Source organism: Verrucosispora sioxanthis, assembly GCF_010560025.1.
Classification (GTDB): Bacteria; Actinomycetota; Actinomycetes; order Mycobacteriales; family Micromonosporaceae; genus Micromonospora; species Micromonospora palythoicola.
This window is the reverse complement of sequence record NZ_SAIY01000008.1, coordinates 1-114325: the sequence shown is the minus strand read 5'-3', so window position 1 is coordinate 114325 and position 114325 is coordinate 1. Positions and strand designations below refer to the sequence as shown.

General features: G+C 71.3%; 105 protein-coding genes and 4 pseudogenes (1 of these 109 cut by a window edge). 54 read left to right on the top strand and 55 right to left on the bottom strand.

Annotation, left to right across the window (positions count from 1 at the left end; genetic code table 11):
- The 7 genes from ENC19_RS22035 to ENC19_RS22005 form a co-directional block, all read right to left on the bottom strand.
- On the bottom strand, positions 1-111 hold the 5' portion of the coding sequence (locus tag ENC19_RS22035) for a DUF1330 domain-containing protein (RefSeq protein ID WP_164448995.1). The gene continues 261 nt to the left of window position 1, outside the view; the window shows 111 of its 372 coding nt (coding positions 1-111); its start codon is at positions 109-111; its stop codon lies off the left edge, out of view.
- A 93-nt stretch (positions 112-204) separates the two neighbouring features.
- Positions 205-1086, bottom strand: a complete 882-nt coding sequence (locus ENC19_RS22030) for a mechanosensitive ion channel domain-containing protein (RefSeq protein ID WP_164448994.1) — start codon at positions 1084-1086, stop codon at positions 205-207.
- A 260-nt stretch (positions 1087-1346) separates the two neighbouring features.
- Positions 1347-2045, bottom strand: a complete 699-nt coding sequence (locus tag ENC19_RS22025) for a hypothetical protein (protein ID WP_164448993.1) — start codon at positions 2043-2045, stop codon at positions 1347-1349.
- Positions 2046-2086: 41 nt separating this feature from the next.
- Positions 2087-3175, bottom strand: coding sequence for a cytochrome bc1 complex Rieske iron-sulfur subunit (gene qcrA / locus ENC19_RS22020; RefSeq protein WP_164448992.1), 1089 nt, complete (start codon positions 3173-3175; stop codon positions 2087-2089).
- Positions 3172-3915 carry a cytochrome bc1 complex diheme cytochrome c subunit gene (qcrC, locus tag ENC19_RS22015; protein ID WP_281604503.1) on the bottom strand — a complete coding sequence of 248 codons (744 nt, stop codon included), beginning with the start codon at positions 3913-3915 and terminating at the stop codon, positions 3172-3174. Before qcrC ends, qcrA begins: the two co-directional genes overlap by 4 nt.
- A 338-nt stretch (positions 3916-4253) precedes the next feature.
- Positions 4254-4655 carry a DUF305 domain-containing protein gene (locus tag ENC19_RS22010; protein WP_164448990.1) on the bottom strand — a complete coding sequence of 134 codons (402 nt, stop codon included), beginning with the start codon at positions 4653-4655 and terminating at the stop codon, positions 4254-4256.
- Positions 4656-4799: 144 nt separating this feature from the next.
- Positions 4800-5771 carry a threonine ammonia-lyase gene (locus ENC19_RS22005; protein ID WP_164448989.1) on the bottom strand — a complete coding sequence of 324 codons (972 nt, stop codon included), beginning with the start codon at positions 5769-5771 and terminating at the stop codon, positions 4800-4802.
- 124 nt (positions 5772-5895) lie between these two features.
- On the opposite strand from ENC19_RS22005, the gene ENC19_RS22000 reads away from it, so the two are divergent.
- Positions 5896-6390, top strand: a complete 495-nt coding sequence (locus tag ENC19_RS22000; protein ID WP_164448988.1) for a YcxB family protein — start codon at positions 5896-5898, stop codon at positions 6388-6390.
- 320 nt (positions 6391-6710) lie between these two features.
- Positions 6711-8123, top strand: coding sequence for a non-reducing end alpha-L-arabinofuranosidase family hydrolase (locus tag ENC19_RS21995; protein WP_164448987.1), 1413 nt, complete (start codon positions 6711-6713; stop codon positions 8121-8123).
- Positions 8124-8303: 180 nt separating this feature from the next.
- On the opposite strand, the gene ENC19_RS21990 is transcribed toward ENC19_RS21995, so the two are convergent.
- The 8 genes from ENC19_RS21990 to ENC19_RS21955 form a co-directional block, all read right to left on the bottom strand.
- The gene (locus tag ENC19_RS21990) at positions 8304-9779 is read right to left on the bottom strand and encodes a S1 family peptidase (protein ID WP_166458954.1); all 1476 of its coding nucleotides are present in this window, start codon (positions 9777-9779) and stop codon (positions 8304-8306) included.
- A gap of 323 nt (positions 9780-10102) precedes the next feature.
- Complete coding sequence (locus tag ENC19_RS21985) at positions 10103-10693, bottom strand: class I SAM-dependent methyltransferase (protein WP_281581397.1); 591 nt, start codon at positions 10691-10693, stop codon at positions 10103-10105.
- Between the two features lie 218 nt (positions 10694-10911).
- Complete coding sequence (locus ENC19_RS21980; protein ID WP_164448985.1) at positions 10912-11703, bottom strand: MBL fold metallo-hydrolase; 792 nt, start codon at positions 11701-11703, stop codon at positions 10912-10914.
- Positions 11700-12488: an alpha/beta hydrolase gene (locus tag ENC19_RS21975; RefSeq protein ID WP_164448984.1), complete on the bottom strand. Its 789-nt coding sequence runs from the start codon at positions 12486-12488 to the stop codon at positions 11700-11702. Before ENC19_RS21975 ends, ENC19_RS21980 begins: the two co-directional genes overlap by 4 nt.
- Positions 12485-13318: an alpha/beta fold hydrolase gene (locus ENC19_RS21970; protein WP_164448983.1), complete on the bottom strand. Its 834-nt coding sequence runs from the start codon at positions 13316-13318 to the stop codon at positions 12485-12487. The genes ENC19_RS21975 and ENC19_RS21970 overlap by 4 nt, the downstream gene beginning before the upstream one ends.
- A 115-nt stretch (positions 13319-13433) precedes the next feature.
- Positions 13434-14402 carry a helix-turn-helix domain-containing protein gene (locus ENC19_RS21965; protein ID WP_164448982.1) on the bottom strand — a complete coding sequence of 323 codons (969 nt, stop codon included), beginning with the start codon at positions 14400-14402 and terminating at the stop codon, positions 13434-13436.
- Positions 14403-14529: 127 nt separating this feature from the next.
- Positions 14530-14937, bottom strand: coding sequence for a hypothetical protein (locus tag ENC19_RS21960; protein WP_164446304.1), 408 nt, complete (start codon positions 14935-14937; stop codon positions 14530-14532).
- Entirely contained in the window at positions 14934-15770 is an 837-nt protein-coding gene (locus ENC19_RS21955; RefSeq protein WP_164448981.1) for an IS5 family transposase, read from the bottom strand. The genes ENC19_RS21960 and ENC19_RS21955 overlap by 4 nt, the downstream gene beginning before the upstream one ends.
- Positions 15771-16105: 335 nt before the next feature.
- Here ENC19_RS21955 and ENC19_RS21950 point away from each other — a divergent pair, with 335 nt between their 5' ends.
- Complete coding sequence (locus ENC19_RS21950; protein WP_164448980.1) at positions 16106-16879, top strand: hypothetical protein; 774 nt, start codon at positions 16106-16108, stop codon at positions 16877-16879.
- A gap of 222 nt (positions 16880-17101) precedes the next feature.
- Positions 17102-17818 carry a VOC family protein gene (locus tag ENC19_RS21945; protein ID WP_164448979.1) on the top strand — a complete coding sequence of 239 codons (717 nt, stop codon included), beginning with the start codon at positions 17102-17104 and terminating at the stop codon, positions 17816-17818.
- A 47-nt stretch (positions 17819-17865) separates the two neighbouring features.
- On the opposite strand, the gene map is transcribed toward ENC19_RS21945, so the two are convergent.
- Positions 17866-18684, bottom strand: a complete 819-nt coding sequence (map, locus tag ENC19_RS21940; protein ID WP_164448978.1) for a type I methionyl aminopeptidase — start codon at positions 18682-18684, stop codon at positions 17866-17868.
- 79 nt (positions 18685-18763) lie between these two features.
- Between map and ENC19_RS21935 the strand changes: the two genes are divergently transcribed.
- Both ENC19_RS21935 and ENC19_RS21930 read left to right on the top strand, forming a co-directional pair.
- Positions 18764-19030 (top strand): helix-turn-helix domain-containing protein, encoded by a 267-nt coding sequence (locus ENC19_RS21935; protein WP_164448977.1) that lies wholly within the window; start codon positions 18764-18766, stop codon positions 19028-19030.
- A 55-nt stretch (positions 19031-19085) separates the two neighbouring features.
- Positions 19086-19556, top strand: coding sequence for an HAD domain-containing protein (locus ENC19_RS21930; RefSeq protein WP_309245998.1), 471 nt, complete (start codon positions 19086-19088; stop codon positions 19554-19556).
- A 41-nt stretch (positions 19557-19597) separates the two neighbouring features.
- Here the strand turns inward: ENC19_RS21930 and ENC19_RS21925 are convergent, their stop codons facing one another.
- Positions 19598-20062, bottom strand: a complete 465-nt coding sequence (locus ENC19_RS21925; protein WP_164448976.1) for a DUF4259 domain-containing protein — start codon at positions 20060-20062, stop codon at positions 19598-19600.
- Between the two features lie 89 nt (positions 20063-20151).
- Between ENC19_RS21925 and ENC19_RS21920 the strand changes: the two genes are divergently transcribed.
- The gene (locus ENC19_RS21920; protein WP_166458952.1) at positions 20152-20904 is read left to right on the top strand and encodes a DNA alkylation repair protein; all 753 of its coding nucleotides are present in this window, start codon (positions 20152-20154) and stop codon (positions 20902-20904) included.
- A 146-nt stretch (positions 20905-21050) separates the two neighbouring features.
- Entirely contained in the window at positions 21051-21875 is an 825-nt protein-coding gene (locus ENC19_RS21915) for an SAM-dependent methyltransferase (protein WP_164448975.1), read from the top strand.
- Positions 21876-21935: 60 nt separating this feature from the next.
- On the opposite strand, the gene ENC19_RS21910 is transcribed toward ENC19_RS21915, so the two are convergent.
- Positions 21936-22367, bottom strand: a complete 432-nt coding sequence (locus ENC19_RS21910) for a hypothetical protein (protein WP_164448974.1) — start codon at positions 22365-22367, stop codon at positions 21936-21938.
- 237 nt (positions 22368-22604) lie between these two features.
- On the opposite strand from ENC19_RS21910, the gene ENC19_RS21905 reads away from it, so the two are divergent.
- The 3 genes from ENC19_RS21905 to katG are packed head-to-tail and all read left to right on the top strand — an operon-like array spanning position 22605 to position 27180.
- A complete protein-coding gene (locus ENC19_RS21905) occupies positions 22605-24401 on the top strand; it encodes a serine/threonine-protein kinase (RefSeq protein ID WP_164448973.1) in 1797 nt (598 codons plus the stop codon).
- A 50-nt stretch (positions 24402-24451) separates the two neighbouring features.
- Complete coding sequence (locus tag ENC19_RS21900; protein WP_164448972.1) at positions 24452-24907, top strand: Fur family transcriptional regulator; 456 nt, start codon at positions 24452-24454, stop codon at positions 24905-24907.
- Complete coding sequence (gene katG / locus ENC19_RS21895; RefSeq protein ID WP_164448971.1) at positions 24904-27180, top strand: catalase/peroxidase HPI; 2277 nt, start codon at positions 24904-24906, stop codon at positions 27178-27180. The genes ENC19_RS21900 and katG overlap by 4 nt, the downstream gene beginning before the upstream one ends.
- 82 nt (positions 27181-27262) lie before the next feature.
- Here katG and ENC19_RS21890 read toward each other — a convergent pair whose 3' ends face one another.
- The 6 genes from ENC19_RS21890 to ENC19_RS21870 form a co-directional block, all read right to left on the bottom strand.
- Positions 27263-28105, bottom strand: coding sequence for a carbohydrate ABC transporter permease (locus tag ENC19_RS21890; protein ID WP_164448970.1), 843 nt, complete (start codon positions 28103-28105; stop codon positions 27263-27265).
- Positions 28095-29060, bottom strand: coding sequence for a carbohydrate ABC transporter permease (locus ENC19_RS21885; RefSeq protein ID WP_164448969.1), 966 nt, complete (start codon positions 29058-29060; stop codon positions 28095-28097). Before ENC19_RS21885 ends, ENC19_RS21890 begins: the two co-directional genes overlap by 11 nt.
- Before the next feature lie 9 nt (positions 29061-29069).
- A complete protein-coding gene (locus ENC19_RS21880) occupies positions 29070-30341 on the bottom strand; it encodes an ABC transporter substrate-binding protein (RefSeq protein WP_235945001.1) in 1272 nt (423 codons plus the stop codon).
- Positions 30342-30357: 16 nt separating this feature from the next.
- Positions 30358-31983 (bottom strand): FAD-dependent oxidoreductase, encoded by a 1626-nt coding sequence (locus ENC19_RS21875; RefSeq protein ID WP_164449126.1) that lies wholly within the window; start codon positions 31981-31983, stop codon positions 30358-30360.
- 65 nt (positions 31984-32048) lie between these two features.
- Positions 32049-32369 (bottom strand): substrate-binding domain-containing protein, encoded by a 321-nt coding sequence (locus ENC19_RS30520; protein WP_408058100.1) that lies wholly within the window; start codon positions 32367-32369, stop codon positions 32049-32051.
- On the bottom strand, positions 32270-33034 hold the full coding sequence (locus tag ENC19_RS21870) for a LacI family DNA-binding transcriptional regulator (protein ID WP_235945000.1): 765 nt from the start codon (positions 33032-33034) through the stop codon (positions 32270-32272). Before ENC19_RS21870 ends, ENC19_RS30520 begins: the two co-directional genes overlap by 100 nt.
- Here ENC19_RS21870 and ENC19_RS21865 point away from each other — a divergent pair.
- A complete protein-coding gene (locus ENC19_RS21865; RefSeq protein ID WP_164448968.1) occupies positions 32994-33776 on the top strand; it encodes a hypothetical protein in 783 nt (260 codons plus the stop codon). The two genes, ENC19_RS21870 and ENC19_RS21865, sit on opposite strands and share 41 nt — an antisense overlap.
- 52 nt (positions 33777-33828) lie before the next feature.
- Here the strand turns inward: ENC19_RS21865 and ENC19_RS21860 are convergent, their stop codons facing one another.
- The 6 genes and pseudogenes from ENC19_RS21860 to ENC19_RS21835 all read right to left on the bottom strand — a co-directional run bounded on the left by ENC19_RS21860 (position 33829) and on the right by ENC19_RS21835 (position 41935).
- Positions 33829-34452, bottom strand: coding sequence for a DUF1775 domain-containing protein (locus ENC19_RS21860; RefSeq protein ID WP_164449125.1), 624 nt, complete (start codon positions 34450-34452; stop codon positions 33829-33831).
- Positions 34449-35396, bottom strand: coding sequence for a CopD family protein (locus ENC19_RS21855; RefSeq protein WP_164448967.1), 948 nt, complete (start codon positions 35394-35396; stop codon positions 34449-34451). Before ENC19_RS21855 ends, ENC19_RS21860 begins: the two co-directional genes overlap by 4 nt.
- Before the next feature lie 589 nt (positions 35397-35985).
- Positions 35986-36246: pseudogene (locus ENC19_RS31920) on the bottom strand (copper resistance CopC family protein); the annotation flags it as partial.
- Between the two features lie 145 nt (positions 36247-36391).
- Positions 36392-37099 carry a YcnI family copper-binding membrane protein gene (locus ENC19_RS21845; RefSeq protein WP_164448966.1) on the bottom strand — a complete coding sequence of 236 codons (708 nt, stop codon included), beginning with the start codon at positions 37097-37099 and terminating at the stop codon, positions 36392-36394.
- Between the two features lie 272 nt (positions 37100-37371).
- Complete coding sequence (locus tag ENC19_RS21840) at positions 37372-40740, bottom strand: endo-1,4-beta-xylanase (RefSeq protein WP_164448965.1); 3369 nt, start codon at positions 40738-40740, stop codon at positions 37372-37374.
- Positions 40741-40921: 181 nt separating this feature from the next.
- Positions 40922-41935: a GlxA family transcriptional regulator gene (locus ENC19_RS21835; RefSeq protein WP_164448964.1), complete on the bottom strand. Its 1014-nt coding sequence runs from the start codon at positions 41933-41935 to the stop codon at positions 40922-40924.
- A gap of 70 nt (positions 41936-42005) precedes the next feature.
- Here ENC19_RS21835 and ENC19_RS21830 point away from each other — a divergent pair, with 70 nt between their 5' ends.
- From ENC19_RS21830 to ENC19_RS21810, 6 genes and pseudogenes are all read left to right on the top strand, one after another.
- Positions 42006-43277 carry an APC family permease gene (locus ENC19_RS21830; protein ID WP_164448963.1) on the top strand — a complete coding sequence of 424 codons (1272 nt, stop codon included), beginning with the start codon at positions 42006-42008 and terminating at the stop codon, positions 43275-43277.
- 257 nt (positions 43278-43534) lie between these two features.
- Positions 43535-45202: an ABC-F family ATP-binding cassette domain-containing protein gene (locus tag ENC19_RS21825; RefSeq protein ID WP_164448962.1), complete on the top strand. Its 1668-nt coding sequence runs from the start codon at positions 43535-43537 to the stop codon at positions 45200-45202.
- 21 nt (positions 45203-45223) lie between these two features.
- Positions 45224-45409 (top strand): annotated as a pseudogene (locus ENC19_RS31545) (helix-turn-helix domain-containing protein); the annotation flags it as partial.
- A 33-nt stretch (positions 45410-45442) separates the two neighbouring features.
- Positions 45443-45928 carry a hypothetical protein gene (locus tag ENC19_RS21820; RefSeq protein ID WP_328824350.1) on the top strand — a complete coding sequence of 162 codons (486 nt, stop codon included), beginning with the start codon at positions 45443-45445 and terminating at the stop codon, positions 45926-45928.
- 146 nt (positions 45929-46074) lie between these two features.
- Positions 46075-46989 (top strand): ABC transporter ATP-binding protein, encoded by a 915-nt coding sequence (locus ENC19_RS21815; RefSeq protein ID WP_164448960.1) that lies wholly within the window; start codon positions 46075-46077, stop codon positions 46987-46989.
- Positions 46989-48644 (top strand): ABC transporter permease, encoded by a 1656-nt coding sequence (locus ENC19_RS21810; RefSeq protein ID WP_164448959.1) that lies wholly within the window; start codon positions 46989-46991, stop codon positions 48642-48644. Before ENC19_RS21815 ends, ENC19_RS21810 begins: the two co-directional genes overlap by 1 nt.
- Positions 48645-48723: 79 nt before the next feature.
- Here ENC19_RS21810 and ENC19_RS21805 read toward each other — a convergent pair whose 3' ends face one another.
- Complete coding sequence (locus ENC19_RS21805; protein WP_164448958.1) at positions 48724-49173, bottom strand: DUF1440 domain-containing protein; 450 nt, start codon at positions 49171-49173, stop codon at positions 48724-48726.
- A gap of 98 nt (positions 49174-49271) precedes the next feature.
- A complete protein-coding gene (locus ENC19_RS21800; RefSeq protein WP_164448957.1) occupies positions 49272-49838 on the bottom strand; it encodes a nucleosidase in 567 nt (188 codons plus the stop codon).
- Between the two features lie 86 nt (positions 49839-49924).
- Between ENC19_RS21800 and ENC19_RS21795 the strand changes: the two genes are divergently transcribed.
- The gene (locus ENC19_RS21795; RefSeq protein WP_164448956.1) at positions 49925-50995 is read left to right on the top strand and encodes a PIN domain-containing protein; all 1071 of its coding nucleotides are present in this window, start codon (positions 49925-49927) and stop codon (positions 50993-50995) included.
- 74 nt (positions 50996-51069) lie between these two features.
- Here ENC19_RS21795 and ENC19_RS21790 read toward each other — a convergent pair whose 3' ends face one another.
- Both ENC19_RS21790 and ENC19_RS21785 read right to left on the bottom strand, forming a co-directional pair.
- On the bottom strand, positions 51070-51837 hold the full coding sequence (locus ENC19_RS21790) for an ABC transporter permease (RefSeq protein ID WP_164448955.1): 768 nt from the start codon (positions 51835-51837) through the stop codon (positions 51070-51072).
- Positions 51834-52574, bottom strand: coding sequence for an ABC transporter ATP-binding protein (locus ENC19_RS21785; protein WP_164448954.1), 741 nt, complete (start codon positions 52572-52574; stop codon positions 51834-51836). Before ENC19_RS21785 ends, ENC19_RS21790 begins: the two co-directional genes overlap by 4 nt.
- A gap of 110 nt (positions 52575-52684) precedes the next feature.
- Here ENC19_RS21785 and ENC19_RS21780 point away from each other — a divergent pair, with 110 nt between their 5' ends.
- The gene (locus ENC19_RS21780; RefSeq protein WP_164448953.1) at positions 52685-53788 is read left to right on the top strand and encodes a sensor histidine kinase; all 1104 of its coding nucleotides are present in this window, start codon (positions 52685-52687) and stop codon (positions 53786-53788) included.
- The gene (locus tag ENC19_RS21775; protein WP_164448952.1) at positions 53785-54429 is read left to right on the top strand and encodes a response regulator; all 645 of its coding nucleotides are present in this window, start codon (positions 53785-53787) and stop codon (positions 54427-54429) included. The genes ENC19_RS21780 and ENC19_RS21775 overlap by 4 nt, the downstream gene beginning before the upstream one ends.
- 54 nt (positions 54430-54483) lie before the next feature.
- On the opposite strand, the gene ENC19_RS21770 is transcribed toward ENC19_RS21775, so the two are convergent.
- Positions 54484-55821, bottom strand: coding sequence for a glycoside hydrolase family 18 protein (locus ENC19_RS21770; RefSeq protein ID WP_164448951.1), 1338 nt, complete (start codon positions 55819-55821; stop codon positions 54484-54486).
- A gap of 263 nt (positions 55822-56084) precedes the next feature.
- On the opposite strand from ENC19_RS21770, the gene ENC19_RS21765 reads away from it, so the two are divergent.
- The 14 genes from ENC19_RS21765 (at position 56085) to fxsT (ending at position 73767) form a co-directional block, all read left to right on the top strand.
- On the top strand, positions 56085-56828 hold the full coding sequence (locus ENC19_RS21765; protein ID WP_309245999.1) for a DUF305 domain-containing protein: 744 nt from the start codon (positions 56085-56087) through the stop codon (positions 56826-56828).
- A complete protein-coding gene (locus ENC19_RS21760; protein WP_309246000.1) occupies positions 56815-57378 on the top strand; it encodes a DinB family protein in 564 nt (187 codons plus the stop codon). Before ENC19_RS21765 ends, ENC19_RS21760 begins: the two co-directional genes overlap by 14 nt.
- A 332-nt stretch (positions 57379-57710) precedes the next feature.
- Positions 57711-58478, top strand: a complete 768-nt coding sequence (locus ENC19_RS21755) for a cellulose binding domain-containing protein (protein WP_164448950.1) — start codon at positions 57711-57713, stop codon at positions 58476-58478.
- A gap of 115 nt (positions 58479-58593) precedes the next feature.
- Positions 58594-59232: a transporter gene (locus tag ENC19_RS21750; RefSeq protein WP_164448949.1), complete on the top strand. Its 639-nt coding sequence runs from the start codon at positions 58594-58596 to the stop codon at positions 59230-59232.
- On the top strand, positions 59229-59540 hold the full coding sequence (locus ENC19_RS21745; RefSeq protein WP_164448948.1) for a transcriptional regulator: 312 nt from the start codon (positions 59229-59231) through the stop codon (positions 59538-59540). The genes ENC19_RS21750 and ENC19_RS21745 overlap by 4 nt, the downstream gene beginning before the upstream one ends.
- Positions 59537-60436 (top strand): ABC transporter ATP-binding protein, encoded by a 900-nt coding sequence (locus ENC19_RS21740; RefSeq protein WP_164448947.1) that lies wholly within the window; start codon positions 59537-59539, stop codon positions 60434-60436. Before ENC19_RS21745 ends, ENC19_RS21740 begins: the two co-directional genes overlap by 4 nt.
- 9 nt (positions 60437-60445) lie before the next feature.
- Positions 60446-61183: an ABC transporter permease gene (locus tag ENC19_RS21735; protein WP_164448946.1), complete on the top strand. Its 738-nt coding sequence runs from the start codon at positions 60446-60448 to the stop codon at positions 61181-61183.
- A 78-nt stretch (positions 61184-61261) separates the two neighbouring features.
- Entirely contained in the window at positions 61262-61582 is a 321-nt protein-coding gene (locus ENC19_RS21730) for a CU044_2847 family protein (protein WP_164448945.1), read from the top strand.
- Positions 61579-65019: a tetratricopeptide repeat protein gene (locus ENC19_RS21725; protein ID WP_164448944.1), complete on the top strand. Its 3441-nt coding sequence runs from the start codon at positions 61579-61581 to the stop codon at positions 65017-65019. Before ENC19_RS21730 ends, ENC19_RS21725 begins: the two co-directional genes overlap by 4 nt.
- Before the next feature lie 214 nt (positions 65020-65233).
- Positions 65234-65410: a hypothetical protein gene (locus ENC19_RS21720; protein ID WP_164448943.1), complete on the top strand. Its 177-nt coding sequence runs from the start codon at positions 65234-65236 to the stop codon at positions 65408-65410.
- 60 nt (positions 65411-65470) lie between these two features.
- Positions 65471-67771 carry an FxsB family cyclophane-forming radical SAM/SPASM peptide maturase gene (locus ENC19_RS31540; RefSeq protein ID WP_328824320.1) on the top strand — a complete coding sequence of 767 codons (2301 nt, stop codon included), beginning with the start codon at positions 65471-65473 and terminating at the stop codon, positions 67769-67771.
- Positions 67768-68607 carry an aminoglycoside N(3)-acetyltransferase gene (locus tag ENC19_RS21710; protein WP_309246004.1) on the top strand — a complete coding sequence of 280 codons (840 nt, stop codon included), beginning with the start codon at positions 67768-67770 and terminating at the stop codon, positions 68605-68607. Before ENC19_RS31540 ends, ENC19_RS21710 begins: the two co-directional genes overlap by 4 nt.
- Positions 68608-68683: 76 nt before the next feature.
- Positions 68684-69826 (top strand): hypothetical protein, encoded by a 1143-nt coding sequence (locus tag ENC19_RS21705; protein ID WP_164448942.1) that lies wholly within the window; start codon positions 68684-68686, stop codon positions 69824-69826.
- 5 nt (positions 69827-69831) lie between these two features.
- Positions 69832-73767, top strand: a complete 3936-nt coding sequence (fxsT, locus tag ENC19_RS21700; RefSeq protein ID WP_164448941.1) for an FxSxx-COOH system tetratricopeptide repeat protein — start codon at positions 69832-69834, stop codon at positions 73765-73767.
- A 14-nt stretch (positions 73768-73781) separates the two neighbouring features.
- On the opposite strand, the gene ENC19_RS21695 is transcribed toward fxsT, so the two are convergent.
- On the bottom strand, positions 73782-74645 hold the full coding sequence (locus ENC19_RS21695; protein ID WP_281603808.1) for an alpha/beta fold hydrolase: 864 nt from the start codon (positions 74643-74645) through the stop codon (positions 73782-73784).
- A gap of 227 nt (positions 74646-74872) precedes the next feature.
- On the opposite strand from ENC19_RS21695, the pseudogene ENC19_RS21690 reads away from it, so the two are divergent.
- Positions 74873-75363, top strand: a pseudogene (locus ENC19_RS21690) (molybdenum cofactor biosysynthesis protein).
- Positions 75364-75421: 58 nt separating this feature from the next.
- Here ENC19_RS21690 and ENC19_RS31535 read toward each other — a convergent pair.
- On the bottom strand, positions 75422-79420 hold the full coding sequence (locus tag ENC19_RS31535) for an ROK family protein (protein ID WP_164448939.1): 3999 nt from the start codon (positions 79418-79420) through the stop codon (positions 75422-75424).
- A gap of 143 nt (positions 79421-79563) precedes the next feature.
- Here ENC19_RS31535 and ENC19_RS21680 point away from each other — a divergent pair, with 143 nt between their 5' ends.
- The 4 genes from ENC19_RS21680 to ENC19_RS21665 are packed head-to-tail and all read left to right on the top strand — an operon-like array spanning position 79564 to position 84145.
- Positions 79564-80859, top strand: a complete 1296-nt coding sequence (locus ENC19_RS21680) for an ABC transporter substrate-binding protein (RefSeq protein ID WP_216592300.1) — start codon at positions 79564-79566, stop codon at positions 80857-80859.
- A gap of 16 nt (positions 80860-80875) precedes the next feature.
- Positions 80876-81901 (top strand): carbohydrate ABC transporter permease, encoded by a 1026-nt coding sequence (locus ENC19_RS31530; RefSeq protein WP_208020981.1) that lies wholly within the window; start codon positions 80876-80878, stop codon positions 81899-81901.
- Positions 81894-82733, top strand: a complete 840-nt coding sequence (locus ENC19_RS21670; RefSeq protein ID WP_164448938.1) for a carbohydrate ABC transporter permease — start codon at positions 81894-81896, stop codon at positions 82731-82733. Before ENC19_RS31530 ends, ENC19_RS21670 begins: the two co-directional genes overlap by 8 nt.
- Positions 82734-82768: 35 nt before the next feature.
- Positions 82769-84145, top strand: coding sequence for a GH1 family beta-glucosidase (locus ENC19_RS21665; RefSeq protein WP_164448937.1), 1377 nt, complete (start codon positions 82769-82771; stop codon positions 84143-84145).
- 86 nt (positions 84146-84231) lie between these two features.
- On the opposite strand, the gene ENC19_RS21660 is transcribed toward ENC19_RS21665, so the two are convergent.
- A complete protein-coding gene (locus ENC19_RS21660) occupies positions 84232-84699 on the bottom strand; it encodes a hypothetical protein (protein ID WP_164448936.1) in 468 nt (155 codons plus the stop codon).
- On the opposite strand from ENC19_RS21660, the gene ENC19_RS21655 reads away from it, so the two are divergent.
- The gene (locus ENC19_RS21655) at positions 84683-85321 is read left to right on the top strand and encodes a DinB family protein (RefSeq protein ID WP_208020980.1); all 639 of its coding nucleotides are present in this window, start codon (positions 84683-84685) and stop codon (positions 85319-85321) included. The two genes, ENC19_RS21660 and ENC19_RS21655, sit on opposite strands and share 17 nt — an antisense overlap.
- Before the next feature lie 37 nt (positions 85322-85358).
- Here ENC19_RS21655 and rph read toward each other — a convergent pair whose 3' ends face one another.
- Entirely contained in the window at positions 85359-88010 is a 2652-nt protein-coding gene (rph, locus tag ENC19_RS21650; RefSeq protein ID WP_309246006.1) for a rifamycin-inactivating phosphotransferase, read from the bottom strand.
- Between the two features lie 180 nt (positions 88011-88190).
- Between rph and ENC19_RS21645 the strand changes: the two genes are divergently transcribed.
- From ENC19_RS21645 to ENC19_RS21635, 3 genes are all read left to right on the top strand, one after another.
- Positions 88191-88856: a TOPRIM nucleotidyl transferase/hydrolase domain-containing protein gene (locus tag ENC19_RS21645; protein WP_309246007.1), complete on the top strand. Its 666-nt coding sequence runs from the start codon at positions 88191-88193 to the stop codon at positions 88854-88856.
- 13 nt (positions 88857-88869) lie between these two features.
- The gene (locus tag ENC19_RS21640; protein WP_408058096.1) at positions 88870-89379 is read left to right on the top strand and encodes an NUDIX hydrolase; all 510 of its coding nucleotides are present in this window, start codon (positions 88870-88872) and stop codon (positions 89377-89379) included.
- A 227-nt stretch (positions 89380-89606) separates the two neighbouring features.
- On the top strand, positions 89607-90119 hold the full coding sequence (locus tag ENC19_RS21635; RefSeq protein WP_164448934.1) for a hypothetical protein: 513 nt from the start codon (positions 89607-89609) through the stop codon (positions 90117-90119).
- A gap of 139 nt (positions 90120-90258) precedes the next feature.
- Here the strand turns inward: ENC19_RS21635 and ENC19_RS21630 are convergent, their stop codons facing one another.
- The 5 genes from ENC19_RS21630 to ENC19_RS21610 form a co-directional block, all read right to left on the bottom strand.
- On the bottom strand, positions 90259-91137 hold the full coding sequence (locus ENC19_RS21630; protein WP_164448933.1) for a carbohydrate ABC transporter permease: 879 nt from the start codon (positions 91135-91137) through the stop codon (positions 90259-90261).
- Positions 91137-92159: a carbohydrate ABC transporter permease gene (locus ENC19_RS21625; protein WP_164448932.1), complete on the bottom strand. Its 1023-nt coding sequence runs from the start codon at positions 92157-92159 to the stop codon at positions 91137-91139. Before ENC19_RS21625 ends, ENC19_RS21630 begins: the two co-directional genes overlap by 1 nt.
- Positions 92160-92169: 10 nt before the next feature.
- Positions 92170-93444, bottom strand: a complete 1275-nt coding sequence (locus ENC19_RS21620; RefSeq protein WP_281603821.1) for an extracellular solute-binding protein — start codon at positions 93442-93444, stop codon at positions 92170-92172.
- A gap of 665 nt (positions 93445-94109) precedes the next feature.
- The gene (locus ENC19_RS21615; protein WP_235944999.1) at positions 94110-94760 is read right to left on the bottom strand and encodes a hypothetical protein; all 651 of its coding nucleotides are present in this window, start codon (positions 94758-94760) and stop codon (positions 94110-94112) included.
- 74 nt (positions 94761-94834) lie between these two features.
- Positions 94835-95413: an RNA polymerase sigma factor gene (locus tag ENC19_RS21610; RefSeq protein WP_309246008.1), complete on the bottom strand. Its 579-nt coding sequence runs from the start codon at positions 95411-95413 to the stop codon at positions 94835-94837.
- Between the two features lie 80 nt (positions 95414-95493).
- On the opposite strand from ENC19_RS21610, the gene ENC19_RS21605 reads away from it, so the two are divergent.
- On the top strand, positions 95494-96738 hold the full coding sequence (locus tag ENC19_RS21605; RefSeq protein ID WP_235944998.1) for a YncE family protein: 1245 nt from the start codon (positions 95494-95496) through the stop codon (positions 96736-96738).
- 74 nt (positions 96739-96812) lie between these two features.
- Here ENC19_RS21605 and ENC19_RS21600 read toward each other — a convergent pair whose 3' ends face one another.
- From ENC19_RS21600 to ENC19_RS29605, 4 genes are read right to left on the bottom strand one after another with little or no spacing between them, the layout of a single operon-like run.
- Positions 96813-98270 carry a P-loop NTPase family protein gene (locus ENC19_RS21600; protein WP_164448929.1) on the bottom strand — a complete coding sequence of 486 codons (1458 nt, stop codon included), beginning with the start codon at positions 98268-98270 and terminating at the stop codon, positions 96813-96815.
- A complete protein-coding gene (locus tag ENC19_RS29615; RefSeq protein ID WP_208020979.1) occupies positions 98267-99388 on the bottom strand; it encodes a hypothetical protein in 1122 nt (373 codons plus the stop codon). Before ENC19_RS29615 ends, ENC19_RS21600 begins: the two co-directional genes overlap by 4 nt.
- Positions 99385-99534 carry a hypothetical protein gene (locus ENC19_RS29610; RefSeq protein WP_208020978.1) on the bottom strand — a complete coding sequence of 50 codons (150 nt, stop codon included), beginning with the start codon at positions 99532-99534 and terminating at the stop codon, positions 99385-99387. Before ENC19_RS29610 ends, ENC19_RS29615 begins: the two co-directional genes overlap by 4 nt.
- On the bottom strand, positions 99531-99980 hold the full coding sequence (locus ENC19_RS29605) for a dynamin family protein (protein WP_328824349.1): 450 nt from the start codon (positions 99978-99980) through the stop codon (positions 99531-99533). The genes ENC19_RS29610 and ENC19_RS29605 overlap by 4 nt, the downstream gene beginning before the upstream one ends.
- Here ENC19_RS29605 and ENC19_RS31525 point away from each other — a divergent pair.
- A complete protein-coding gene (locus ENC19_RS31525) occupies positions 99861-100178 on the top strand; it encodes a hypothetical protein (RefSeq protein WP_328824352.1) in 318 nt (105 codons plus the stop codon). The two genes, ENC19_RS29605 and ENC19_RS31525, sit on opposite strands and share 120 nt — an antisense overlap.
- Here ENC19_RS31525 and ENC19_RS21590 read toward each other — a convergent pair.
- Positions 100159-101052 (bottom strand): IniB N-terminal domain-containing protein, encoded by an 894-nt coding sequence (locus ENC19_RS21590; RefSeq protein ID WP_164448928.1) that lies wholly within the window; start codon positions 101050-101052, stop codon positions 100159-100161. The genes ENC19_RS31525 and ENC19_RS21590 overlap by 20 nt on opposite strands.
- A 298-nt stretch (positions 101053-101350) precedes the next feature.
- Here ENC19_RS21590 and ENC19_RS21585 point away from each other — a divergent pair, with 298 nt between their 5' ends.
- The 6 genes from ENC19_RS21585 to ENC19_RS21565 all read left to right on the top strand — a co-directional run bounded on the left by ENC19_RS21585 (position 101351) and on the right by ENC19_RS21565 (position 108796).
- Positions 101351-102529 (top strand): Hsp70 family protein, encoded by a 1179-nt coding sequence (locus ENC19_RS21585; RefSeq protein WP_208020976.1) that lies wholly within the window; start codon positions 101351-101353, stop codon positions 102527-102529.
- A 112-nt stretch (positions 102530-102641) separates the two neighbouring features.
- Positions 102642-103571, top strand: coding sequence for an ATP-binding protein (locus ENC19_RS29600; protein WP_208020975.1), 930 nt, complete (start codon positions 102642-102644; stop codon positions 103569-103571).
- Between the two features lie 426 nt (positions 103572-103997).
- Positions 103998-105155 carry a helix-turn-helix transcriptional regulator gene (locus ENC19_RS31520; protein WP_208020974.1) on the top strand — a complete coding sequence of 386 codons (1158 nt, stop codon included), beginning with the start codon at positions 103998-104000 and terminating at the stop codon, positions 105153-105155.
- A 50-nt stretch (positions 105156-105205) separates the two neighbouring features.
- Positions 105206-105628, top strand: coding sequence for a roadblock/LC7 domain-containing protein (locus ENC19_RS21575; protein WP_164448927.1), 423 nt, complete (start codon positions 105206-105208; stop codon positions 105626-105628).
- Positions 105629-105760: 132 nt separating this feature from the next.
- Positions 105761-106630, top strand: a complete 870-nt coding sequence (locus tag ENC19_RS21570) for an AraC family transcriptional regulator (RefSeq protein ID WP_164448926.1) — start codon at positions 105761-105763, stop codon at positions 106628-106630.
- A gap of 108 nt (positions 106631-106738) precedes the next feature.
- Entirely contained in the window at positions 106739-108796 is a 2058-nt protein-coding gene (locus ENC19_RS21565) for an alpha-glucuronidase (RefSeq protein ID WP_164448925.1), read from the top strand.
- Between the two features lie 107 nt (positions 108797-108903).
- Here the strand turns inward: ENC19_RS21565 and ENC19_RS21560 are convergent, their stop codons facing one another.
- Positions 108904-109479: a class I SAM-dependent methyltransferase gene (locus ENC19_RS21560; RefSeq protein ID WP_328824318.1), complete on the bottom strand. Its 576-nt coding sequence runs from the start codon at positions 109477-109479 to the stop codon at positions 108904-108906.
- A gap of 141 nt (positions 109480-109620) precedes the next feature.
- Here ENC19_RS21560 and ENC19_RS21555 point away from each other — a divergent pair, with 141 nt between their 5' ends.
- Both ENC19_RS21555 and ENC19_RS21550 read left to right on the top strand, forming a co-directional pair.
- Complete coding sequence (locus tag ENC19_RS21555; RefSeq protein ID WP_164449114.1) at positions 109621-110505, top strand: AraC family transcriptional regulator; 885 nt, start codon at positions 109621-109623, stop codon at positions 110503-110505.
- Positions 110506-110574: 69 nt separating this feature from the next.
- On the top strand, positions 110575-111168 hold the full coding sequence (locus tag ENC19_RS21550) for a TIGR03086 family metal-binding protein (RefSeq protein WP_164448924.1): 594 nt from the start codon (positions 110575-110577) through the stop codon (positions 111166-111168).
- 129 nt (positions 111169-111297) lie between these two features.
- Here ENC19_RS21550 and ENC19_RS21545 read toward each other — a convergent pair whose 3' ends face one another.
- From ENC19_RS21545 to ENC19_RS21525, 5 genes and pseudogenes are all read right to left on the bottom strand, one after another.
- On the bottom strand, positions 111298-111756 hold the full coding sequence (locus ENC19_RS21545) for a GNAT family N-acetyltransferase (protein ID WP_164448923.1): 459 nt from the start codon (positions 111754-111756) through the stop codon (positions 111298-111300).
- A gap of 53 nt (positions 111757-111809) precedes the next feature.
- Positions 111810-112175: a DsrE family protein gene (locus ENC19_RS21540; RefSeq protein ID WP_164448922.1), complete on the bottom strand. Its 366-nt coding sequence runs from the start codon at positions 112173-112175 to the stop codon at positions 111810-111812.
- A 41-nt stretch (positions 112176-112216) separates the two neighbouring features.
- Complete coding sequence (locus ENC19_RS21535) at positions 112217-112759, bottom strand: carboxymuconolactone decarboxylase family protein (RefSeq protein WP_164448921.1); 543 nt, start codon at positions 112757-112759, stop codon at positions 112217-112219.
- Between the two features lie 102 nt (positions 112760-112861).
- Entirely contained in the window at positions 112862-113095 is a 234-nt protein-coding gene (locus ENC19_RS21530; protein WP_164448920.1) for a response regulator transcription factor, read from the bottom strand.
- A 232-nt stretch (positions 113096-113327) separates the two neighbouring features.
- Positions 113328-114325 (bottom strand): annotated as a pseudogene (locus tag ENC19_RS21525) (hypothetical protein); the annotation flags it as partial.

The window sequence follows — 114325 nt, the reverse complement described above, 5'->3', positions numbered from 1 at the left end:
CGATTCCCGCCCACCGTCGGCGAAGCGCAGCAGGTTGAGCATCACCACGGGCGCCTCGGGGTCGGTGGCGAGGAACTCCTTCAGATCCTGACCGGTCGGGTCGACGGCCATGTTCGCGTCCTTCCTGCGAGGGTGGCGACATCAGACCACAGAGCTCGGTGACGGGGAAGCCACCGGACGACCCGGCGAAGGGTGCCAGCGGGCTCAGGGCCGACCCGTAGCGGGCGCGGCGGGCTGGGTGGAAGCGCCTGGTGGTGGTGGACGGACCGTGATGTCCTGGGTCACCGAGGCGACCCGGAGGCCGTTCTCGGCGAACCGGTCGAGCACTCGCCTGGTGACCTCGTCCTTGACCTGTCGGGCGGCGCGTACCGGCACCACGAACCGGGCGGACAGTTCTATCCAGTTCGGGGTGGCGCGGATGAAGACCCGAGGATCCACCTCGGCGTCGGCGACCGGGTAGCGGTGGCGCATCTGCTCGATGGCGTGCTGCGCGTCGGCGGTGGCGGAGATGTTCTGCGCCTCCTCACACAGGATGCGTTCGGCCAGATGCCAGTCCGCCTCGTAGGGGACCGGCAGGGTCAGTTCCTCCCACAGATGGTCCAGCACGGTGCTGCTGTTGAACACCGGCGCGGTGAACACGAACCGATTCGACAGTGAGACCACTCGCCCCGTGTACTGGCGGCCCCGGATCCAGGACTCCGGATCGGACGAGGATCCGCTTTCCAGGATCCGGGTCCGTAGCGGGGTGATGTCCAGGACGTCGCCGCGTACGCCGCACATCTGGATGCGGTCGCCGACCCGGAACTGCCGGCCGGTGAGGATGCTCACCCAGCCGGCGAAGGCGCCGAGGACCTCCTGCAGGGCCAGCGCGAGGCCGGCGGCGAGCAGGCCGACGACCACACCGATGCGACCGGCGAACGGCCGCCACAGCAGGGCAAGGGCGAACAGCAGCGCCACCACTGTCAGGTAGTGCACCGCCTTGCGGAGGTAGTAGCGGTTGGTGGTGTCCTGCACCTTGATCGTGGCCAGCCGGCCGGCCAGGACGGCGACGACGAGAGCCAGCAGGGCCAGCACCACACTGGTCACGAGGCGACCGTTCACGCTGCTCGTGTCCCACAGTATTTCCAGGAACCGCGCCATGGTGCTGCCCATCGTTCTCGGCGGCCGACCGGTGGTGTCCGTCGCGTCTTCACCTTAGGCAGTCACCGCCGGGGGAGTCGCGGAATGCGCGACACACCATTCGGGCCGGTGGAGCCCGCGCCCGGCAGCGCGCTCAGCGGGTGGTGCCGATGCGGCGTGGGGGCCGGCCGTGCGGAGGGCAGGCCGGCCCCGGCTGTGCTGCGACCTCAATCGCCGTGGTCGGGTCCGTCGTGGGTTTCGGCCTCCTCGGGCTCGACGATCGGCGGTGGCGGCGGCACGGGAGTCAGCGCCGCGGCGACCGGTGCCGGGCCGGTGATCCGCTGCCCGTTGCCGAAGTCGAAGGTGACGGTGGCGTTCTGTCCCGAACGCAGGGACTCGTCGAGGTCGAGGAGCTGAAAGTACCGGCCGGCCTGTGCGTTGAACCGGACGAAGCTCAGCGGGGGAAGGTCGATCCGGGCCGGCTCGGTCCGCTGATCCGGCGTGGCGTCACCGGGCGATCCGGGGGCGGGGGAGGCGTCCGTTGCCGCCGGGCTGGCGATGGTGGGGCTGCGCGCAGCGGACGTGTCCGACCGGGGAGGGATGGGTCGGACGGCATCGACGATGACGATGTCCCGGGCGTCCTGCGTGGTCACGGTCACCGTGACGGCATCCTTCGAGTCGTTGTAGATGACGGCGCTGAGCAGCGCGTCCGCTCCGGCGCGGTAGCCGTCAGCGCCGGGAAACTCGATGAGCAGACCGCGCACGGCGTACTCGCCGTTGTCGGTCATCAGGTTGACACCCTGGATGGAAGGTTCCTTCTCGGCCGTCTCCGCGATCTGACCCGCGCCACAGCCGGCGAGCAGCGACACGGCAAGTGCCGCGCCCGACAGCGACAACCGCCGGAGTGCTCGGGTCGGTCGTGTCACGGTGTCTCCTCGCGTGTTCCGCACTCCGTCTCGGGAGGGCGTCAGGGGCGCTCCCAGAAGTCAGGACCGATGGGCTCGCGATAGTCGGAGCTGGCGACGAAGAAGCCCTCGTCGTCGACCTCGATGGGCAGCTGTGGCAGGGGCCGGCTGGCGGGCCCGAAGATGGGTCGCGCGTTGTCGGTGATCAGGAACTGGGACTGGTGGCACGGGCAGAGCAACCGGTTGGTCTGCTGCTCGTAGAGGCTGGCGGGGCAGCCGGCGTGGGTGCAGATCTTGGAGTAGGCGATGAAGTCACCCCACATCCAGTCCTGTTTGCCGGCTCGACGGTTGTTCTCCCGCGCGGCGAGGGCGTCCTCGGCGCGCAACCGGATGAGCAGCGTGACCGAGTCGGCGTACTGGTTGCTGACGCCGTGCGGGATACCCGGGAACACGGTGACCTGGCCGCCGGGCAGCAACTCCAGCGGCCGGACGGGCCGCCGGTCCTCCCGGACGAGGCGGATCCTGGTGACGGCGCCGTTGTCGTCGGCGGGGGCGAAGCCGGTGCGGAACAGTTCCCGGTTGTCGTGCGGATCCTTGATGAGGCCGCCGACCAGGGGGGCGGCGACGACCGCCCCGACCGGGGCGAGGCCCGCGAGCAGGGACACCCCGAGCAGGGGACGCCTTCTCACGCCGAGCTCGTCGGCCATGTACAGCATGGTCTGGCCGGTGATGCGCCGATCGTCGGCGGGTACCGGCCCTTCGTGCCGGTCCTGGATCGACACCTCCTTCGGCAGCAGCCGCTTGCCCCAGACCAGGACGCCGAAACCCAGCGTGAGCAGCGCGACGCCGAGGGTCAGACCCAGCAGCGGGGTGTAGTACTCCTCGATGTCACCGACCAGCCGATAGCGCCACGGCCACCAGATGTAGACGACGAGAAAGCCGGTGGCGGACAGCCCGGCGACCAGGAAGAGAGCCGCCACGGTGCGGACCATCCGCCGCTCGGCCTTGGAACCGGCGGTGACCTGCGGCTCGTAGTGGACGATCTCGATGTCGTCGCGGCGGGCGCCCTCGCGAACCACCTCGAAGCGGGTCACGCCGGGGTCGTTGACGTCCGTCGGCTCGCGGCCGTGTCGTCGGGGGCCGGTGGTCATGACTTGCCCGCGATCCACAGGCTCGCGAAGACGAGCGCGACGATGCCGACCAGGAAGATCGTCAAGCCCTCGGTGGACGGGCCGTAGCGGCCGAGGTTGAACCCGCCCGGGTCAGGGCCGTCCTGCACGACCTGCTGAATGTAGGCGATGATGTCGGCCTTCTGCTCCGGGGTCAGTTGACTGTCGCCGAACACCGGCATGTTCTGCGGGCCGCTGAGCATCGCCGCGTAGATCGTCCGATCCGACGCCGGGTACAGGCTCGGCGCGAACTTGCCGGAGGACAGGGCGCCTCCGCCGCCGCCGAAGGCGTGGCACTGCGAGCAGTTGATCCGGAACAGTTCCCCGCCCCGGGCCAGATCGGCGTCGGCCAACTGCTGCTCGACGGTGTCGGGCACCACCGGGCCTCCGCCGATCTCCTGGATGTAGGCCGCCAGCTGACGGATCTCCTCGTCGGTGTACTGCGGTGGCTTGCGTAAGGCCTGCGCCTCCTGCCGCGCCAGTGGCATCCGCCCGGTGCCGACCTGGAACTCGACCGACGCGGCGCCCACCCCCACGAGGCTGGGCCCGCGCCCCTCGACACCACCGGCGCTGCGCCCGTGGCAGGTGATGCATCCGACGTTGAACAGCGCCTCACCCTCCGCAGCCGCGCCGCTGAATCGCGGCTCCTCCTGCGCCCGCGCCGCCGGCGCGAAGGTCGCGTACACCCCGCCGGCCAGCACCAGCGCGGTCAGCAACCGCACGACGGCCCCGACCCGCCGACGGGTGCCGCCCGTCGCGTACCCGGCGACGCGGCGGTGCGGCGTTCGCCAGCGGGGTCGGCCGCCACGGTCAGCTGCCACGCCGTCTCCTCCTGGTCGAAGTGAGGACCGGTGACCCGATCATGGGGCGAGCAGAACCGGCCTTTCCGCAGACTATGGAGTCGGCAGCGGACGTACGCCCGATTCGGGGCATTTGGTGGTCCCGGCGGCAGAATCGTCAACCCGACGGTGCGAGCCGTGGCGGACGATCGCCCAGTGCTCGTCGGCGGGGAGGGTCAGTAGCGGTCGTCGAGGATCTTCTTCATCTGATCGATCTCCTCCTACTGTGACCGGACGATCTGGTCACACAGCCGGACGATCTCGGGGTCGGTGATCTGGGACTCCTGGCACACGAGGATGGCCCGGGAGTGGTGGGGGATCATGGATTTGAGGAACGCCTCGTTACCCACGAACGGCTCCGTACGCACCGCCGCGAACCCACCCACGAAGAGCACGCCCAGCGCGATGTAGAGGGCGATGTTGAGGCGCCGCGCGGCGAACATCTGGTGCATGACGCCCATCATGATGAGCCCCATGGCGGCCACCATGATCAGTGACATGTAGAAGTTGCTCAGATTCAGGTAGAAGTCCGACCAGTCGCGGATCTGGGACAGGGTCAGGACGAACATGACCGCCAGGCTGATCGCCAGGACCAGCCCGAACCGTAGGTAGTTCTGCTTCATCTCGCCTCCGCCAGCTCGCTGGGTATTTCGATCGCTATGACGTGGTAAGTCACCATACGCGGCTCCCGGTAACCGGTCCGGCCGACGACCAGCCGGACCAGGTGCGGCGCAGTCCCCGGCGCAGAGGTGCGACGTTCACGTCCGCTACCGCTGGTCGGGGTCGACCCAACGGTGGTAGGCGGCCATGTCGACGTTGCTGCCGCACACGATGGTGACCACGTGTCGGCCGGCGAAGCGGTCGGGGTTTTCCAGGATCGCGGCGTTGCCGAGCGCGGCGGACGGTTCGGCGACGAGGCCGGCCTGGTCGAGCAGCATCCGCATACCGCGGATGATCGAGGCCTCCCGGACGAGGATGGCGTCGTCGGCGACCAGGAGCAGATCGTCCAGGACGGCCGGGATCGGTCGCCGTCCGGCGACGCCGTCCGCGATGGTGTTTGTCGATTCGGTGGTGACGACGCGCCGCAGGTGCCAGGAGCGGGTCATCGCCGGTGCGCCCAGCGGCTGGACGCAGAGCACCTCGACGTGGGGTGCCTGCTCCTTCAGCACGTGACCCACACCGGTGGCCAGCGCCCCGCCGCCGAGCGCGATCAGCACGATGTCGACAGCCGGCGCGCTGTCCACCAGCTCCAGGCCGATGGTGCCCGCGCCTTCGCAGGTCTCGATGTCCAGGCTGTCTTCGAGCAGCCGGATACCGCGCTGCTGCGCGATGGCTGCCGCCCGGTCGCGGGCGAGTTCGTGGTCGCCGTCGACCAACTCCAACGTGGCGCCCAGAGCGCGGATGCGGTCGAGCTTGGCGACGGTCGCGTGGCGGGTGGCCACGACCGTGACGTCGATTCCTCGACGACCACCGGACCAGGCGAGGGCCTGGCCGAGGTTGCCCGCGCTGGCACACACCACCGCGGACGGCCCGCCGTCGGCGAGACGGCTCGCGACAAGTTCGGTGCCACGCGCCTTGAAGCTGCGGACCGGGTTCGCTGTCTCGAGCTTGATGCTCACGGCACACCCCAGGTCGGGTTCCAGTGCCGCACATCGGTACAGCGGGGTGTCGAGGAAGACCGGGTCGATGATTCGGCGGGCCGCCCGGATCCGGGCGGTGTCGAGCCGTGTTCTCAGCACGACCGGGCAGCGTAGCGATGACCGGCCACCGGCGGCGCCGGTTCCGGCCGGTCGGCCGGGCCTCCGGAAACCCGCAGCGCCGACGCCGCGGCCTGCCGGCCGCCGCAGGCACTATCGTGCTGGCGTGCACATCCGTTTCGACGTACCGGCCGATCCCGGCTACCCGGGCCGCGTGGCCGCCGCCCTCAGCAGTGCCCAGCTGCGGAAGTACAGCCTGATCGGCGCGGCGCTGGCGGCGGTCGGCGCGATCGGTCTCGTCATCTCGTCGGGGTTCGGGTGGGGCGAGCAGACACTACCGGTGTGGATGACGATGGTCCTGGGTGGCCTGTTGGCGATGCTGTACTGGCCGTGGCTGCGGTGGCGGGCTCGGCGTCGTTCCGGTGGCTACGCCGTCGAGGGCGGCTACGACATCACCGAGGACAACATCATGATGCGCAGCGGCTCGGAGTCCGGCGGCATCGCCTGGGACGGCGTCACCCAGGTGAGGACCACCTCCGAGTTCTGGGTCGTGTACGTGGGTCGGATGCCGGCGACGGTGATCCCACGCCGCCTGATGTCCGCCGCGGACGCGGAGACATTGCGCGCCTGGATGGCCGGTCGCGGGCTGCTCCGGTCGTGACTTGATCCGTGGTGCGCCGTCGGGGCGGTGGTGCCCGGGGCGGATGGTATTGGTGGGTCTGATGGTGACGCCATCTGCCGCGATTCGCTGAGAACGTTCACCCACCGGATGGGTCTAGCCCGCGCGGTCTGCCCATGTACGTGCGACAGCGACAGGTGACTGCGTCGACCAGCAGAAACGGCGGGCGGGTTATCGACGTAAGTAAATCGATGCTTGAGGGCATGGGAGCGCTCCCGTAATATACGCGACGCAGCTGTTAACGCTCACCTAACACCGACGACCGCCAATGCATGACCGTCACCCCGTCCGGAGGATACCCCATGGCCAGATCAAGATCCGTCAATACATTTTTGGCGTCATTCGGTGCCGCGCTGCTGGCGTCGACGGCGCTCGCCGTGGCCATGCCCGCGAATGCGGCGGCGGCGGGTTGTTCGGTGAACTACGCGGTGTCCTCGCAGTGGCCGGGCGGCTTCGGCGCCAACGTCACCATCACCAACCTCGGTGACCCGTTGACCAGTTGGACGTTGACCTGGTCGTTCGGTGCCGGGCAGACCGTCACCCAGTCATGGAACACCACCCTGACCCAGAGCGGCACCGCCATCACCGCCAGGAACGTCAGCTACAACGGCGCCATCCCCACCAACGGCACCACCTCGTTCGGCTTCAACGGCTCCTGGACCAGCAGCAACCCCACCCCCACCGACTTCGCCCTCAACGGCGTGACCTGCACCGGCGGCGTCACCCCCACCACCCCACCCACCACCACCCCACCGACGACCACCCCGCCCACGACCACCCCGCCGACGACTCCGCCGCCGTCGGGTACGTGCAATCTGCCGTCGTCGTACCGGTGGTCGTCGACGGGGCCGCTGGCGCAGCCGCGGTCGGGTTGGGTGTCGTTGAAGGACTTCACGCACGCGCCGTACAACGGTCAGCATCTGGTGTACGGGACCACGCACGACAACGGCACGTCGTGGGGGTCGATGAACTTCGGGCTGTTCTCGAACTGGAACCAGATGGGTTCGGCGAGTCAGAACGCGATGCCGTTCTCGGCGGTCGCGCCGTCGTTGTTCTACTTCGCGCCGCGTAACGTGTGGGTGCTGGCGTACCAGTGGGGTGGGCCGGCGTTCTCGTACCGGACGTCGACGAATCCGACGAACGTGAACAGTTGGTCGGCGCACCAGACGTTGTTCACCGGGTCGATCTCGAACTCCAGCACCGGTCCGATCGACCAGGCGTTGATCGGTGACGACCAGAACATGTACCTGTTCTTCGCCGGTGACAACGGCCGGATCTACCGGGCCAGCATGCCGATCGGGAACTTCCCGGGCAGCTTCGGCTCGAACTACACCACGATCATGACCGACACGACGAACAACCTGTTCGAGGCGGTGCAGGTGTACAAGCTGCAGGGTCAGCAGCGGTACCTGATGATCGTCGAGGCGATCGGTTCGCAGGGCCGCTACTTCCGCTCGTTCACCGCGACGAGTCTGGGCGGTAGCTGGACCCCCCAGGCCACCAGCGAGAGCAACCCGTTCGCCGGCAAGGCCAACAGCGGCGCCACCTGGACCAACGACATCAGCCACGGTGAGCTGATCCGGACCAACGCCGACCAGACCATGACCGTCGACCCCTGCAACCTGCAGCTGCTCTACCAGGGCCGTGACCCCAGCTCCGGTGGCGACTACGGTCGCCTGCCGTACCGGCCCGGCCTGCTCACCCTGCAACGCTGACGACACTGGGAACTGGTCCGGACCCGACAGGGGGTCCGGACCAGTTCTCGTCCGGCGAGCCCGTTCTGATGACCAGCGGTCGTCAGGTGACGGGTCACGTCGGCGGTGCCGGCCCCGGTGAACAGGCCGAGCGGCGGGGTGCGAATCCGCTCCGCACCCCGCCGCCGGTTCGTCGTACTGTCAGGGGTTGGTGATGCCCAGCGAGTAGCTGCCGGAGCCGCTGTACGCGTGCACCTCGAAGCGGTAGTAGCCCGCCGTGCCGTTGTAGCTCAGCGACTCGTCCGGCCCGGAGGTGTACGAGCCGGCCACGTCGACCCAGGACGATCCGCTCCACTTCTGCAGGTAGAGGTCGAAGTCCACACCGGTCGGACCGTCCAGGCAGCCCCGGTGGGTGCCCGAAGAAGACGAGTAGTAGTAGCTGCCGTTGGGCTGGTACCGGCTCTGGCCGGAGGAGATGCTGCCGGTGTAGGTCGCCTCGTAGCCGCTGCACCCGGTGGGCGGCGGCGGCTCGTTGCCGCCGCCACTGGTGCGCAGCGTCAGGCCGTACGCCGAGAGGATCTCGTTGACCGGCTGGAAGTAGGTGGTCCCGCCGGAGGAGCAGTTACCGGAGCCGCCCGAGGTCACACCCTGGGCCTGCTGGCCGGACAACCACGACCCACCCGAGTCGCCCGGCTCGGCACAGGCGTTGGTGCGGGTCAGCCCGCTGACCGAGCCCTCAGCGTAGTTGACGGTCTGGTTCTTGGCCTGGATGGTGCCGCACCGCCAGCCGGTGGTCGAGCCGGAGCGGCAGACCGCCGCACCCACGGCGGCCTCGGTGGAACCGGCCACCGTCACGTTGCCGCCGGAGTAGTTGTTGACCCACGGCTGCGGCGTCCAGTTCGAGTTGGTCTGCACCCAGCCGTAGTCGTTGCCCGGGAACGACGAGCCGCGGAAGGTGCCCTGGGCCACCTGGTTGTAGCCCTGGGTGGCGGTGCCGGTACGGCCGCAGTGCCCGGCGGTGACGAAGCCACCGGTCACCGAGAACCCGACCGAGCAGCGTCCACCCATGTAGTAGGCGTCGCCGCCCCGGACGTCGTAGAGCAGCCGGGGAGCCTCGGTGGTGCTGACCACCCGGACCGCGGTGGCGTCGACGCGGCTGGTGCGGACGAACTTCGCAGCCGCGGTGGTGTTGCCGCTGGCGAGGACCACGACGGTGTTGGTCGTGACGTCGACGTACCAGCCGGGGACCGCGCCGGCCGGGGCCTTGGCGGCGTGTCGGTCCAGGGTCGCCTTGATCCGGTCCAGTTCGGCGCCGTTGCGCTCGACGATCGTCGCCCGCGCACCGGCAGCCTTGACCCGGTTGGCCGCGGCCTTGCCGGTGACGGCGACGACGAGGCCGTCGGCGGTCATCCAGCCACCGGCGTACGCCGAGCCCAGGGACCGGCGGAGGCTGGCGTCCGTCCGGGTGCCCTTGTCGTCCCGGGCGATCCGGGTGCGTGCCTCGGTCGGGGTCAGATCGAGGTCGCGCTGCATCGCGGCGAGCATCTCCGACGACGCGGCCGCCGTGGCGGTGCCGGGGTCGGGCAGTGGGGCCGCTGCGGCGGGGGTTACCGCGACGGCGATGGCACCGACGGGCAGCAGGATCGCTGCTGCCGCGAGGGTGAGAACTCGTCTCATCTATTGCCTCCTGTGGAAACGGCGGCGCGGAACGGGGGTGCGCCGCGATCGGGGCGGGGGGTGTCCCGCCGCGCTCCGCCCTCGGGGTTTGGGCGACGGTGCTGCGGGCGCCGCAGCCCGTTGACCTGGCCGGTGCCGCTGCCGGGCGCCTCGGCGGGGCGCCAGCCTGGTCAGGTGGGCCATCGCCAACCTAACCGGAATCGATAGGCTCTGATCTATATCAGTTAACTCATATTAAGGCGAATGATGCTCGACTCCTGCTGTCGTACGGCACACCGGCCGAGCAGCTCCCCGACGCTGACGGTCGGCCGTCGCCGGCTGTCTCAGGCGGACTTGACCGCGTGCACGCGTTCGACGGTGCCGGCCTTCAACCGCTCGGCCTCGACGATCGTGAATCCCGCCGCACGCACCAGTGGAAGCTGGCGGCGGGTGAAGTACTCACCGGCCACGCGGACGGTGACCCGTTCAAGGAGCCACTGGGCGGCGCGCACCGGCGGCCAGGTGCTCGCGACGTGGTCGAGGAGGAGCAGCCGGCCACCGGGTACGAGGACGCGTTTCATCTCGTCGATCGCCTGCGCCGGATGCGGAATGGAGCAGAGCGAAAGAGCGCAGACCACGGTGTCGAACGACGCGGACGCGAAAGGCAGCCGCTCCGCGTCGCCCTCGCGCAGGTCGACCGCCCGGCCCAGCTCGGCGGCACGGCGACGCGCGATGTCCAGCATCGCCGGACTCAGCTCGACACCCGTGAGGGTGGCGTCGGCGGGATAGTACGGCAGGTTCCGGCCGGTGCCGATGGCCACCTCCAGCACCCGGCCACGCACCCGGTCACCCAACCACTCCCGGCCACCCGCGAACTGCACCCGCTCGAGGAACGCGATCTGCCTGTCGTAGCTCGGTGCGGACCTGTCCCACACGCGTCGCTGCTTCGCGGTCGGTGACTCGCTCGGGCTTCTCCTGGCAGGGTTGCTCACGATGGCGGTTCTTCCGGTTCGGCGGGTTCGGGAAGGGCGCTCTGAGCATCGCAGGCTACCGTCCGGGTAGGCCCAGATCCACGATGGCCCTGATCGTACGCATCCATCCGGGAGCGCCCGGCCCGGTGGCGGCGGAAGGTTCCACCGCCAGCCGGGCCCGGTCAGACCGTGAGGGAGCTGGCCGTGCCGGGGGTGAGCCAGCGCAGGCTCGCCCGGACCGTGGCCGGGGCGGCGGCGAAGGCGGCCTCGACAGCCTGCCGGCCCTCGCTGAAGTGACTCCAGCCCTCGTAGTGCACCGGCAACACCGAATGGGCGCCGACCAGCCGGCACAGTTCGGCACCCTCGGCGGCGGTCATCGTGTAGCGCAGCGCACCGGTGCGGCCGAACCGGACCGCTCCGAGGTGCAGCACGACGGTGCCGATGCCGAACCGGTCGGCGACCTGACGGACTCCGTCGTAGAGAACGGTGTCGCCGGTGATCCAGAGCGGCCCGTGCCGCTGGCCGGCCCAGCGCAGCACGAACCCGGTCACCTCGCCGACGACCGGCCGGCTCAGCGGCGGGCCGTGCCGGCACGGGGTCGCGGTGACCTCGATGGTCGGCCGACCGGGTGCGGTGAGAGTGGTGTGCTGCCACGGCGCCAGACCGATGGTGCCGGCACCGAGCCGTCGGCTGCCGGCCACGGTGGTGACGACCCGACCCGCCGTCGGCAACAGGACCCGGCCGGCGTCGTCGAGGTTGTCGGCGTGGTGGTCGTGGGTCAGTAGCACCGCGTCGAGGTCGCCGAGCGACTCCGCCGGCAGCGCCGGGCCGGTGAGCTTGCGTGAGGCGGTGCCCCAGCCGAACCGGTAGGTCCGGCCGGGCGCGTCGAACGTCGGATCGGTGAGCAACTGCCACCCGTCGACCTCGATCAGTAGGGTCGGACCGCCGATGTGCGTGACCCGTACGTCGGTCATTCCGCGTGCCGCACGGCCCAGTCGAGCACCTCGTCCGCGATCCGCTCCCATCCCTGCTGTGCCGGCAGCAGGTGAGCGTAGCCGGGGTACTCGCGGCGCTCGGTGACGGTGTTGGACCGGTAGTGCTCCGCGTTCGACTTCTGCACGGCGGGCGGCATGATGTGGTCCTCGCCGCCGGACACGAACAGCAGGGGCGCGCGGTCGTCGTTGTGGTAGTCGACCCAGGTGTCCTGATGGCCGGGCTGAAAGTTGGCCAGGACGCCGCCCCACACGATGCCCCCGGGGGCGGGGATGTGGTAGCGCTGGTAGAGGGCCCGAGACTCCTCGTCGGTGAACGTGTTGGTGAAGGCGTACTTCCACTGCTCCGGCGTCAGGCCGACCGCCTTGTGCCGGTTGGCGGGGCTCTTGAGCACCGGAAAGGTGGACTTGACCTGGGACAGAGGCACCACGCGAACGCCCTCGGTGGGGGCCGAGTTGAGCGCCACACCGGCCGCGCCGTAGCCGTGGTCGAGCAGGATCTGGGTGAACGCGCCGCCGGCGGAGTGGCCGATGATGATCGGCGGCTCCGGCAGTGCCCGCACGACCTCTTCGAGATGGGCGATGATCTGCGGAACCGTCACCTGCGCGATCGGGGCCGGATCGGCGTTGAGCGCCTCCACCTCGACCTCGAACCCCGGGTACGCGGGCGCCACCACCTGGTGACCCTTGCTCTCGTAGTGGGTGATCCAGTTCTCCCAACTGCGGGGCGTCACCCAGAAGCCGTGCACCAGAACGATTGGTTTCATGGCTGGTACTCCTCGAGAAAGGCGAGCAGGTCGTCGCCGAGCTGCCGTTTGTGAGTGTCGGTGATGCCATGTGGTGCGCCCGGGTAGACCGTCAGCCGGGCGCCCTTGACGCGGGAGGCGGACGCCTTGCCGCCCACCTCGAACGGCACGACCTGATCGTCGTCGCCGTGGATGACCAGGGTGGGTACGTCGATCGCGTCGAGGTCCGGACGGAAGTCGGTGGCGGAGAAGGCGGCGATGCACTCGTAGGCGTTGCGGTGTCCGGCGGCCATGCTCTGCAGCCAGAATACGTCCCGGACTCCCTGCGAAACGTCGCTTCCCGGTCGGTTGTGGCCGAAGAACGGGCCGTCCGCCAGATCCTTGTAGAGCTGCGCGCGGTCGGTCAGCGAGTCGGCGCGAATGCCGTCGAACACCTCGGCGGGTACCCCGCCGGGGTTGTCGTCGGTCTTCAGCATGAACGGCGGCACCGCCGAGACGAGGACGACCTGGGCGACCCTGGCGGTGCCGTGTCGGCCGATGTAGCGGGCGACCTCGCCGCCGCCGGTGGAAAAGCCGACCAGGGTGGCGTCGCGCAGGTCGAGCGTGTCGACCACGGCGGCGAGGTCGTCGGCGTAGGTGTCCATCTCGTTGCCGTGCCAGGTCTGGGTCGAGCGGCCGTGGCCGCGTCGGTCGTGGGCGATCACCCGGTAGCCGCTCGACGCGAGGTGCAGCGCCTGGGCCTCCCAACTGTCGGAGTTGAGCGGCCAGCCGTGGGACAGGACGACCGGGCGGCCGCTGCCCCACTCCTTGTAGAAGATCCGGGTGCCGTCGCTGACGGTGACGAAGGGCATGGTCCACTCCTCACGGTGGGCTGCCAGGGTGTCAGCAGTTCAGGGAGCAATGTCGCACCTTCGCGACAGCGTGAGTTTTCTGCGGACGCACGGTTCTGACGTCTGTGTGCACCGTTCACTCTGGCGGCGCGGTGGCGACGGTTTTCTGCGCGGTGGCCATCTGTCGTGGGGTGACTCCGAATGCCTCACGGAACTTGTTCGTGAAGAAGCTCGGGTTGGCGAAGCCCCAGGCGCGGGCCGTCGCCGCGATGGACGTGTAACGCGGGCGGGCGGCGGTCAGGTCCGCCCGTGCGCCGTGCAGGCGCTGCTCGATGATCGACTGCTCCAGGCTCTGACCCAGTGACTCGTAGAGTTTGTAGAGCGTACGCAACGAGATGGCGTTGGCCGCGGCGATCCGTGCCGGTGTCAGCTCCGGATCTCGTAGGTTGCTGCGGACGTAGGCCTGTACCCGCGCCTGCATCGAGGAGTGCATTGTCTCGCGTAGCCGTCGGCCGTCGCCGGCAGCGGTGAGCACCAGCGCGCGCATCAGCTCGGCGGAGGCGGTGCCCAGCTCGGGCCTCGCACCGCTGCCGATGAGGTCGTCGGCCTGTCCGGTCAGGTGCGCGACGTGACTGCGTACGAGTTCGTAGAGCGGACTGACCCGCAGTTCACGCGCGGCCCGGTGGATCGCATCCCGGGGAACGCCCAGGTGATCGGCGTCGACGTGCAGTGCGTAGGAGGCCCCACCGCCTCGCCAGCCATAGACGTACGGCAGGGAGAGGTCGACAAGCATGAGGTCACGCGGTCCGAACACGCGTCCCTCCCGCGCCCACATCAGATGGTTGTCGGTTCGCATCGGCAACGCCAGAACGATCGACGACTCGTCCGAGGCCCGGGCGATCCGGGGGGTGCGGCGCAGGGTCGTGCCGGAGGCCTCGATGTTGAACACCTTCGCTCGGCCGAAGTCGAAGACGGTCATCTTCGCCTCGATCGCGGCCGGATCCTCGAACGAGGCCATGCTGGCGGAGCAGTTACCGCTGACCGTGGCCTGAAACGCCTCCGCGCGCTCTCGTGGGGGCAGCGACCGCGTGTCGAGAACGAGCATGACTTCCCATCCGATCCTGAGCGGTCGCGTGCCGGCGCGTAACGCGGCGGCAACTGGGCCGTATCAATAGCCGCGCAGATGGAGAAACCCCGCTGCTCCGATCGCTGTCAGAGGGCGGTTCGGAGTGTTAGGTCCGTTTCTGGCTGAGGGTGAATACTCCGGGTTCGTCTTCGGTGAGGACGTGGCGGTTGACCATGCGTTTCAGCTTGGCGCGGGTGCCTTCGACGTTCTTCGGTGAGGGTTCGACGCCGAGGGCGAGGCAGATGCCTTTGGCGCGCATGCCGGCGGGCGCGGTGCCAAGGATGTGCAGGATCTGCTGGTAGGGCCCGCTGGCGATCGTCGGGTCGTCGGCGGTGAACTCGTCGGCGGCGAGAGTGCGCAGGGTGGTGCGGGTGGTCGCGAGGTCGGCCAGTTCGCCGTCGAGGCGGGCGAGTTCGCCGGTCAGTGCGGTGATCTGCTCGCGGAGCCGGTCGGCGCGTTGGCGTGCGGTGGTCTCCCGGTCGGTGATCAGGTCGAGGACGGTGGGAAGGTTCACCGGTGCCGCCAGGAGGGTGTGCTGGTCCCGGTCAGCCGCCGCACGATGTTCGCCGTCGACGCCCACAGGGTTCGTGACACCGAGGACTCTGGGCGGCTCTCGTACTCGCGCACGAGGCGGCGGTGCAGCATCAGCGTGCCGTTGACCTGCTCGACGATCCACCGCTTACGGATCGGCACGAACCCGGGCCGGGTGTCGGAGCGTTTGACGACCTCGACGTCGACCCCGAGGACGGCGCCGTGCAGGGCGAGGTCCTGTTTGAACCCGGCGTCGACCCAGGCGCGGCTCACCGTCGGGGTGTGTGCGACGACTTTGTCGAGCAGCCGGATGCCGATGGTGTTGTCGGTGACCGACGCTGCGGTGACCACGACCGCGATGACCAGCCCCAACGCGTCCACTGCCAGGCCCCGCTTACGCCCGGACACCTTCTTGGCCGCGTCCTTGCCGGTCGTCGCGGCCGGAATGTGGTTCGCCGCCCTGATCGACTGGGTGTCCAACACGACCGCGCTCGGATCCTCCTGACGACCGACTTTTTCCCTGGCCTGGCAGCGCAGCAGATCGTGGATCACCTGGTCGGTGCCGTCGTCGCGCCACAGGGCGAAGTAGTAGTAGGTGGCCGACTTCGGCGGCAGGTCGTGCGGCAGGTACGCCCACTGACAGCCCGTCCGGTTCTGGTAGAAGATCGCGTTCACGATCTCCCGCAGGTCGTAGTCGCCTGGCTGGCCCGACACCGAGACCGCGACGCGCTTGGTCTTCCACGCCTGTAGGAACGGCCCGATCAGCTCCCACTGCTCGTCGCTGACATCGCTCGGGTACGGCTTTCGATCACCCATGATCGGGCTAACGCCGCAGCCGCCTCACAGTCACGACCAAGACTCACATCCCATAGATCGACCTGGTGCTGTAACAACAGCGAACCCGCCGGAAGGCCGCCAACCGGACGCAATGCATTAGACCAGATCAAGTTACTGCGGACCGCCCTCTCATGGCACAACGGCGAATGGAACGACGAGGTCGGATTCAGTATGCGCCGCGCCGAGGTCCAGGACAACGCCAGCCGCGAGGGGGTGCGTCCCACAAGGAGATTGAACTTCTGCTATATATGGGAGCGCTTCCGCCGTAGCCCTCGTCACGCTGCGGTGGCGGGAAAGCAGTCGATGGAGGAAACATGCGCAACCTACTTGCCGCGTTGACCGTTCTGATGGTCGGCGCCACGCTCGGCAGTGTCCCGACCGACGCCGCCGGTGCCTCCCACCGAGGCTCCTGCACCCGCCACCTGCTCTTCTGCGAGGACTTCGAGCGCCTGCCGCCCGGCGGTGCGAGCACCCTGGACTGGGGCATCGACACGCGCAACGGCACGCTCACCGTCGAACGTGCCCGCCGCGGCAATCAGGTGCTGCACATCCACACGGTCGACAACGGCCGTGCCTTCCTGCGCGTCGACGACTTCGCCGCGCCCGGCAACCGCTTCTACGGCCGGATGCGGCTGCGCGTCGACGCCTTTCCCACCGGCCCCGACTGGGCGCACTTCACCCTCGTGGAGGCGACCGGCACCGGCAGCTCGGAGATCGTCCGTCCGATCGGCGGCCAGTACGCACCCACGGTCCCCGGAATCTTCTGGGGCGTCGGCGCCGACGGCGGGCCGACCGGCGACTGGACCAACTGGCGCGAGTCCGCCCCGGTGGTCGAAGACACCTGGCAGTGCTTCGAGTGGCACCTGGATCCGGCGGACAATCGCGTCGCGGTGTGGATCGACGGGGTGGCGAACCCGGAACTGACCGCATCCACCACCGAACACGGCGGCAACGACGTGCCGTTCGTCCTGCCGACGGTGAACACCGTGAAGATCGGTTGGCAGCTCTACCAGGGTGGCACCACCCCGGGCGAGTTCGACCTCTGGATCGACGACGTCGCCCTGTCGACCAGGCGCCTCGGCTGCTGACCCCTGCTGGCGGGACATGACCGGAGGATCCTGCCGGCGCCGGCACACCTCTGCTCCCGCGCTACCGGCCGAACGGCCGGTCGGGGTCTGTCGCCGTGCACAGACCGTGCCGGGTGTCGCCGAATATTCGGCGACGCCCGGCATCGAGTTCCCCTACGCTCCACCCGAACGGCGGCGGCTGGCGAGCTGCCGACGGTGCTCAGCCGACGATCGGGGAATGCGATGTCCTGTCAGTTGGTCGCCGTCTGTTTCGACGCGAGCCAACCGATGCGCCTGGCGCGGTTCTGGGCCGGCCTGCTCGACCGGCAGATCGTCCATGATGGCGGCGGTGCGTCTCTCCCCGGCACTGACACGCAGCTCGGCCTCCGGTTCGTGACGAGCCACGCGAAGCGTGTCGGGCAGAACCGGCTGCACCTGCACCTGCACCTCACCAGCGCCAGCCCGGCCGACCAGCGGCAGACGGTGGCCACCGCGCTCGCCCTCGGTGCCGCCCACGTCGACCTCGGGCAGCGTCCGGAGGAAGGACACATCGTCCTGGCCGACCCCGAGGGCAACGCGTTCTGCGTGATCGAGCCGGGCAACAGGTTCCTCGCCGGCTGCGGCTTTCTGGGTGAGATAGCCTGCGACGGCACCCGGGAGGTCGGCCTCTTCTGGAGCGCCGCGCTCGGCTGGCCACTGGTGTGGGACCAGGACCAGGAGACCGCCGTGCAGGCACCGGGCGGCGGTACGAAGGTCGCCTGGGGAGGTCCGCCCGTGGCACCGAAGCAGGGGAGGAACCGGCAGCGCTTCGACCTGGCGCCGCCGGCTGACGGTCATCAGCGGTCGGAGGTCGACCGGCTGGTGTCCCTCGGCGCCACGTGGATCGAGGCCGGCGAGGATGGCGCGGTCGTGCTGGCCGACCCCGACGGCAACGAGTTCCGTGTCATGAGGCGTCGTTAGTCCGGTCCCGACCCGCCGGTCCCGGCGACCGTCCGGCTGTGGAGCGGTCAGGATGCGGCGGCGGACTTCGCGGCAGGGCCGGCGGAGCCGGTGTCGTGGGTGGGACGGCGGGTCAGCACCCGGGGGCCGGAGGCCGTGATGGCGACCGTGTGCTCGGAGTGTGCGGTGCGGGAACCGTCGGCCGACCGGATCGTCCAGCCGTCCTTGTCATACCTGATCTTGTCGGTGGAGCCACAGAGCCAGGGCTCGATGGCGATGGTGAGGCCGGGCTCCAGTTTCAGGCCGCGACGAGGGCGGCCACTGTTGGCCACATGCGGGGCTTCGTGCATGGTACGGCCGATGCCGTGGCCGCCGAACTCGCCGTTGACCCGGTAGCCGTAGGAGTGGGCGACCTCGCCGATCGCGGCGGAGATGTCGCCCAACCGGCCGCCGGGCTGGGCGGCGGTGATGGCAGCCTCCAACGCGACCTCGGTGGCCTCGATCAGCCTCAGATCGGCCGGGTCCGGGGTGCCGACGATGACGGACAGCGCGGAGTCGGCGACCCAGCCGTCGATGCCGACCGCCATGTCGATGCTGAGCAGATCGCCGTCCCGTAGGACGTAGTCGTGGGGGAGACCGTGCAGCACCGCGTCGTTCACCGACAGGCACAGCACGTTGCGGAACGGACCACGGCCGAACGAGGGGGCATAGTCCCAGTAGCAGGACTCGGCACCGCGTTCGGCGATTCGACGGCGAGCGTGGTGCTCAAGGTCCAGCAGGTTGACGCCGACCGCCGCGACACCGCTCAGCTCGGCCAGCAACTCGCCGACGAACCGGCCGGTCACTGCCATCCGTTCGATTTCCTCGGCCGACTTGAGTTCGATCATGAAAGCCTCCCTCGCCCCCTGTCGGTATTTTTATACCACGTCACGGTAGGGCCGCCCGGAAGGGGCTATCCTCCTTCGCATGGTCCGCCAACCACTCACCGCCGAGCAGATCGCCGCAGGGCAGCGCCTCGGCGCCGCCCTGCGAGCCGCCCGGGCCGGCCGCAGCCTCGTCGACGTGGCCCTGGCCGCCGGCATCTCGCCCGAGACGCTCCGCAAGATCGAGGCGGGCCGCCTGCCCGCGCCGGCGTTCGGCACCGTCGTCTGCCTCAGCCAGGCCCTCGATGTCCCCCTCAGCGACCTGGCCGAGGTCTGGCGGGCCGACCTGCCCGTCCGCCAGGCGTCCTAGGGTCCCTTCCGACCTCGTGCGTCCGTTGAATCCCCACCGCGCGGGACGGCCCGACGTGCCCGTCATCTTCCTGGACCTCGACGGCGTACTGAATCCCTTCGCGGCACCCACCTGTCCCGACGGCTACCAGGAACGCGTCCTCTTCGACGGTGAAGATCCGCAGCGCTACTGCGTGGCGCACGCCGACTGGATCCGGGACCTGGCCGCCGCCGGTGAGCTGTGGTGGGCAACGGGTTGGGGCGAGGCGGCCAACGAGATCTACCTGCCGCTGCTCGGAGTCGCGCCGCTGCCGGTGGTCGGCTTCCCACCGGTGCCGTTCGATCCTGAACTCAAGGTGCCGGCCGTGGATGCCGTGGCCGCCGATCGACCGGCAGCGTGGCTCGATGACAACCACACCGCCGTCGGCCGGCGGTGGGCCGCTGCCCGTTCGGTACCGACCATGCTCGTGTCGATCGATCCCGCGATTGGTTGGACCCGAGCGGACGTCGAGCGCGTGCTCACCTGGGCGGCATCCCTGCCCAGGTGAACACGGGTCGCACGGAGTCCCGAGAGGCCCTCCGTCCTACCTCACCGAGCTGTGATCCGGTCGACCGCATACCCACCCGTCCCGGATCGGGCCGTCAGTGTCCGGCGCAGCTCGCGGACGGTGTCGAAGGCCCGGTTGTCGTCGTCGGCGAATGCCTCGTGCCACAGGTCGTGCCATTCGGAATTCGCGGACATGATCCGGTCGAGCGCGTTCGCGGCCAGCGCGGGCAGGTCGGCGGGCAGGTCGAGTCGGCCGCCGTTGCGGAGGACCTCCGGCGCGTACGGTGAGCTGATGGGTTGCCCGCCGGGCAGATGCGCGGCCACGATCGCGGCTGCGGCGATCGCCTCGCAGGCGATGTCGGCGTCGAGGTAGTCCTGCTCGACGGCCGCTCGGTTCAGGGCCGTGCGGACCAGCACCGGCCGCTGGGCGGCGTCGGCGTCATCCAGCTCGCCACACCAGTCGGCGGCGGTGTCGTTGTCGAACGGTCCACTGTCCCAGGCACCCATGAAACCTCCCTCGATCGGTCGCGCCGCATTCTGGCACCGGCCACCGACAGGCTTCGACCCACGCGATTCGGCGTACCCTGCGGTGACGGATGGCGGGTGACGGACAGGGGGCAGCGGTGGTCGAGAAGACGCTGACCGGGACGACGGTGGCGCAGGTGATGGCGGAGTTGGCCGAGCTCGCGGACCCGAGGACGCGCGAGGTGAACGAGCGGCACGGCGATGATCACGGGGTGAACCTCAGCAAGTTGCGTGCCCTTGCGAAGCGGTTGAAGACCCAGCAGGACCTCGCGGAGCAGTTGTGGCAGACCGGCGACACCGCGGCGCGCCTCCTGGCGATCCTGATCTGCCGCCCGAAGGCGTTCGAGCGCGACCAGTTGGACACCATGCTGCGCGAGGCGCGTCGACCCAAGGTGCACGACTGGCTGGTGAACTACGTGGTGCGGAAGAGCCCGCACGGCGAGGAGCTGCGCCGGGCGTGGTTGGCCGATCCGGATCCGGTCGTCGCCAGCGCCGGCTGGGCGTTGACCACCGACCGGGTGGCCGCGAAGCCTGCGGGCCTCGACCTCACCGCGCTGCTCGACGTCATCGAGGCGGAGATGAGGGACGCTCCGGATCGCCTGCAATGGGCCATGAACCACTGCCTGGCGCAGATCGGGATCGAGCATGCCGGGCACCGCGCCCGCGCGATCGACATCGGGGAACGTCTGGGTGTGCTCAAGGACTACCCGACCTCACCGGGCTGCACCTCACCGTACGCGCCCACCTGGATCGCGGAGATGGTACGCCGACAGCACGAGGCCGAGGCGGACCGGCGCGAGCGCGCTGTCGAGGTGACCATTTAGGATGGTCGGCGGCGTCGGCCGCGGGATGTCGAGCAGGTGCGGCGGCACGCCGACCGATCCCGCTTCGACGTTGGACCACCCGCAGTCCGGCGCTCGGCCCAAGCGGTTCGGCCGACCGTGATCCGGTGTGGACGAGGAGACGAACTGTGGCGAACGAAGAGGTGGCGCCGGCCGGGGTCGACATGAGCGTGCCGAGCATCGCTCGGGTGTACGACTACATGCTCGGCGGCAAGGACAACTTCGCGGTGGACCGCGCCGTCGCCGAGCACGCGCTCCGGATCACGCCGGACGGCCCGCAGGCGGGCCAGGCGAATCGGGCCTTCCTGCGTCGGGCGGTGCGCGTCCTCACCGAGCAGGGCATCGGGCAGTTCCTCGATCTCGGTTCCGGTCTGCCCACCCAGGGCAATGTGCACCAGGTGGCCCTGCGCCACGACCCGCAGGCGCGGGTGGTCTACGTCGACAACGATCCGATCGTGCTGGCGCACGGTCGGGCGCTGCTGGCCGACGCCGGAACCGCGACGGTGGTCCAGGCCGACATCCGGTCGCCGGAGGCCATCCTGGAACACCCGGAGGTCCGCAGGTTCCTGGACTTGGACCGCCCCGTCGGGCTGTTGCTCTTCGCTATTCTGCACCACCTCACGGACGACGAGAACCCGAAGGCGGTGGCGGCGAGGTTGATCGACGCCCTGCCGTCGGGCAGCTACGTGGCGATCTCCCACTTCCGTGATCCCGGCGACCGGCACCCCGACGCCTCCCGAAAGGCGCGTGAGGTCGAACGCATCTTCAACGAGTCCCTCGGCACCGGTCGTTGGCGTACCGACGAGGAGATCCTCTCCTTCGTCGAGGGCCTGGAGTTGCTGGAACCGGGCCTGGTGCCGGTGGCCGCGTGGCGACCGGACCCGGACGAGGCCGCGCCGGAGCAGAGCGACACCTACCACACCTTCGTCGGGCTCGTCGCGCGCAAGCCGTGATGCCGCGATCGGCCTCCTCCGGGTGGCCGCATCTACCGCGGCCGGCTACTCCGGGTGCCGTCACCGCCACACGGTGACCTGACTGGCCACCAGCGCCTTCTGTCCTTCGAACGTGCGGTAGGCCGCCGGGTCGGTCAGGTGGTGGCGGGCCGCGAGGCGGCGGTACGAGAAACGGACCACGGTCCCTTCCGCGCTGAGCAACTGCGGCGGGGTCGCCTCCACTGGCCGCCGGGTCAGGACGAGCAGGCTGCGGTCGGCCAGGTCGACGTCCCGTACGACGAGCGCCCGCTCGTCGACGACCTGATCCACGGTCGCGGTCACGGTCAGTGCGTCACCCACGTCGACCTTGGCGAGGGTGTTCGGCGGGCTGGTGCCGGTGGACGGTGGTGGTGGTTCCGCCTCCGGCTCGGGGGCGCAGCCGGTGACGGCGAGCACAGCTGCCAGCGCGGTGGCGAGTGCTGCGTGCCGGACGCCGTACGGAACGTCGCTCATGTCGTCGCCTCCTCGAAACGGTGCCTGTGCTCAGAGATGCCCCGTGGGATGACGAGCGCCGCGCGAACGTGTGACGGTCGCATGACATCGCGAGTCGACCTTCTCCAACTGATTGACCAGGGGTTTTCCCGCCTCCGGCCGGGGGTAGCGCGTTAGTCGACAGGGGCGGTGACCGGACACGATCCGCCCACCGGACACCCCGGCGGGGGTGCGCGACCGGAGCGGGAGGTTGTGCTCGTGCGATGCCTGCAGCGGCGTTACCGGCTCGACGAACCGGTCGGCCGGGGCGGCATGGCCACCGTCTGGCGCGGCTACGACCTGCGCCTGCAGCGCACGGTCGCGGTGAAGCTGCTGTCGGCACCGCTGCTGGGCGACCCCGCCGCCCGGGACCGCATCCGCCGCGAGGCGCTGGCCGCGGCACGGCTCGACCACCCCGGAGTCGCCCGGGTCTACGACTACGGTGAGCAGCGGCATCTGACCCGGACCCCCACCCCGTTCCTGGTGATGGAGTTTGTCGCCGGATCGACGCTGGCCGCCCGCCTCCGGGCCGCCGGCCCGTTGCCGCCGGACGAGACGCTGCGGATCGGTCAGCAGGTGGCGGCGGCCCTCGCCGCCGCCCACGAGCAGGGCATCGTGCACCGGGACGTCAAGCCCGGAAACATCATGCTCACCGAGAGCGGCGTGAAGGTGGTCGACTTCGGCATCGCGGTCGGCGCGGGCGACGACCCGGCGGAGCCGGACGGGCAACTCTGGGGCACCCCCAGCTATCTGCCGCCGGAGTTGACCGCCGGAGCGGAGGCGGTACCGGCGGGCGACGTGTTCGCCCTCGGCGTCGTCCTCACCGAGTGCCTCACCGGGCAGTCACCACAGCGGTCCCCGCACGAACCGGTGTCCGTCCCCGACGTCGGGGGACTGTCCGCCTCCCACGCGCACCTGATCGGTCGGTGCCTGGCGGCCGACCCGGACCGGCGTCCGGACGCGGCCGACCTCGCCGAGGCGCTGACCGGTGCGACCCTGGCCGTGCGGCCCGCGCCGGGTGCGGTGGCCACCCGGGTCGCCGTACCCACCCAAACGGTCGCCGGCCCCACCAGGCCGGCCGACGGACCTGCCCGGCGGTCGGCGGTCGCCCGGCGGCGGCGCGGGCTGCTGTTCGCCGCCCCCGCCGCCGCGGCGGCCGCGCTGGCCGGGATCCTGCCCGGACTGCTCGCCGCCGAGGAAGGGTCGGCCGACCCACCCGCCGCCGAGGCCGGCTGCACCGTGCAGTACCGGGCACAGCAGGCGGCCGACGGACGCTTCCTGGCGCGGATCAGCGTGACGGGAACCGGGCGACCGGGGACCGGGCAGCGGGCGCTGACCTTCACCCTCCCGGCCAGTCAGCGCCTTCTCGACGTGCGCGGTGCTGCCTGGACGCACCACGAGCGGCGGGTCACCCTCCGGCTGGACGCGCCGGCGGAACCGGGTACGGACGCGACGGCGACCCTGCACGGCCGGGTGGAGTCCGGTGGGCACGAGACACCGGAGCGGTTCAGCCTGGCGGGCGTCGCCTGCGAGCATGCCGACACCCACGTTCGGACAGCGGTGCTGGCTTCCGCGTCGGCCGAGCCGGCGGCATCGACGGAGGGGACCACCCGGGTCCGATCGGGTACGCCGGAACGGGACCGCCCGGCTCCGGACGGCGGCGGAGGCGGATCGGGTCGGTCCGACGCCCAGCCGTCGGACGAACCGTCGGCGACGCCGTCGGACACGCCGGCCACCTCGACACCGACCACCTCGACACCGACCACCTCCGCTCCGCCGCCCACGCCGAGCCCGTCGGCGACCACCAGCCCCACGGCCAGCCCCTCGGCGACGTCGAGTCCGACGGCGACCGCGCGCCCGTCCACCCCGCCCCCGCCGGACCCGACCTCGCCACCGACCACGGAACCCGCCGAGACCACGGCGCCCACCCCCACACAGACGTCTCCCACCACCTCGGTGACCTCCACCACGTCGGCGGCGGACGAGGACGGCGGCACCGACGACACGAACTCCTGATCCACCCGAAAACTTGATTGATTCCAGAAGAGTCGAGTAGGTTCGTCGGCATGACGGCCGACTTCGAGGCGCAGCTGCGGGCGGTCTCGTTGCGCGTGACCCGGCCCCGCGTGGCGGTGCTCGCGGCGCTGCGCGACCACCCGCACGTCGACACCGACACCGTGATCCGGCTGGTCCGTGCCGATCATCCCACCGTGTCCCACCAGGCGATCTACGATGTGCTGCGGGCGCTCACCGACGCCGGTCTGGTGCGGCGCATCCAGCCCACCGGGGCGGTCGCCCGCTACGAGTCCCGGGTGGGAGACAACCACCATCATGTCGTCTGCCGCTCCTGCGGTGTGATCGCCGACGTGGACTGCGCCGTCGGCTACGCCCCCTGTCTGACCGCCTCCGACGACCACGGTTTCGCGGTCGACGAGGCGGAGGTCGTCTACTGGGGCATCTGCCCCGACTGCGCGACCGCACGCACCACAAGTGAACCGCCAGGTCGGAAGGAAGCACATTGAGCAACGCAGAGCACGACGCCCCGTCCAGCGCCCAGGGCGTGGACGCCAAGGCGGCGGCCGGCTGCCCGGTCGCGCACGACTCGGTGACCGCCCACGGAAGCGAGAGCGAGAACCCGGCGATCGACTCGCCGACCCCGAAGACCGGCGGTCGTCCGCGGACGAACCGGGACTGGTGGCCCAACCAACTGGACCTCTCGGTGCTGCACGCCCACTCGTCGAAGGGCAACCCGCTGGGGGAGGACTTCAGCTACGCCAAGGAGTTCGCCAAGCTCGACGTCGAGGCGCTCAAGCGGGACATCACCGAGGTCCTGACCACCTCGCAGGACTGGTGGCCGGCCGACTTCGGCCACTACGGCGGCCTCATGATCCGGATGAGCTGGCACGCCGCGGGCACCTACCGCATCGAGGACGGACGCGGTGGCGCCGGTGACGGCGGTCAGCGCTTCGCCCCGCTCAACAGCTGGCCGGACAACGCCAACCTGGACAAGGCCCGTCGCCTGCTGTGGCCGGTCAAGCAGAAGTACGGCCAGCAGATCTCCTGGGCCGACCTGCTCGTGCTCGCCGGCAACGTGGCCCTGGAGTCGATGGGCTTCAAGACCTTCGGTTTCGGCTTCGGCCGCGAGGACGTCTGGGAGCCCGAGGAGATCTTCTGGGGTCCGGAGGACACCTGGCTCGGTGACGAGCGCTACGTCTCCGAGCAGGAGATGTCGCAGGGCGTCGGCGCGACCGAGATGGGTCTGATCTACGTCAACCCCGAGGGCCCGCGCGGCAACGCGGACCCGCTCGCCGCGGCGCACTTCATCCGGGAGACCTTCGCCCGGATGGCGATGAACGACGAGGAGACCGTCGCGCTGATCGCCGGTGGTCACACCTTCGGCAAGACCCACGGTGCCGGTGTCGCCGACGACCACGTGGGCCCCGAGCCCGAGGGCGCGCCGCTGGAGTCGCAGGGCCTGGGCTGGCTGAGCACGTACGGCAGCGGCAAGGGCGCCGACACCATCACCAGCGGCCTCGAGGTCACCTGGACCGACCGGCCGACGCAGTGGAGCAACCGCTTCTTCGAGATCCTCTTCGGCTACGAGTGGGAACTCACCACCAGCCCCGGTGGCGCCAAGCAGTGGGTCGCCAAGGACGCCGAGGCGATCATCCCGGACGCCCACGACCCGTCGAAGAAGCACAAGCCCACGATGCTCACGACCGACCTGTCGCTGCGCGTCGACCCGGCGTACGAGAAGATCTCCCGCCGGTTCCTGGAGAACCCGGACGAGTTCGCGCTGGCCTTCGCCAAGGCGTGGTTCAAGCTGCTGCACCGCGACATGGGCCCGGTCAGCCGGTTCCTCGGACCGTGGGTGCCGGAGCCCCAGCTGTGGCAGGACCCGGTGCCGGCCGTCGACCACGAGCTGGTCGGTGACGCCGACATCGCGGCGCTGAAGGCGAAGGTGCTGGACTCCGGCCTGACCACCGCCCAGCTGGTCAGCACCGCCTGGGCCTCGGCCGCGAGCTTCCGGTACACCGACAAGCGCGGTGGTGCCAACGGCGCCCGGATCCGCCTCGAACCACAGCGCAGCTGGGAGGTCAACCAGCCGGAGCAGCTCGCCACGGTGCTCAGCACCCTGGAAGGCATCCAGCAGGAGTTCAACGCGGCGGGCGGGGCCAGGATCTCCCTCGCCGACCTGATCGTGCTGGCCGGTTCGGCCGCCGTGGAAAAGGCCGCGCGCGACGCCGGTGTCGAGGTCACCGTCCCGTTCCACCCGGGCCGCACCGACGCCAGCCAGGAGCAGACCGACATCGAGTCGTTCCGGGTTCTGGAGCCGCGCGCCGACGGGTTCCGCAACTACCTGCGTCCGGGTGAGAAGACCCAGCCGGAGGTGCTGCTGATCGACCGGGCGTACATGCTCAACCTGACCGCGCCCGAGATGACCGTCCTGATCGGCGGCCTGCGTTCCCTCGGTGCCAACGTCGGCGACAGCCGGCACGGCGTGCTCACCGACCGGCCCGGCGCGCTCACCAACGACTTCTTCCGCAACCTGCTCTCCACGGGCGCGCGGTGGAAGGCGTCGGAGTCCGAGGAGCACGTCTACGAGATCCGTGACGTGACCACCGACCAGGTGAAGTGGACCGCTACCGCGGTCGACCTCATCTTCGGCTCCAACTCCCAGCTCCGGGCGCTCGCCGAGGTCTACGCCAGCGACGACGCGCGCGGCAAGTTCGTGGCCGACTTCGTGGCCGCCTGGACCAAGGTGATGGAACTCGACCGGTTCGACCTCGCCTGATCCGACATCCACCTGACGAGCCCCGGGCGATCAGCGACGATCGCCCGGGGCTCGCCGCACCTGAGGTCCGCGAGGGTGCGCGTCAGCCCTTCAGGCCGGTGTGGGCCAGGCCCTCGATGAACTGCCGTTGCGCGATCACGAAGATCACCAGGATCGGGATGGCGGTCATCGACGCCGCCGACAGCTGTACGTCCCACATCGGCCCGCCGTAGGCGTCCACGAACTGGGTCAGCGCCTGCGGAAGGGTGAACTTCTCCGGTGTGGAGAGGAAGACGATCGGCTCCAGGTACAGGTTCCAGCTGTGCAGGAAGGTGAAGATCGCCACCGCGCCGAGCGCCGGGCGGGCCAGCGGCAACGCGATGCGCCAGAAGGTGGCGAACCGGCCCAGCCCGTCCACCCGTGCCGCCTCCTCCAACTCGGCCGGCAGGGTGATGAAGAACTGCCGCATGATGAAGGTGGCCAGCACGCTCGGCGCGCCCAGGATCGGCACCAGGATCAGCGGCCAGTGGGTGTCCACCATGCCCCACGAGTTGAACATCCGGAACAGCGGGACGATCGTCACCTCACTCGGGATGAGCAGCCCGACCAGCACCACCACGAACAGCACCTGCTGGCCCCGGAAGCGGATCCGGGCGAAGGCGTACCCGGCCAGCGACGACACGGCCAGGGTGCCGACGGTGACCACCGCCGCGATGTACCCGCTGTTGAGGTACTGCTGCGCGAACGGTTGCAGCTCGAAGACCCGACGGTACGCCGAGAGGCTGGCCTCGGTCGGGATCAGCGACGGTGGAAAGGCGAAGATGTCGCCTACCGGTTTCACCGACGAGGTGACCATCCACCAGGTGGGGAAGACGAAGGGCAGGGCCAGCAGGCAGAGCGCGCCGTAGAGCGCGACCCTGGCCCGTACCGAGAGCCTACTGTTCATGGAAGACCCACCTCCTGCGCATCCGCCACTGCACGACGGTGAGCACCAGCACGATCAGGAAGAGCAGCACCGACAGCGTGGCCCCGTAGCCGAACTGGTGGAACTGGAACGCCCGCTGGTACAGGTAGTAGACGAGCACCGTGGTCGAGGTGCCCGGCCCGCCCTGGGTGAGCACGGCGATCTGGGCGAACACCTGCAACGACCCGACCACCGTGATGATCGAGGTGAGCAGGATGGTGGGGCTGATCAGCGGCACGGTGATCCGCCGGAACCGGGTCCAGGCGTTCGCGCCCTCGACCCGGGCCGCCTCGTACAGCTCCGCCGGCACGCCCTGCAGGGCGGCCAGGAACAGCACCATGTTCAGGCCGACGTTCTTGACCACCTGCACCACGATCACCGACAGCAGGGCCGTCCAGTCGCCGCGCAGCCAGTTCGGCCCGTCCACACCGGCCACGCCCAACGCCCCGTTGACACCGCCGTTGTCCTGGAGCAGGAACCCCCACACGATCGTCCAGGCGACAAGCGAGACGACCACCGGGGAGAAGAACAACGTCCGGAACACGACGGTTCCCCGCAGTCGCTGGTTCAGCAACACCGCGAGCAGCAGGGCCAGGCTGAGGTTGAACATCACCAGGCCGGCCGAGAACAGCGCGGTGACCCGCAGCACCGACGGCAGGTTGGGGTCGTCGGCCATGGCCTGGTAGTTGCCCGCGCCGACGAACTCGAAGGTGCCGGCGAGCACGTTCCACTCGTGCAGGCTGTACCAGAAGACCAGCCCGAGCGGGATCAGCACGAACAGCACCGAGCCGACAAGCTGCGGCGCGACGAAGAGCAGCCCGGCGAGCTGGTCGCGGCGGCGGGTCGTCCACCAGCCGCACCGCCGGTGCGGGGTGGCCTCGCCGGGGGCGGACCGGTCACCGGCCCGCCCCACGCTGTCCCTGGTCAGGACCGACATCGAGGATCCCTACTTCGCCAGCAGCGGGTTGATCGCGGTGCAGACGCCGTCGAGTACGCCCCGCACGTCGGCCTCCGGCCGCCACAACGGGTCCAGCGCGGCCCGGACCGCCTGGTTCAGCTCGGCCTGCCCGGTGTGGCTGGGCTTGACCACCCCGTCGGCGATCCCGTCGATCACCACTTCCTGCAACTGCTCCGGGCTCAGCAGCGGGTTGGTCTTGGCGAGGGTCTCGGCGGTGAGCAGCGAGGTACGCGGCGGCGGGAAGAACTGCGCCAGTTTCGCCGAGTTGGCCGGGTTGGTCAGGTACGCCAGGAAGTCGGCGGCGGCCTCGGCGTTGCGGCCCTGCTTGAGCACGCCCATGCCGCCCTGGCCGATCACCGCGTACTCGCCCTTCGGGCCGGCGGGCAGCGGCACCAGGTCCCAACCGAACTTCTGCCCGTCCAGCAGCGACGCGCGGGAGATCTGGGTGATGGTCATGCCGGCGTCACCGGCGAAGAAGTCGGCGGTGGTACCCGGGCCCGGCAGCGCCTTGTCGACGAAGATCCCCCGGTGCAGGACGGTCATCGCCTCCACCATCTCGGGCGAGTTGAAGCCGCAGGTGCGGCCGTCCTCGCTCCACGCCTGCGCGCCCCAACCGGTCCACACGGTGGACAGGAAGTCCCAACCCTTGTAGTCGAAGTCGCGGACCACCAGACCCGCCTTGCCGGTCTCCGCCCGCACCGCCTTGGCGGTGGCCAGCGCGTTCTGCCAGGTCCACTGGCCGGCGGCGATCAGCTCGGCCGGGCTGCGCGCGCCGGAGGACTTCACCAGATCGGTGTTGACGAACACCCCGAACGGCGAGGTGGAGAAGGGGTACGCGTACAGCTTGCCGTCGGCCTGCCACAGCTTCGTCGCGGCCGGGGCGAGCTCGTCGAAGCCGTACCCCTCGGTGCCTTTCAGGGTGTCGTCAAGCGGCACCAGCGCGCCCGAGGTGACGAAGTCGGGCGCGGAGTTCTCCAGCACCCAGGCCAGGTCCGGTGGGTTGCCGCCGGCGATCTGGGTGGTCAGGGTGGTGGTGTAGCTCTCGAACGGGATCGGGTCGAAGGTGACCCCGGCGACGTCCGGGTTCGTCGCGGTGTACTCGGCGGCGATCTCGTCGAACAGCTTCAGGTGGGCCTCGTTCGCCGACCAGGTGGTCATCCGCAGCGTGACCGGGCCGTCGGACTCGGCGGCGTCGCCGCCGCAGGCGGTCAGGCCGAGCAGCGCGGTGAGCGCGACGACGGCCGTCAACCGGTTCCTCATCAGGTTATGTCCTTCCTCAGTAGCCGGCGATGTCGGGCCAGCGCAGCTCGACACCGGAGTCGGCGAGGCGGTTCTGGAAGTCGGCCAGCAGGCCGGGGGTGTAGCGCACCGCGCGGGGGGTGACCCGCCGGGCCAGGCAGAAGTCCGCGAGCAGACCGGCGACCTCGCCGACGTTCCACTCCACGGGGTGCAGGCGGTAGGAGCCGTTGGTGATGTGTGTGGTGCCGATGTTCTTGCCGGCGGGCAGCAGGTTCTCCACCCGCCGGGGGATCAGCGCGCCGAGCGGGATCTCGAAGGGGCAGGAGGCCACGTCGATGTAGTTGTCGCCGCCGGTGGAGGGGTGCAGGTCGATGCGGTACATGCCGACCCCGACCGAGTCGGCGTAGCTGACCGCGCCCTTGTCGCCCCGGATCTCCAACGAGAGGTCCTGCTCGACGACGGTGTACTCGGCGCGGATGCGGCGCGACTCCCGGATGTAGGGCGCCTGGGCCAGACCGCTGTGGGTGACGTCCCCGCCGGTGGCTGCGGTGCCGGTGCCGGTGACGTCGCCGCGCAGCCGCAGGCTGGGGAAGCCGGTGCCGCCGTCGGCGCGGGGCGCCTCGGTCTGGAGCCAGTAGAGCACCGACAGGGACAGCTCCCGGGCCGCCGTGATTTGCGCGTCCGGATCGGGTACGTCGATGACCGGCTGCTCGAAGTAGTCGAGCATCGGCCAGTTGACCAGGCAGATGTCGCTGTCGTACGAGCCGGGGACGAAGTTGCGCCGGGCGGCGATCCGGCGGAACGTCCACAGGTTCCCGTCGCCGGGACTGACCCGCTGGTCGGCCTGGACCAGCCAGGGATCGTCGTCCGGATTCGGGGTGAAGCTGCGTTCGGAGATCGCCAGGGTGCGCGGGTTGGGGGAGCGGAACGACAGCATCCGGTCCCCCCAGAACGGCGGCCGGTACGCCCGCCAGAAGTCGTAAGCCGCCGGTTTGTCGATGGTGTGGTCGCCGTCGACGTGGTCGACCGCGAAGCACACCGACACCGCCTGCATGTTCGTCGGCTGTGCCTGCTCCGGCGCGCTCGGTTCACCGGTGTCGGCGCGGGACTCGAAGCCGGTGACGTACTCGGTGCCGGTCAGCGGCAGCAACTCGCCGGTCTCGGTGGCGTCCAGCACGTACGGCGCGGTCAGGAACAGCCGCTCCCCGGTGTGCCGGTGCGCCACGGTGACCCCGGTGACCCGGTCACCGTCGGTCTCGGCGGCCACCGGCCGGTACGGCTGGAGCACCCGCAGCCGCCCGGATCCCCGGTACGGCCCCAGCATGGCTTCCAGCACCGCCACCGCGACCCGGGGTTCGTGGCAGAGTCGACTGACGTGCCCGGCGCCCGGATTGAGCGCGGTGGTGCGCCGCGCCCGGTCGGTGAGCGGATACCAGCGCCGGTAGTGCTCCCGGATGCCGTCACGCAGCGCCCGGTAGCTGGCGGTGACGCCGAAGCGCTCCACCCAGGAATGCTCGTCCGGCGGCACGGCCTGGCTGGTGAGCTGCCCGCCGAGCCAGTCGTACTCCTCGGTCAGCAGCACGCTGCGGCCGGCGCGCAGCGCGGCCAGGGCGGCGGCGACGCCACCGAGCCCACCGCCGACGATCAGTACTTCGGCCTGCATCTCGGGCACGGTCGGTCCTCTCATGAACGGTCAGCGCCGCCAGTGACGGCATGGCGACGGGGGGATCAGGGTCGGGGTGGCAGGAGGGTTACGCCGTCGACCGGTTGGCACGGCAGCAGCCGCTGGGTCACGGTGCCGGGCATCGCGGCGAGCAGTCCGGTGAGCACCTCGACGGCCTGCCACCCCATCTCGCGGCGGGGGATCCGGAAGCCGGTGAACTCCCGGTCGCTGGTCGTCGGTCGGGTCGGGTCGCCCAGGGCCAGGATGGACAGGTCGGCGGGCACGGTCAGGCCGCGCTCGGCGGCGACGGTGGCCAGGGCGACACCGTCGGCGTACTCCTCGACCACCACGGCGGTGACCCCGGCGTGCAGCAGCGCGTCGAGCAGGTCGGCGGGGAGCGGTCGGTGGGTTCGTGCCGGGCCGGCAGCCGCGCCGCGTCGAGGGCGGCCCGGTAGCCGGCGAACCGGTCGGTGTGTGACTCCGGGCCGGCACCCTGGCCGAGGTACGCCAGCCTGGTGTGGCCGGCGTCGAGGGCACGCCGGACCACGTCGGCGGTGGCGGTGACGTAGTCCGCCCCGACGTACGGCACCGGTCCGCCCGCGTCGTCGCGTCGACCGACGGAGACGAACGGATGCCCCTCGGCGACCAGCCGGCCCAGCTCGTCGCGGTCCAGCGAACGACCGAGCAGGACACAGCCGTCGGCCAGCCGCAGCCGGTTGTCGTCGTGGAAGATGCGCCGCCGGCCGTCGGTGACGGGGGCGCTGGTGAGCAGCAGCAGGTCGCAGCCGAGGCGTTCGGCGGACTCCTCGATGCCGACCAGGAACGGGTGGTAGAAGTCGCCGGTGCCGGCCGGGAACACCGGCTCGTAGGTGAAGACGCCGAGGATCCGGTTGTGCCGGGCGGCGAGCCGCCGGGCCACCGGGTCGGCGACGTACCCGGTGGCCCGGATGGCGCCCAACACCCGTTCCCGGGTCTCCGGGGCGATCCGGACGCTGCCGTCGTCGCGGCCGTTGAGCACCAGCGAGACGGTCGCCTGGCTGACGCCGGTCATCCGGGCGATATCCTGCTGGGTCACCCGCCTGCGCGATCCGGCCTACGCCGACCGGCTCGAAGGCCCCTACACCGAACACCCCGCCAACCCGATCGTCGACCGGGTGCTGCCCACCACCACGGTCAGCCACGTCTCCTCACCGCACGTGGTGTGGAACGCCTCCACCAGGGAGTTCTTCCTCTACTTCCACGGGGAGAACTTCACCACCCGGGTGGCCCGCTCCCGCGACGGCATCACCTTCACCAACGAGACACCGATTCTGAGCACTCGGCTGGTGCCGAACACCACCGAGACCTCGTACGCCCGGGTCTTCGAACACTCGGTCGCCGGGAAGAACAACAAGTACGTCATGCTCTTCATGGGCGCGCACACCGTCGGCCCGGGCACCCGGAAGATCTTCTGGGGATGGTCACCGAACGGCTGGGACCAGTGGCAGTTCGCCCCGAACCCGCTGATCTCGCCGGCCGGCGACGGATTGACCGACATCTCCAGTCCGCACCTGCTCAAACGCAACGGCACCAGCTACGTCGCCTACCACGGCAACGACGGCCGCATCCGGCTCACCGAGGTCGGCAACAACTTCGACCGGGAGGTGCACCTCGGGGTCTTCCACGCCCCGATCGCCTCCGACAACGGTCGGGTCGCCGCGCCGGCCTTCGGCACCGACGGTGGCGTCTCGTACATGATCTACGAGGCCGGCCCTCGGCTGGACGCCCGCATCTGCATCGCCCGCGCCGTCTGAGCGGTGCGCGGAGGTCGCCCCGTACCGGTGGTCCTGGCCCGTTGCCGGACGGTCACCACCGCCGGACGGTGACGAAACCGGCGAGCGCCGCGGCGGCGACGAAGGTGACGACCACGGCTGACGCCTGACCCAGAGTGGCGCCACCACCCTGGGTCGGCTCCGTGCCGCCGGCCGCCGCGTCCGGCGGCGCGGCAGGCACCTGCGGCTGCTCGGCGAGCACGGCGTTGGTCGCGATCAACCGGGGTGCCGGATGCTCACTGTCGGCGGTGATGTCGATCCAATCGTACGAACCACCGTCGGCGCACCGCTGTAGTACCGGGAAGGTGAGGGTGTCCCCGGCCCGGGCCACGATCCGGGTGGTCACGCCCACCTCGGCGGTCTCCCGGCCGGGTCCGGTGAAGGTGACTCGCTGACCGGCGACCGTGGCGGTCCAGCCCTCCGGTGGCACGGTGCCGGACGCGGTCACCCCGTCCGGCAGGGCGACGACCAGTTCGGTGGTTGGGGAGTCGTCGCAGCTGTGGTCGAAGCTGAACGTCAGCGTTGTCGTACCGTCACCGTTCGGCTGCGCGCTCGCGACCTCGACATGGGCGGCGGCAGGTACGGCGCCGAGCACCAGGTACCCGATGGAGCCGGCCACCACCAGGCCCGCCATCCCGATCCATCGCCGTGGGCTCATCGCACGTCCACCGTGAACCGGGCGATCGGATTCTCGTACTTCGAGGTCCGCACGCTGGCCTGCACCACCCACGAGCCGGCGAGGGGCAGGTCGACGACGGCCTCGTACCGGCCCGGGCCGGTGGACGCCAACGTCCGTTCCAGCGGGCCGATGTCCATCGCCGGCAGCAGCACCGTCAGCTTCGGGTCCGCCACCGGGACCACGGGCTGACCGGCGGCGTCGACGAGTTCCAGTTCCATCGAGTTCACTCCTACCTTTCCGGGGGTGAACCGGGCGACCGCGCGACCCGTGCCGAGCGGCGTCTCCACCACTGTCGGACCGGTGGCGGCGTCCGCCGCCGGTCGGGGCGCGGCCTCGACGACCGGGCTCTGTGTGACCAGGAACCCGGTGGCGACGACGACACCGACAAGCAACGCGGCCTCCACCCGGACGGTGCGGCGCAGCAGCCGCCAGGCCACCTCGGAGCCGTCGTCCCGGTCGGCGGCGACGACGCGGGGCACGAGGCGAAACCGGTTGTGGGCGGCGACGAGGAGCACCACGACGGTCAGCGCGATCTTGGCGAGCAGCGCCAGACCGTACGAGGTGGCCCACAGTGCCTCCCAGGACCGCAGGATGCGCCACGCGAGCAGCAGTCCGGCGGCGCCGAGCAGGCCGACCAGGACGGCGGCGATACGGGAGAACGCGGACACCGCCCGGACTGCCGCGCCTGCCCCCAGGTCGACCGACCGGCTCAGAGTCCAAGGCAGTGCCACCAACCCGCCCAGCCACACCCCGGCGGTGCTGACGTGCAGGATGTCGGCCGGAACGACCAGCCAGGCCGGACCGTAGGTGCGGGTATGCCCGACCAGGGCGACCGCTCCCCAGGCGAGGGTGACACCGGCGAACGCGAGAGCGGCCAGCACGGCGGGTCGAGCCGGTCGGCCGCCGGGGACGGCGGACCCCACGTCCGTCTCCGCCTCGACGACTGCCGGGCCTCCCGGCAGCGGCGGTGTCTCGACGACAACGGGCTCCTGGGGCGGTGCCCCGGGGATCCGGACCGCTGTGCCGCCGGTGTCCCGACGGCGGCTGCGGTGGCAGGCTCCGGCGCGCCCGCATCCCGGCGGCGGCGGTGGCGGGCTGCTGGATTGCCGGTGCGCCGGCGGCTGCCGTGGCCCACAGTGCGACGCCCAGCCCGAGGACGACCAGCACCGAACTCAGCGCCTCCTCCGACCGCAGACCGGTCAGCCACTGGGCCCCGTCGATGAGCCCGGTCAGTTCGCCACCGTCCTGCCATGCGGGGACGGCCGGCACCAACACCAGCCGGGCCAGCACGGTCAGGCCCGCCGACCAGCCGGCGAGCCGCAGCAGCCGCCGCCGCAGGATCGGTGCCTCCGCGCGCAGCAGTACGAGCAGGAAGACCAGCAAACCCGCACCGACCAGCAGGCCGAGGTAGGCGACCGCCTCGGCCGTTTGGCGCAGGAGGTCCAGGGCGCGGCTCGGGCTGCTCTCCGGCAGCGCGACTGCCGCGCTGCTCGGCGCACCGACGGCGAAGCTGAAGCCCCCGGATACGGGATGACTGTCCGCCGAGATCACCCGGAACGCCACGATGTAGGTGCCACTGGCCAGGTCCGGTGGGACGGTCAGGACCACGGTGGTGTCGACCGACCGGCTGTCGGTGGACAGTTCCTCGCCCGCCGCATCGAGGAGCCGGACCCCGCCGGGGCGTACCGTCACCGGCTCGTTGAACGTCAGTGACACCTCGGCCGGGACGGTGGCCAGCACGGCACCGTTTGCCGGGTCGGTGCCCAGCAGCACCGCGTGGGCGGCGGCCGGCGTCGCCGGCGCGACAGCGGCCAGCAGGCCGAGCAGCGCGGCGAGCGCGGCGGTCCACGCCCGCCGCGCACGCCGACCCGGCACCGCCCACGTGCCGCGCGACCTCACCCGCAAGGTCGCCCGCCCGTCAGGCGGCCTTGCGGGTACGCAGCAGCGCCAGCCCGCCGGCCACCAGGCCCAGGGCACCGAGCACCAGGGCGATCCAACCGACGACACCGGTGCCGCCAGCCGGCTCCTCGGTGGTCTGCGACACCGGCTGCACGGCCGCCTCCTCGGCGTCGGCGTCGGCCTTCGCAGTCAGCACGAACGTCGGTGCCGGGTGCTCCAGCTCATCGGCGTCCTGACCGGCGGCGGGCATCTCCACCCACGGCGTCTCACCCTGCTCGCAGGTCTGCACGGCCGGGAAGGCCAGCGTCTCGCCGGCAGCGTCCGGCAGTTTCAACGACAGCTCGAAGGTGTCCCGCAGGTCGGCCGGCAGCGGCGTCTTCGCGGTGTAGACCACCTCGGTGACCCGCTGCGTGATCTCGTTGCCGTGGCTGTCCTTGACCGGCGGGTTCAGCTCGGCCATCACCTTCTGCACGGTCCAGTTCGAGTTGACCGTCGGAGTGACCGAGACGATCTGCTCCGGCATCTTGATGGACACCTTCGTGGTGGCCGACTTGTCGCAGCCGTGCGGTACACCGAACGTCAGGACGGTGTAGGAACCTGCGGTGGTGACCGACGGGCTGACCGTGACGTGCGCGGCGGCCGGTGCTCCGGTGAGCGCCACCGCCGTGGCGGTGAAGACTCCGAGGGCGCCGGCCTGCGCGAGCCTGCGACGTCTGAGAACCATCATTGCAACAACCTTTCCGGAGGGTGGTCCGCGACCTGCGCGGCACGTCACGGTCAAGTGGTCGGTCGCGGGTCGTCCGAAGTTCCCGACCACGCCCACTTTTCCGCGATTCGGGCGACGCTCGTGCCCGGCAGGGCGTGCCGAGTCGGGTCGCCTCCGGGCCGGCCGGATCGCGGACAGGCCGGTGGCGGCCACCGCCCTCAGCGGGCAGTGGCCGCCACCGGAACCACCTCACCGGCCCGGCGGCATGTCCGCCGCCGTGGCCCGGCCGGGTGTCACAGGTTGGCGCAGTATCCGATGCTGAAGGTGCTGGCGCCGGCGGCCAGGGTCCGGTTCCAGTCGACTCCCCGGATCCGGTAGCTGCCGTCGGTCAGTCGCTCCCGCTTGAAGTTCCAGGCGGTGTAGATGTCACCCTCCAGGTCGACCACGGCCGTCCACTCGACGGCCTTGTCGCCGTTGTTGGTGGCGGTGACGGTGGCGCAGTAGCCGCCGCCGCTGTCGGAGTTCCACCGGGCGATCCGCTCCATCGCGATCTCCACGTTCGAGCCCGCGACCAGCCGGCCGACGCCCCAGCGGGCGGTGGTCTGGTAACCCTCGCCGTTCTGCTCCGCCCAGTTGCGGATCGACGTGCGTGCGCCGTCGGAGGCGTCGTTGACCTGGAAGTCCAGGCCGTGGAACGTGCCGAGGCCACCGTATTCGAGCAGGCTGATCGCCGCCTCGACGGTGTATCCGGTGTCGGTACGCACGGCCGCGCTCTCCAGCCGTCCGGCCTGGAACGCCTCGTCGCCGGTGCCGAAGGAGACGACGTTGTCGGCGTTGATCCGGATCTGGGTGTCGTCGTAGCGGAAGGGACCGTTCTTGGCGTTGCCGGCGTCGACGTAGATCTCGACCGAGTCCTGGGTCCACGGGTCGGAGCCGGAGACGTCCACCACCGGATCGGTGACCTCGGCCAGCACGTACAGCGTCTGGCCCCGCCAGAGGGTGCGGACGTTCGCGGTCGCGCCGTCGGTGCCGGAGACCTGCTTGGCCGTGGTGACCGAGGTGGCCTGGGCCCAGCCGGCGTCCACGGTGCCGTCGATGGCCGGCGCGGTGGCCGTCTCCCGTACCTCCAGATACGACAGTTCCTCCACCAGGCTCAGGGTGCCCACGGCGCCCGGGGTGTTCCAGCCGGAGGTGGTGCCGTCGTCGGTCACCCGTACGTCGAAGGTGCGGGTCTGCCCCTCGGCGGCGTCGGCCAGCGGCAGGTGGGCGACCAGGTGGTAGCCACCGTCCCGCTCGGCCGCCACGGCCGGCACATCGCCGTCGCCGTCGCGGGCGACCCGGTACGTCTCGTCGCCCAGGGCGAAGGTGACCTGGTCGTCGCCGGAGACCGAGGCGTCGTCGACCGTGACGTACGCGGTCAGGTGGTCCGGTGCCCAGCGCAGCTGGAACCGGGCCGTGTCCTCGATCGGGTGCAGGGGCAGCTTGCGCCAGGTCAGGTCCTTCGGTGCGGCGGCGGTGAGGGCCACGTCACCGGCGAAGACGTTGGCCGTGCGCAGACGTGCCGGCAGGTCGCCGTCCACCGCCCCGTAGTAGGCCGGCTTGGCCCGCAGGTTGTCGTCGAACAGCAGCGGCGCGTTGGCCGACCGCCACGAACGGCCGTCGGTGAGCCCCCACACGGTGACGGCGAACAGGTCGTCGGTGTGCTCCCGGAAGATCCGGAAGGCGTCCCGGTAGAAGTAGCCCTGCTCGATCAGCCGTGCCTGGGTCACCGGGGTGCCGGTGGTGACGTCGAGTTCGGTGACGGCCTGGGTCAGCGGCAGGTCGGCGAAGGTGTCCAGGGTGGCCGCCAGGCTGCTGACCGGTGTGGCCAGCGAGACGTGGAACTGGTGACCCACCCCGTCGATCGGCACGTCCCGGTCGACCAGCCGCTGCACCAGCGCCCGGTAGCGGGCCTGCTTGCCGCTCTGCTCGGTGTTGTAGTCGTTGATGAACAGGGTGACCGGGTCGCTGCCGGGTACGGCGTGGACGTCGTTGAACGCCTCGTGCGCGTACTCGAACGACAGGTCGATGAAGCTCTCGCCGAGGATCCGGTACCACTCGCTGCGGCGCAGGCCGTCGGCGTACTCACCGCTGTCGCTGATGACCTCGTTGACGACGTCCCAGGCGTACAGCGGGTTGGTGGGGGAGCCGAACCGGCCGTAGCGCTCGGACAGTGACTCGGCGACGTCGAAGATGTGGGTACGCAGCCGGTCGCGCAGCAACTGCCGGTCTGCCGCGGACGTGGTCAGCGGCTGACCGTCGGCGTCCTGGAAGAACCAGGCCGGGGTCTGGCTGTGCCAGACCAGCACGTGACCGTAGACGCGCAGGTCGTTGTCGCGGGCGAAGTCCATCACCGCGAGCGCCTGCTCGTGCGGTCGGAAGGTGCGCTCGTCGTCGTACCAGGCCTCGGGCTTCATGTGGTTCTCGTGAGTGACCTGGTTGAAGTGCCGGTTCAGCAACTCGGCGGCGCCGCCGACGGTCTCCCGGGCGTCGATGGCCACGCCGACGGGGAAGTCGGTGGTCTCGTGAATCGGGGTGAGGTCCTCGATGACCGGTGGCTCCGGCACCCGGACGACGATGTCGTCGACCAGGAAGTCGCTGGTGTTGCCGGCCACGTCCGCGCCCTGCCAGCGGGTCTCGAAGTAGAGCAGCGCCTCGTCCGAGGCGGGCATGGTGAACCGGGCGCTCACCTCGGTCCAGCCCGTGTTGGTGATGGACTCGAACTGGGCGAGGGTGCTGAACGACTGGCTGCCGCCGGCGGTGCTGGCCAGGCTGAGCCAGATCTGGTCGGTCGGCTGCCCGTCGGCGAACCGCAGCCAGGCGTTGAACTCGTAGGTGACGCCCGCCTCGAACAGGCCGGCCACGTCACGTCCGAGCCCGGCACCCTGGTTGACCCGGTCGGTGACCAGCGCCGCGGCCGTACCGCCGTGCGCGACGTCGCTGATCTCGACGGTCGGGGCGCCGGGACCGCTGTCGCGGGGGCCCCAGCCGTCCAGCCCGTCCTCGAAGTCGGTGTCGATGACGACGGTGCCGGGCTCGGGTCCGCCCGGTTCGCCGTCCGGTGCGGTGATCAGCACGTCGTCCACGAGGAACGGGGTGCTCTCCGCCGCCTCGACGTAGAGGGTGGCGGCGCTGAGCCCGTCGGGCAGCGTGTACGTGCCGCCGATCTGCACCCAGCCGTCGGCGGTGGTGGCGACGTCCCCGCCGATCCAGGTGTAGGTGTTGTCGCCGCCGTCGGCGGGGGTCGCCTCGACGGTGAAGTGCACGCCCGCGGTGCCTTCGGTGCCGGCCGGAAGCTTCACCCAGGCGGTGACCGAGTACTGCGTACCGGGGTGGAACAGTGCCGTCGCGCTCGTGGCCGGGCCCTGCCAGTTCGCCGTGCGGCCGGTGACGGACAGGCTGCTGTCGCTCTCGTGGCCCTCGTCGGTGATGGCGAGGGTGATGTCGCCGCGCGGTCCCCACGGTGCGTACGAGCCGGACTCGAAGTCGTTGGCGAGGACGACTTCGGCGGCGGCCGCCGGTGCGGGTGCCACGGCGACCGCGGTGACGAGCGCGGCCGAGCAGAGCAGGGCGATGGTTCGGGATCGGCGTCGTGATCGGCGGGAGAGGTTCCAGAGGCGCATCGAAATCCCTCTATTTAATATCGGTGCTGGTGGGGTGTGTCTGACGTGGCTCTTCGGACGGATTCAAGCGCGTGCATGCTATGTCGACACCACCGTGGTGGCCAGAACTTCCGGAAGTTTCCGGTAACGACGCAGCGCCGCCCGCCGTCGAACCGGTGCCGGGCGACAGTGCCGTCGCCGCCTATCCGAGCGGTTGTCCGGCCGGCCGTGACGGCGCGGTCGGACGGGCCGTCGCGCCGGCCCGGTACCGGAAGACGTGCCGGTAGGTCTGTGGGGTCATTCCGCTGATCCGGCCGAAGTGCTGGCGCAGGTTCGCACCGCTGCCGAAGCCGGTGCGGTGCGCGATCCGCTCGACCGGATCCTCGGTGGTCTCCAGCAGCTCCTGGGCCAACCGGACCCGCTGCTCCAACAGCCACTGCAACGGGGTGGTGCCGAGCGAGTCGCGGAACCGGCGGGCCAGGGTGCGCGGACTCAGGTTCGCCGCGCGGGCCAGGTCGTTGACCGACAGCGGCCGGTCCAGGCGTTGCCGGGCCCACTCCAGCACCGGGCTCAGGTCGGCCGGCGAGACTCCCCGCACCGGCGGCGCCGGATACTGGGTGTGGTCGGCACCCCGCGGCGGTGCCACCACCATCCGCCGCGCCACCTCGTTCGCCACCGCGGCGCCGTGGTCCAGCCGCACCAGGTGCAGACACAGATCGATGGCGGCGGCCGTACCCGCCGAGGTGAAGACGGTGCCCTCCGCCACGTACAGCACCCGGGGGTCGAGGTCGACGAGTGGGAACCGGCCGGCGAAGTCCTGCGCGTTCATCCAGTGCGTGGTGGCGCGGCGGCCGTCGAGCAGACCGGCCGCGGCGATCGGGTACGCGCCGGTGCAGATGCCGACGATGCGTCGGCCCCGCGCGTACGCGATGCGCAGCGCCTCGACCAGCTCGGCCGGGGGATTGGCCTGGGTCGGTCGGGCGCACCCGGGCACCAGCACGGTGTCGGCCTCGGCCAGGTCGTCCAGGCCGTACGCGGGGTCGAGCCACGATCCACCGGTGGTACGCAGCGGGCCCGGCTCGGCCGCGCACAGCCGCAGCTCGTACCACGGGTCGACGATGTCCCGCCGGTCGGTGCCGAACACCTCCTGCGGGACCGCCAGCTCGAAGATCGGCAGGTTGTCGGTCACCGCCACCGCGACGACGTGCGGACGCATGGCAGAAATCTAACGCAGCTCGTCGCCAATCCGGCTGTCCCGGCCGGCCGGCCCGGACGACGGTGATCACATGACCCAGACCCGTGCCACGCCGGTGACCGGCGGACGGCTCACCGCCGCCCAGGGCACCGCACTCTACGTCGGTGCCGTACTGGGTACCGGGGTGATCGCGCTGCCCGCGTTGGCCGCCGAGGCCGCCGGTCCCGCCTCGCTGCTCGCCTGGCTGCTGCTCGTGCTCGTCTCCGCCCCACTGGCGGCCACCTTCGCCGCGCTCGGTTCCCGCCACCCGGACGCCGGTGGCGTCTCGACGTACGCCCGGATGGCCTTCGGGTCGCGGGCAGCGGCCGTCGTCGGATGGTGTTTCTACTTCGCGGTGCCACCGGGCGCGGCCGCGGCGGCGCTGTTCGGCGCGGCCTACGTCGAGGCGGCGGTCGGCGGCGGTACGCGCACCGTCGCGGTCACGGCGGTGCTGCTGATGGTCGCGGTCACCGTCACCAACCACGCCGGAGTGCAGCTCGCCGGCCGGGTGCAACTCGCGCTCGCCGGGGCCCTTGTCGTGCTCCTGTTGCTGGCGGTGCTGTTGTCGCTGCCACACACGGACGCCGCGAACCTCACGCCCTTCGCCCCACGTGGCCTGGCCGCCGTGGGCCCCGCGGCGGCGCTGCTGATGTGGAGCTTCGTCGGTTGGGAGGCGATCACCCACCTGACCGGCGAGTTCCGCCGTCCGGAGCGGGACCTGCCCCGGGCCACCGCCGCGGCGGTCGTCGTGGTTGGTGCGCTGTACCTGGCGGTGGCCTTCGCGACCGTCGCCGTACTCGGCTCGGCGGCAGCGGACTCCACGGCGCCGCTTGGTGAACTGTTCGCGGTCGCGCTCGGCGGCGACGTCCGCTGGTTGGTCGCCGGGGCGGCATTGCTGCTGACCTTCGGCGCGATGAACGCCTACTACGCCGGAGCGGCGAAGCTCGGTGCGGCCCTCGGCCGAGACGGGGCGTTGCCCGCCTGGCTCGCCCGGGGCAGCGTGGCGGGCGAGGTGCCCCGCCGCAGCCTCGCGGTCACCGCCACCCTGGCGTTGCTCGCGCTCGGCGCGACACTTGTCACCGGTCTCGACACCCACTCGCTGGTGCTGGTCACGACCGGTTCCTTCAGCACCGTCTACGTGATCGGTGTCGCGGCGGCGCTGCGGCTGCTGCCCCGCCGCAGCGCCGCCTGGTACGCCGCCGCCGCGACCATCGGTGTGGTGCTGTTCCTCCTGGCCATGACCGGTGTCTACCTGCTCTGGCCGGTGGCGGTGACCGCGGCGGCGCTGCTCTACCTGCGGGTGCGCGGTCGAATCCGGTCCTGATCGGCGACCCACCCGCCGAGGTTCGGGGCTCGGCGGGTGGGTCGCCGGCTCGGGCCCGGCCGGGACCGGCACTTGCTAGGCTTGGCCCCCGCGGTTCAACCGCCCGGTACACAGCGAGGAGCGCGCGACATGCTTTCGGGGGACGACGACATCTCGGGGTGAACACCCCCGCCGCCTGACGGCGGCCTGTCGTGTCGTGGCCCTGTCTGCCTGACCGGGGCGTAGTCTCCCCGGCTTCTCATCCGAGGTCTTACTCGATGTCCGACGCCTGCGTCGTCTGCACCAGACTCTTCTTTTCCTGGCCGGACGACACCCCGGTCTTCCAGGACCTGTCCCTCACCGTCCCGCCGGGTCGCACCGGCCTGGTCGCGCCGAATGGCGCCGGCAAGTCGACGCTGCTGCGCCTGATCGCCGGTGACCTCGTACCCACCGGCGGCGGCGTCACCGTCGAGGGAGTGCTCGGCTACCTGCCGCAGCACCTGCCGCTCACCGGTGACCTGACCGTGGCGGAGGTGCTGGGCGTCGCCCCGGCGTTGTCCGCGTTGCGGGCCATCGAGGCCGGCGACGCCAGCGAGGACAACTTCGCCGCGATCGGTGACGACTGGGACGTCGAGGAGCGTAGCCGCGCCGAACTCGACCGGCTCGGGCTGGGCGAGGTGGCGCTGGATCGACGCCTGGACACCCTCAGCGGCGGCCAGGCGGTCTCCCTCGGTCTCGCCGCGCAACTGCTCCGGCGCCCCGACGTGCTGCTGCTCGACGAGCCCACGAACAACCTCGACATCGACGCCCGGCACCGGCTGTACGCGGTGCTGGAGAACTGGTCCGGCTGCCTGCTGCTGGTCAGCCACGACCGGATGCTGCTGGACCGGATGGACCGCATCGCCGAACTCGACGGCGGGCAAGCGCGGATGTTCGGCGGGAACTTCACCGCCTACGAGGCGGCGGCACGGGCTGCCCAGGAGCTGGCGGAGCGCCAGGTGCGCAGCGCCGAGTTGGACCTCAGGCGGGAGAAGCGGGAGATGCAGCAGGCCCGCGAGCGCGCCGAGCGGCGGGCCGGCAACGCCGCCCGCAATCTCGGCAGCGCGGGTCTGGCCCGCATCGTCGCCGGTGGGCTCAAGCGCAGTGCCCAGGAGTCGGCGGGCCGGGCCCAGCAGGCACATGCCAGCCGGGTCAGCGCCGCGCAGTCCCGGCTCGACGAGGCCGGTCGGGCACTGCGGGACGACCAGACGCTGGCCGTGGAACTACCGGAGACCGACGTCCCGGCCGGCCGCACCCTGGTGGAGGGGCAGCGGATGCAGGTCCGGTACGGGGGCCGGGCGGTGTTCCCCGGGGACGGGCTCGACCTGACCATCCGCGGTCCGGAACGGATCGCGCTGACCGGCCCCAACGGGGTCGGCAAGTCCACCCTGCTGCGCCTGCTGCTCGGCGACCTGGATCCGCAGGGCGGGCGGGTGCGTCGCGCCGACGGCCGGGTGGCCTACCTGTCGCAGCGGCTGGACCTGCTCGACCCGGAGCGCACCGTGTTGGAGAACCTCACCGGGTACGCCCCGGACCGTCAGCAGTCGGAGCGGATGAACCTGCTGGCCCGGTTCCTGTTCCGGGGTGCCCGCGCCCAACTGCCGGTGGGCGTCCTCTCCGGCGGTGAGCGGCTGCGCGCCACCCTGGCCTGTGTCCTCTACGCCCAGCCGGCGCCGCACCTGCTGCTGCTCGACGAGCCCACCAACAACCTCGACCTGGTCAGCGTGGGCCAGTTGGAGAACGCGTTGCACGCCTACCGGGGCGCCTTCGTGGTGGTCAGCCACGACGAGCGTTTCCTGCGCGACATCGGTGTGCACCGATGGCTGCGGCTCGACGGCAGCGGCCTGCGCGAGATCCCCGCTCCCGAGGCCGACCGAGCAGAACTGAGGGGCTTGCCGGGCGATTGAACAAGTGTTTAATCTGGTGGTGTGACGTCCCTGGGCGGAGCTTCGGAGGAGCGCGGCGGCGAGTTGGCCGCCGCGGGCCGCATCCGTGACGCCGCCATCGTCCGGTTCGCCCGCGACGGCTTCCGGGCCGGGCTGCGCACCATCGCCGCGGACGCCGGGGTGACCGCCGGTCTGATCGTGCACCACTTCGGCTCCAAGGACGGGCTCCGCCGCGCCTGCGACGAGCGGGTGCTGGAGATCATGCGCCGGGAGAAGAAGAAGGCGCTCACCGACGGCACCGGGACGATGCTGCTGGCGCAGATGGCCCAGGTCGAGCAGTTCGCGCCGATGGTGCAGTACCTGCTGCGCAGCATGCAGGCCGGCGGGGAACTGGCCGCCCAGCTGATCGAGCACATGATCAGCGACGCCGAGGCGTACCTGTCCGCCGGGGAGGCGGCCGGGGTGGTGCGGCCCAGCCGTGCCCGGGCCGCCCGCGCCCGCTACCTGGCCTACCAGGCGACCGGCAGCATGCTGCTCTGGTTCACCCTGCACGGCGCCGACGCGGAGCCCGAGAAGTTCCCCGCCCTGTTCCGTCAGTACATGGGCGAACTGACGCTGCCGGCGCTGGAGCTGTTCACCGAGGGGCTGCTCGTCGACCGGTCGATGCTCGACGAATACCTGATGTACGTGCCGGATCCGCCGTCGCCCGCACCGAACGCCGCCGACCCCGACGGTACGGCGAGCTGAACCGCCACCACGCCGCGGCGTGGCCCACTCATCCGCGCACCACCGCGAAACACACCGGACTCCGCGTGGCGCTGCCCCGGATCCGTCGATCGACCACATCGCACCCCGGTACGCCCCGGGACTACCTCGAATGAGGTCAAACGACCATGACTGCTGCCATCGACATCCACCACCTCGACAAGTCCTTCGGTCGGGTCAAGGCACTCGACGGACTCGACCTGCGCGTCGACGCCGGCACCGTGCACGGCTTCCTCGGCCCCAACGGCGCCGGCAAGTCCACCACCATCCGGATCCTGCTCGGGCTGCTGCGCGCCGACGGCGGCCGGGCCCGGCTGCTCGGCGGTGACCCCTGGGGCGACGCGGTCGCCCTGCACCGGCGGCTCGCCTACGTGCCCGGCGACGTGGAGCTGTGGCCAAACCTGACCGGCGGCGAGGCGATCGACCTGTTCGCCCGACTGCGCGGCGGCACCGACCCGGTGCGCCGGGACGAGCTGTGCCAGCGCTTCGACCTGGACCCGAGCAAGAAGGGCCGCACCTACTCCAAGGGCAACCGGCAGAAGGTGGCGCTCATCGCGGCGCTGGCCAGCGACGTCGAGCTGCTCCTGCTCGACGAGCCGACCGCCGGGCTGGACCCGTTGATGGAGGCGGTGTTCCAGGAGTGCATCCGCGAGGTCAAGGACGCCGGGCGCACCGTGCTGCTGTCCAGCCACATCCTGGCCCAGGTCGAGGTGCTCGCCGACCAGATCTCGATCATCCGACAAGGCAAGATCGTCGAGACCGGCTCGCTCACCGAACTGCGCCACCTCACCCGTACCTCGGTCGAGGCCGTCACCGACCGGCCGGCCGACGGCCTGGCCAACCTGGCCGGCGTGCACGGCCTGCGTACCGCCGACGGGCAGGTCCGCTTCGAGGTCGACGGCGACCAGCTCGCCGTCGTGGTACGCGAACTCGGTGACCTCGGTGTGCAGGGACTGACCGTCCGGCCGCCGACGCTCGAGCAACTCCTGCTGCGGCACTACGGTGACCGGCTCGTCGGCAACGGTGCCGGGGAGGTGGCGTGATGACCGCGACGACGCCGCACCGCACGACACCGGTGGGCACCGGCACCGCCGTCACCGGGACCGGCAACCTCCTGCGGTTCATGCTGCGCCGCGACCGGTTCCGGCTGCCCGCCTGGACGCTCGGTCTGCCCCTGCTGATGACGTACTTCGCCGCCGCGCTGGACACCATCGCGCAGACTCCCGAGGACCTGGCGGGGCTGACCGCCTTCACCAGCAGCCCCGCCGGAGCCCTGTTCGGTGGACCCGGCTTCGGATTCGACGACCTGACGATCGAACGCTTCCTGGCCGGCCAGTACGGCCTCTACGTGCTGCTCGGCGCGGGGCTGATGGGCCTGCTCACCGTGGTCCGGCACACCCGGACCGAGGAGCGGACCGGCCGGGCCGAACTGGTCCGCGCCAACGTGGTCGGTCGGCACGCCCAGCTGACCGCCGCGCTCACCCTCACCACCGTGATGGCGGTGCTTGTCGCCCTGCTGATCGGCGCGATGATGACCAGCCGTGGCTTCGACGCGGGCGGATCCATGCTGTTCGGCGCTTCCGTCGGTGCGGTCGCCCTCGCCTTCGCCGGCATCGCCGCGGTCACCGTCCAGCTGTCGGAGTACCCCCGGGCCGCCTCCGGCACGGCCGGGACCGCGCTCGGTGCCGCGTTCGTGTTGCGCGGCCTCGGCGACATGGCCGCGGTGCAGGGCAGTGGGCCGTCCTGGCTGTCCTGGCTGTCACCGATCGGCTGGTCGCAGCAGACCGCCGCGTACGTCCACGACCGCTGGTGGCCGTTGGCCATCGCGCTGGCGTTCGCGGCGACGACCGCAGCCACCGGCTACGTCCTGTCGGCGCGGCGCGACTTCGGTGCCGGCCTGGTGCCGCCGCGCCCGGGCCCGCCCCGGGCCGCGAGCTGGCTGGCCGGCCCGCTCACGTTCGCCTTCCGGCTGCACCGGGCGAGCCTGATCGGCTGGAGTGCGGCGTTGCTGGTGGCCGGCGTGGCCTACGGATCGTTCACCCAGCCCCTGCTCGACGGCTTCGAGAACGCACCCGCGGACCTGGTGGAGGTCATGGGTGGTGGTTCGGGTGACCTGCTCGCCGGCTATCTCGGCATGATGGGCCTGACCATGGCGCTCGTCGTCGGGGTCTTCGCGGTGCTCGCGGTGCAGTCGCTGCGCGCCGAGGAGACCGAGGGCCGGACCGAGCCGGTGCTGGCGACCTCGGTCAGCCGGGCCGCCTGGATCGGCGGCCACCTCGCCGTCGTGGCGCTCGGCGTACCGTGGCTGCTGCTGGTCGCCGGTGCGGGCATGGGCGTCGGCGCGGCGGCGAGCACCGGCGACGCGGGTCTGCTCGGTGACCTGCTGGTCGGCCACCTCGCGCACACTCCGGCGGTCTGGCTGGTCCTCGGTGCCGCCACCCTGCTCTACGCGGCGGCACCGAGGATGCTGCCGGTGATCTGGGTGGTGCTCGGCTACGGGCTGATCGCCGGCTACTTCGCCCCGATCCTGGAGCTACCCGAGAATGTGCTGCGACTGTCGCCCTTCGAGCACGTGGGGGAGTACCCGCTCGAGGACGTCAGCGTGGTCGCGGTGGTGCTGCTCACCGTCCTCGCCGGCGCACTCGCGCAGGCGGCCGTGTCCGCCTTCCGCCGGCGCGACCTGGCCGGCGGCGCCTGAGCTGGCGTGAGCCTGTCGACGCGACGTGCGGCGCGTTGACAGGCTCGGCAGGCGGGTGGGCCACGCCGCCCGGTGACGGTCAGTCCCGGTGCGGCATCGGGAAGCCCGCCACCACGATGCCGTACAGGAGATGGTCGGCGACCAGGGCCACCTGCTCGTGCCAGTCGGACAGCCGACGGTCGATGCCCAGGGCCGGCGCGATGGTGGCGTGGAAGCCGAGCAGCAGCACCATGCCGTAGAGCGGGCCGACCCAGATCCGATGACGGAGGCGTTTCGGCAGCGCGCCGAAGGCCAGCCCGGCGCTGAGCCCGTAGCCCCAGTGCGCCGCCGCCAGGGCCGCCGGGTGCTGGTCGCCGGGCAACCGGTCGAGCAGCCCGGGCACCAGCTTCTCCATCACCGACTTCGGCGGCGAACTCTGCACCAGATTCAGGGAGGTGGTGGCCTGCCGTAACCCGGACATCGCCATCGCGGCGATGACCCCTCGGATGCCACTGCGCATGATGATCGTCGTGCGTGCCGACAGCTCCATGACCCGTTTTCCAATCCGTAGCCGCAGCAGCGCGGCTACCCGCAACTCCCGGCGTCAAACGTGTGCCGTACACGCCAGCACACGCCCGGGGCCGCTGGTCAGAGGTTGTCCCGCACCCAGCCGGCGAGGACGCGGGCGCAGCCGTCCACGGACTCCTGCCAGCTGCGCTCCGCCCCGTCGCCGGCCTCGTCGCTCACCTGCTTCACCACCCGGACCGGTACCCCGAGGGCGTGCGCCGTCGACGCCACCGCGTACCCCTCCATGTCGACCAGGTGGGCGTGGCGGCTCAGGGCCGCGCGGGCCTCGTCGTCGGCGATGAACCGGTCGCCGGTGGCCAGCGTCGGCCCGTCACCCAGGGTCAGCGGCGCGCCGACGGTCTGCCCGGTGAGCCGGCGGATGAACTCGGTGTCCAGGTCGTGCTGGAGGATGCTGCCGATCTCGTGGGTGCCGGTCCAACCCGGATGCAGCGCGCCGGCGGTGCCGAGGTTGACAAGGACCGACGGCAACGGTGAGCGGGCCAGCGTCGCCGCCACCGCGGCCGCCGCGTTGACCTTTCCCATCCCGGTCAGCAGCACCGGAAACTCCGCGTCGAGGTGGGCGGCCTCCTCGGCGATGGCCAGGACGAGCAGCGGACGGTCCGGGCTGATCGTGCCGCGAAGATCCATCGGGCGATGGTAGCCGCCGTCCGTGACGGTCCCGCGTCGGCGCGGTGCCACCGGTGGGTACGGCCACACCGACGTACGCTGCCCGGGTGGAGCATGAAGACCGGATCGCCCTGTTTCTGGACTACGAGAACCTGGCGCTGGGGGTGCGCGACCACCACGGCGGGGCAATGTTCGACTTCCGACCGATCGCCGACGCGCTGGCCGAGCGCGGCCGGGTGGTGGTGCGCCGGGCGTACGCCGACTGGTCGTACTTTGACGAGGATCGACGGATGTTGACCCGCTCGCACGTCGAGCTGATCGAGATTCCGCAGCGGATGGGTGCCACCCGCAAGAACGCCGCCGACATCAAGATGGCCGTCGACGCGATCGAGTTGGCCTTCGAACGCGGGTACATCTCGACCTTCGTCCTCTGCACGGGCGACAGCGACTTCACGCCGCTGGTGCACAAGCTCCGCGAACTCAACAAGCAGGTGATCGGGGTGGGGGTGGAGAAGTCCACCTCGGCCCTGCTGCCACCGGCGTGCGACGAGTTCCTCTACTACGACCGGTTGGAGGGCGTCGACATCCTGCCGACGCGGGGGCGACGGAGCCGTCCGGCCCGGCTGCCCGAGCCGGAGCCCGTCGAGCAGATGGAACCCGAGGCGCCGCCGACCGAGGAGCCGGCCCGGGACGCCGACGCGCTCGCCGTCCTCGTCGCCCAGACCGTGGCGGGTCTGCAGCGCAGCTCCGGTGGGGAGGTGACCGCCTCGCGGTTGAAGCGGACCCTGTTGCGCAAGGATCCCACCTTCAGCGAGTCCGACCACGGGTTCCGCACCTTCGGAGAACTGCTGCGCCATCTTGCCGAACTGCGGGTGGTCGAACTGGCGGAAGGCCCGGCCAAGGGCGATCCGGAGGTCTCCCTGCCGGAACACGGCGACCGGGAGACCGGGTTCGCGTTGCTCAGCTCGGTGGTCCGCGACCTGGGCGGCGGCACCGGCGAGGTGGCCCTGTCCGGCCTGAAGAACCAGCTCCGACGGGTGCGGCCGGACTTCAGCGAGAAGAAGCTCGGTTATCGCGGCTTCCTCCAGTTCTGCAAGGCCGCCGCCACCGAAGGGGCGGTCGGCCTGCGGTGGAGCAGCGAGGCGGACGACTACCTGCTCTCCGCCGAGCCGTCCTGACCGACCGGTCCGGCCTCCTCACGTCCGGCCGCCGTTCGGCGGCGCCGGGGTCGGCGGGCGTGACCGGGACGGGTTCACTCCCAGCGGAACAGCACGCCCGCGACCACGGCTCCGCCGACCACGGTCGCGCCGAGGCCGACCAGGTTCGCCGTCGACACCGCGATGCCGGCCCAGGCGGACGACAGGGCCTCGACGGCCGCGCCGAACGGCAGCCAGCCGCCGACCTCGGCGAGCGGCTCGGGTAGGGAGTCCCGGCCGCCGAACATGCCGCCGAGGGCACCGAGGACGAAGAAGGCGACCAGGCCGATGGCGACGGCGGAGTTGGGAGTGGGAGCGACCGCCGCGACGATCATGCCGGCGCTGTACATCGCCGTCATCGTCAGCGCGACCACTGCGACCGCCCGGCCGAGGTCGGCGGGCGGGTTGGCGCCGAAGGCCAGAAACGCCACGACCAGGGCGACCGCGATGCCGACGAGTGCCTGGAGAACGCTGACGACGGCCTGTGCGGCGAGGACCATGGCCGGTGCGGCGGGGGTCACCCCGAGCCGGCGGAGGATGCCCGAGCGCCGGTAGTAGGCGAGGAAGCTCGGCATGTTGATGATGCCGATGATCGCGACGACCATGGTGAACACGAGCGGCAGGACGTACAGGTCCAGCGCGGTGCGTCCGTTGGCGACCACCGTCCGGCTCGCGCCGGAGGCACTCGTCAACATGATCAGCAACGGCAGGCAGAGGGGAACCACCAGCCCGGCGGTGTCCCGGACGACCATTTTCGCCTCGCACCGGATCAGGGTCACCAGCGAACGCGGCCCGGGCCGGCGGGCCTGCACGAGCGGGGTCATGCGGGTTCCTCCGTCAGCTGCCGGCCGGTGAGCGCGACGAAAGCGTCGTCGAGGGTGCTGGTACCGGCGCGGGCGACCAGGCCCGCCGGGGTGTCGAGCGCGACGACCCGGCCGGCGTCGAGCACCGCCACCCGGTCGCAGAGCCGCTCGACCTCCTCCATGGTGTGGCTGACCAGCAGCACGCTGACCCCTTCGGAGCTGAGTCGCTCGACCGTGGCCCACATCCGTCGCCGAGCCGCCGGGTCGAGCCCGGTGGTCAGTTCGTCGAGGATCACCACCCGGGGGCGACCGGCGAGGGCGAGGGCGATGGACAGCCGCTGCTGCTGGCCGCCGGAGAGCTTGTCGAAGCTGGTCCGGCGCTGTCCGGTCAGCTCGACCAGGTCGAGCAGCTCGCCGGTGGGCCGGGGATCGGGATAGAAGCTGCGGTAGAGGTCGACCAGCTCGGTGACCCGGAGCGCGTGATGCAGGTGGGCCTGCTGCAACTGCACGCCGAGGACCTGTCGCAGCCGCGCCCGGTCGCGGCGCGGATCGAGGCCGAGTACGCGTACCCGCCCCTGTTCGGGTACGCGTAGCCCGGCGATCATCTCGACGGTCGTCGTCTTGCCCGCGCCGTTGGCACCGACCACACCGACCGCCTCGCCGAGCTCGACCCGCAGGCTCACGTCGACGACCGCTCGCCTGCCGCGGTAGCTCTTGGCGAGATGCTCGGCGAGGATCGCCGGTTCGGTGCTGGTCATGCCTTGAGGCTACGAACGCTCCCGGCCGGTGTCGGGTCCCGAAAGTCATCACCCGCGGGCATGACTTCCGGCACAGGTGGGCTGGCCACGGCCCGACCTAGAGTGGACCGGTGCGACGCGTCGGGACAGACGAATGGTCCGGCCTCGCGATGCTCGTGGTGGCGGTCGCCGTCGCCGGTCCAGGCCTCGTCGGTGCCGTCGGGACCACGATCGCGCGCGGCTGGTGGATCGTGCTCTTCGCCGGCTACCTGGTCGCCCTGCTCGGCGCGGTCGCCACCCGGGTGTCCCGGCTGGTGCGGTACGCGGCGTTCGCCGGGGCAGTCGTCGCCGCCTGGGCTCTGCTGTTGACGGCTGCCACCCTGGGCCTGCTGCCGGTGCTGCTGGTCCTCACCGCCGCCGTGAGCGTGTACGTGGTGCCGGTGCCGGTGGGCCTGGCGGTGGTGGTCGCCAACACGCTGGTGATCACGTTCGGCGCGGCATCGCTGACCCGGGCCCCGGCCGACGGCGTCATGATTCTGGTTTTCTACCTGCTGATCCAGGTGGCGACGCTGCTCAGCTCGGTCACGCTGCTGCGGGAACAGCGCATGCGCCGCGAGTTGGCCGAGGCGCATGTCGAGTTGCAGGCCGCCAGTGTGCTGCTCTCGGAATCGGCCGCCACGGCGGAACGGCTGCGCATCTCCCGTGAACTGCACGACCTGATCGGCCACCAGCTGACCGTGCTGACCCTGGAACTGGAGACCGCCCGTCACCTGGAGGGTCCGGCCGTGCGCACCCACCTCGACCGGGCCGACCGGGTCGCCCGGGACCTGCTCGGCGATGTGCGGGCCACGGTCGGGCAGCTGCGGACCGAGAGCCCCGACCTGGAGCAGGCGTTGCGCCGGGTGACGCGGGATCTGCCCGGTCTCGACGTGACGATCGAGGTGTTCCCGGAGGTGCGGATCGACGAGGACGACAGCGCGGCGTTCGTCCGGGCCACCCAGGAGATCGTCACCAACACCATCCGGCACGCCGACGCGCGTACCCTGCGGATCTCGGTGACCGGCGACGATCGGGAGACCGTGCTCGACGCCCGGGACGACGGTCGGGGCGCACCGGAACCGTCGCTCGGCAACGGGCTGCGTGGCCTGGGCGAGCGGTTCGCCGCCCTGGGCGGTGAGCTGTCCGTGGACGGGTGCGACGGGTTCCGGGTGACCGCGCGGGTGCCGGCGCGATGACCAGGGTGGTGGTGGTCGACGACCAGACCCTCATCCGACAGGGCATCCGTGGGCTGCTGGAGGTCGCCGGGATCGACGTGGTCGGCGAGGCCGACGACGGTCGCGCCGCGCTGCCGGTCGTCGTGCGTACCGCCCCCGACGTGCTCCTGCTCGACCTGCGGATGCCCCGGTTCGACGGCATCTGGACGCTGGAACGGCTACGTGCGGAGAACGTCGACGTCCCGGTGCTGGTGCTGACCACCTTCGACGACGACGAACTCGTGCTCGCCGCGCTGCGCGCGGGTGCCCGGGGTTATCTGCTCAAGGACGTCACGCTGGAACAGCTCACCCGGGCCATCCGTACGCTCGCCGACGGCGGCACGCTCATCGCTCCGTCGATCACCGACCGGATGCTGCGGGCGATCCGCTCCGGGCCGTCCCCGGCCGGACCGCAGGCGCCACCGGTGCAGGGCCTCACCGAACGCGAGCAGGAGGTGCTGCGGCTGGTGGCGCACGGCTACAGCAACCGGCAGATCGCCGAGGTGCTCTTCCTCGCCGAGGGCACCGTCAAGAACCACGTCTCCACGATCCTGACCAAGCTCGGCGCGCGGGACCGCACGAACGCGGTGCTCCGCGCGCTGCACGAGGGCATCCTCGGCTGAGCGCCCACCGCCCGGCCGCCGCCGGTGCGGGACGGCGGCCGAGGGACGGTACGGCTATCGGGTGGTGAGTCCCAGACTGATCGTCCTGGTCAGGGTGGCGTGGTCGTCGTCGCCGTCGAGCGACCAGATCATCGCCCCGCCCAGGCCGGTCCGGCGGATGTAGAGCGTCTTCTGGAGCACCACCACCGGATCGTCGTACGTCCAGAAGGTCGTGCCGTCGAACAGCCAGGCGTGCCCGGCGCGCAGGTCGCGGTGGACGGTGAACCCGTCCCGGGCCAGGTTCTTGAGCTGTTTGTAGTCCTCGAACCCGGCGGCGTGGGTGGCCGGAGCGGGCCCGGTGGCCGGCTGGAACAGCCCGTCGCCGCCGCCGGTGACGCCGGTCCAGCCCTGGCCGTAGTAGGGGATGCCCAGGACCAGCTTGTGCCTCGGCGCTCCACGGGCGATCCAGCCGTCGACCGCCACCTCCACGGAGAAGTCCGGGTCGTCCGGTGCGCCCTTTGGTACGCGCAGTGCGGACTGCTGGTTGGTCACCGCCTCCCAGGTGCCGTGGAAGTCGTAGCCCTGCACGGTGGCGAAGTCGAGGTACCTGAAGATCTCGCGTCCCTCGTAGCCGGCGTCCATGGCGGCCGGGTTGGCCGGGAGGAAGGCGGTCAGCGGGTGGTGGCGACGGGTCTGCCGGCCGTACGCGTCGAGCTGTCGGCGGAACTCGGCGAGCAGTTTGGTGAAGTTCTCCCGGTCCTCGGGGCGGATGACGTTGCCGGCCTCACCGGGCCAGTTGGGCCACTCCCAGTCCAGGTCGATGCCGTCGAACACGCCCGCGGCGGCACCGGGACCGCCGCTGCCGCCGTCCAGGATCGGCAGGTTGCCCCTGAGGTACAGGTCGATGCAGGAGGCGACGAAGGCTCGGCGGGAGGCGTCGGTGCGGGCGGCGTTGGAGAAGTACGTGGACCAGCTCCACCCGCCGAGCGAGATCATCACCTTCAGGCCGGGGTGCTTGGCCTTGAGCTTGGCCAACTGGCCGAAGTTGCCGTTGAGCGGCTCGCCCCAGGCGTCGGCGACGCCGTCGACGCTCTCCTGCGCCGGGACGGGACGCTGGTAGTCGGCCCACGCGTCACCCTCGCCCGGGCCGCCGTCCACATAGCACCTTCCGTCCTCGCTCACGTTGCCGAAGGCGTAGTTGACGTGGGTGAGCCGGCTCGCCGCGCCGGAGGTGTCGAGCTTCTTCACCGGGAACGCCCGGCCGTAGATGCCCCACTGGGTGAAGTAGCCGACCCGGTGGTACCCGTCGCTGCGGCCCGGGCTCGCTTTGGCGGCGGCCGGTGGCGCGGCGGCGACGAGCAGGGTGGTCAGGACGACGAGGGCGGTGAGGTGGCGGGGACGCAACGATCGCATCGGCACTCCCGGCGGGGTGGGCGAAATCAGTTAAGAGACCTTCCTGATCGATGAAGCTAAGCCGATCAGGGTTTCCGGTCAAGGGCCGGCGCGGGTGTACGCACAGGACCGAGCAGCCCCGGTGCGCCTGACGACGAAGGGATCTCGCGTGTGCCGACCACCGCAGGTGGGACCAATCGGTCCTTCCGCCGTCCCGCCCCTCCCGCCGCAGGTCAGTCCCGCGCTAACATCCGGCCAACCTCGACGACGGCGGGAGTCACGTGGTGCTGGGTGTACGGGTCCGGGAACTGCTCAGGCGGTCGCGCAGGTGGGTACTGATCGAGCTGGTGGTGTTGGCGGTGCTGGTCGTCGGGGCGACGCTGGCCCTCCGGTGGCCGGACGGCGATTCGGAGCCGACGGCGACGACCCGTACGCCCGCGCCGATCGAGCTGCCGGCGAACCCGGACGCCACCGCGCCGGTGCTGATGCCCGGACGCCCCGGCGAGCCGGCGACGTCGCTGCCGGCGAACGAGACGTCGGCGAGGCCGCGTCCGCCGTACAACAACGCCGACGTCCGCTTCGTGACCATGATGATCCCGCACCACGAGCAGGCGCTCGTGATGGCCCGGTTGGCCCCGGAGCGCGGCGAGAACCCGCAACTGAAGACGATCGCGGATCGGATCCTGGCCGCCCAGGGGCCGGAGATCAAGGTGTTGGAGGCGTGGCTGGCCGACCGTGGCCTCGACCGTGACGCCGCTGGCGACCATCGGCATGACATGTCCGGCATGCAGTCGGCGGCGGCGCTGAACCGCCTCACCGCCGCTCGGGGGGCCGAGTTCGATCGCCTGTTCGTCGACATGATGTCCGATCATCACCAGGGCGCGATCGACATGGGCAAGGAGGCGTTGACGCTCGGCTCCGACGTGACCGTCAACGAGATGGCCGGCAGCGTCGTGGTGGAGCAGGGTGTCGAGATCAGCCGGATGCGCGCGGCGTTGGCGCAGGGAACTGTCGGTGGTGGCCGATAACATCCGGCTGACCGCCGACGAAGGGCCGACCATGACCGAAACCGATCTGCCAGCCGAGCGTGCCGACCTGCTCCAGGCCCTGCGCCAGCACCGCTTCTTCCTGCGAAACACCGCGCGGGGCCTGACCGACCAGCAGGCCGCCGAGCGCAGCACCGTGAGTGAGCTGTGCGTGGGTGGCGTGATCAAGCATGTCGCGCACACCGAGCGCGACTGGGTCGACTTCATCCTGAACGGCCCTACGGCGATGGGCAGCTCGGACGACCCGGGCGCCTACGAGCGCCACACGCAGTCGTTCCAGATGCTGCCGGGGGAGACCCTGGACGGCATTCTGGCGGCGTACGACGAGGTGGCACGCCGCACCGACGAACTCGTCGTCACCCTGGCCGACCTCGACGCCGGTCAGCCGTTGCCGGAAGCGCCCTGGTTCGAGCCGAGCGCCCGCTGGTCGGCCCGCCGGGTGCTGCTGCACATCATCGCGGAGACGTCCCAGCACGCCGGGCACGCCGACATCCTCCGGGAGGCCATCGACGGTGCCAAGTCGATGGGGTGATCCCGCGTGACGGACGCGGTTGCGGCGCCCGGGTCCTGATTCGACATCCGGTCACCGGCCCGGGTCCGGTCCGCCGGATCGGCCGGTTGTATCGAGGGACGTCGACTGAGAGACTCGGCTCGTCGACCGCGTCTGGGAGCCGGTGCGGTCGCTCGACGGGCGTTGGCGCGCGCCGTGCGTGCCACGCATCCGGGCAGTTCTCTCTCGCGTGCCGCCACCGTGACATCCGCTGACGACGCCGTCAGCGGTCCGTTGGCCGGCGCCCGACGACCTACCGGCCGTCGGTTGGCGCTGAGCCGACCCGGCCGGCCACCGTCCCTTGGAGGTAACGGATGCTTCGCACGTTCGGCGTGGTGCTGACCGCCGTGACCCTGGCCGCCGTCGCCGGGGTCACGGCGGCCGGTGCCGCCAACACCCAGGCCGCCCCACTCGGGACGCCACGCCTGATGACGACCGTGAGCCCGACCGCGACCCCGACGGTCGCGTGCCCGCCGGCACTGCCGATCAGCGGCAGGGTCACCGGGGTCACCGCCACCACCGTCACCATCAGCTACACCCTGCAGTTCAGCGGCCCGCCCTGCGGTTACGACCTGCCGATGACCGTGCTGCTCTTCGCCAGCTACGAAGACGCGGCGACCTGGCAGAATCCGGTGGCCGAGGCGGTCACCGGGCTGGAGCGCAACGGGCAGGTGACGCTCGACGGGCTGACCCCGGACACCGAGTACTGGTTCCGGTTCAGCGACGTCGAGGCCCGGCGTGACCCGTACGTGATCGGTGGGCCGGTGCGGACCGAACCGGTGTCGGGGTGCGGCGCGACGGCGACGATCGACGCTCGGTGGGGCAGCGGCTTCGTTGCCACGGTCACCGTACGCAACACCGGCAGCGAGTCACTCGACGGTTGGCTCGTCCGGTGGCGGTGGTCCGGCGACGAGCGGATCCAGTCGGTCTGGGGTGGCGTGTCCGACGGCGCCGGCGCCGACGTCACGATCCGCAACGCGTCGTACAACGGCACCGTCGCGCCGGGCGGTAGCACCACGTTCGGGCTGCTCGCCTCGGCCGGCACGGCGCCGTCCGGGATCACGGCGACCTGCGCCGGCTGACAAGCGACCACGTTGGTCTGTGGACCGCTGACCGGTCCGCAGACCAGCGGGGTGCGCCGGGCCACCGGCGGGTCCACTGTCCGCAGGCTTGACTTTGCGTCATAAAGTAGTTTGCGTGACAGCCGACGATGACCTGCCGCCCGAGAACCCGGCCGCGGCCCTTCGACTGATCGACGAGCAGCGGGCGACCGCCGCGCGTCAGTTCGAGCCGGACCCACGTGCCTACTACTGGCCCTGGGGTCTGGCCTGGCTGATCGGCTTCGGGCTGCACTTCCTCTACTTCTCGCCGGGTGACGTGCCCCTGGTCGAGATGCCCTCCTGGCTGCCGCTGACCACGTTGTTCGTCCTGCTGGCCGCCGCGGGTGCCGTCTCGGCGGTGGCCGGCGCGCGGGCGTACGGGCAGGTGGCCGGCGAGTCCGCTCAGCGTGGCGCCTGGTACGGCTGGTCCTGGGGGCTCGGTTTCCTCACCCTCTTCGTGCTCGCCGGCCGGCTGTCCGACAGCCTCCCGCCGGACCTCGTCGGGCTGCTCTGGTCGGCCCTCGCGGTGGGCCTGACCGGCATCCTGCACATGGCCGGCGGCGCGGTCTGGTTGGACCGCACCCTGTTCCTGCTGGGCGTCTGGATCACCGTGGTCAACCTGCTGGGCACCATCGCCGGTCCCGGCTGGCACGCCCTGGTCGTCGCGGTCGCCGGCGGCGGGGGGATGCTGCTCGCCGGGCTGCTGGGCTGGCTGCGTCGCCGGGGCCGGCAATGACCGAACTCGACCCGGTGATCCACGCGCAGGCCCGGCTGCGGGTGGTCGCCTCCCTGTCCGCCCTGCCCGATCGTGATCAGGTGACCTTTCCGCGCTTGCAGGAGCTGCTGGGAATGAGCGCGGGAAACCTCTCGGTGCACCTGCGGCGGTTGGAGGAGGCCGGCTACGTCGCCGTCACCAAGACCCACCGGGGTCGTACCCCGACCACCCTGATCGCCCTCACCAGCCGTGGTCGCCTGGCCTTCGAGGAGTACACGGAGGCGATCCGGGCGCTGCTGGCGCCCGCCCACACCAAGGAGACGCCATGATCCTCGCCCGGGCCGAACAGGCCACCCGACGCTACGGTGACGTCCTGGCCCTCGACCGGGTGGACCTGGACGTGCGGGCCGGCGAACTTGTCGGTCTGCTCGGGCCGAACGGCGCCGGCAAGAGCACCCTGCTCAACCTGCTCGTCGGGCTGCGCCGCCCCACCGGCGGCCGGGTGCTGCTGTTCGACGGCGATCCCCGGGATCCCGCGTACCGCCGCTGGGTCGGGGTCACCCCTCAGGAGACCGGGCTGCCCGGCTCGCTCCGCGTCGGTGAGGTGATCGACTTCGTCGGCGCGCACTTTCCCGACCCGGTTCCACGGGCCGAGTTGCTCGACCGGTTCGGTCTGGCTGATCTCGCCCGGCGGCAGACCGGTGGTCTGTCCGGCGGGCAGCGGCGGCGACTGGCGGTGGCGCTGGCCTTCGTCGGTCGGCCCCGGCTGGTCCTGCTCGACGAGCCGACCACCGGGCTCGACGTCGAGGCCCGGCACGCGCTGTGGGAGGCGATCCGGGCCTTCCACGCCGACGGTGGCACGGTCCTGCTCACCAGCCACTACCTGGAGGAGATCGAGGCGCTGGCCCAGCGGGTGGTGGTCATCGGGCAGGGCCGGGTGCTCGCCGACGACAGTGTCGCCGCCATTCGTGGCGTCGTCGGCCTGCGTCGGGTCAGCCTGACCGCCGACGAGCTGCCGACCCTGCCGGACGTGGTCCGGGTGGAACGGGACCGGGAGCGGATCCACCTGCTCACCGGCGACGCCGACCAACTGGTCCGCGACCTGGTCACCGCCGGTGTGTCCTTCCGTGACCTGGAGGTCCGACCCACCTCGCTGGAGGAGGCGTTCCTCACCATCACCGCCGAGAGCCGGCCGGCGGAGGCCGGCGTACCGACCACCGCCTGAGGAGACGCCGTGCAGTACGCCCTGGCTCACGCCCGTTACCAACTGCTGGAACTCGTCCGGACCCCGGTCGCGGTGTTCGGCAGCGCGTTCTTTCCCGCCGTCGCGATGCTCTTCTTCGTGGTACCGGCCGTCGGTGACGACGCCGTCGGGGCCACCTACGCCACCGCCGCCATGGTCACCTTCGCGGTGCTCAGCGCGAACGTCTTCCAGTACGGCGTCGGCGTCGCCGAGGACCGGGCCCAACCGTGGGATCCGTACCTGCGGACCCTGCCGGTGGGGCCGGCACCCCGGTTCGCCGGCCGGGTCCTGGCCGGGCTGACCCTCACCTACCTGTCGCTGCTGCCGGTGGTGCTCATCGCGGCGCTGCTGACCGAGGCGCACACCACCGCCGCGGGGTTCGCGCTCGCCGCCGCCACCGTCGCGCTGGTGTCGGTGCCGTTCACGCTGATGGGGCTCGCCATCGGGTACGCCCTGCCGAGCAAGGCGGCGATCGTGGTCGCCCAACTGGTCTTCTTCCCCCTGGCCGTCGGCGGGGGTCTGCTCACCGCGCCCGGGCAGGCACCCGCCTTCATCGAGGCGATCGCGCCGTTCCTGCCGACCCGGGGGGCCGTGGAACTGATGTGGACGGCGGTTGGCGACTTCCGGCCCGATCCACTCTCGATGGTCATGCTGGGGGTGTGGATCGTCGGATTGGCGACGCTGGCCGGCTGGGCGTACCGGCGCGACGAGGGGCGGCGCTTCTCCTGAGAAACGTCACCGGGGCACCGAGGTGATCGCGCGTGCCACCATGCAAGGTGAGTCGACTTCGGTACCGAGGGGTGGCGCATGCAACCTGATCATTCTCGGCGCAGACACGTGGAGGCGATCCGCTCCGGTGAGGTCGAGTTCTTCGCGGAACTGCTGGACGGAGGTGGCCCGGAGAACGTCTCACCGGCGAGACTGCTCTCCTTCGACGGCGTCCGTGAGACGGTCGAGGTCATCGCCGACGAGCTGTCCCGAGCCTGGCAACAGGCCAAGCCGACGGAGGCGACCGTCGAGTTCGGCCTGTCGCTGACCGCCAAGGCGGGCCCGCTGACCGGGCTCATCGTAGCCGGCGACGGAGCGGCCACCTTCAAGATCACACTGGTCTGGAAAGGCGGTTCGTGACCCCGGTCGGTCAACCGTCCGGCGGTGGCCCGGTCGACTCTCGCCAGTTGCGCCGGCACGTGGTCCGGGTGGCCGGGCCGGACGGGACGTTGCTGGGCAGCGGCTTCTTCATCGCCCCCGGCTGGGTGGTGACGGCCGCGCACGTCGTGTTCGACCGCGACCGCCAAGGCTTCCACACGGCGGTCGATGTGACGCCGGCCGCCGCTGACGTCGGTGACGGTGCGGTGCCCGCCGACGTGGTCGCCCACTCCGATCCGCCGGAACGCACCATCCTGTGGCCGTTTCCGGATCTGGCGCTGTTGCGCCTGAAACCAACCCGGCCATGGGTGGGCCGACACCCTGTCGTGTGGACGGCCAGCGGTGAGCCACTGGGCGACGACTGCCACGCCTACGGATTCGCGGCACGGGAGTTGGTCGGCCCACCGCCGGGCGCACCGGCACGGTTCATCTTCGAGGGGGTCGACGGCGACGGGTTCTTCCGGCTCAAGGCGGGCCAGGCGGCTCCCGGCCTGTCCGGGGCACCCTTGCTGTGCCCGACCCGGCGGGCCGTCGTCGGGGTGCTGACCGGTACCCGGGACCGCGACGGTGACCTGGGAGGCTGGGCGGCACCGATCTCGGCGTTGCTCGGCGAGCTGCCCGGTGTGCCCGAGGCACTCGTGGCGCACGGGCGCGATCTGCTGCGGCTCGGGGCGCAAGCGGTGCTGGCCGACCGCCGGACATGGCACGCGGTCCTACCGGTGCCGGAGGCCGCGGCCCTGCGGCCGAGCTGGGAGGGGTTCGTCCGGATGCCCGGCTCCCTGCCGGCCGAGATGCTGCTCGCCGACGCGCGGGTGGTGCCGTACCGACTGCGCGACGAGGACCTCGCGCACGCCGTGCGGTGGTGCGAACGACCCACCGCGATGGAGGTGTGGCGTTTCGCCGGCGTCGGAGGTGCCGGCAAGACCCGGCACGCCATCGAGTTGTGCCGGTCCATGGACCGATGCGGCTGGCTGGTCGTCCGGTGGACTGAGCTCACCGCCCTGTCCAGCGCGGTGCACGAGGTCGCCGGACTGCCGCTGCCCCGGCTGATCGTGATCGACTACGTCGAGGCGATCGCGATCCACACGCTGCGGGAGCTGCTCGACAAACTGCGACGCAACGCCAGCCAGCTCGCGCCGGTACGGGTCGTGCTGCTGACCCGGACGACGGCCCGTGGCACGGCCAACGGGGACATCGTCCGGGAACTCGGCAAGGGCGCCGAGCCGGCCCTGCGCACGATCCTCAGCGGCAGCGGAGACCCGATCGCGATTCGTGGTCTGCCGCTGGCCGAGCGCCGTGATCTGTACGGGGCGTCGTTCAAGGCTTTCCGGCGTGCCTGGTTCGGCGAGAAGTCGCCGCCGACGCCCCCGGTGCCGCCGCTGGGCGAGAAGCGGTACGAGGTGCCGCTGGAGGTGTTGCTCGAGGCGTTCGACCGCGCGCTGTCCGACCAGGACGCGGCGCGGGACCGGCCGCCCGTCGACCGCGCGCTCGATCACGAGGCGCGCCACTGGAACGGGCAGGCGCCAGCGGCACTGGCCGAGCGGACCCGCCGTGCCGCGGTCGCCCTGGCCAGCCTGGCCGGCGCCGAGGACGGCGACCAGGCCGACGGGCTGCTCCAGATCCTGCCCGAGCTGCGCGGTGAGCGCAGGTCGGCAGTGCGGGGTGAGACGGTGCTCTGGCTCTCCGCGCTGTACGCCGGGCCGTTGCAGGTCAATCCCGTCCGTCCGGACCTGCTCGGCGAAGCGCTGGTCGCCGAGACCCTGGCCGGTCAGCGTGACGCTGGACGTGAACTGCTCGCGGCGGTGTTCGACCTGGCCGACGACGGGCAGGTCGCTCGGAGCCTCGACCTGCTCGCCCGGCTGGCGGCCAGCGACTCCGTCGCCGCCACGGCGGTGGCCGCGGCACTGTTCGACAGGCACACCAGCCTCACCGACCGGGCAGAGGTCCGGGCGCACGGCGGCGGTGACCGGCCGGGCAACCTCGACCTCGCGATCGGGCTGCAACGGCTGCTCGCCGGTGGCGTGGAGGCACAGGTGGAGGAGGCGGCCCGGACCGGGCAGGCCGGCGACATCAGGATGATCGAACTCTCCACCTCGTACAACAGGATCGGTGACCTGGCCCGGGATTCCGGGCAGAGCGAACGCGCCGAGGCCCTCTACACCCGCGCGTTGGGCATCCGGGAGCGCCTCTCCTGGGCGCGGCCGGACGACGACCACCTCGCCCGGGAGTTGTCGATCTCGTACAACAAGCTCGGGCGGCTGGCGGCCTGGCTGGGTCAACCGGAGCTCGCACGTGGGCTGTACGAGAAGGGGCTGGCCATCCGGGAGCGACTGCACCGGGCGCATCCCGTCGACAGCGCCTACGCGCGTGACCTGGCGGTGTCCCGGCAACGGCTCGCCGAGGCCATCCGTGAGACGGGCGACCCGATCCGGGCGGAGGCGTTGTACCGGCAGGTGTTGGAGATCCGCGAGCGTCTGTTCACCCAGGAGCCGAACAATCCGACATTCGCTCGGGATCTGTCCATCTCCTACGACGTGCTCGGTGATCTCGCTTTGGAGAGCGGCGATCCCACGCAGGCGCGGCACCTGTACGAACGAGGCCACCAGTTGCGGGAGCGACTGTCGAGTGACGATCCGGACAACGTCACGTTCGCCCGGGACCTGTCGGTCTCCTACGAGCGTCTGGGCGATCTCGCGGCGGAGGCGACGCAGTTCGCGGAGGCCCGGCGGCGATACGAACTGGCACTGGACATCCGACGTCGGCTGCGGGACGTGCAGCCGCGCAACACCGAGTTCTCGCACGATCTGCTGGTGTGCCACGGCGGGCTGGGTGAGCTCGCCGTGCAGGAGGGCCAGTTGGCCGACGCCGAGCGGCACTACCGGCTGGGGCTCGACGTCGCCGAGGATCTGCTCGCGGTCGAGCCCCGCAATGCGAGGTTCGTCCGCGACGCGCTGTTCTTCTACTCCGGCCTCGGAGCACTCGCCGCCGAACGCGACGACGGCGAAGCGGCGGAGCGCTTCTACCGGCTGGGTCGGACCAGGGCCGAGCAGATGCTCGCCGCCGAACCAGGGAGCATCCACTTCGCCCGGCACCTGGCGTCCTTCTACGACAGACTCGGTGAACTGGCGCTCGGCGGTGTGACCCGGCCGCGCTCCGGCAACGCGGAGACGCTGCTCAGCGCGGCGGCACACGTCCGCCGCGAGCTGAGGGGCAGGGATCCGGCGAACGTGGAGCTTGCCGAGGAGCTGGCGCAGTCGTTGCTGCTGTTCGGTCGGGTTCTCGCGGAGCCGGCACGGACGGCGACGCTGGCCGAGGCGCGCGAGGCGCTGGAACCGTTCGAACATTCGGGGAGACTCAGCCGAGGCGGACGCGAGTTGTTGTATAGACTGCGCCCGCTGGACCCGGCGGCACCCTGGTGATCCCATACTGCCGCCGACATCTCGGCATGTCGGGCTGGGCAGTATCGACCGATTGACTATGTTCATCCCGATGCTGAGGAATCATGCTGAGCTGGGAAGGACCTGCGCCGTTCGTCGGGGGTGATCGCCCGTCGGTGCCGCTCCGCCCCGAAACATCGATGGAACATCCAACCCGGATCGTGGTGCCCGCGCTCCGCCCAGAAAGAGCAAGACCATGAACATTGCCGAGAACCAGCAAGTCAGCATGACCGAGTGGCTATCCGAGCTGCGACGTCGGCCGTTGGGTGAGATCCCGGTGGCGCGGGCGGTGGACGTGACCCGAACGGTCCTGCGTCATCGCGACGACGCCGAGGGTGGCGTGGAGGTTGCCCGGTTCGGATCCGTCGCGTAGGCCCCGGTCGTCGTGCCGACCAGCGGGTCACCGGGGACGGCCTGGCCCATCAGCCAGTACGTGCTGAAGGTCCACAGCCGGTGCGACCTGGCCTGTGACCACTGCTACGTCTACGAGCACGCCGACCAGAGCTGGCGCGGCCGTCCGATGGTCATGGACGCCCGAACGGTGGCGGCGGTCGCCGAACGGATCGCCGAGCACGCCGCCACCCATCGGCTGCGGCGGGTGAGCGTCGTCCTGCACGGCGGCGAACCGCTGCTGCTCGGACCCGACCGCATGCGGCAGGTGCTGGCGGTGCTGCGGCGACGGATCACTCCCGTCAGCCACCTCGACCTGCTGATGCAGTCCAACGGGGTCCGGCTGTCCGAGCCGTACTGCGACCTGTTCGCGGAGTACGACGTCCGGGTGGGCATCTCCCTCGACGGTGACCGGGCCGCAAACGACCGGCACCGGCGGTTCGCCAACGGTGCCAGCAGCCACCCCCAGGTGCTGCGGGGCATCGGGCTGCTGCGAACACCGGCCTATCGTCGTCTCTTCGCCGGCATCCTCTGCACGGTGGACGTCCGCAATGACCCCATCGCCGTGTACGAGGCGTTACGAGCCGTCCGGCCGCCCCGCCTCGACCTGCTGCTGCCGCACGCGACCTGGGCGAATCCGCCGTACCGGCCCGCCGGGCGGGCCACGCCGTACGCGGACTGGTTGCTGGCTGTGCACGAACGCTGGACGGCCGACGGGCGGCCCATGCCGATCCGGCTGTTCGACTCGCTCCGTTCCACCGCGGCGGGCGGCCACAGCGGCAGCGAGTGGGTCGGTCTCGATCCCGCGGACCTGGTGGTCGTCGAGACCGACGGCACCTGGGAGCAGGTCGACTCGTTGAAGACGGCGTACGACGGGGCCGCGGCCACCGGCCTGAGCGTGTTCACGCACACCGTCGACGAGGTGTCGAGACTGCCCGAGATCGCGCTCCGGCAGACCGGACTGGCCGGGCTGTCGGCGCAGTGCCGGACCTGTCCGGTCGTGACCCAGTGCGGCGGTGGGCTGTTCGCCCACCGGTACCGAGAGAGCAACGGCTTCGACAACCCGTCGGCCTACTGCGCCGATCTCAAGGAGTTGATCGTGTCTCTGAGCGCCCGACACGACGTCGAACCGCCGGTCACCGCACCTGTCGATCAGGACGGCACGGACCTGCCCGACGGTCTGCTGGACCGGATCGCCGCCGGTCGTACCGACGCCGACGCCGTCCGCTTCCTCGCCGAGTCCCAGCTCGCGATCACCCGGGCGATGCTCGTCGAGGTCGCCGACGGCACGCCGGTCACCGAACGGACCGGCTGGGAGGCGTTGGTGCGGCTCGACCGGGAGGCGCCCGACGCGGTCGAGGAGACGCTGCGACATCCGTACGTGCGGGTGTGGGCGGTCGACGCGCGGCGGCAGCTCGGCACCGACTCCGCCGCGGCGGCCCAGCTGTCCTGTGTCGCCGCGGCGGCCGCGGTGCGGGCCGGCGCCAACGTGGAACTCGACGTGCCGATGCGCGCCGGGGTGCTGCATCTGCCGTCGCTGGGCGCGGTGACGGTGCCGGAACCGGTGACCGGCGCCGCCGTCCTGACCGTCGAGCCCGGCAGGTGGCGCCTCCGGCACGCCGCCGGTACGACCCTGGTGTCCTTCGACGGGGATCTCCACGCCACGGCGCCGCAGGTGACGGGGGGCCGCTGGCAGGCCAACCGCCGGCTCGCCTTCGCCGGCACGACGATCCTGTTCGAGGACCTCGACCCGCACCGGGACTGTCACGACTGGAAGGCCGCGGAGCGCCCCGACGCGTCGACGCTGGCCCGCTGGGGTGAGGTCCTGGCCGGTGCCTGGTCGAGCATCGAGGCCGATCTGCCACACCAGGCCGCCGCCGTACGGGCGGGACTGCGGGCGGTGGTGCCGCTCGTCGACGACCCGACCGGTACGCTGCGCAGCTCCACCGCCCGGCAGGCGTTCGCGTCGGTCGGCGTCGCGCTGGCCGACGCCTCCGCCACGGCCGTGATGATCGCCCATGAGTTCCAGCACAGCGTGCTCGGGGCCCTGCTCGACCTGTGCGACCTCTTCGCACCCAGCCCCGCCGTCCGGTTGACGGTGGGCTGGCGATCCGACCCGCGGCCGGTCGAGGGGGTGCTCCAGGGCACCTACGCGCACCTCACCATCACCGAGATGTGGCGGCAGCGGGCCAGCCGGGAGGCACCGGGCGGCCCGGCGCACCAGCGCCACGAGCAGTTCCGGACCTGGACCGCGGACGCCGCCGACGCCCTGCTGGGCAGCGGTGCGTTGACACCGGCCGGTAACCGGTTCGTCCGTCGACTCGCGGCGGCGTTGACACCGTGACCACGGCCGTGCGGGTGGCCACCGCGACGGAGCTGGCCGACCAGCTCGCCGCGGTCGGGCTTGCCCCGGGGCGACACGTACTGGTGCACGCGTCGATGCGGGCGGTCGGTCCGGTGGACGGCGGCGCGGCGACCCTGCTCGCCGCGCTGCGTCGGGTCGTCGGTCGGGCCGCCGTCGTGGTCCCCGCGCAGACCGCCCACAACTCCACATCCAGTCCCGCGTTCCGCGCCGCGACCAGCGGACTCAGCCCCGCCGGGGTGGCCCGGCACATCGATCGGATCGAGGCGTTCGATCCCGCGGACACGCCGTCGCGCGGGATGGGGGTACTCGCCGAGCAGGTCCGCCGGAGTCCGTCCGCGGTCCGCAGTGGACATCCGCAGACCTCCTTCGCCGCCGTCGGTCCCGGCGCGACCGACCTGATGCGGGTGCACGACCTCGACTGCCATCTGGGGGAGCGGTCTCCGCTGGGCGCCCTGTACGACGCCGACGCGACGGTGCTGCTGTTGGGGGTGGACCACCGGGTCTGCACCGCCTACCACCTCGCCGAGTACCGGCTGCCGACGCGGCGGACCCGCGCCTACTGCTGCTTCGTGCGCGACGGCGACCGTCGGGTGCGAATGGACTTCACCGGTCTCGATCTCGACGACAGCGACTTCGGCCGGCTCGGCCGGGCGCTGGAGCGGTCGCCCGATCCGGTGGTGGTCCGCGGCCGGGTCGGCGGCGCGGTCGGGCGCAGCATGCCCGTGCGCCGCGCGGTCGACTTCGCGGTCGGCTGGCTGTCCCGTCACCGTCAACATCGCGACGCTGGTGGGTGTTGGCCCTTTCACGTATCGTGATGTTCGCCTGACGTGTGGACGGTTGGGGGACGGCGGTGCGACTCGGCTCAGCCTCTCCCACTCGGGAGCGGCCTCGATGACGCCAGACGAGACAGAGTCGCCTTCCGGGCAGCAGCCCTGCTACTTCTTTCTCAGTCACGCGCATCCGACCACCGTGGACCGCACCGTCGAGCTCGACTACTACGAGCGGACGGTGTTCGAGGACCTGGCCCGGGTGGTCGGTGGGCTGCCGAGGGAGCGGCCACACTGGCGGACCGGGATGTTCCGGCCGTGCGGCGACCCCTCGGCCCGGTCGGCGGCTCGCGTCGAGCGGGCGTTGGCCACGGTCGCGGTGTTCGTCGCCCTGCGTTCGGAGTGCTACGACACCGACGAGGTGGCCGCCACGGAACGCGCCGCCTTTCTCCGGCAACCGGCGACCCTGCACTCCCGGCTGCCGGGCCAGCGCCTGTTGCCGGTGCTGTGGGAGGTGCCGCCGGGCGGCGCGGGCGAGGACACCGTCGCGGCCATCCCGGGTGTGCCGCAGTACGCCGAGACCGGACTGATCGCCCTCAGTCGCCGGCGCGGTGAGCGCGACGCGTACGAGCGGGTGCTGGCGTACCTCGGCGACTCGATCATCGAGCTGGCCGAGGGGCGGGGCGACGCTCAACCCGTCCCCTGGCCGCCGCGCCCGCCCCAGACGCGGACGGAGTTCGTGATCGCGACGCTCGCCGTGCCACCGGACCTCGATCCGTCCGGCGACGCTCAGCCTGCCGCCCGGCAGGACGGTCCCGACCGCCTGCGAGAGATCGCGACGCGGGTCGCCGCGACCGTCGACCGCGCCAGATTCGACGTGCAACTGGTCGAGGTGAGCGCCGGGTACGAGCAGTTGGGGCGGCGGCCGGCCGTGCTGCTGGTCGAGGAGCGGGTCTGGGTCGACCCGGCGACCGGGGTGAGCGTGCGGCGCCTGCTGGGGGCGCTGCCCGCCTGGGTGCAGCCGTTGATCGTGCCAGCCGGCGACGAACCCCTCCGGGCTCCCGAGGACGACGGGTGGGGCGGGCGGCCGGCCCGAGCCGCCGTCGGGCACCGGGCGTCTCGACCCCGCATCATGGCCGCCGCCGACGATCCACTCACCATCATCGCGGTCACGATCGGCCGGGCCGTCCGCCACTTCGACGACGAACACCTGGTGGAACGCCGGTACCCGCCCCGACCTCGGTCGAACAGCCATCCGGAGGAGTAGCCGACATGACGGACACCCGGGACGGTCAGATCATCACGTTCTACTCCTACAAGGGCGGCACCGGCCGGACCATGGCGCTGGCCAACACGGCGTGGATTCTCGCCGCGAACGGCCATCGTGTGCTCGTCGTCGACTGGGATCTGGAATCGCCGGGCCTGCACCGCTTCTACCGGCCGTTCATCCACGAGGGCATGCTCCGTGGCGCCGGTGGTGTGATCGACATGTTGGTGGGCTACGAGGGTGCGGCGAAGGAGGCGGCCGGTCGCGACCCGGCCGCGCCCGGGGAGCTACGGCACGCGACCTTCGCCGACGTACGACGACACGCCTTCTCGATCAACTGGCGGTGGCCACCGGGCGGAACGCTCGACTTCCTCGGCGCGGGCCGGCACAACCACAGTTACAGCCGGTCGATCTCCGGGCTCGACTGGGACCACTTCTACGAGGTGCTGGCCGGCGGCGCGTTCTTCGACGCGCTGCGCGCGGACATGAAGCGCAACTACGACTACACCCTCATCGACAGTCGTACCGGGCTCAGCGACGTGGCGGACATCTGCACGGTGCACCTGCCGGACACCCTGGTCGCCTGCTTCACCCTCAGCGAACAGGGCATCGAGGGTGCCGCCGAGGTGGCCCAGTCGATCAGCCGCAAGACGATGCCCCGGCGGATCCGGGTGCTGCCGGTGGCGATGCGGATCGACCCGGCCGAGAAGCTCAAGGCGGACACCGGTCGGCTGGTGGCCCGGCAGCGCTTCGACGGCCTGCCGGCGCACCTCGGTGACGAGGCACGGGAGCGCTACTGGGCCCAGGTGCAGGTGCCGTATCTCGCCTACTACGCGTACGAGGAGACACTGGCCACCATCGAGGACAGTTCGGGTGCGCCCGGCAACCTGCTCGGTGCGTTCGAGAAGCTGACCGACGTGATCAGCGAGGGCCGGGTGACCCGGCTGCCCACCATGGACGAGGCCGACCGGGTGCGGGTCAAGGCGCAGTTCGTGCGGATGGCGGCGGTCCGCGAGACCGAGGTGGCACTGCGGTACGACATCGCCGGTGCCGGGTGGGCCGAATGGATCTCCTGGATCCTGCGTGAGGTGGGCGTTCAGGTGCACGACCCGGGTCCGGCGGGGCGGCTCGAGGGAATCGCCGTGGCCGCTCGTCCCCTGGTGATCAACACTGCCTCGGAGGAGGTCGAGCTGGGGCTCAACGCCGCCCTGATGCGCCCGTCGCGCCGGCCGCTGATCGTGCACGTCGGCACGGCCCAGTCCACCGTGCTCCCGGTGACCGCCGCCAACTCCATCCGGCTGGGCCGGCTGGACGAGCGTCCGGCCGCGGAGCAACTGCTGCAACTGGTCGGCTTCCCGCCACCGAAGACCGAGTTCCTGGTCGGTGCGCCGCGCTTTCCCGGCCGACCGCAGACCGTCTTCCAGGCGCCGCCACGCAATCTGCTCTTCACCGGTCGGGACGGGCTGCTCGCGTCGCTGCGCGGGCTGCTGCGCGCCCAGAGCGACGCCGCCGTGCCCGTGGTGCTGCAGGGCATGGGCGGGTTCGGCAAGACCCAGCTCGTCACCGAGTACGCCCACCGGTTCCGGGGCGCGTACGACGTGGTCTGGTGGATCGACGCGGACGGCGCCGCGGACGTCGACGGCGGGCTCTACGATCTCGGTCGCCGACTCGGCATGAATCTCTCCAGCAGCGTGCGCGAGGGAGCGCAGACGGTCAAACAGGCGTTGTCCCGTGGCGAGGGCGGGCTGCGCTGGCTGGTGGTCTTCGACAACGCCGAGCGGCTGGACCGGATCAAGCAGTTGCTGCCCAACGGCCCTGGGCATGTCGTCATCACCTCTCAGGGCCCCGGTTGGCTGGAGCAGGCGCACGTGGTGCCGGTGGACGTGTTCGACCGAGCCGAGAGCGTCAACCACCTGCGCCGCCTGCTGCCCGACCTCGGCGAGCGGGACGCCGACCGGATCGCCGAGGCGCTGGGGGATCTGCCGATCGCCGTGGCCGCCGCCGCGGCGTGGCTGGTCGAGACCCATTCGCCGGTGTCGGAGTACCTGGCGGCGATCGAGCAGGGTGACCTCGGTGCCCTCGGCTCGGAAGCGGACATCGGCCGGGTAGAGGCGGCGTGGCGGCTGTCGCTGGACCAGTTGGCGACCCGCCGGCCGGCCGCCTACCGCCTGTTGCAGCTCTGCGCGGTGATGGCACCCGAGGTGTCGCTCGACATCGTCTACAGCACCGCGATGGCCGAGCACCTGCGGGCCATCGACCCGACGGTCACCAGCCGACTGATGATCAACAGGCTGGTGGAGCAGATCAAGCGGTTGGCGCTGCTCCGGCTGGACCAGCAGAGCGAGTACGACAGCCAGGGCACCGAACGCGAGAGCACCCGGATCGTGATCCACCGGCTGCTGCACTCGGTGGTGCGATCCAGGATGACCGAGGAGGAGATCGAGGACGCCAAACACCAGGTGCACCTGCTGATCGCGTCGGCGGCCCGCACGCTCGGCGAGGTGGATCTGCAGGACGAATGGCGTAAGTACCGGATGCTGTGGCCGCACGTCGAGGTCTCCGACGGCACGACCTGTGACTTCGCCCCGGTCCGGCAACTGCTCGTCGACCAGGTTCGCTACTTCTTCGTGCGCGGCAACCCCGACGGCGGGCTGGAGGTGGCCGAGCGCGTCGAGGCGGCCTGGACCGAGGCGCTCGGGCGGAACCTCGCCGAACCGGTGCGCCGCGAGGTACTCGTGCAGCTGCTGCAACTGCGGTTCAACAAGGCGAACGTGCTGCGCGACAAGGGTGCGTTCCAGGAGTCCTACGACCTGGACCGGGACGTGCACGCCCAGCAGGTCGACCTCCTCGGCGGCGACCACGCCGACGCGCTGATGACGGCCGGCAGCCTCGGTGGGGACCTGCGTGGGCTCGGACGCTACCCGGAGGCGCTCCAGCGCGACATCGACACCTACCACGCCTGGCGCCGGGAGTTCGGTGACGACCATGCGCGTACCCTCAACGCCCTGAGCAACCTGGCGGTCTCGCGGCGACTGATGGGTGACGTGACCGAGGCGTTGCGGCTGGACCAGGAGGTCTACGAACGACGCCGGCACCTGCTCGGCGAGGACAATCTCAGCACGCTGCAGTCCGCCACGTCTCTCGGGCGGGATCTGCGCGACGCCGGGCACTACGAACGCTCCGTCGAGTTGCTGACCCACGTGCGGGACGTATACGTCACGGTGATGGGGGAGGACGCCCGCTTCGTGTACGACGCCAACGCCAACCTGGCCGTGTCGCTGCGCAGCGCCGGCCGTACCCGCCAGGCGGGTGACCTGTTGGAGGTGGCCTACCACCGACTGGCGGAGATCCTCGGGCCGGATCACCCGGAGACGCTCGCCTGCCGGCTGAGCCGTTCGGTGACCCTGCTGGAACTGGGGGACTGGGAGCAGGCGGAGACCGAGACCAGCGCCGTGCGCGACGCGTACGCCCGGCAGCTCGGTGACCGGCACCCGCACAGCCTGGTGTGCCTGAACAACCATGCCGCGGCGGTGCGGGCCGGCGGCGACGTCGACGCGGCCCGGTCGCCGGCTCGGCAGGCGTGGGAGGGGCTCGGGGCGGTCCTCGGCGATCGACACCCGTACACCGTGGCCGCCCAGATCAATGTGGCGGTCATCGAGGCCGACCTGCATGAGCCCACCGAGGCGCTCGCCCTGTTGAGTGCCGCCGCCGATCTGCTGACGGACCTGCTCGGGCCGGCACATCCGCACACCCTGCGGTGCCGGGCGAACCACGCCCTCATCCAGCGTCGGGTGCACGGTGTGGACCATCAGGCGCAGGTCGACGAGGCCGTCGAGGCCGTCGAGGCCGTGGTGGCCAGGATCGGCGGCAACCACCCGTCGGTGGCGGAGCTGAAACGGGGACGTCCGGTCCGCCGGGTCATCGACCCGCACCCGTTCTGAGGCGGGTCTCCGGCTCACCAGTTCGACAGCCACTCCAGCATCTCGGGCAGGATCTCGACGGCACCGAAGTGGGCGGCGCCCGGCTGGACGTCGACCTGCGCGGTGTGGATCTGCCGGGCGAGCCACATGGTGTGGCTCACCGGCGCGAAGGTGTCCTGTTCGCCGTGCCACAGCCGGACCGGCGCGGTGATCGCCGACAGGTTGAATCCCCAGTCCTGCCGTAGCGCCAGCACGTCGTCGATCCACCCCTGCGGGCCGCTGCGCAGCGCCTCACGGTACGCCTGGGCGATCAGGCGTCGGATGGCCAGATCCCGCACGACGCGCCGGTCCGGCCAGGTCATGTCCGTCTCCAACTGGGTCAGCAGACTCTCCGGGTCGCGCCGGGTCCGCGCGGCCTGTGCCCGCAGCCGCTCCGTCAGCCGGAGCCGATCGTCGGTGGCGGCGGTGAAGTCCCGTACGTTGCTGGCCGCCATCCCGCCGAACCATTCGAGATCGGCGACGTCGGGTCTGGCGAAGCCCACGAGTACCGCTGTCCGGGTGACCGCGTGGGGCAGCAGCGCCGCGCAGGCCAGCGCGTGTGGTCCGCCGCCGGAGCGTCCGACCACGGAGAACCGGTAGATGTCCAGGTCCGCCGCGATCGCGGCGATGTCCTCGGCCGCGTCGGCGACGGTACGTCCGGGGCGGGGGGTGGAGCCGCCGTAGCCGGGCCGGTCGTAGCTGATCAACCGGATGCCGTACCGGTACAGAACTCCGCTTCGTGGCTTCGGGCCGCTGCGGCTGCCCGGGGTGCCGTGCAGCAGGAAGATGGGTACCCCGTCGGGCTTGCCGGTGATCTCCACAGTCAGCCGGCGACCGCCGGCACCGCTCGTGAACCGCACCTCCGTTGCCAGGCTCGTTCCCCCTTCCACTCGTCGGGGACCGCGATACCCGGCGGCGCCCAGGTCGCAGCCGTCGATGTCGTCAGGAACAGGGTAGCCCGCGGTGTCAGTCCGTCCGGCCATCCGACACCCGAAACATCGACCGGCGGTCATGCATTGTGCGTCGATGGTCGTGTCCGTGACGCGACCAGGCGTCGGCGACGCGACGTCCGGCCTAGAGTCGGGACATGCCGGAGATCGTCCAGTTGCTGGCCTCACCCGTACACCGGTTCGTGGGCCGCCCGGCGGACGGACCGGAGCCGGCACCGGCCGACGAGCTGGTCGACGAGATCCAGCTCCGGGCCGAGCTGGGCATCGTCGGGGACCGGTACTTCGGCAAGGCCGCGCACCGGCAGGCCAGCGTCACCGTCATCGCGGCCGAGTCGTTGCCACCGGGGGCCGGCCTGGCTCAGGTCCGGCGCAACATTCTGACCAGCGGCATTCCCGTGGACGACCTGGTCGGCTCGGTGCTGGTGCTCGACTCGGGTCAGGGGCCGGTGCGGCTGCGGCTGAACCGGGCGGCACACCCGTGCGCCTGGATGGACGTGACCGTCGGGCCGGGCACGTGGCGCGGCCTGCGCGGCCGGGGCGGTGTCCGCTGCACCCGCTCACCGACGGCCTCCTGCGGGTGGGCCCGGTCGACGTGACCGTCGCTGACGATCCGACCCGGCCCAGCTGAGCCGGGCCGCGGGCGCCGGGTCCGGCCGGTGTGACCGGCCGGACCCGCGTCGATCGGTCTACGGGTACGCGGTCAGGTAGGACACCTGGTTGCTGGCGTTGACCGTGTTGCCGACATTGTTGATCATCCGGTTGATCGTGCCGACACCACCGAGAGACACGGTCACCATGTTGGTGAACCGCACGTTCGGATTGTTCGGCACCTCGAACGACCGCTCGGCGACCACCGACGGATCGACGTTGAAGTAGGCGTAACTGCCCAGCCCCCACGCCTGGTGACTGGTCACCGAATTGGCCACCTTGTACGCGGCGTAGCCCCGGGTCGAGCCGTTGATCCAGGCCGCCTGGTTGGGCGGGTCGTACGGCAGCTCGTTCTGGTAGAAGTACGTCCGCCCGCCGTTGCCGTTCCAGATGGTCTGGTACTTCTGGTAGTGCTCGACGAAGAGGCCGTACATGGTGACGTCGTCGCCGTTGACGATCAGTCCGGTGTCGGCGGTGTTGACCGTCCAGCCGACGCCGTCGCCGTGGTCGGCCCGCCACAGCCACATGTGGTCGCCGATGACGTTGTCGCTGTTGACCACCAGGCTGGTGGCGGCCCGGCCGACGCCCGGCCCGCCGATGCGGAAGAAGACGTCGTGCAGCGAGGTGGGGTTGGCGGCGTGGCTGGCCGTGGAGCCGGTGGGGCCGACCTCCATCAGCACCGGGGAGCTGACGGCGCCGGCCTCGAACATGATGCCGGCGACCTTGACCCCGTCGACGTCGGCGACCCGCATCGCCACGGTCCCGTTGTCGGCCTGGATGGTGGCCAGCCCGAGGCCGAGGGCGACGGTGTTGGCCCGGTTGACCTGGATCGGCTCGGTGACCCGGTGCACGCCGGGTGTGAACAGCAGGTGCCGGCCCTGGGCCAGGGCGTTGTTGATGGTCGCCGCCGAGGTGCCCGGCCGGACGACGAAGAAGTCGGCGAGCGAGATCGACGAGCCGGCCGGGGTCTTGTTGTACCAGCTGGTGCCGGCGGAGTTGGCGCGCAGCGCCGGCACGAAGACCCGGTACTCGCCGGTGCCGTCGACGTAGAGGAAGGGCTTCTCCCGCACCAGCGGTGTGGTCGGGATGACGGTGTGCGACGGGTTCGGGAAGTTCGGCGTCGGCGCGCCGGCCACCCCCTGGAACACCATGTTCCACACTGAGCCGGTCCAGCCGTTGCCGAACTCGCTGTTGCGGGAGTACCACTGCTGCTGCGAGCCGGAGACCACCAGCCCGTCGATGCGGGTGTCGGCCATCAGTCCGCCGCTGGACCAGCCGGTGTATCCGTCCCAGAGCTGGATCTGGTTCTGCCCGCCGCGCAGGTGCATCCGCCGGTACGGCGCGGCCTGCGACACCGCCCACCGCTCGACGACCGTTCCGGCGGGCAGCGTCACCGACAGGTTCTCCGCGGCCCGCCAGAAGTTCTGCGTGGCGTTGCCGCCGAACCAGGCCGCCTCGGCGCGGACGTGCCCGTTGAGGTTGACGTCGTCGGGGGACATGCCGAGCCCGGCGACCTGGGTGAAGAAGCCGAGGTTGACGTCGGCGGTGTAGTTGCCCGGCTTGAACAGCACGGCGTACCGCTGCGGGCCGAACTGGTTGGTCTCCTGCTGGCTGAAGATGGTATTGAGCCGGCTCTGGATGGTGGCGGTGGGAGTGGCGGGATCGAACACGTAGGTGTTCGGGCCGAAGTTCGGGTTCCGTGGATCGGTCGGTTCGACCGGGTCACCCGGTCCGCCACCGCCGAACTCGCCGAAGACCTGGAACTCCCACAGCGAGTAGCCGTAGCCGGTGCCCCGCTGGGTGCCGTACATCCGGACGTAGCGGCCGCTGCCGGTGACGGTCAGCGTCTGGGTTCCGCCGCCGCCGTTCGTGGTGTTGTGGATGGTGGTCCAGGCGGTGCCGTCGTCTGAGGTCTGGATCTGGAAGGCCCGGGCGTACGCGGCCTCCCAGCGCAGGGTGACGCCGGTGATGGTGGCGCGGCTGCCCAGGTCGACTCGGAGCCACTGGGGGTCGCTGAAGGCGCTGGACCAGCGGGTGCCGGTGTTGCCGTCGACGGCCGCCGAGGCGGGGAAGGCGCCGCCTTCGGTGGAGGACGCGGTGGCCGGCCTGCCCTGGGAGAGCAGGACCGGCGCGGCCTGGGCGGGCACCGCGCCGACGGTCGGAACCAGCGCGGCGGCCAGAGCCACCGCGAGGCCGGTGAGCAGGCTGCGGGTGCGCGGTCTGCGGCCTGGCGCGGTTGGTACGAGGGAAACGGATGGTGTCATGACGTCGCCTGTCGGTCGAGGGGCTGCTGACGACGGGCGCGACGGGGATTCGGGACGGCTGACGCTGCCGCACGATGATGCCGCCGGGTTGGCACCGCTGTGCGGGGAGCGCGCTTGCCGAAGAGTGTTGCGGCGACGTTGCGTCGCCGTCAAGACATCGATCTGCACTCGCCCTGTCGATGACACTGAGTGGACCTCACTGAGCGTGTCGCCTTCGGCCGCCCTCTCCAACTGCGCTCGCCACGCTTTGCTCTGCTTCAACCCACGCAATAGCCGTTGAGCAGCGGTAGCGCCTTGGAGGTAAGGCGCCGCTCGACCGCGTGGCGCCACGGAGCGTGACCGTTGCGTCGGTTGAAGCAGAGCAAAGCGTGCCGTGGGTAGCTGGCCGGTCGGACGTGATGTCGCCGAGGGTGACGGCTCGGCGGACCGGGTCGCCGGGATTCCCGCGCGGGGAGAAGTGCCCGCGGGGGAGGGCTGCCGTCGTATGACGTTCCGGCCGAGGCGGAGACGAGCGGGTCTGCCGGGTGTCCGGGGCCTGCCGGGTGTCTGGGGCCTGCGGCCGTGAGGGTCTCCGTCAGCGGCGGGTGCCGCCGTTGGCAAGCAGGCGGGCGATGGGGAGGGTGGCGGCGCCGAGCGCGACCGCGTCGACGCCGAGCCGGCCCAGCTCGATGGTGGCCTGCGCGTACGGCGCGCGCAGGCCTGGCGGCCGGCGGCCGCGCGGATGGCGGGCAGCAGTCCGCCCAGCGCCATCGCGGCCCAGCCGCCGAGCACCACCCGCTCCGGGTTGAACAGGTTGATCAGGTTGGCCACACCGGCGCCCAGGTAGTCGGCGGTCTCGTCGAGGATCCGGCGCGCGGTCGCCGATTTCTCCGCCGCCGCCACCAGCGCGCCGAGCTGGGACTCCTCGTCCTCGCCGGGCACCGGTCGGCCGCGTCGGGCCTCCCGGTAACGGTCGATGACCGCCTCGGCCCCGACGTACGCCTCCAGGCAGCCGCGAGCGCCGCAGCGGCAGGGCCGGCCGCCGTACACCAGGGTGGTGTGACCCCATTCGCCGGCGCTGCTGGAGGCGCCCCGGTAGGTGACGCCGTTGGTCACCACGGCCGCGCCGACGCCCGATCCCACCAGGGCGAACACGGCGTGCCGGGCACCCCGCCCGGCGCCGAACCACATCTCCGCCTGGCCGAGGGTCTTCGCGCCGTTGTCGAGGTGCAGCGGCAGGTCGGTGCCCTCGGCGATCAGCCGTTGCAGCGGCACCCGGTGCCAGCCCAGGGTCTGTGCGTCCACGATCGCGTGGGTGCCCTGTTCGACCACCCCGGAGACGCCGATGCCGACGCCGAGCACCTCGGACCGGGTGATCCCGGCGTCGGCCAGCACCCGGTCGAGGCCGGCCAGCACGTGCCCGGCCACCGTCGCCGGCTCGGTGCCGTTGTGTTCCAACGGGTACTCGACGCTGCCCAGCACGGTCATCGTGAGGTCGAACAGTTCGACGCGTACCCGCGTCTCGCCCACGTCGACGCCGACCACGACGGCGTGGCGCGGTGCCACCCGCAGCATCATGCTCGGCCGGCCACCGTCGGACTCGGCGGCGCCGGCCTCCATCACCAGGCCCTCGTCAATCAGGTCGCCGACCACGTTGCTGACCGCCGGCTGGCTGAGCCCGGTGCCCCGGACGAGGTCCTGCCGGGTCAGCGGGCCGTCGAGGAAGATCCGGGACAGCAGGGCCGACCGGTTGCGTAACCGGACGCTGCGGTTCGTCGCCCGCGCCAGCTCCACGTGTCACCTCATCCCGTCGGCCGCCCCCGGCGACTGTACGACCCCGTGCTTGACGACCCCCCGCCGAACCATTTTAATGACGACATTAATTAAGCCGTGATGTAACTCCCTCCACCACCAATCTGAGACCGAAGGGGCAGCTCGTGTCGAGACGACACCTCGCGATGCTCACCGCCACCGTCCTGGCCGCCGCGTCGCTGACCGCCTGCGGCTCCGGCGACGAGCCGGGCGACGGCGGCACGACCCTCACGTACTGGGCCAGCAATCAGGGCGCCAGTCTGGAGGCCGACAAGGAGATCCTCCAGCCCGAGCTGGACAAGTTCGAACAGCAGACCGGCATCAAGGTCAACGTCGAGGTCGTGCCCTGGTCCGACCTGCTCAACCGACTGCTGGCCGCCGCCACCACCGGGCAGGGCCCGGACGTGGTGAACATCGGCAACACCTGGTCGGCCTCGCTGCAGGCCACCGGCGCGCTCGTCGAGTTCGACGACGCCACCCTCGACAAGGTCGGTGGCAAGGACCGGTTCGTCCCGGCCGCGCTCGCCGCCGCCGGAGCACCCGACAAGCCGCCGGCCGCCGTGCCGCTCTACAGCCTCGCCTACGCGCTGTACTACAACAAGCAGTCCTTCGCCGACGCCGGCATCACCGCCCCGCCCACCACCTGGGAGGAGATGGCCGAGGTCGGCCGCAAGCTCACCGGCGACGGCACGTGGGGCCTCGCAGTGGAGGGCGCCAACCCGTCGGAGAACGCCCACCACGCCTTCACCTTCGCTCAGCAGTACGGCGGGGAGTGGTTCGACGCCGCCGGTAAGCCGACCTTCGACACCCCGCAGAACGTCGCCGCCGTCAAGCGCTACGTCGACCTGATGGCCGTCGACAAGATCGTCAACCCGAGCAACGCCGAGTACGCGCAGAACCAGTCCGTCTCCGACTTCGCCAACGGCAAGGCCGCGATGCTGCTCTGGCAGGCCGCCGGCGCGAACCTCAAGTCACAGAGCATGGCGGCCGACGCCTACGGGGTGGCCCCGGTGCCGTTCCTGGCCAACCCGCCGGCCGGTGGCAAACAGGTCAACAGCATGGTCGCCGGGATCAACATCGCGGTGTTCAAGCACACCAAGAACCTCGACGGGGCGTTGGAGTTCGTCAAGTTCATGACCAGCGACACCGAGCAGGTCACGTTGAACAAGACGTACGGCTCGCTGCCGGCGGTCGGCACCGTCGCCGCCGATCCCGCCTTCGCCGCCGACGAACAGAAGGTGCTCGCGCAGACCCTGGCCACCACCGCGGCACCGCTGCCGCAGGTGCCCGAGGAGAGCACCTTCGAGACGCTCGTCGGCACCGCCATCAAGGAACTCTTCGCCGACGCGGCCAGCGGCAGGCCGGTCACCGAGGACAGCGTCCGGGAGAAGCTGACCCGAGCCCAGCAGCAGATGCGCTGACCACGGACCGCTGGCCGTGGGAGGTGCCGCCGACCCTCCCACGGCCAGCCCGCGAAGGGACCTCGATGACCACCACCACCTCGCCACCCGCCGCCGACCGGGCCGCCGGCACCGGCCGGCCGGCCCGTCCGCCGCCCGCCGCCCCCGCCGGTCCCTGCTGCCGTACCTGCTGCTCGCCCCGGCCGTGGTGCTGGAGCTGGCGATCCACGTGATCCCGATGCTCGTCGGTGCCTGGATGAGCCTGCTGGAGCTGACCCAGTTCCACATCCGCGACTGGTCCGGGGCACCCTTCGTCGGGCTGGACAACTACCGGGTGGTGTTCGACGTCGACTCCGCCGCCGGAGCCGAGCTGCTGCGCTCGTTCCGGGTCACCGTGCTCTACACGGTGCTCTCCGTGGGCCTGTCCTGGATGCTCGGCACCACCGCCGCGGTGCTGCTGCAACGACCGTTCCGGGGCCGGGCCGTGCTGCGGGCACTCTTCCTCACCCCGTACGCGCTGCCGGTCTACACCGCGGTGATCACCTGGACCTTCCTCTTCCAGCGCGACACCGGCCTGGTCAACCACGTCCTGGTCGACCAGCTGGGCCTGGTCGACGAGCCGCCCTTCTGGTTGATCGGCGACAACAGCTTCGTGGCCCTGCTGATCGTCTCGATCTGGCGGACCTGGCCGTTCGCGTTCCTCTGCGTGATGGCCGGCCTGCAGAACATCCCGGACGAGCTGTACGAGGCCGCCGCGATGGACGGCGCGGGGTTCTGGCGGCGGCTGCGCTCGGTCACCCTGCCGATGCTGCGCCCGGTGAACCTGGTCCTGCTGCTGGTGCTCTTCCTCTGGACCTTCAACGACTTCAACACCCCGTACGTCCTCTTCGGCGGCTCCGCTCCGGCCGAGGCCGACCTCATCTCGCTGCACATCTACCGCAGCTCCTTCCAGACCTGGGACTTTGGCACCGGCTCGGCCATGTCGGTGGTGCTGCTGCTGTTCCTGCTCCTGGTCACCGCCGGATACCTGTTGCTGACCAACCGACGGAGGAACGATGCGTGAGACCGCCGCCGAACGCTGGTCGCGCCGGATCGTGCTGACCCTGCTCGCCGGCTTCGTCCTCGTCCCGCTCTACGCGATGGTCAGCTCGGCGCTCAAACCCCTGCGGGACGTGCAGGGCGCCTTCACCTGGTGGCCCCGACATCCCACGTTGCAGGCGTTCGTGGACATGTGGTCGACCGTGCCACTCGGCCGCTACCTGCTCAACAGCCTGCTGGTGGCCAGCGTCGCCGCCATCTTCTCGGTCAGCGTGGCCATCTTCGCCGCGTACGCGGTCAGTCGCTACCGGTTCCGGGGCCGGCAGGTCTTCTCGGTGACCGTGCTGTCGACGCAGATGTTCCCCGGCATCCTGTTCCTGTTGCCGCTGTTCCTGATCTACGTCAACCTCGGCAACGCCACCGGCATCGCGCTCTACGCCAGCCGCACCGGCCTCATCATCACCTACCTCACCTTCTCGCTGCCGTTCTCGATCTGGATGCTGGTCGGCTACTTCGACTCCATCCCGCGCGGGCTGGACGAGGCCGCCCAGGTCGACGGTGCCGGCCCGCTGCGCACCCTGTTCCAGGTGGTGCTGCCGGCCGCCGTGCCCGGCGTGGTCGCGGTGACCGTGTACGCCTTCATGACCGCCTGGGGCGAGGTGCTGTTCGCCTCGGTGCTGACCAACGAGGACAGCCGCACCCTCGCCGTCGGACTGCAGGGCTACTCCACCCAGTTCAACGTCTACTGGAACCAGGTGATGGCCGCCTCCCTGGTGGTGAGCGTGCCGGTGGTCGCCGGGTTCCTGGCGTTACAGCGTTTCTTCGTCGCCGGCCTCACCGCCGGGGCGGCCAAGTGAGCCCGTCCACCACCAGAACCGAGGAGAACCCGCCCGTGCCGGACCTGTCCACGCTGCCGCCCGACTTCCGCTGGGGTGTCGCCACCTCGGCCTACCAGATCGAGGGCGCCGCCACCGCCGACGGTCGCAAACCCTCCATCTGGGACACCTTCTGCACTCGGCCGGGCGCCATCGACAACGGCGACACCGGGGAGGTGGCCTGCGAACACTACCACCGGTGGCCGCAGGACGTGGCGCTGATGCGGAGCCTGGGTGTCGGTGCGTACCGTTTCTCGGTGGCCTGGCCCCGGGTCCGTCCCGACGGGGCCGGCCGGGTCAACGCCGCCGGCCTGGACTTCTACGACCGCCTGACCGACGGGCTGCTGGCCGCCGGTATCCGGCCGTACGTCACCCTCTACCACTGGGACCTGCCGCAGGCGTTGCAGGACCGGGGTGGCTGGCCGCGCCGGGAGACCGCCGAGGCGTTCGCCGACTACGCCGCGGTGGTCGCGGCCCGCCTCGGCGACCGGGTGACCGACTGGTGCACCGTCAACGAGCCGCTCTGCATCGCCTGGATCGGCCACCTGGAAGGGCGGATGGCCCCCGGCGAGCGGGATCTTGGTCGGGCCGTGTCAGCCGCGCACCACGTGCTGCTCGGCCATGGCCTGGCCACCGCCGCGATCCGGGCCCACGCCGGTCGGCCGGCGTCGATCGGCCCGGTGCTGAACCTCAGCCCGATCGACGCGGCCAGCGATCGCCCTGCCGACGTGGCCGCCGCTCACCGGCTGGACGGGCACGTCAACCGCTGGTGGCTGGACCCGCTGCACGGTCGCGGCTACCCGGCCGACATGGTCGCCACCTACGGTGTCGAGCCGCCGGTACGCGGCGACGACCTCGCGGTGATCGCCGCGCCGGCCGACTTCCTCGGTGTCAACTACTACTTCCGGCAGGTGGCGGCCGACGACCCGGACGGACCGGCACCGTACGCCCGGCAGGTCCCGGTGGCGGGCGCGGCGCACACCGCGATGGACTGGGAGGTGCACCCCGAAGGGCTGGAACGGCTGCTTGTCGAGGTGAGCCAGGAGTACGCCCCGGCCCGCATCTTTGTCACCGAGAGCGGTTCGGCCTGGCCGGACGTGGTCACCGCCGACGGCACGGTCGACGACACCGAGCGCACCGACCATTTGGAACGGCACCTGGCCGCCTGCGCCGCGGCGGTCGGCCGTGGTGTGCCGCTGGCCGGCTACTTCGCCTGGTCGCTACTGGACAACTTCGAATGGGCGTACGGCTACGACAAGCGGTTCGGTCTGGTGCATGTCGACTACGCCACCCAACGGCGGACGGTCAAGGCCAGCGGCCACCGCTACGCCGAGCTGATCCGTTCCCACCAGCGGCGCACCGCGACGGCCGACACCGTCGCGGTGCGCGGATAAGCGGGCCGACGGGGCCCGGGACGCCCCGGGTGCCGCGCCGGGCGGCACCCGGGGCACCCGTGTGTCGGCCGTCGGCGCCCGGCTGGTCAGGAGTCGGGCTCGTCGTGGCGTTTCGGCAGCGCCCAGGGGTCGATCGGGACGGGCAGGACGGTGATCTCGTCGGCTCGGGCGCGTAGCCTGCGGGCCAGGGCCTGATTGGCGAGGCTGAAGCCGATGGTGAAGCTGTCGGTCGTCCCGGCGTTCGGTGTCACCGTGTCGGCCTGCTGGCGCAGCTCCCCGGCCAGCGCATTGCGCCAGCGTATCTCGGGCTGGGTGAGCCCACGGTTCGCCTGCTCCTCGGCGAGCCGCTGCCAGCGAGAGAGTAGTTCGTTCTCACTGGCCCGCAGGGCGTCCAGCGCCTCCGGCAGGGTGTCGATCTCCGGTAGCGCGGTCAGCACGAGATCGGCGACGGTTGACGCCAGCTCGGTCGAGTTCACCCCGACGGGGGCACGGTTCATCAGGTCGACGTTGGCCGGGGCGGTGATGCGCGGCGTCGAGGTGCGGGGGATCGACATCGACGCACCCTGGTTGGCGGAGGGGTCGCTGCTGGTCAACGGGGTCGACGTCGTGCCGTTGGTCGAGGCCGAGCTGAACCGGCGGTTCCCGGGTCGGGAGCTGAGGCAGGCCGAAGATCCGGAGGGACTGCGGGCGGCGTGGGCGGCGCTCGAACGGGCCTGGGCGGCGGCGGTCGAGCGGGCGATCGCGATGCCCGCCGGCACCGTCGACGCCTCGGTCGGTGGCGAGTGGTCCTTCGCGCAGACGCTGCGGCACCTCGCCTTCGCCGCCGACGTCTGGCTCGGCCAAGCGGTGCTACGCCTTCCTCAGCCCTGCCACCCGCTCGGGCAGCCGCACGCCGAGTACGCGATGGGCGGCTTCGACACCTCGATCTTCGCCGCCGGGCGGCCGGGGCTGGCCGAGATCCTCGACCTGCGTGCCGAACGGCAGGCCATGGTCCGCGAATTCCTCGCCACCGTCACCCCGCAGACGCTTGCCGAGCCTCGACGCCACCCCTGGTCGGCGGAGACCGAGGTGTCGGTCCTGCGCTGCCTGCACGTGATCATCGGTGAGGAGTGGGAGCACCTCCGCTTCGCCCTGCGCGACCTCATGACGATCGACACTGCCCGGACCGGCGGCTGACGCGATGTACCGAGCCCCGCCGGAGCCTGGCAGGCGTCTATCGGGACAGGATCTCCACGTAGCCGTCGGTGGCGTGCACCCGGATCCGCTGCCCGTCGCGGATCAGCCGGGTGGCGTCTGCCACCCCTACCACGGCTGGCAGGCCGTACTCCCGGGCGATCACCGCGCCGTGGGTCATCAGCCCACCGACCTCCGTCACCAGGCCGGCGACGGCGACGAACAGGGGCGTCCAACTGGGATCGGTGTGGACAGTGACGAGGATGTCGCCCGGTTCGAGATCGGCCTGGGCCAGGTCCAGGATGACCCGGGCGCGTCCTGCCACGGTCCCGGCGGAGACCGGCAGGCCGACCAGCGCACCGGCCGGCACGTCGTCGCGCCGGTACGCCCCGTCGACGGCCTCACCGTCCGAGGTGAGCACTCGGGGCGGCCGGAGTGCCTGGTACGACCGGAACTCGTCCCGGCGCTGACGGATGAGCCGGTCGTCGACCTGGTTGGTGCGCACGGCGTCGCGGAACTCGTCGAAGGTGAGGAAGAAGACGTCCTCCCTCTCGCGGATCACCTGCGCCAGCGCCAGGCGGTCGGCCTCGACCAGCAGGGCCTGCTTGTAGAGGAAGTAGCGGCTGATGATGTCGTACTTCGGGTACTCCCGGTAGCCGGCGAAGGTCCGGACCCGGTCGATCATCCGTTTGGTCTCGGCGGCCTTGCGTTCCCCGTCCGGCAGGGCCCGTAGCCGGGACAGCACCTCGCGCGCCTTCTGCTCCGCGGCCTGCCGTCCCCGCTCGAAACGACGCTCGGCGGCACCCGGCTCGGCGTGCCGGACGTGTTCCAGCAGCACCGGCAGCAGGGTGGTGGGACGTTCGCGCCACCGTGGCCTGGTGATGTCGATCTCGCCGACGCAGCGCATGCCGTACCGGTCGAGGTACGCCTCGATGGCCTGGCGCGCCTCGGTGCCGCCGGGCAGCCTCGGCAACTCGTCGAGAAAACTCTCGTCCTCGACGCCGTGCAGGAACGCCACCACCTCGGGATGCGGGCGGATCACGTCGGCGACGTCGAGCAGCGCCAGTCCCATCTCCGAGGTCACGTTGCCGGGAGCGGAGAGGGTAAGCGTGTCCGCCGCATTCTTCTCGCCCAGCCACTCCCGGAGGTGGTCGTTGAGCCACCAGGTGGCCTCCATCCCCGCCATGATCACCTGCATGCTCAGCGGGTCACTGAGCACCCGTTTGTGCTCGTCGAAGGCACTGGTCAGGAAGTCGAACAACGCCGCTCCGGTCTTCGTCCGGATCTCGCGCCGTAGGGCGGCGATGGAGGCTTGGCTGCGCTCGACCAGCCCGGCGACCACGGCCGGATCCGGGTCGATCGGAGTGACCGCCGGGCCGGCGGCCGGTGGGCCACCGGCCGTTCCGTCGGGTCGCGTCGCAACGGTCGGTTCCGGCCTCCTCGACCTGACGTCGGCGCGGTCGAGGACGGTCTCCAGTGCGTCCCTGACCAGCGGATCGCCCCTGCCCATGATCTCCAGGAGGGCGCTGCGGGTCGCGGGGGAGACCAGCCGTTGGGTGACGTCGACGAACAGCCTCCCGCCGGCCGCCCGCATCGGGGCCATGGCCGTCAACTGCCACATCGACAGCCCAAGCGGCTTCATGGCGTCGGTCATCATCTGCTGATGGCCGACCGAGACGTAGACGTGGTCGTCCCGGTCGTGGGCGGCCGGGACGGGGAACAGCGTCGTGATGGGCCGACTCTGCACGATCTGGAAGGCGTCATCCACCAGGCACCATTCGATGTCCTGCGGGCGGCCGAAGTGCGCCTCGATCCGCCGGCCGAGCCGCGCGAGTCGTACGACCTGGGTGTCCGTCAACGCCGGCTGCTCCCGCCGTCGCGGGTCGATCGCCTGCTCCCGGGTACCGCCGCCGGGCAGGGCGTGCAGGGCCCGCTGCTTGGTGGCGACCGTCCGGGTGACGATCTCGCCGTCGCGCACGGTGAACACGTCCGGGTTCACCAGGCCGCACACCAGGGCTTCACCGAGACCGAAGCTGGCGTCCACGGAGGAGACCCTCCGGTTGCCGGTGACCGGGTCGGCAGTGAACAGGATGCCGGCCGCGTCCGGGAAGACCATCCGCTGCACGACAACGGCCATCCGGACCGTACGGTGGTCGACGCCGTTGCGCTGCCGGTAGGTCACCGCCCGCTCGCTGAACAGTGACCCCCAGCACCGGCGGACGTGCTCGACGACCGCGTTCGTACCCACCACGTTCAGGTACGTGTCGTGCTGGCCGGCGAAGGAGGCCGTTGGCAGGTCCTCGGCGGTCGCGCTGGACCGGACGGCGTACCCGGCCCGCCCGCCGAGTTCGTCGACGAAGCCGCTGATCGCCGCCGCCAGGTCGGCCGGCACGGGCGTGGCCTGGATGGCGTGCCGGATCTCGGCACTGACTGCCCGGATGGCATCCCGATCGTCCGGGCACAGCCGGGCCAGCCGATCGAGCCGATCGTCGATCGACGGCACCTCCGCCATGATCCGCCCGAAGGCGTGGGTGGTGACGCAGCAGCCGGCCGGCACGGGGACGCCGTCGATCCGCGACAACGCCCCCAGGTGCGCCCCCTTGCCGCCTACGACGTCGACCCGCGTCTCATCGACGTCGTGCAGGCTCAACACATACCGCCCGGTCGTCTCGTCCGTCGTCAGCTCCCGCACGGTGTGCCCCGTCTCTTCGTCAGTTCCGCGTCCGGCCGACGATTCTGCGGCAGAACCCGGGTCTTGCCACAAGCCCCCTGGTGCGCTATACGTTAGGAGTGGCAGGGAGGTGACTCTCTGCCTTTTGTCTTTGTCGCCCGTCGCGGGGCTCCGCCACCGGCCGGACGGGGAGGCCAACCAGTGGATGTCACCTCGCGTCGCGAGCCGCCCCGGATCGGTCTGGACGGGCCGTTGGGTGGTAACGCCGCATCGATGCAGGCCACCGCCCGTGCTCTGGCCCAGGCCGAGTCCGCCGTCGCCGTGGTGCTCGTCGAGGGCATCAGCGACCAGATCGCGCTGCAGGCGCTGGCGGCCGGACGTGGTCGCGATCTCGGTGCCGAGCGGATCGTCATCGTCCCGATCGGCGGGGCCCACGCGATCGGTCGCTTCCTGACCAGGCTTGGCCCGCCGGGCGTCGGCTTGCGCCTCGCCGGCCTCTGCGATCTGCGGGAGGAGGAGATCTTCCGGCGCGGGCTGACCGAGGCGGGCGTCGGTACGCCCCGCACCCGCACCGACATGGCGCAGCTCGGCTTCTTCGTCTGCGTCGACGACCTGGAGGACGAGCTGATCCGGGCGGTCGGCGCCGCGGCCGTCGAAGCCCTCTTCGAGGCTCAGGGTGACCTGCGACTGTTCCGTGGGTTCCAGAGCCAGCCCGCCTGGCGTGGTCGGGATCCCGAGGCGCAGTTGTGGCGGTTCCTGCGCAGCAGCTCGCGCCGCAACCAGCGTTACGTCCGCCTACTCGTCCAGGCCGCTGTCAGCCGGGACACCGTGCCTCAGCCGCTCGACGCGCTGCTCGCCAGCGTATGAGCAGCGTGGTGGCGTGGTCGGGGTCACGGGGTCGCGCACGGGGGCCACGGCCGGGATGAGTTTCCGGCTGGCCGCCTACGCCGTGTGCATCGAGGCCGAGCGGGTGTTGCTCGTCCGATGTGTGGGGTCGTCGGGCGAGACGACCTGGTCTCTTCCGGGCGGCCGGGTCGAGCATGCGGAGGATCCGTTCGACGCGGTGCTTCGGGAGGTTGCCGAGGAGACCGGCTGCGACGGGATGATCGAACGCCTGCTGGGGGTGGACTCCCGGGTGATCCCCGCCGCCGAGGCACAGTCAGGACGCGAGCACCAGAATGTGGGCGTCTTCTACCAGGTCCGCATCACGGGTGGACTTCTCCGGCCGGAGCTGAACGGCGCAACCGCCGGATCGGTCTGGACTGCCGTGCCGGATGTGGTCCGCCTGCGCCGATCCTCCCTCGTGGACGTCGGTCTCGCCCTGGCGCGGACCCGTCCGGCCACCGGACACGTCCCGCCGGTCCCGGTCGGCGGGCTCGTCCAGCACTGAAACCACGGCCAGCCGTCGGCGTCCCCACCAGGGGCGCAGGGCGTTGGCCAGGCCGCGATTCGGCTGGCTGCGGCGGTGACCTCAGTCGACGCCCACCCGGGTGTACGGCTCGGCCGGCAGCTGAACAAGGGCGGCAAAGCCGGGGGAATCTACCGATTCAAGTTTCGGCTGGCCGTGCTGGAGTGGGGTCATCGGCGGCAGGCGGTGCCGCGTCGGAGGGATGACCTATGGAGATCCTCAGCAGGCTGGTAAAGGCCGCGATCGTCGGTGCGGCGCTCGCCACGCTCGTGGCGTGCGGGGGTGACGCGGGCACAGGTTCTTCGACGCCGGGGGACAAGCCGGGCGACGCCCGGACCGCCGACGATGCGGCAGGCTCTCTGACCGAGCCGGAGGGCGACGAGTGTGAACGCCTCACCACCGACGAGGTCGCGGACGCGATCGGGGCCCACGACGGTGGCCAGCACGACTACCAGCTCGGCGGTTGCGTCTGGACGGCGACCTCGGGTGGGCAGGCGCTCCACGCGTCGGTGCTGTCCAAGGACGAGTACGAGGCGGTGGCCGAGATCGGGGAGCCGGTAAGCGGATCGGCCGAGGGTGCGGTCTACGACGACACTCACGGCGAGCTGTGGTTCCCGTGCGGCGGCGGGGAATTCTGCGGCATCAAGGCCGACATCGGTGACTCGGACCGGCGCAAGGAGGTCGCGTTGCGGATGGGCACGGTCCTGCAGGGCCGGGTGTAGCAGGCGCCGCACCGGTGGCGCAGCCTGACCCACGAGCGCACCGGACGCACCCGACACGCCCGGCTCGCCTCGGTCAGACCTGAGTCTGGACCGGGGCGGCCGGGCGCGCCGAGGAGTTGTTGCCGCGTCCGCTGACGGATCAGCCCTTCACGGCTCCGGTCAGTCCGCCGACGATCCGGCGTTGGAACAGACTGAAGAACACCAGTGCCGGGATCATCGACAGGGAGGTGAACGCCAGGACCTTCGCCGTGTCGACCGAGTACTCCGAGGCGAAGGCCTGCACGCCGAGGGGCAGCGTGAAGGTCTCCTCCCGGTTCAGGATGAACAGCGGCAGCAGGTAGCCGTTCCAGCTCTGGATGAAGGTCAGGATGGCCACGGTGATGACGCCCGGCATGGCCAGCGGGAGCACCATCCGCCAGAAGAAGCCGAGTCGGCTGCAACCGTCGATCGAGGCGGCCTCCTGGATCTCGTCGGGGATCGCCCGTACGAACGGGACCAGGATGATGATGGTCAGCGGGATGCCGAAACCGATCTGCGGCAGGATCACCCCCGGCAGCGTGTTCATCAACCCGAGCGTCTTGACCAGGATGTACAGCGGGGTGATCGCCACGGTCAGCGGGAACATCAGACCGGCGGCGAACAGCGCGTACATCGCCCCCCGCCCCCAGAATCGGTAACGCGCGATGATGAAGCTGGTCATCAGACCGAGCGTGACCACCCCGGCCGTGGTGGCCAGGGCCACGATGGTGGAGTTGGCGACCTGCTGCCAGAAGGTGCTGCCGGTCAGCACGTCTAGGTAGTTCTGGGTCTGCCAGGTGGTGGGCAGTCCGGCCGGGTCGGTGGTGATCTCCGCGTTGGTCCGGAAGCCGCCCAGGATGATGTAGACGACCGGGGCCAGCATCGTCGCGATGAGCAGCAGTGCGACGAAGTACACCGACGGGTCCGTCCAGCTGAACGGCTTCTTCGACCGGGATGACCTGCGCGGTGCCCTGCGTCCGGCTACGGCGGTCACGGCCATCAGCGCCTCCCTCCGGTGATCGCGCCCTCGGTGTCCCGGCGCAGGATGAACCGCTGGTAGAGCAGGGCGGCGAAGAGCGAGATGAAGAACAGCACCACGGCGACCGCGTTGCCGTACCCGTACTCTCCGGCGTTCCGTCCGTTGGCCACCATGTAGGTGGCCATCGTCGACGTCCCGGCGGTCGCCGCCACGTACTGGCCCCAGATGATGTAGACCAGGTCGAACAGTTGCAGGGCGCCGATCATCGACAGGAAGGCCCAGATGCGGATCGTCGGCCCGAGCAGCGGCAGCGTGATGCGCCGCTGGATCTGCCAGTACGACGCGCCGTCGATCGCCGCGGCCTCCGTCAGTTCCTCCGGGATGCCCTGGAGGCCGGCGAGGAAGAGGATGACGGCGAAGCCGATGTACTTCCAGGTGAGGATGCCCATCAGCGTCCAGATCGCGATCTTCGGATCGGCCAGCCAGTCGTTCTGGAGCCAGCCGAGCCCGATCTTGCCGAGGACGGCGTTGACCACGCCCTCCCCGTGCAGCATCAGGCTCCAGCCGGTGCCGACCACCACTTCGGCGATCACGTACGGGATGAAGACCAGCACCCGGATCAGCGTCTGCCCCCGCATCTGCCGGTTCAGCAGCAGGGCGAGCAGGATGGCCGCCGGCCCCTGCAGCAGCAGTGACAGCACCACGATGATGCCGTTGTGCCGCAGGGCGTCGATGAAGGTGCTGTCTTCGAAGATCAGCAGGTAGTTGCGGAGGCCGACGAAGTCCTCAGCGGGCCCGTACCCCTGCCAGCTGAAGAAGCCGTAGTAGGCGGCCATGGCCACGGGAAGGATGACGAAGGACAGGAACACGATGAGTGTCGGCCCCGTCATCAGTGCGATTTCCAGCCGGGCGGCCCAGCCGATGCCCTTGCGCCGGCGGCGCCGGGCCGGGGGCGACACGACCGGCGTGTCACCCCCGACCTTCGTCAGACCCGGTGTCGGGTCCGGCGCGAGCCGTACGCTCTCGTGTTGCGTTTCAGACATGGCGGTTGGACTACTGTGCCCTCTTGGCGGCGTCCTTGACCGCGTTGACGATGCTCTGCGGGTCCCCCTTACCGGCCAGCATGTTCACCACGGCGGTGTTCAGCGCGTTGCCGACGTTCTGCCCGTAGACCGTGTCGAGCCACTGCGAGACGAACGGCGCCTGATTGTAGGCGGCCAGGATGGACTGCAGGTGCGGCTCGGTGACCGCGGCCTGCGCCTCGCTGTTCACCGGCGGCGCGTTGAACGCCTCGTAGTAGGCCTTCTGCACCTCGGTCTTCGCGATGTAGTTCAGGAAGGCGGTGCACTCGGCCTTGGGGGCCTGTGCCGAGCAGGAGTAGCCGTCGACACCACCGAGGATCGCGCCGGGCTGACCGGCACCGCCCTCGATGCTGGGGAAGGGGAACCAGCCCAGGTCGGGCAGCGGCTTCTGGTCGGGGGTCAGGGAGGCGATGACGCCGGGGTTCCAGGCGCCCATGAGTTCCATCGCCGCCTTCTTGTTGGCGAGCAGACCGGCGGAGCTGCCGGCACCCTGCTGGGCCGAGGTGGTCAGGAAGCCGCTGTTGAACGGCTCGGTCGCGGCGAAGTTCTGCACGTCCTGGCCGGCCTTGAGCCAGCAGGGGTCGTCGAAGGTCATCGTCTGACCGGCCTGGGTGATGGTCTCCGAGCTGCACTCCCGCAGCGCGAAGAAGTAGTAGTAGAAGGCGGCCGGCCAGGCGTCCTTGGCGCCGAGCGCGATCGGCTGGACGTCTGCCGCCTTCAGCTTGGCCACGGCGTCCTGAAGCTCGGTGAGGGTGGCCGGCGGCTGGGCGATGCCCGCCTTGGCGAACAGGTCCTTGCTGTAGAAGAAGCCGCCGGGCAGCACCGCCACGGGCATGGCGTAGACCTTGCCCTCGATCGTCTGCGCGGTGAACGATCCCTCGGAGATCACCTTCTTGGTGTCGTCGGTGATCGAGTCGGTGATGTCCATCAGCTGGCCGGCCTTGACCATCGCGGCCATCTTGCCGCCGCCGCGCTGCATGAACACGTCCGGTGCGTCGCCGGAGTTGAGCGCGGTCTGCAGCTTGCCGTCCAGGTCCTCGTTCTGGATCGACTGGATCTCGATCTTCACGTTCTGGTTCGCGGCCTCGAAGTCGGCGACGGTCTTCTCCCAGAAGGCCTTGCCCGGGCCGGTGCTGGCGTTGTGCCAGAAGCTCATCGTGACCGAGCCGTCACTGTTGCGGCCCTCCGAGTCGCCACCGCCGCAGGCCGCCGTCGCCAGGACGCCGGTTGCCAGGGCTACCGACACAGCCAGTAGTTTTTTCGCCCTCATCAATCTCCCTCTCTACCGAGTCGCCCCCTGAAACATCCCTGGGGCGAGCCGCTGGCCGGAACATGCACCACGGCGACGCCGAAGGGTTGTCTCTCGTCGACAGGCGCTGGTCCGGGCTCGACTCGCGGTCGCATCGCGATCAACCTCGGAGTGACCCAGGCCACCGACGGCCAAAACGGTCGCAGACTTGTCCGAAAAAAACAAGACACGTTTCCGAAACTTCCGTGACCTAGGGCCTGAGGTGGCGACCTCCCTGGTCAGTCGGTCTTGCCGACGGCGGTAGCAGGGCCGCCACGACCGTGGCTCTGTGTGACAGCGTGTTCGCGCTAACAAGCGCTGCCCCGCATTGGGGTCGGAATCGTCCGGTAGCTGAACCGAGCGGTCCTCCGCGCCGCTGCGGCGGCCTGGACGCTGCCGTCCTGGTCCCGGAAAAATCCCGGTAGGAGTTCCGCCGCCGTCACCCGGTCCGCAGGAGGGAATCGTTGTCGGCCCGTTACGAAGGTGATACCGGACCGCAGCGGGCGAGCCAGCCGGGGAAGCGCGGAGCAGATTGGTTGATCACGCTTACATCCGCAATTCGGCGAAAGCGTCATCGGCATCGGATGACCGTGACGAAACGCGGAAAACCGGCGGGTACCGCGTCACTGGAGTGTGGTGGCGATCGCGACCGCCTCCGCCAAGGTCAGGTCGCCTTCCAACCGATACGTCACCCCGGCGTCCTCCCAGATCAGGGTCGCGGCGGCGAGGCGGCCGCTCGCCTGGCGGACAACCCCGTCGCGGTCGATGTAGGAGATCGGGTGCGGTCCGCCGATCCAGATCGCCTGGGCCGCACCCACCTGCGTCCACTCGGCGTCCGACCCGCCGGCCTGCTTGACGAAGACCGGATCGAGGCGGCCGTCGAAGATGTCCAGGCGGAGGGTGCCGGCCCGGTAGAGCAGGCTCGCCACCCGGTGCCCGCCGGTGTCGTCCGGGTCGGCCAGCAGGACCTGCTCGGGTGGGCCCAGCACGGTCGGCGTCCGGATCGGGAAGCGCACCAGCCGCCGCGCCTCGTCGAGGGTTGCGGAGCGCTGCCCCGGCGGCGGCGACGGGACGCCCGACGGCGGCGCCCCGATCGGGGAGGCGCTGATGGTGACCCCGGCGAAGCGCAACAGGCCCGCCATCGCGTCGGCGAGCGCGGCCCGTCGGCGGCAACGCCGCCACCAGCAGCGCGGCCAGGGCCGCCGCCAGCACGTACCGCCAACGCCGTCGGCCGGTGTCGCGGCCGGCGGGCGGCGCGGCGGCCAACCGGGCACGGACCCGGGCCGTGACGTCCGGTGGCTCGGGGGTCGCCAACCAGGCGGACAGGTCACGCAGCTCCCGCTCCAGGTCATCCACGGCTGACCTCCTCGACGGCGAGCAGACCGCGCAGTTTCACCAGCGCCCGCGAGGTACGCGACTTCACCGTTTCCCGGGGCCAACCCAGCATGGTGACCGTCTCGTCCTCGGTCAGGTCCAGCAGGAAGCGGCAGACGATCACCTCCCGGTCCCGGGGCGGCAGCGTCCGCAGGGCCCGCACGAGGGCGGCCCGGCGCTCCCCGGCGAGGACCGCGCCTACGGCGCCGTCCTCGACGATTTCCGAGCCCGGTGCCACCCGCGCCGCGCGCAGCACCAGCCCGTCGCGCCGCTGCCGGGTGCGGTGCAGGTTGCGCGTCTCGTTGGCCACGATCGCCAGCAGCCAGGAGCGGAACGACGATTCGCCGCGATAGCGGTCGAGCTTGCGGTACCCCTTCACGAACGCCTCCTGGATGACGTCCTCGGCGTCGGAGCCCGCGCCGAGCAGCACCGCGGTGCGGTACGCGGCCGCGGTGTGCCGGGCGACCAGGGACTCGTACGCCGCCAGGTCACCTGCCTGCGCGCGGGTGACGAACTGCTCGTCGTCCAGGGCAACCTCCGGTGGGATCACCACTACTGACACCGCCCAGGCCGAACGGGTTCCATCAGGTCGAGGGGGAACCCGGGCCGCTCCGGCGGTGTCACCGGGTCATGATGGCGAACACGACGATCTCGCGGCGTACCCTGCTGACCACCCTGGCCGGGGTCGGAGCCGCCACCCTGGTCGGCTGCGACTCGACCCCGGCCGCCGCCGACCCGCTACCGGACCCCCTGCTCGTCACCCTCGACGGCGGCCTGACCGTGTTGCGGGGCACCGACCGGCAGTCGATCGGCGCCGGGGTGGCCACCGCCGACGGGCGGCTGGTCTGGACCGCCGTGGCCGACGGAGCCGACACCCTCCTGTGGCGCGTCGACGCCGGCCGGGGCAACGCCTCCGAGCGGGTACGGCTGCCGGGCCGGTGGGTGCCGCAGACCACCTCCACCGACGGCACCCGGCTGGCGCTGACCACCGAACACCTCAGCGCCACCGGGGACCGTCCCGCCGGGCGCGACCAGACACTCGTGTTGATCGCCGACGCCGCCGGGGTGCGGCAACGGCTGCGGCTACCGGGCACCGTCGTACCGGAGGCGTTCACCCACGACCTGGCCGGACTGTTCGTGCTCGAATGGTTGCCGCCGGCCGCACCGGACCGCTACCGGGTACGTCTGGTCGACCTCGCCACCGGCGTCGCCGGGCCGCTGCTCACCCGCGCCAAGACGGCGGTTCCGCCGGGCGCGGAGGAGGAGATGCGCGGCGACGGACGGCAGGCGGTGCTGGCCCCGAACCGCACCGTGCTCTACACGCTCTACACCCACCAGCCCGACCACCAGCACACCCGGGACCGGATCAGCGGCCGGCCGGGCCGCGACGTGCACGCCTTCGTTCACACGCTGCACCTGGAACAGCGGTGGGCGTACTGCGTGGACCTGCCGCACCCGTTCGGGGAGGGCGGCGCCGACGGCCACACCATGGCGATCACCCCCGACGGCGGCCGGCTCTACGTCGCCGACGTCGGCTCCGGCGCCGTCGCGGAGATCTCCACCGAGGAGCTGACCGTACGCCGTGTCGCAGCCCTCGCCGCCGGCGGTGCTCCGGCGTACGCGGCGGCCTCCACCGAGCGGCTGTTCCTCGGCGCCGGCACCGCCGTGCGGACCGTCGACCTGACCGGTCTCGCCGTCACCGCGGAGCGGGCGACCGCCGACCCGGTCGGCGGCCTCGTGCTCAGCGCCGACGGCACCCGTCTCTACCTGGGCCAGCGGGCGGCGGTGTGCTGGCAGGATCCGGTCACCGGCGGCGAACTCGGCCGCGCCGCCGTGCCCGGCCTGGTCGGCCTGCACGGTCCCGCCCGGCCCGCCTGACCGGGTACCAGTCTCGGCGCGGCCGGTCGTCGTCTTCGCCCGGCGCGGTCCGGGAACGTTCGTGGACACGGGCCCTAGCGGGCGTGGGCGGCGGCCAGGTCGGCGAGCAGGCCCTCGCAGCTGCGGGCCACCACCCGCGCGCCGCGGCGCTGCGGCAACGGGAGTCCGGGGTCCTCAGCCCGTTCCCGCCACCGCCAGCGCGCCTCGGCGGCGGTCTCCCACAACCACGCCAGCGTCGCCTCGGGGGCGATGCCGAGCCGGGCCGCCGGGTCGTCACCGTCCCCACCGACCAGTCGCCGTGCCTCGGCGGCCAACTCGGTGTCGAGGCCGAGCCGGCCGTCGCGCAGCGCCGCCAGCAGCCGCGACTCGGCGAACTCGTGCGCACCGGCGAGCAGCTGCTCCAGCGCGGTGAGCAGGTCGCCGGTGGCCGGACCGGGTTCGTCGCGCAGCAGCGCCTCCACCGCGGTCAGCGCCGACCGGGCCTTGAGCACGTGCCGGCGGTCGACGAAGAGGCGGTTGAGGGACTCGCGTAGCTCGCCGAGGCCGCTGCGCCGGACCAGCTCGGCGGCCAGGGCCACCCGGTTGTCGCAGCCGGTGCGGACGAGGGTGGTCGCCAGGCGGATCCCGACCACACCGAGTCGCTCCAGCAACGCGCCACGGGTGGCCGCGTCCAACCCGGCCGGTGGCTCGCCGCGGGCGAACCGCTCGGCGGAGAGGAGGTACGGCTCAAGCTCGGCACGCGGCATCCGGGACAGGGTCGCCAGCGCGGCGAAGTCGGTCTCGCCGAGTACTCGACCGGCCAGGCCGAGCAATCCGCTGCACGGCACCACCGTCAGGCACAGCGCGTCCACGTGCGGGTCCCGCAGTGCCCGCCGGGCGAGCTGACGGGCACCGAGCAGCGCGTCGACCCGACCACCACCGGACTCGTCCACCCGGGACAAGACCATGATCGTGTGAACCGGTGCCGCCTGCCCCACGACGCCCTCCCGGGTCTCCGCCAGGATCCGCAGGTCGGCGCCCCTGGCGTCGCGGGACAGGTACAGCAGCGCGTCGGCCTCCCGCAGCACCCGGCTCAGCACCGGATCCGCGGTCGGCTCGTCGGTCGCGCCGATCGCCGGGGTGTCCAGCAGGGTCACCTGCCGCAACGAGCGTGCCGGCCACCGCACCACGATGTCGCGCAGCTCTCCGGCCCGCCAACCGGTGAGGTCGACCCGCATCCCGGTGCCGGAGCGCAGCACTGCCAGCCGCTGCGGCGGATGACTCGTGGAGTATCCGGTGGCGTCCGGCTGCGGCCCGTCCTCGTACCAGGTGAAGGCGCTCCCGTCGACCGGGGCCACCTCCTCACCCATCAGGGCGTTGAGCAGCGTCGACTTTCCGCTGCGCCAGCCACCGACGACGGCGACCCGCAGCGGCTGGTCGTAGCGGGCCAGTTGGTGCCGCAGCAACTCGGTGGCGCGGGGGTTGTCGCGGTAGCCGTGCAGCGCCCGGTGCAGCAGATCCCGGACCACCGCGTCCAGCCGCGCGCCGGTCATGCCAGTGACGCCGGGCGGGCGGCGGTGACCTGCTGCGCCTGCTCGTACAGCTCGGCCAGGCGGATCATCCGCTGCTGGATCTCGCGTTGCCGTCGTTCCCGAACCGCCGCGTCGGTGTCGGCCGCCTCCTTGGCGCTACGCAACGACTCGATGATGGCGGTCTGCAACTCGTCGGTGAGCGCGGCGAAGTGGTCCCGCAGCACCCGTTGCGCCCGGCGGGCCGCGTCCCGGCTGTCCTTGCTGACCTGGATGAAGAAGTCGTCGACGTGCCGCTGGACCGCCGCCTTGACCGTGGCCTGCCGGCGACGCAGCAGCTGCTTGCCCTCGTCGCGGATGCTCTTGCCACCGAACAGGGCACCGGCGCCGATCGAGATCGGGTTGATCATCGGCAGGCCGGCGAGCGTCAGCGCCAAGCCGAACATCAGCAAACCGCCGTAGGAGCCTTTCATGCCGGTGAACACCTTCTGGCCGACGGTGAACCGGTCGACGGTGGGGCGTTCCAGTTCCGGCACCGCAGCGCCGTACTCCACCGAGGCGGTCAGCGGCCACGGCGGCAGCGAGCCGTGCCCGTACCGGGCGAACGACTCGGCGACCCGTCGGGCGATCCAGTCGCACCGCTGGACCAGCCACCGCCGGTTCGCCGTGGCCGCCTCGACGAGGCTCTGTTCCAGCCACTGCGCGACGGCGTCCCACGCCACCAGCGGGTCGGCGGTCTCGAACGCCTCGTCGACCATCCGCAGGATCTGCCGGGTGCGCTCGCGCAGGTCGTGCTCGACGTCGGAGATCAGATCGGCCATCTCGTCGGTCAGCGTGTTCTGCCACCGGGTGGCACACCGGCGCAGCTCGTCGACCTCCCGCTGCGCCGCGTGCAGCCGGGCCATCGGTGCGGACTCCTCGGCCGAGCGCTGGTCGGTCAGTTCCGCCCGCAGCGGCGCGGCGAGCTGCTCCACCACGGTACGCGCGGTCAGCACCACGGCGGCTCGGGCCAGGGTGTCGGGCTTGGCGGCCAGATGCCGCCGGAGCAGGGCGATCAGCGCCGGGAAGCCGGACTCCGCGTTGAGCGCGTGGTCGTCGGTGGCGGCGGCGTGCAGGCGCAGCGCGGCGGACACCGGGATCAACGGGACCTGCACCCGGCGTCGGCCAGGTGCCGCCGGTTGCGGTCGGCCACGGCCCGCCAGTCCGGCACCAGGTCCGTCTTGGTCTGCACCACGGCCACATTGGAGTGCGACCTGGTGAGGTGCAGCAGCATGTTCAGCTCGTTCACCGACAGGTCCCGAGTGGAGTCGGTGACCAGCAGCACGGTGTCCGCGCGGGCCAGGGCGGCGACCGGGGTGCCGGCACCCACGGCGGCGACGTCACCGCCGCCCGGCATGTCGACGAGCACCACGCCGGCGCCGAGCAACGCCCGGGGCAGGCCGATCTCGATGTACGCGGGACCGCCGCCGGGCAGCCGACCGGTGCTGCCGCCGACTCCGCGGCGATCTGGTCGGTCGGCACCGGTGCTCGTCGCACGGCCGGCGGATCGGCGGCCGGCGGCGTTCCCGGCCTCGACAGCGGCGTCTGCACCACCGTCGCCGAGGCGACCTCGGCGTGCCGCAGCACCGTCGGCAGGACGGTGGTGGTTCCGTCACCGACCGGGCAGACCGGCGCGTTGACGATCGCGTTGACCAGCTGGCTCTTTCCCTGGTTCGGCTCGCCGACGACGAGCACGGTCAACGTCGGATCGAGCAGGTGGGCGCGCTTGAGGCGAACCGCCTGAAGCAGGTCGCCCCGACCGTGTTCCTGGCACGTGCGGGCGATGTCGTCGAGCGCGTCGAGCCAGATTCCCGCCATCACCGCACCAAGTGTGCTGAATTCGGCGCAATTATCAAGTGCGAGGCGGCGGGTGTCAGAGGAGACCGTCGGTGAGGCCCAGCACCCCACCGGTCGAGGTGGAGGCCTCGCCGTGGGTTGCCGTGTCCCCGCTCACCGAGCCGCTGACGCCGCCGTCCAGCAGCCCCTTCGTGCCGCCGGTGACGTTGCCGGTCACCCCGCCCAACAGGCCGTCGACCTGCCCGGTCACACCGCCCACAGTGGAATCGAGATCCAGCGACGGCACCACACCACGGGTGTCGCCGGTCAGGCCCAGCCCGCCGAGGGTGTCGTCGACACCGAGCGAGCCGACCAGGTCGCCGACCTGACTGGTGGTGCCGGGAAGCAGACCCGACGTGGTGTCCAGCAGCCCGGAGCCGGTGCCGTGCACCGCCGACGCGGGGTCACCCACCGTGCCGGTGACGTCACCGAGTGCCGGCTCGGTGACGCGATCGATCGGGGCAACCACGTCCGCGTCGAGGGTGTCGGCCACGTCGTGCACCCCGGACAGGTCCACACCGACCCCGGTGGGGGTCACGCCGACGCCGACACCCGGGAAGACACTCGCCCCCGCGGTCACCGTCGAGGGGTCGACGGCGATGGTGCCGAGCACCCCGACCTTGACGTCCACCCCGGAGTGGGAGCTGCCGACGCTGATCTGCTGGGCCACGGTCTGCAACTGGCTGATCGCGTCGGTGGCGTCACCCACCAGCGGATCGAGGCCGAGCTGTCCGGTGACCGGGGCGACCGGGGCCAGCCCCTGCACCGGGGCGTAGTCCACCACCAGCGGCACCACGTCCTGGACGTCGGCGGCGGTGATGTCGCCGAGGCCGGCGGCCCGCAGCGCGCCCTCCGGGTCGAGGTCGAACGCCGACCGGGCGTCCGCGTCGGTCAGCAGGTTGAGCACGAAGTCGTGCAGGGTCTGGTCCATGGTGGGGGTTCACTCCTCGGCGAAACGTCAACGACCGGTGATCGCCGACGACGCTACGGGCGGTGCCCGGGACCGGGCATCGGGGACGATCCCGCAATCCGACCCGTTCGATTAGGGGCGACGGGACTCTCGTACGTTAGGGGGAGTGGGGGACCGGCGCCCGCCGAAGTTGGGGCTCCTGATGCCGGAGTGATCTCTGGTACGAACGTAGGAGCCCACGGGGTTCCCCCGGGGCGGCCCGCATCGGCGGGCCTGTCCGGCCCGCCCCCACGGCCGACGCGGTCAAGGAAGAAAGCAGATGGCCTACGTGCTCGGGATCGACATCGGCAACACCAGCACCGTCGCCGCGGTCGCCCGCCACCGTGACGGGCACTGGGGTCACCCGGAGCCGGTCGCCCTGCACCCCGGGCCGGGCCCACTGCCGTCGACGCTGCTGCTGTCCACCGACGGGACCTTCACCCTCGGTGAAGGCGACGAGCCGGAGCGTACCGCCCGGGGAGTGCTGAGCCGGGTCGGCGACGATGTGCCGCTGCTGCTCGCCGGCGAGCGGTACCGGCCGGAGACGCTCGTCGCGCTGCTCGCCGCGCACGTGGTCGACCAGGTGCACGGTGCCCGGGGCGCGCCGGCCGAGATGATCGTGCTGAGCCACCCCGCGTCCTGGGGTCGGTACCGTCGCGATCTGCTGCACCACGCCTTGTGGGACTACGGTCTGGGTGCGGTGACGCTGCTGCCCCGCACGGTCACCGTGGCGGAGGGTCACGCCGTCCGGGGCTTCGCCGGTGCAGTCGCCGCCGTGTACGCGCTCGGCGGCGGCACCTTCGAGACCGCGCTGGTCCGACGCAACGACCGGGACCGGTACGAGACCGTCGGCGTCCCCGCGACGCTTTCCCGGCTCGGCGGCACCGACTTCGACGAGGCGCTGGCCGCGCACGTACGGTCCGTGCTCGCCCGGGACCTGGCCGCCGCCGGACCCGGTGCCCGTGCCGCCCTGCGGCAGCTGCCCGTCGAGTGCGAACGTGCCAAACGGGAGCTGACCGTCGGGTCGCAGACCGACGTGGCGTTGGCACTGCCGGCCGGGACCGTCCGCGCGCCGGTGACCAGACTGGAGTTCGAGGAACTGATCCGGCCGGCCGTTCGGGCCACAGTGGAACTGCTGGCGCAGGCCGTCCGCGCCGCCGACCTGACACCCGCGCAACTCGACGGCGTGCTGCTGGCCGGCGGTGCCAGCCGCGTGCCGCTGGTCGCCGAACTGCTCGCCACCGCCGGCTTTCCGGTGGAGACCGCGCCCGACCCACAGCACACCGCCGCGGCCGGCGCGGCCGCCGCCGGCACCCGGATCCTGTCCCCACGCCCGCTGCCGGCCGGCCCGCCGCCACCGGCCGGTCCACCCGCGACCGTCGGCACCCCGCCACCGTCGCAGCCGCCTCCGTCGGTTCGACGGCGCGCACCGCCGGCCTGCTCCCGGCCGACGACCTGACTCCGTCCGACGAGCCGCCGCCCCGCCCGCCGATCCGCTACCCGCCCCTGGACCTGCCGAAGCGATCCCGCCGGAAGCTGGTACGCAGCCCGGGGCACGAAGGATGACCGCAATGATGCCGAGCGCCGTGGCGGACAGCCCGCTGGTCCTCGCCGCCGACGCGACCGACCTGCTCGACGCGATCACCGCGGAGCCGGCGGCACCGCTCGCCCTCGGGGTGACCGGACCGGGCGGCCACGGCCGCACCACCTACCTTCAGGAGGTGGCCACCCGGTACGCCCGGGCCGGTGTCGCCGTGCACACCGAGGTGCCGGCCACCGACGACGCGTACGCCCCCGACACGGTGCTGCTGATCGACGACGCGCACCTGCTCGACGAGGCCCGACTGCGCACGCTGCGGCGACTGGTGGCCGACCGTCGACACCGCATAGCGATCAGCTACCGCCCCTGGCCGCGACCGGCGGCCCTGACCGAGCTGACCGACACGCTGCACCGCGAGGGACGCCAGCTCCTGCTCACCCCGTTCACCCGGGCTCGCACTGCCGCGTACCTCGCCGCCGTGCCCCGCCTCGGCCGCCGCGCCGACCTGGTCGACTACGTGCACAGCCAGACCGGCGGGGTGCCCCGGCACGTGGCATGGCTGACCGACGGGCTGCGCGAGCAGGAGACGGTCGGTGTACCGAGCGACCTGCCCCGCCAGGTGGTGCTGCATCTCGGTCCCGACCTGGAACAGCTGCCCGCCGACGCGCGGCGGCTGCTGATCGCGCTGGCCGCCGGCGTTCCGCTGCCCGCGGAGGCACTGCGCCCGCTGCTGAACCGCGAACCGGCGGAGATCGACGACCTCGTCGCCGAGGCCCGGGCTGCGGGCCTGGTCGGCGCCGACGGCCGACCCACTCCGCTGGTGCGCCGGGCGGTGACCGTGCTGAGCCCGGCCGCCGACCGTACCGCCGTCTGGCACCTGCTCAGCGAACTCGCGTTCAACCGGGGGCGCACCGGTGTTGCCGCTGGTGCGTTCGCTGCTGGCAGCCGGTGTCGCCGGTGACTGCCCGGCCGGCACCCTGGAGGCGGCGGCGGAGGAGGCCCTCGGCGGCGAGCCGGCGCTGGCTGCGCGCCTGTTCGCCGCGGCCGGTGCCGCCGGTCGACCCACCGCCGTCCGGCAGGCGGTCGCCGCCGCTCTGGCCGGTGACCTCGACCTGGCGTTGCGGTTGGCCGACCGGCTGCTCACCACGGGGCGCCGGACGGCCGGGCGGAGGCCGCGCTGGTCGCCGCCACCGCCCTCGCCCACCGTGGACAGACCGACCGCAGCGTGGAGTTGTACCGCTGGTCCGGCGGGGCAGCGCCCACGCCTTCGCGACCGTCGGCGCCCTCGCCACCGGCCGACCGGCCGGCACCCCGAACCCGTCGCGGACGGTCCGCCGACGTTGCCGGCCGGTGCCGCCCGGCTGATGGCCGACGGGGGTACGCGAGCGTGCACGGCACCCCGTCGGCGGCCCTGTCCACTCTGGTGCAGGCGGCGGCCCTGCTGGAACCGGACGGGCGGGCGGTGCTGCTGCCGGACAGCCCCGCCGCGCTGGCGGCGCTGACGGCCGTGCACTGCGGCGAACTGGACATCGCCGAACGGGTCCTGGACCGGGCCCTGACCAGCGGTATCGGTGGGCCGCTGCTGACCGGCCGGCACCGGCTGCTGCGTGCCTGGATCCTGATGACGCGGGGGCGGATCGCCGCGGCGAGCGAGCAGCTCGCCGAGGCGAGCGCCGGCGTCGCGCTCGGACCCCGCGACCTGCTCTTCGCCGCCGGGCTGACCATGGGTATCGCCCGGCGCGTCAGCGACCTCGGCGCGTTGCAGCGCGAATGGGTGCCCGCGTTGGAGGCGGTGGTCCGCCACCCGGTGGACCTGTTCACCCTGCTGCCGTTGGGCGAGCTGGCCATCGCCGGTGCCCGGCTCGGTGACCTGGGCCGCCTGCAGCCCTACCTGCGCGACGCCCACGAGCTGCTCGGCCGGCTGGCCGACCCGCCCCTGTGGCGTACCCCGCTGCACTGGAGCGGACTGCACGCGGCGATCCTCACCGACGATCCGGCCGCAGCCGACGGGCACGTGACCGCCCTGGTGGCCGCCGCCGGCCACAGCCGGTACGCCGCCGTGGTGGCTGCCGCGGCCGAGTGCTGGCTGGAGGTGCTGCGCGGCACCGTCGACCCGGTCCGGGTCGAGGCGGCCGCCCGGGGCCTGCACGACACCGGCCTGTGCTGGGACGGTGCCCGGCTGGCTGGCCAGGCCGCCATCCGCACCGCGGATCGGCGGGCGATGACGACGTTGCTGGACTGCGCCCGGGCGCTGCAGGGTCGGTCCGCCGCCGAGGACCGCAAACCGGCAGCCGGTACCGTCTCGCACCGGCTCAGCGACCGGGAGCGGGAGGTGGCCGAGCTGGTGGTCGCCGGTCTCACCTACCGGGAGATCGGGGACCGGTTGTTCATCTCGGCCAAGACTGTGGAGCACCACGTGGCCCGGATGCGTTCGCGGCTCGACTGCGCCAACCGCACCGACCTGTTGGCCCTGCTTCGAACCATCCTGGCCGAACCGTCGTACACCACGAACGGACAGCCGTGGCCCCGACGGGCCGTGAACTGAGCCACGGGGACCGGTCCGGATCACCGGTTCCGTAAACGAGAGGACCTGCCATGACTTCTGCGGTGGCCACCGCCGACAACCTCGGCCGCGCGCTCGACAACATCGTCGACCGCGTGCCGGGTGCCCAGTTCGCGGTGGTGCTCTCCCCGGACGGGCTCCTGCTGGGCGCCTCCCGGGGCATCGACGACGAACTCGCCGGCCAACTGTCCAGCATGGTCTGCGGGCTTCAGGCGCTGGGCCTGGCCGCCGCACGGGTCTGTGGTGACGGCGAGCTGCACCAGGTCGTGGTGCAGATGTCGCGGGCGTTCCTGTTCCATGCCACCACCGGCAACGGGGCCGTCCTGGCCGTCGGCATCGACGGCGACGCGGAGGTCGGCGACATGGCGTACGAGGTGGCCATGTTCGTCGCGCAGGCCGGTGACCACCTCCCGGTGTACCTGGAACCGGTGGCGCAGCGCGTCGCGCTGCACTGACTGCGACGTGGGTCGCCTCGGGTGCCGGTGCGTCGAGCCTCGCCACCCGCTCCCCGCGTGATCGGATCGGGCCAGAACGATCGGGCACTGGCTGGGCGGACGGGCCAGGCTGGATCTCGAAGGGGGGGTCCCATGATCTCGGCACTCAACCGGCTCGTCGATCTCGTCGAGGAGCACCTCACCGAGGAACTCGACGTCACCGGGGCGGCTCGGGCACTCGGCACGACCGAGTACCACCTGCGTCGGATGTTCTCCTCACTGGCCGGCATGCCGCTGTCGGAGTACGTGCGCCGGCGGCGGATGACCGTCGCCGCAGCCGACGTCGTCCGCGGCGAGGACGACCTGCTCGGCATCGCGGTGCGGTACGGGTACGGCTCCACGGAGGCGTTCGGACGCGCGTTCCGGGCCGTCCACGGTGTCGGCCCCGGTGAGGTACGCCGTGACGGAGGCCCCCTTCGTACCCAGCCACAGCTCAGGTTCCGCCTGACCGTCGAAGGGAGCGTCCCCATGGACACCCGCATCGTCGAGCGCCCCGCGTTCCGGCTCATCGGACACGCCGCCCGGGTTCCGCTCATCCACCACGGCGTCAACCCGCACGTCCAGCGGCACGTCACCGGCCTGCCGGCCGAGGAGCACCAGCGGCTCAAGGAACTCGGTGACACCGAGCCGGCCGGTCTGCTCCAGGTCACCGACGACGTCGCTCCCGACGCCGTCGAGGGCACCGAGCTGACCTACCTGCACGGGGTCGCCGTCACCGGCGACACCACGGTGCCCGAGGACCTGGACAGCATCGCGGCGCCGGCCGGCACGTGGGCGGTCTTCCGGACCGCCGGAGCGTACCCGCAGACCCTGCAGCAGACCTGGGCCGCGACCGCGGCCGAATGGTTCCCGTCGAACCCGTGGCGGCTGCGGCCGGGCCCGTCGATCGTCGCGATCCTCGACCGCGCGGCCGACTTCAGCACCGCCACCTGCGAGCTGTGGCTGCCCGTCGAGCCGGCCTGACGGGGCTGATCGAAGAGCCGGTGGGCACCCCGCGCGGTGGTGCCCACCGGCTGCCGGAACTTCCGGAAGTATCTTGACGTGTTTGGTGGGAACGTTACGATCTGCGCGATGACCGCCCCCGCCCCGACCGACGTCCACCCCGCCTGGTTGCCGCCCGAGGCGTTTCGCGCGATCGGCTCCCGGCACTGCCTCGTACTCGGTGACGGAGGGCTCGTCGACACGGTCGTCACCGAGGTCGAGCGGGCCTGCGCCGAACACGGCGGCAGCGTCCGGCGAGAGGCGGAGGGGCCACCGCCGAGCCTGGTGCTCGCCCTGGTCCCGGCCGTCGGCGACGGCGTCCCGGCCGAACTGGTCGCCGCCCTTGCCGAGGTCGACGCGGCCGGTGCGGGGCCGCTCGGCCCGGAAGGCTACGCCCTGGCCCGCCACGGCGAGGTCACGGTGCTGCTCGCCGACCAACCGGCCGGGCTGCTCTACGGGCTGTTCCACCTGACCCGCCTCGGCGAGTCGGCGTTCGGCGCGCCGCAGGCGGCACGGTCGCACCGTCCCGCGATGCGCCGTCGCATGCTCGACCACTGGGACAACGTCGACGTGCACCCGGTGATGGGGCAGGTCGAACGCGGCTACGCCGGTGGGTCGATCTTCTGGCAGGCCGGCCACCCCCGCCGCGACCGGGCCCGGGTGCGCGCGTACGCGCGACTGCTGGCCGCGTGTGGGATCAACGCGGTGGCGGTGAACAACGTCAACGTCCACGCCACCGAGGCGCGGCTGCTCACCGAGCGGCTCGACGACGTCGCCGAGATCGCCGACGAGTTCCGCCCGTACGGCATCCGGGTGCACCTGTCGGTCACCTTCGCGGCGCCCGTCGTCCTCGCCGGCCTGCCCACCGCCGACCCCCTCGACGACGCGGTGCGGGCCTGGTGGGCCGGGACCACGGCAGCGGTGTACGCCCGCATCCCCGACTTCGGCGGCTACGTGGTCAAGGCCGACTCGGAGGGACAACCGGGCCCGTTCAGCTACGGTCGCGACCACGCCGACGGGGCGAACCTGCTCGCCGAGGCGTTGGCTCCGCACGGCGGTGTGGTGCACTGGCGGGCCTTCGTCTACAACCACCGGCAGGACTGGCGGGACCGCTCCACCGACCGGGCCCGGGCCGCGTTCGACCACTTCGCCCCGCTCGACGGCCGCTTCCGGGACAACGTCATCGTGCAGGTCAAACACGGCCCGATGGACTTCCAGACCCGGGAGCCCGTCTCCCCGGTGATCACCGCGATGCCCGGCACCCGGATGGCGGTGGAGTTCCAGGTGACGCAGGAGTACACCGGCCAGCAGCGGCACGTGTGCTACCTGGCCCCCTGGTGGAGCGAGGTGCTGCGGTTCGGCTGGGGCGACGACGGACACACCGTCGCCGGTGTGGCCGCCGACGGCGGCGGCCTGGTCGCCGTCTCCAACGTGGGCGACGACCCGTTCTGGACCGGACATCCGCTGGCCCAGGCCAACCTGTACGCCTTCGGCCGGCTGGCCTGGGATCCGCGAATGCGACCGGCGGAGCTGCTCGACGAGTGGATCGAGCTGACGTTCCATCCGGACACCACCGCCGACCCGGACCTGCTCCGCCGCACCCTGCACGAGATCATGGACGACTCGTGGCGCACCTACGAGCGCTACACCGCTCCGCTGGGCGTGGGATTCATGGTGCGACCGGGCCTGCACTACGGCCCCGACGTCGACGGATACGAGTACAGCCGGTGGGGCACGTACCATTTCGCCGATCGCGACGGTGTGGGCGTGGACCGTAGCCGGGCCAGCGGCACCGGGTTCACCGGCCAGTACCCGCGGCCGTGGTCCCGGGTGTACGAATCCCCGGAGACCTGCCCCGACGAGGTGCTGCTCTTCTTCCACCACGTGCCGTACGAGCACGTGCTGCACAGCGGTCGCACCGTCATCCAGCACATCTACGACACCCATTTCGACGGGGTGGCGGAGGTGGAGGCGGCCCGCCTGCGGTGGACGTCGCTGGTCGGCCTGGTGGACGCGGCGGTGCACGCCCGGGTGACCGAGCGGCTCGACGAGCAGCTGCGCTGTGCGCGGGAGTGGCGCGACCAGATCAACGCGTACTTCCACCGCAAGTCCGGGGTACCCGACGCGCACGGCCGGCCCCTGCACTGAGCCGGCCTGCGGTGCCGGCCGGTGTCGTCCGGCTCAGGGTGCCTCGGCGCGGTAGCAGGCGAAGCGGCCGAACCACGCCTTACCTCCGCCGTTCCTCGCCACGCCGGTCAGGCCGGTGTCGGCGAGCGCGGCCAGCACCCGCTCGGGAAGGCTGGCGGCCACCCGGGCGTTGCGGTGCGCCGCCGCGCCGCCCCGCCCGGAGGGGGTGCCGTCGATGTCGAGCACGTGCAGCTCACCGCCGCTGCGCAGCACCCGCCTGGCCTCCGTAGCGCCCGGGCGCGCTCGTCGTCGTCCAGGTGGTGCAGCATGAACGCGGACAGCACCCGGTCGACGCTGTCGTCGGGTAGCGGCAACGCGCCGGCGAACGCCTGCTCGTACCGGATCGGCAGCCCGTACCGGGCGGCCTTGCGGCGGGCCCGGCGCAGCGCGGCGGGGTCCGGGTCGATGCCCAGCGCGTCGATGTCCCGCAGGCGACGCCCGAGCGCGGTCAGCAGGTTGCCGGTACCGCAGCCGATCTCCAGGATCCGCTGGTCGGACCGGAGGTTCGCCCGGTCCATCAGCTGTCCGTGGATGCGCCCGATACCGGCGAGGCGGGAGAACGGATCGTAGAGCGGAAGCAGCCAGTGCTTACCCATGCCGGGCAGGTACTGCTGCGCGTCGGTGTGATGGGACTGTCCGGTCATGTGCGGCTCCGATATCAGATGAAGTTTGGTCGTACTCTCAGCGTCATGGAGCGCGACACCGTGGACAATGGCGTAACTGTGGACCGGATGCGACAAAGTTCGGTTCCGGCGGCGCGCGCCGTCGGGGTGACCGGGCAGGGCGTGCCGGTCATCGGGTTCGACCGGGTGGCCGGCCTCGCCCCGGTGGCCGTGGCCCGCCTCGCACCGGGCTCGCCGGTCACGGGCCCGGCCGCCGGCGGCGCGCACACCCACGACTTCCTGGTGCTGTGCTACGCGCACCGCGCCGACGGCAGGCTGGTGATCGACGGCCGCAGGTGGACGGTGACCGACGGGGATCTGTTCGTCATCGCACCGGGGCAGGTCGTCTCCTTCCTCGACCCGATCGAGACCACGGTCACCGACGGATGGGCGGTGTGGTTCCCGACCGACGTGGTGCGGCCCGGAAGGTCGGGCGCCTACGCGTCGTGGCGGTCGCACCCGTTGCTCCTCCCGTTCGCCCACGGCACCGACCGGGCCCAGCGGCTGCGCGTCCCGCCGTCCGACCGGGCGGGCTGGGTCGAGCGCTTCGTCTCGCTCGACACCGAGTTGCGCGCCCGGCGCGACGGTCACCAGGAGGCCGCCCTCGCCCACCTGACCCTGTTGCTGGTGGCCGCCGCCCGGTTGCCGGCCGGGGTCGCCGACCAGCTGCGGTCGGCGGAGGAGCCGCTGCTCGCGGCCGTCTTCGACATCATCGAGCGGCGTTACCACGAGCCCATCTCACTCGCGGACGTCGCCGCCGAACTGGCACTCACGGCCGGGCATCTCACCACCGTGGTACGCCGCAGGACCGGCCGGACCGTTCAGCAGTGGCTCGCGCAGCGTCGCATGCAGCAGGCCCGCCTGCTGCTCAGCGACACCGACCTGACCGTGGCGACGATCAGCCGCCGCAGCGGGTACCCCGACGTCAGCTACTTCATCAAACGCTTCCGAGTCGAACACGGGGTCACCCCGTCCCAGTGGCGCCACGCCACCCCCGGCACCTCCTGACCGGCCGTCGGACAGTTCTGTCGGTCCCGCCGCGTAGCGTGCGGCAGAGTTCGCGACGAAGGAGGAGAGATGATCGACAGTGCCGGCAGCCCGGATCTCGCGCCCGCAGCCCGCGCGTTGCAGGCGCTGCTGCCCGGGGTCACCGACGACCAGCTTCCCGATCCCACTCCGTGTGCCGGCTGGACGGTCGGTGATCTGCTCGACCATCTCATGGGGCTGACACTCGCGTTCCGGACGGCTGCCGAGAAGGGACCGGATCCCGCACCGGACGGTCCGGGTGAGCCCTCGGCTGACCAGCTCGACCCGCAGTGGCGCAAGCTACTGCCGGGGCAACTCGACGAGTTGGTTGCCGCCTGGCGCGAGCCGGCCGCCTGGACGGGCGAGACCGCCGTTGCCGGGGTGCGGCTGCCGGCCGAGATCATGGGCGTCGTCGCGCTTGACGAACTGGTCGTGCACGGTTGGGATCTCGCCCGCGCGACCGGGCAGCCGTACGACGTCGACGACCGGACCCTGGAGACGGTCCACCGCCTCGTCTCCCAGCAGGCCAGCAGCGACGGCACGCCCGGCCTGTTCGGCCCGTCGATCGCCCAGCCCGACGACGCTCCGCTGCTCGATCAGGTTCTCGGTCTCACCGGCCGCAGCCGTGACTGGGAGCCGTCCTAGCGTTCGGAGCCCCGGCAGCATCGCCTCCTCCTCACGCGCTGCCGCCTGGACTTCCTCCCGGCCCCGATGTTCGACAGGCATCTGGTAGGTGGACAGCTGGAACGCCTCGCCCGACCACCTGAATGGCCGTCAACGGCCGCACCGGTCCGGGCGCTCCCAGGGCCAGTCGGTGGCGATCCAGTCCGCGACGGCGGTGGCGAGCGGTACGTCCAGCTCTGCGCGGTCGGCCCGCACCCAGGACTGGACGGTCACGTCGTACTCCGCCGAGGCTGACGGGTAGAGGTAGACGCAACCGATGACGTCGCCGTTGCCCGGGTCGAGGACGGTGAAGGTGAACCCGGTGCCGTTGACGAAGTCGTCGGCATGACGGCGCAGATCGGCAAGGTTCTTCTCCAGCGACATGCCGCTCGGCGGCGGCCAGTTGCCGTCCGGGTAACCAGGCGTGGCACGGATGTGCTCGATGCTCGACATCCACGCGGCGTGATCCGCCACGTTGTGCTGCGGGCCCAGCGGTTCGAGGCGGAACCGGTCGGTGACCAGCGACGTCGGTGCAGCGAAGCCGGCTGGTACGAAAGCGTCCGAGGTCATGGGTCGGGAACCTACCGTTCGTGCGGGCCCGCTCGCACCCGACTTTGGACCGGTCAGTAGCTGAATGTCGCGACAGGGTCGTCGCCGATCCACTGCCACATGGGTACGGTGCCGCCCAACTCGGCGTTGGCTATCAGCTGCCCCTTGTCGAGGCCCCGCGCATCGAAGCAGATGGGGCAGACCAGGAACGTGCCCGACGCCGCGACGTATCGCGCGACGAGGCTGTCCAGGGGTGGACAGCCGGCGCAGGCGACGGCGGTGGCGACACCGTCGAGCGCGAGGCGAGCGGCCTCCTTGGTCAGGAACATGAGGGTGGGTCGACCGGACTCCGCCGCGCCGACGGCCACGAGGAAGGCGACGGTCACCCGCTCGGGATCCTCCAGGCCGGTGGTGAGACTGACTACTGCCTTGTTCGCCATGACATCCTTCCGTCTGTCGTTCGGATCCTGTCGTTCAGGACTCACGGTCGGGCCGCTACGACGGCGGCGATGGGTGCCAGCTCGGGATCGGGCACGGTGCCGGCCGCAGCCAGGGCTCCGGCGAAGAAGCGGCGCACGCAGACAACCAGGATGACCTGGAAGATGTCCGTCTCGGACAGCCCATGCCCGCGCAGCGACTCGATCTCCTCGGCCGATGCCGACGACGGGTCCGTGGCGATCCGGGCCGCGAAGTCCATGACGGCCACCTCGGTTTCGTCCAGCCCGGCAGCGTGGTGGTCGGTGAGCACGGCGCGCAGCTGAGTGTCGCCGAGGTGCCGGTCACGCAGCACCGCCGCGTGTGCGAGCACGCAGTAGCGGGCCCCCATTGCGCTGGCCGCGGCCACGGTGACCAACTCGTAGCGGCGCTCGTCCATCCCGCCGCGCACCGCCGCGCCGAGCCCGATCCACGCCCGGTAGGCCTGCGGCGCCAGCGCGAAGACCCGCGCGTACGCCGGGACGTAGCCGTGCCGGTCGGCCTCCGCCGCGTAGAGTGCCGACTCGGCGGGTGTTCGCAGGTGCGTCATGTGACGGACGCTAGGGTCCTTCGGTCGGCGCGTCCTGGGGGATTACCCCTAACTTGGCGTTACGCCGGGGGCAGCCGTCGGGCGGCCCACCGGATCGTGTGCTCAGCCGACGAGGCCGCGTCGCCGTGCTGCGGCGACCGCCTGGCCGCGCGTGGTCGCGCCGAGTTTGTCGAGCACGGCTGCCACATGGTGCTCGATGGTCTTCGGTGCCAGGGTCAGCCGGCTGGCGATCTCGGCATTGGTGAGGCCCTCCGCGAGCAGTCCAAGCACCTCGGCCTGACGTGGCGTCAGCCCTGCGGCGTTGGCGGCGCTCGCCGGCCGTGGACCGCGCGGCACCCCGGCACTCCGCGCCTGCGCAGCGCGGCCGCAGACTCTGGGCCGGTCGTACGGCGTTCAGGCGGTCCAACTCGCGCAGCGCTGCCACGGCCGCCGCGCGGTCCCCGAACGTGAGCGCCTGGACCGCGCGGTACGCGTCGCCGCGCGCCCGCCACACGGCGGCCGCTCCTCCCCAGTCGCCGCTCATCAACAGCCGGTACGGCCGCACGGCGGGCGTGGACGCGACGACGGTTTAGGCCGGTTCGTTGGTGGCCCGCCACCGCCAGAACGCGAGCTCGTCGACGAACCAGGGGTGTCCCCGGTCGACCGCGAGCCGAAGCGCCGGACGTAACTGCCGAGCAGCCGCTTCGGCCCCGCCATTGAGCAGGTGAAACTCGGCCCACGCGGCGTAGACCGGCGCCATCCGCTGAAGTTCACCGGTGGCTGACGCGGCAGCAACGGCCCGGGTCAGGGTCGCAGCCGCGTCCCCGCCCCGCGCCGCGTCGACCCGTCCCTTCGCGACCAGTGCGGGAACGGTCGCCACGCTGGCCACGCTCGCCCGGTCCAGCGACTCGGCCGCGTCGGACAGCGCGCCGTCCCAGTCGCCCCGCCCGACCCGCAGCACCGCCCGGACACCGAGCAGGTACTGCACGTAGCCACCCAGCTCGTGCGTGTCCGCGTACCGCAGCGCCTCCTCCGCCGCCGCATGGGCGGTCGCGTAGTCGCCGACCTGCTCATGGCAGGTGGCCAGGTTCACCAGTGCGCGTGCGGCGTCATCGACGCGTCCGGCGCGCGCCGCGGCGGTGTGCGCTGCCCGCAGAGTGGCCCGGCCCGCATTGTGGTCGGCGAACATCCGCGCCGTGCCGATGTTGATCGAGGCGTGCACCGACGTCGCCGGGTCGTCGAGCTGGTCGGCGAGCCGCCGTGCCCGCTCCCCCCACTCGACCGCCTCCGGGATCCGGTGCGACAGCATGTGTAGTTGCGCCAGATTGCTGTATGCCATCCCGAGCGCCTGGCTCGGGCCGAGCGGTGCGAGCACCCGTACGGCTCGATCGGCGGCGTCACGCGCCTGCTCCGCCTGCGCGCTCCACCACGCCAGCCGGGACAGCCGGCGCAGGGCTTCGCCGAGCGCGAACGGGTCCCCGAGCCGCTCGCGCTCGGCGATAGCGGCGGTGATCGGCTCCAGGCCCTCGGACGCCATCCCGGCCAGGTAGGCCTGCTCGGCGTACGACTCGAGCAGGCTGATCCGGT

What these genes read in the sequence shown, in the direction of transcription:
- ENC19_RS21535 (WP_164448921.1), bottom strand. Translation starts at nt 112,759, where the DNA reads ATGACGCACCTGCGAACACCCGCCGAGTCGGCACTCTACGCGGCGGAG.
- ENC19_RS21950 (WP_164448980.1), top strand. Translation starts at nt 16,106, where the DNA reads ATGCGCAACCTACTTGCCGCGTTGACCGTTCTGATGGTCGGCGCCACG.
- ENC19_RS21840 (WP_164448965.1), bottom strand. Translation starts at nt 40,740, where the DNA reads ATGCGCCTCTGGAACCTCTCCCGCCGATCACGACGCCGATCCCGAACC.
- ENC19_RS21910 (WP_164448974.1), bottom strand. Translation starts at nt 22,367, where the DNA reads ATGAGCGACGTTCCGTACGGCGTCCGGCACGCAGCACTCGCCACCGCG.
- ENC19_RS21925 (WP_164448976.1), bottom strand. Translation starts at nt 20,062, where the DNA reads ATGGGTGCCTGGGACAGTGGACCGTTCGACAACGACACCGCCGCCGAC.
- ENC19_RS21835 (WP_164448964.1), bottom strand. Translation starts at nt 41,935, where the DNA reads ATGCGTCCGCACGTCGTCGCGGTGGCGGTGACCGACAACCTGCCGATC.
- ENC19_RS21625 (WP_164448932.1), bottom strand. Translation starts at nt 92,159, where the DNA reads ATGTCTGAAACGCAACACGAGAGCGTACGGCTCGCGCCGGACCCGACA.
- ENC19_RS21550 (WP_164448924.1), top strand. Translation starts at nt 110,575, where the DNA reads ATGATCGACAGTGCCGGCAGCCCGGATCTCGCGCCCGCAGCCCGCGCG.
- ENC19_RS21965 (WP_164448982.1), bottom strand. Translation starts at nt 14,402, where the DNA reads ATGCTCGTTCTCGACACGCGGTCGCTGCCCCCACGAGAGCGCGCGGAG.
- ENC19_RS21975 (WP_164448984.1), bottom strand. Translation starts at nt 12,488, where the DNA reads ATGAAACCAATCGTTCTGGTGCACGGCTTCTGGGTGACGCCCCGCAGT.
- ENC19_RS21745 (WP_164448948.1), top strand. Translation starts at nt 59,229, where the DNA reads ATGACCGAACTCGACCCGGTGATCCACGCGCAGGCCCGGCTGCGGGTG.
- ENC19_RS21565 (WP_164448925.1), top strand. Translation starts at nt 106,739, where the DNA reads ATGACCGCCCCCGCCCCGACCGACGTCCACCCCGCCTGGTTGCCGCCC.
- ENC19_RS21575 (WP_164448927.1), top strand. Translation starts at nt 105,206, where the DNA reads ATGACTTCTGCGGTGGCCACCGCCGACAACCTCGGCCGCGCGCTCGAC.
- ENC19_RS21660 (WP_164448936.1), bottom strand. Translation starts at nt 84,699, where the DNA reads ATGTCGATCCCCCGCACCTCGACGCCGCGCATCACCGCCCCGGCCAAC.
- map (WP_164448978.1), bottom strand. Translation starts at nt 18,684, where the DNA reads ATGATCGAACTCAAGTCGGCCGAGGAAATCGAACGGATGGCAGTGACC.
- ENC19_RS21775 (WP_164448952.1), top strand. Translation starts at nt 53,785, where the DNA reads ATGACCAGGGTGGTGGTGGTCGACGACCAGACCCTCATCCGACAGGGC.
- ENC19_RS21770 (WP_164448951.1), bottom strand. Translation starts at nt 55,821, where the DNA reads ATGCGATCGTTGCGTCCCCGCCACCTCACCGCCCTCGTCGTCCTGACC.
- ENC19_RS21805 (WP_164448958.1), bottom strand. Translation starts at nt 49,173, where the DNA reads ATGGAGCTGTCGGCACGCACGACGATCATCATGCGCAGTGGCATCCGA.
- ENC19_RS22010 (WP_164448990.1), bottom strand. Translation starts at nt 4,655, where the DNA reads ATGAAGCAGAACTACCTACGGTTCGGGCTGGTCCTGGCGATCAGCCTG.
- ENC19_RS21560 (WP_328824318.1), bottom strand. Translation starts at nt 109,479, where the DNA reads ATGACCGGACAGTCCCATCACACCGACGCGCAGCAGTACCTGCCCGGC.
- ENC19_RS29600 (WP_208020975.1), top strand. Translation starts at nt 102,642, where the DNA reads ATGATGCCGAGCGCCGTGGCGGACAGCCCGCTGGTCCTCGCCGCCGAC.
- ENC19_RS21755 (WP_164448950.1), top strand. Translation starts at nt 57,711, where the DNA reads ATGCTTCGCACGTTCGGCGTGGTGCTGACCGCCGTGACCCTGGCCGCC.
- ENC19_RS21875 (WP_164449126.1), bottom strand. Translation starts at nt 31,983, where the DNA reads ATGCAGGCCGAAGTACTGATCGTCGGCGGTGGGCTCGGTGGCGTCGCC.
- ENC19_RS21845 (WP_164448966.1), bottom strand. Translation starts at nt 37,099, where the DNA reads ATGATGGTTCTCAGACGTCGCAGGCTCGCGCAGGCCGGCGCCCTCGGA.
- ENC19_RS21740 (WP_164448947.1), top strand. Translation starts at nt 59,537, where the DNA reads ATGATCCTCGCCCGGGCCGAACAGGCCACCCGACGCTACGGTGACGTC.
- ENC19_RS21970 (WP_164448983.1), bottom strand. Translation starts at nt 13,318, where the DNA reads ATGCCCTTCGTCACCGTCAGCGACGGCACCCGGATCTTCTACAAGGAG.
- ENC19_RS21635 (WP_164448934.1), top strand. Translation starts at nt 89,607, where the DNA reads ATGGAGATCCTCAGCAGGCTGGTAAAGGCCGCGATCGTCGGTGCGGCG.
- ENC19_RS21705 (WP_164448942.1), top strand. Translation starts at nt 68,684, where the DNA reads ATGACGCCAGACGAGACAGAGTCGCCTTCCGGGCAGCAGCCCTGCTAC.
- ENC19_RS21590 (WP_164448928.1), bottom strand. Translation starts at nt 101,052, where the DNA reads ATGGACCAGACCCTGCACGACTTCGTGCTCAACCTGCTGACCGACGCG.
- ENC19_RS21545 (WP_164448923.1), bottom strand. Translation starts at nt 111,756, where the DNA reads ATGACCTCGGACGCTTTCGTACCAGCCGGCTTCGCTGCACCGACGTCG.
- ENC19_RS21820 (WP_328824350.1), top strand. Translation starts at nt 45,443, where the DNA reads ATGCGCCGGGAGAAGAAGAAGGCGCTCACCGACGGCACCGGGACGATG.
- ENC19_RS21790 (WP_164448955.1), bottom strand. Translation starts at nt 51,837, where the DNA reads ATGACCCCGCTCGTGCAGGCCCGCCGGCCCGGGCCGCGTTCGCTGGTG.
- ENC19_RS21920 (WP_166458952.1), top strand. Translation starts at nt 20,152, where the DNA reads ATGGCGGGTGACGGACAGGGGGCAGCGGTGGTCGAGAAGACGCTGACC.
- ENC19_RS21670 (WP_164448938.1), top strand. Translation starts at nt 81,894, where the DNA reads ATGCGTGAGACCGCCGCCGAACGCTGGTCGCGCCGGATCGTGCTGACC.
- ENC19_RS21815 (WP_164448960.1), top strand. Translation starts at nt 46,075, where the DNA reads ATGACTGCTGCCATCGACATCCACCACCTCGACAAGTCCTTCGGTCGG.
- ENC19_RS21585 (WP_208020976.1), top strand. Translation starts at nt 101,351, where the DNA reads ATGGCCTACGTGCTCGGGATCGACATCGGCAACACCAGCACCGTCGCC.
- fxsT (WP_164448941.1), top strand. Translation starts at nt 69,832, where the DNA reads ATGACGGACACCCGGGACGGTCAGATCATCACGTTCTACTCCTACAAG.
- ENC19_RS21935 (WP_164448977.1), top strand. Translation starts at nt 18,764, where the DNA reads ATGGTCCGCCAACCACTCACCGCCGAGCAGATCGCCGCAGGGCAGCGC.
- ENC19_RS21730 (WP_164448945.1), top strand. Translation starts at nt 61,262, where the DNA reads ATGCAACCTGATCATTCTCGGCGCAGACACGTGGAGGCGATCCGCTCC.
- ENC19_RS21785 (WP_164448954.1), bottom strand. Translation starts at nt 52,574, where the DNA reads ATGACCAGCACCGAACCGGCGATCCTCGCCGAGCATCTCGCCAAGAGC.
- ENC19_RS21630 (WP_164448933.1), bottom strand. Translation starts at nt 91,137, where the DNA reads ATGGCCGTGACCGCCGTAGCCGGACGCAGGGCACCGCGCAGGTCATCC.
- ENC19_RS21990 (WP_166458954.1), bottom strand. Translation starts at nt 9,779, where the DNA reads ATGAGACGAGTTCTCACCCTCGCGGCAGCAGCGATCCTGCTGCCCGTC.
- ENC19_RS21600 (WP_164448929.1), bottom strand. Translation starts at nt 98,270, where the DNA reads ATGACCGGCGCGCGGCTGGACGCGGTGGTCCGGGATCTGCTGCACCGG.
- ENC19_RS21880 (WP_235945001.1), bottom strand. Translation starts at nt 30,341, where the DNA reads ATGAGGAACCGGTTGACGGCCGTCGTCGCGCTCACCGCGCTGCTCGGC.
- qcrA (WP_164448992.1), bottom strand. Translation starts at nt 3,175, where the DNA reads ATGACCACCGGCCCCCGACGACACGGCCGCGAGCCGACGGACGTCAAC.
- ENC19_RS21860 (WP_164449125.1), bottom strand. Translation starts at nt 34,452, where the DNA reads ATGAGCCCACGGCGATGGATCGGGATGGCGGGCCTGGTGGTGGCCGGC.
- ENC19_RS21825 (WP_164448962.1), top strand. Translation starts at nt 43,535, where the DNA reads ATGTCCGACGCCTGCGTCGTCTGCACCAGACTCTTCTTTTCCTGGCCG.
- ENC19_RS21800 (WP_164448957.1), bottom strand. Translation starts at nt 49,838, where the DNA reads ATGGATCTTCGCGGCACGATCAGCCCGGACCGTCCGCTGCTCGTCCTG.
- ENC19_RS21995 (WP_164448987.1), top strand. Translation starts at nt 6,711, where the DNA reads ATGGCCAGATCAAGATCCGTCAATACATTTTTGGCGTCATTCGGTGCC.
- ENC19_RS21870 (WP_235945000.1), bottom strand. Translation starts at nt 33,034, where the DNA reads ATGACCGGCGTCAGCCAGGCGACCGTCTCGCTGGTGCTCAACGGCCGC.
- ENC19_RS21570 (WP_164448926.1), top strand. Translation starts at nt 105,761, where the DNA reads ATGATCTCGGCACTCAACCGGCTCGTCGATCTCGTCGAGGAGCACCTC.
- ENC19_RS21890 (WP_164448970.1), bottom strand. Translation starts at nt 28,105, where the DNA reads ATGAACAGTAGGCTCTCGGTACGGGCCAGGGTCGCGCTCTACGGCGCG.
- ENC19_RS21810 (WP_164448959.1), top strand. Translation starts at nt 46,989, where the DNA reads ATGACCGCGACGACGCCGCACCGCACGACACCGGTGGGCACCGGCACC.
- ENC19_RS21605 (WP_235944998.1), top strand. Translation starts at nt 95,494, where the DNA reads ATGGCGAACACGACGATCTCGCGGCGTACCCTGCTGACCACCCTGGCC.
- ENC19_RS21955 (WP_164448981.1), bottom strand. Translation starts at nt 15,770, where the DNA reads ATGGGTGATCGAAAGCCGTACCCGAGCGATGTCAGCGACGAGCAGTGG.
- ENC19_RS21885 (WP_164448969.1), bottom strand. Translation starts at nt 29,060, where the DNA reads ATGTCGGTCCTGACCAGGGACAGCGTGGGGCGGGCCGGTGACCGGTCC.
- ENC19_RS21945 (WP_164448979.1), top strand. Translation starts at nt 17,102, where the DNA reads ATGTCCTGTCAGTTGGTCGCCGTCTGTTTCGACGCGAGCCAACCGATG.
- ENC19_RS21830 (WP_164448963.1), top strand. Translation starts at nt 42,006, where the DNA reads ATGACCCAGACCCGTGCCACGCCGGTGACCGGCGGACGGCTCACCGCC.
- ENC19_RS21980 (WP_164448985.1), bottom strand. Translation starts at nt 11,703, where the DNA reads ATGACCGACGTACGGGTCACGCACATCGGCGGTCCGACCCTACTGATC.
- ENC19_RS21540 (WP_164448922.1), bottom strand. Translation starts at nt 112,175, where the DNA reads ATGGCGAACAAGGCAGTAGTCAGTCTCACCACCGGCCTGGAGGATCCC.
- ENC19_RS21900 (WP_164448972.1), top strand. Translation starts at nt 24,452, where the DNA reads ATGACGGCCGACTTCGAGGCGCAGCTGCGGGCGGTCTCGTTGCGCGTG.
- ENC19_RS21720 (WP_164448943.1), top strand. Translation starts at nt 65,234, where the DNA reads ATGAACATTGCCGAGAACCAGCAAGTCAGCATGACCGAGTGGCTATCC.